Here is a 97,467-nt window from a genome sequence, read left to right as displayed (position 1 = left end):
GAATGCTTCCTGTGAACGAAATGGATGACCCCGGCGAACCGGTTTAGTGCCGCCGTTTAAGGCTTTCGGGGAAATTGCGCAAGACCTAATTGCGGACCGAATTCCTAGCCCGATTCCCCGTATGCCGGCGCATATGGGAAGCGGGCATGCATTCGGCAATATCTACTGCAGATGGCAGTGAGGAGATATTCGCGAAGAGCGGGCGCAGCGCAGCCAAGGATATGATACTACTTCATTTGCCGTTCTGGCGGGGAAGCACTATCTGGAGATTGGGCATGGAACCTAAGGAAATTGCGAAACGATCCGCAGGCAACTTTCTGATCTTTGCAGGCTGCGCATTCATCTTGTGGATTCTTGCGGCTTCGATTGACTGGGTCGCACAGGTACTGCGGCTGTCCTCGCCTGAGCGTCTTCCGGCCCTGGCAACCTCTATCGTCAACTCATCAACACTGCAGGCAATCGTTGCCATATGGCTGCTCACCGCCGCATTCGCGATCGCCTTCCCAAAGATGCTGACGCCGCTTTCGGCCACCACAGCCCTGATGTTCGACGTGGGATACGGCATCCTCGGCGCTCTGGCCGGCTTCGGCATCGCCATCGGTCTCTTCGGCGGCGGCTGGTCGATCCTGCTGCGCGCGGTCATCTACAGCGCGATCATCGCCATCGGCTTCATTGCCGTCCGCATGTGGCTTTCAAGGGAAGACCTGAGCGCCGACGGACAGAGGCGCTGGACGATTGCCGGCGTTATCGCGCTGGCCTCGCCATTTGTACTGCTCTGGGGCTAGCGGCGCTCGCAACGGCGCGTCGCGCGCAAATACGTCCAATGACTATCAAGACTTTGGGAGATCTGGAGCGGGTAGCGGGAATCGAACCCGCGTATTCAGCTTGGAAGGCTGCTGCTCTACCATTGAGCTATACCCGCGGGGTGGTATCCGATCCAATGACGAATGGTGGAGAGAGTTGGATTTGAACCAACGTAGGCTGAGCCAACGGATTTACAGTCCGTCCCCTTTAACCACTCGGGCATCTCTCCAGTTTTTTTCGTCCGGATCGTGAGACCAAGCTCGTCAGACTTTCGAAGCGTTGCCGCCCCTCGGTCTGCGCCGCGTATATGACCGGACGATTTCCGCATGTCAACACGATGACGATGGAAAAAATGTGAAAAATTTCATCGACCGCGGAAAGCCGGGCTCCTGAAAGAAATCCTATGCGGAAAGAAGCGCCCTCGCTATAAAGCCGCATGAGCAAAGACAAGAAAACCGGTGGCAAGCCCACTGACGAGAAGTCCGCCAAGGACACGCATTACGCAACCCTGCGCCGTGCGCATCGCGACAGCAAGCGCGAACGCGGCGAGATTCCGACACCGCCGCCACAGAAACGCCGGCGCGGCGCAGAAGACTGGAAGCCACCGACGCTCGCGCCCGAGCAGGTCTATCTTTACGGTCTTCATACGGTTCGTGCCGCGCTCGACAACAAGGAGCGCAAGAATGTCAAGCTGTCGGTGACACAGAACGCGCTCGCCCGCCTTGAGATCGATGCCGATTCCCTCGGCATCCCCGTTGAGATCGTCGCCCCGCATGATATCGACAAGCTCCTCGGCCCGGATGCAATCCACCAGGGCGTCATGCTGGAAACGCGGCCCCTGCCGGTCCGCCGGCTGGAAGCGCTGAGGGACAGTCCTCTGCTGCTCGTGCTCGACCAGGTAACCGATCCGCACAATGTCGGTGCCATCATGCGCTCCGCAGTGGCCTTCAATGCAGGCGCCGTCATCACCACGCAGCGCCACAGCCCGACCGAATCGGGCGTATTGGCGAAGTCAGCTTCAGGCGCGCTGGAACTCATCCCCTATATCCAAATCACCAACCTTGCGGACGCGCTCGGCGAACTACACAAGCTCGGCTTCTTCACGATCGGCCTTGATTCGGAGGGCCCGGCTCCGCTCGAGGGTACATTCTCGGGTGACAAGGTGGCGTTGGTATTGGGCTCCGAAGGCAAGGGGCTGAGGCAAAAGACGCGCGAAACCGTGAGCGCACTTGCGCGGTTAGACATGCCAGGCGCCATCAAATCTTTAAATGTCTCGAATGCAGCGGCGATCGCGCTCTATGCGGCGCGGCTGCATCTGAAAGCATGATGCGATAGCGGCGGAGCGGCGAAGGTAGCGCCGTGTCCAGCTCGATCGGTCCGCTTCGCTGACAGTGACCGCGAGTGCGCGCGACTTTCGGCTTGTCACCGACCGGAGAATGCGCGACGGCCGAGGAGAGGTGGCAAATCATTGCGCCTGATCAGAAAAACCTCCCTCGCCTCGGATTTGACTCTGCCGTCCTCTATAGCTTCCCGCACTTGAACAGGAGGAACGTATTCCATATGGCTGTCCGCTCCCTCATTGTCGGCACTCTCTTCGTCGCTGCATTCGTCGCCCTCATCCTCAGCATTGCTTGGATCGACAAGTCGCAACCAATCCACCAACCCGCTCCGCTTGCACCGGCGCCCGAGCGCCCTATTCCTGCGCCCGCAGAGTAATTGCCGGATTGATCGCCGCGGAACCGCAGATCGATCTCCGGCGTTTGCCACGCACGATTTTCAAGGAGAGACACGTGCGGGTGATGATCGCTGTCATTGTTTTGATGATTGCCTCCGTTCTGAGCATCGTCGTCCTGACGCCCTCAGGAGCTGGACAAAGCCCCGGCGCCAAGCTGCAGGCCAGCGTGCGACAGACAGATCAGAATTAAAGCTGCAAAAGCGCCGCCGCCTCGTGGACAGGGAACAACTATGCTCTATCAGAGAAGGATGGTGCCCCCGGCAGGGTTCGAACCCGCGACCCCCTGATTACAAATCAGGTGCTCTACCAACTGAGCTACAAGGGCAACGCCTGCCAAGTACCAGATTCTGCCGTCCTGTAAAGAAGAAATCGGCGCCATCCTCATTTCATCGGCGCGGTGTCACCATGAGTGTTGACGTCTGAACGCGCGCGGGCGCTCCGGCGAACGGCTAGTGACATAAAACGCCTTGTCGGGCGGGCTTGCAATCATTTAGCTAGGCCGAGATCAGAAAAGGGAACTCCATGGGCCGTTCATTTCAGACGCTTTCCTTCCTTGCCTCCTCGGCGACCGAGGCGCTGGCAGCGCGGGAAGAACTGGTTCGCATTTATGGCGACGTGTCCCCCGACGAGTCCGACGTTATCGTCGCCCTTGGTGGCGACGGCTTCATGCTGCAGACGCTGCACGGTACAATGAACTCGGGCAAGCTTGTTTACGGCATGAATCGCGGTTCGGTCGGCTTCCTGATGAACGAATACCGAACGGAAAGACTTCAGGATCGAATCTGTGCGGCCGTCGAAAACGCATTTCACCCGTTGCAGATGACGACCGCGAATTCGGACGGCTCGAATTCAACAGCACTTGCCATCAACGAAGTGTCATTGTTCCGTCAGTCTTACCAGGCCGCCAAGCTTCGGGTTGAGGTCGATGGCGTCGTTCGCCTTGACGAGCTCATCTGTGACGGCCTGATGGTGGCAACGCCAGCGGGTTCGACGGCGTACAACCTCTCCGCCCATGGCCCGATCCTGCCGCTTGACGCGCCGCTGCTGGCGATGACCCCCGTCAGCGCGTTTCGGCCGCGGCGTTGGCGCGGTGCGCTTTTGCCGAACAAGGTGACGGTCGATATCCATATTCTCGAGGCGGAGAAGCGCCCGGTGAACGCAGTTGCCGACAATACCGAAGTGAAATCGGTGCTTCACATTCGCATCGCTCAGTCGGAACATACCACGGCACGCATTCTTTCCGATCCTGATCGCTCATGGTCCGATCGTATTCTTGCCGAACAGTTTGAGGACTGAGAGATGGGGCTGCGACCAACGACGCTTTGTGCATTGCTGCTCACAGTATCCTCGCTCTACGCTCAACCCGCGGCGGCGGATGATCCGATCCTGCCGGCTTCGATCATATTTGCGACCAGCACGGGTTACTGGGAAGACGACGGCACCGCGCCTGCCGTTCAGCGGGTACCGTCAGCACCTCAGCCGACGGCATCAAGTCCCGCGACAGCCAAGCCGCGCCATGGTTACTACAAACTGTTTGCGGTCCGGCAATCCGACCGCACGGCCAAGATCTACCTACAACAGATCGAGCAAGGGGACGGCGCGCCGGCGATCGCCTCGACGGTTGAATTGCAAGAACTCAACGAGCTAAAGCCATATGTCACCGACATCCGGCCAGAAAACTCCTCCGGAATGCTCAAGGAGCCCGGCCTTTTCGCAATGGTCTATCTGAAGACCGATCCGGATGCGGAATCGGAGACCTGGACGGTCGTCATCGACGAATTTGGTGAGGTCACTGTCGGGAAGGCAAGCAACTAACACTTTGCCGCTGAACGTCGCGGCCCCCCAAGCCAACTGGCTTTGCCGATGAAAAAGGCCTCTTTCGAGGCCTTCTCAAATCCGCTTAAGGGTAATCAGTCAACGTCGTCGACGACCGCGTCCGGCTTGCCGCTGATGCGGTGCGCAAGAGCTGCTTCCATGAACTCGTCGAGTTCACCGTCCAACACGTCGCCTGGTGCTGTGCTTGCCACGCCGGTGCGCAGGTCCTTGACCAACTGATATGGTTGCAAGACGTACGAACGGATCTGGTGTCCCCAGCCAATGTCGGTCTTGGACGCCGCTTCTGCGTTTGCCGCTTCTTCGCGCTTCTTCAACTCCGCCTCGTACATGCGGGCACGCAGCATGTCCCAGGCCTTGGCGCGGTTCTTGTGCTGCGAGCGCTCCTGCTGGCAGGCGACGACGATACCGGTCGGAATGTGCGTGATACGCACGGCCGAGTCGGTCGTGTTAACGTGCTGACCACCCGCTCCCGATGAACGGTAGGTATCGATGCGGCAATCGCTTTCATTGATCTCGATGTTGATCGAGTCGTCGACCACCGGATAAACCCAGATCGACGAGAAGGAGGTGTGGCGACGCGCATTGCTGTCATAGGGCGAGATGCGCACGAGGCGGTGAACGCCCGACTCGGTCTTCAGCCAACCATAGGCGTTGTGACCCTTCACCAGCAGCGTTGCGGACTTGATGCCCGCTTCTTCGCCGTCGTGGACTTCGAGAAGCTCAACCTTGAACTTCGAACGCTCGGCCCAGCGCGTGTACATGCGCAGAAGCATGTTGGCCCAGTCCTGGCTTTCCGTGCCGCCTGCGCCGGAATGAACTTCCAGATAGCTGTCGTTGCTGTCGGCTTCGCCCGAAAGCATCGCTTCGACCTGACGCCGGGCAGCCTCGGCCTTCAATCCCTTGAGGGCATCTTCGGCGTCCTTGACGACGCTTTCGTCGCCCTCTTCCTCACCCATCTCGATGAGCTCGATATTGTCGGTCAGCTCCTGCTCGAGCTGCTTCACGCCATTGATTCCGTCATCCAGCTGCTGGCGTTCGCGCATCAGCTTCTGTGCTTCCTGCGCATCGTTCCAGAGGGTCGGATCCTCTGCCTTGTTGTTCAACCAGTCCAGTCGTCTTACCGCCTGGTCCCAGTCAAAGATGCCTCCTCAGCAGGGTGATAGCCTGCTTGGTTTCATCGACCACGTTCTGGATTTCCGCTCGCATTTTCCTGCTTCTTTGCGTTGTTACGAAGGTTGCCCGTCAGATAATTGTGGCGGCCGCGGATGTAAAGAGCCGCAGCCGCCACAAGAGTTCGAGGGAAGACTTAGTAAAGGCCGCCGGCGCCGGACTGAACTGCCTGATTGGCTTGCGGAGAGGTCCGCAGAATCTCTTCAGGTGCCATAGCGTTGTCCATCCCGATGACCGACAGACTGTCGGCAGGACCGGTGCCGGGCTTGAAGGCTTCGATAATTGTATTCGGATCACCCTGCGCGGCTGCCATCCCGGTCTTGCGGTCGATTGGGATGAGGTTCATCCCGGCAGGAATAACGAATTTCGACTCAGGCATGTCCTTGACGGCCGTCTGCATGAATTCATTGAAGATCGGCGCCGATAGCGAGCCGCCGGTGCCGCCACGACCAAGTGTCGAAGGCGAGTCGAAGCCGATGTAGAGGCCGGCGACGAGGTCCGGGGTGAATCCGACGAACCACGCGTCCTTCTCGTCGTTGGTCGTCCCGGTCTTGCCCGCGACATCACGACCGCCGAGATCAATCTTGCCGGCTGCAGTGCCACGCTGGATGACACCCTGCAGCATCGAGGTGATCTGGTATGAGGTCATCGGGTCCAGAACGGTTTCGCGATTGTCGACGACGTTGGGTTCATCCTGATTTTGCCAGTCGCTGGCGTTGCAGCCCTCGCAAACGCGTTCCTCATGCTTGAAGATCGTGCGCCCGTAGCGGTCCTGAATGCGGTCAACCAGTGTCGGCTTGATCTGCTTGCCGCCATTGGCGATGACCGAATAGGCCGACACCATGCGCAGCACCGTCGTCTCGCCGGAACCCAAGGACATGGCGAGAACCGGCATCATGTGATCGTAGATGCCAAAGCGCTCAGCGTATTCGGCAACGACATTCATGCCGAGGTCGTTGGCGAGGCGAACCGTCATGCGGTTGCGCGAGTGCTCGATGGCGAAGCGAAGCGTGTTGGCGCCACCGCCCTCGCCTTCGTAGTTATCTGGCGCCCATACCTGGCCATTGCCCGTCTGGATCGAGAGTGGATCGTCGCTGACGACCGAGGCCGGCGTGTAGCCGTTGTCCATGGCCGCCGCGTATACGAAAGGCTTGAAGGACGATCCCGGCTGGCGCATCGCCTGGGTGGCACGGTTGAATTCCGATTGCGCATAGGAGAAGCCGCCGACCATGGCAAGCACGCGACCCGTTTTCGGATCCATCGCCACCAGGCCGCCCTCGACCTTTGGCGGCTGGCGAAGCCGGTAAGAATTGGAGCCCTCGGCACCCAGCCGCTCGACATAGACGACGTCACCGGCGGAGAGGACCCCTTCGGGCGACTTCGCCGTCTTCCGGCCAGTAGCGGAGCGATATGCCCACTGCAGGTTCTTGGCCTCGATGATCCCGCGCTCGCGCTCGGAAGGAATCTTGCCCGCGCCGTCCTTGGGGGGCTGCAGGCCGATGTCGACGCTGTCGTCCGAGACAGCCAGCACAACAGCCAATTGCCATTCGGGGACATCCGTCAGTGCCGGAATATCGGTAAGCGCCTTGCCCCAATCGGCCGCAGTGTCGATCTGCTTGATCGGACCATGGAAGCCACGGCGCTCGTCATAATTCGTCAGACCATCCTGAAGGGCTTTGCGGGCGAAGACCTGTAGCTCGGGATCAAACGACGTGCGGACTGACAGGCCACCTTCGTACAGCATCTTCTCGCCGTACTGCTCGATCAGCTGGCGACGGACTGCCTCGGCAAAATAGCCAGATGCGAAGAGCGAGGGACCGCTGCTGCGACCGGTGACGCCAAGGGGCTGCTTCTTGGCTTCGGCGCCATCGGACTGGCTGACATAGCCGTTCTCGACCATGCGATCGATGACCCAGTTGCGGCGGGTGACCGCTGCTTCGGGATGACGGAAGGGATGATAATTGGCCGGCCCCTTTGGCAGCGACGCAAGATAGGCCGCATCAGCGATCGTCAGTTCGTTCACCGACTTATTGAAATAGGTGAGCGACGCGCTGGCAATGCCATAGGAGTTCAGACCGAAGAAGATCTCGTTCAGGTACAGTTCGAGGATCTTGTCCTTGCTGTAGGCCTGCTCGATACGGAAGGAGAGGATCGCTTCCTTCGCCTTACGCTCCATCGTCTGCTCGCTGGAAAGCAGGAAGTTCTTGGCGACCTGTTGGGTAATGGTCGAGCCGCCCTGGGTCGGACCGCCGGTCAGATAGGCGACCACTGCGCGGGCAAAGCCGGTCACGTCGATGCCGGGATGCTGATAGAAATTCTTGTCTTCAGCAGACAGGAAGGCAGCCTTGACGCGATCGGGGACTGCCTGGATCGGCAGGAACAGTCTACGCTCCTTGGCGTACTCTGCCATCAGCGCGCCGTTGCCTGCATGGACGCGGGTCGTTACCGGTGGCTCGTAGCTGCTCAGCACTGCGTAGTCCGGAAGATCCTTCGTGACGGTTGCCAAATAAACGGCAACAATAGCCGCTACGCCCAGGAACAGGACGCAAGCCACTCCGAAGAAATATCCAAGAAGTCTAATCATATTTAAGCTACCGGTATCTCAATCATCGATCGGCGCGAGCGTAATAATCGCAGGGATCGGGCATCTTGCACGTTGGGCGACTTACTCCATGAGCGTTTTCGCCACAAGCCAATTCAGTTTCATCGATGGAAACACAAGGCTGAGTAACGGCGTGAATGTGAGTAAAATAGGGCCTTGAAGCGCTATTCCCACATTGAAATCGCGTTACCCCAGCAAGTGTCACATCTGCGCCACGGCCGCAATCAGCCACCATTTGCAACCATCGCCGTGCGGTAGTGTTTGACTGCCTCCGTCAGCAGATCTGCCATCCTTCCCCGCCACGCATCATCAAGCAGGAGTTTTTCGTCGTCCTTGTTAGAAAGGAAGCCCAATTCCAGTAGGACAGACGGGACATCCGGCGCCTGCAGAACGCGGAAACCGGCATGGCGATGAGGATTGTTGATTGTCCCCACCTGATCCTTGAAGGACGTGAGTACACTCTCCGCCAAGGAAATCGAAAAAGCCTGTGTTTCGCGGCGCGTCAGATCCAGGAGAATATCCGCGACCTCAGGAGGTTCGGCCACGGTCTCCTTGCCGGCAATCTGGTCTGAAAGATTTTCGCGGTCGGCGAGATCGGCTGCAAGCTTGTCCGAGGCCTTGTCGGAAATCGTGTAGACCGTCGCGCCGCGAATGTCCTTCTGCTTCAAGGTATCAGCGTGCATCGAAATGAACAGCCCTGCGTGGTTTTGGCGGGCAATCTCCACGCGCTCGGATAGCGACAGGAACGAGTCGTCACTTCTGGTCAGAAACGCCTTGATGCCAGTCTCCCGATTCAGTCGATCGGCCAGTGCCTTGGCAAAAGCGAGCGTTACGTCTTTCTCTTGCGTCTTGGTATCGACGCCAATTGCGCCGGTATCGATCCCTCCGTGACCGGCATCGACAGCGATAATGAAATCGCCGCTAACCGGCTTCTCAGGCGCCGGAATTGCGCCTGTAGTCGGTTGGGGCGAAGGATCGCTCCATGATTGAGCCTTGACGAGGTCAGCGAACTTGTCCTTGTCCGTCATCGCGGCATCGAGGATCAGGCGATGCCCCTTGCCATCTTCATCCGCCTGGACCTTGGCCATTTCCAGCTTCACTGGCTTTTTGGCCGTCAGCACGATGCGGGCGCTGTCCTCATCCATCTTTCCGTAACGGATGTCCTTGAAAAGGCCCCTCGCCTCGAGATCGCCCGCCGGGAAGCCGAAAGCTGTCGCCGGAAGATCGATCACCACGCGTTCGGGATTGGCGATGTAATGGATCGAAAAATCCGGGGCGCGATCGAAGTCGATAACAATGCGAGTCCGGGCGTCATCGCCGATGATGCGGGCGCCATAGGCGAGCAGTGGATCGACCTTTGTCATCTCGCTTGCTCGTGCCGGTGGAGGAAATGCAAAGGCCATTGCGGCCGCGACAACGGCCACCGCGCCAGCAAAACTCGTTTTCCGCCATCCGGATATCACCGACGCGGATCGTACCCTCTTAAACAATCGACCGCCACACCTTAAATATCATTCCGATCAAGTTCTCCCGGTAAACGCGAATTCGCCGGTATCGGCGCCGTTCGCGGCCATGGAGCCGAATCGGCGCCCTTAATCCCCGATTTTGTATGCCTTCCAAAATCCATCAATATTATGGCACATTTGGCTTTTCCCTTGCTATTGTGACAGAGAAAACATACAAGGATTTTTAGGGTAGAAGTGCTGACGGGATAGAGTCGCCTGCACGGCAGCCAAACCGCAAGGGAACTGGCGCCACAACCGGCAATCGTCCGCCGTCTTATGTGTTTCCACTCGAAATTGGATCCTGAATTTTCCTGCGTATGCGGGAACTTCATCGGTGGGATAGCCACCAACCGCTCTTTACAGAGAGAGCAAACTCATCGGACCTGAACAAGGTCTTAGTTTTGTTGATCTCGCTTGGTCTTTGATGGTGTCGCAGCAGGTTTTATCTGAAGTCTACAGGCCCCGGGAGAACGTCTCCCCCGCTGCTGTCTGGCTGCTGCTTTCCACACCGCACCAATCGCGACTTTCATTATCCGGCGCTGCAACGACGAGCCGCACTTCCTCTGTCTCTTCGACACTGGGGGATGCCGACGTTCGGCCGCGCCGAGGAGCACACCTTACATGGCAGACAAGATGCTTATCGACGCGTCTCACGAGGAAGAGACGCGCGTTGTTGTCGTTCGCGGAAACCGCATAGAAGAATTTGACTTCGAGTCACAGCACAAGAAGCAAATCCGCGGCAACATCTACCTCGCAAAGGTAACGAGGGTTGAACCCTCGCTGCAGGCCGCCTTCGTTGATTACGGCGGCAACCGGCACGGCTTCCTGGCCTTTGCCGAAATCCACCCCGACTACTACCAGATCCCGCTTGCCGATCGTCAGGCCCTGCTTCGCGCCGAAGCCGAAGAGCACCGCCGCGACGACGACGTCGAACATGTCGAGACGGCGCCGGTCGATCTCTCCACTCAGGAACAGCCTGACGTTGGCGTCGCAGCGGCGGTCGCCGAAACGCCGGCAGCCGAAGCAGCTACTGAAGTAGACCCTGCCGCAGCAACCGAGACGGTCGAGGCCGTTGCGGAAGTTGCCGAGGAAGCACCAGCCAAGAAGGCAAAGCCCCGCCGCAGCCGCAAGAAGGCAGCGCCTGCGGTTGAAGCGCCTGCAAGCGACGAGCCTGCGAGCGAAGCGGCCGCCGACAACGACGACGAAGGTTCCTCTGGTAACCAGATGGCCGCGATGGTCGAAACCGACTCGATCTCCGAAGAGGTCGACGCCCGCCGTCGCAGCGACGATGACGATGACGACGATCACGACCACGAAGAGGAAGTGATCGAATCTGTCGGCGCCGAAGACGCCATGGAAGAAGTCCCGGATCGCGTCCAGCGCAAGCCGCGCAAGCAGTATCGCATCCAAGAAGTCATCAAGCGCCGCCAGATCCTGCTGGTGCAGGTGGCGAAGGAAGAGCGTGGCAACAAGGGTGCTGCCCTGACGACCTATCTGTCGCTGGCCGGTCGTTACTCCGTCCTCATGCCGAACACGGCGCGTGGCGGCGGCATCTCCCGCAAGATCACCAATCCGCAGGATCGCAAGCGCCTGAAAGAAATCGCGCGTATGCTCGAAGTGCCGCAGGGCATGGGCGTCATCCTGCGCACCGCCGGTGCAAACCGCACCAAGGTCGAGGTCAAGCGCGACTTCGAATACCTGATGCGCTTATGGGAAAACGTCCGAACCCTGACGCTGCAATCAACCGCTCCCTGCCTCGTCTACGAGGAAGGCTCGCTCATCAAGCGCTCGATCCGCGATCTCTACAACAAGGATATCAGCGAGATCATCGTTGCCGGCGAAGAAGGTTATCGTGAAGCGAAAGACTTCATGAAGATGCTGATGCCGAGCCACGCCAAGGTGGTTCAGCCGTACCGCGACATCCACCCGATCTTCTCGCGTTCTGGTATCGAGGCGCAGCTCGATCGCATGCTGCAGCCACAGGTGACCCTGAAGTCCGGCGGCTATCTGATCATGAACCAGACGGAAGCGCTGGTTTCGATCGACGTCAACTCCGGCCGTTCAACGCGCGAGCACTCGATCGAAGATACCGCGCTCCAGACGAACCTCGAAGCAGCAGAAGAAATCGCCCGCCAGCTTCGCCTGCGCGACCTTGCCGGCCTGATCGTCATCGACTTCATCGACATGGAAGAAAAGCGCAACAACCGCGCTGTCGAGAAGAAGTTGAAGGAATGCCTGAAGAACGACCGTGCCCGCATTCAGGTCGGTCGCATCTCCCACTTCGGCCTTCTGGAAATGTCGCGCCAGCGCATCCGCGCTTCCGTTCTCGAATCGACGACGCAGGTCTGCTCGCATTGCGGCGGCACCGGTCACGTTCGTTCGCAGTCTTCCGTTGCGCTGCACGTCCTGCGCGGCATCGAGGAATACCTGCTGAAGAACACCACGCATGACATCACGGTTCGCACAACGCCTGACATTGCGCTCTACTTGCTCAACCACAAGCGCCAGACGATCGTCGACTACGAAGTCCGCTTCGGCGTCGCAATCATCGTCGATGCAGACGGCTCGGTTGGGTCGCAGCACTTTGCGATCGACCGTGGCGAGCCGGTCGAGAACCCGGTCAAGATCGAGAGCCTGTTCAACTTTGCCGCCATCCCCGATGACGAGGACGACGATATCGTTGTCGAAGTCGACGAGGAGGAAGAAGAAGAACTGGAGGCCAAGCCGGCTGCAGCCGAACGTCCGGCACAGCGCACCGAAGGTGATGGCGAAGGCCGCAAGCGTAAGCGCCGCCGCCGGCGTCGGGGCCGCAACGGTAATGGCGAAGCGGTAGCCGCTGACAACACCTCGGCCGATGCTGAGGAAGAAGGCGACCTGACCGACGGTGATGACGAGGATGAAGGCGACGAGAGCGTTGCTGCCACCTCTGAGGCGCGTGAAGAAGGTGATGAGAGCCAGCGCCGCAAGCGCCGTCGTCGTGGCAAGCGCGGCGGTCGCCGCAACCGCGAGGACGGCGGCGAGCAGGCGGGTTCTGAGGCCGAACTGGCAAGTGACGATGCTGGAGAGGGCGAGACCGAAGTGACCGCCGCCGAAGTCATCGAGGTTGCCGCCGAAGAAGCCGTCGAGGCTCAGCCGGCGATGGCCGCCGTCGAGACGAGCGCGTCGGTTACCGAGGACGTGAAGCCGAAGCGCGCACGTCGCAGCCGCAAGGCATCGCCAGTCGAAGAGCCTGTTGTGGAAGTTGCAGCGGAGACGACACCGGCTGTCGAGGCCGATGTTGAAGTCGAGGCCGCGGCCGCAGACCTCGCAACGCCGGCCGCAGAGGAAGCAAAGCCTGTCCGCGCCAATAGAGAGTCGAACATCTCCTCGTCCGAACCAACGGTTAAGTCGACCCGCGGCGATGCTGCGGAGGGCGAAAGCGACAAGCCGAAGAAAGCTGGCTGGTGGCAGCGCCGCGGTTTTTTCTAAGATGGATATTCGGTAATAAGTAATACGGTCCGGCTGCGGCGACGCAGCCGGATTTTTAATGTCAACCGCGCGCTCGATGCATTGGTTGCGTTATCGCGAGGGAGCATCGTTGGATGCGATATGGCCTTTTGACGGCACAGTTGCGCCCAAGTGTCCGTTTTTTTTGTCGGCAACTGCCGATTTCGTCCGCATGCGGAGCGGCTTCCCATCCACATGATCTATGTCGAATGAATTCGTCTTCTTGACCAGATCGCTCAGCTTCCGTGAGCCATATGTCCGCGGATCGAAGTCCGACGCCAGATTTGCGAGTTGCGCTCCGACTGCACTGAGCGATACCCATCCATCTTTACTCTCCATCTGAGCAATGACCTTCTTGATAACGGGCGTCGCTGCACTCGGCTGGCGGAGCGAGGGCGCTTGCGTTGCCTCAGTACCGTTTGATGGGACCGTGGCCACTAGGTTCTCAGTATAGATAAATCTACGGCAAGCGTGACGGAAACTCTCAGGGGCCTTCTGCGTACCAAACCCGAAAACATCGAGGCCTTGCTCACGGATTCGCGAGGCCAATCGGGTGAAATCGCTGTCCGAGGAAACAAGACAAAACCCATCGAAGCGCCCGGTGTGCAGCAGATCCATGGCATCAATGACAAGCGCAATATCGGAAGCGTTCTTGCCTGTGGTGTATGCGAATTGCTGTTGAGGGATTATCGCATGTCGCACCAGCACGTCGTTCCACGCTTTTGAGCAGGAACTGGCGAAGTCGCCATAAATGCGCCGAACGCTTGCCTCGCCGAGCGTGGCGATCGCTTCGAACAAGCCGGCGGCGATTTTTGCAGAAGTGTTATCAGCATCAATAAGCACGGCAAGTCGCGGCGTACGGCGCTCGGGCATTCATAGCTCCAGTCTCTCGTGATAGACCGGCGCCCAGCATCAACCAGCCGATTACTGCCTGCAACTATTAGTAATAAAGTTGGTAAATGACACGTCGACCGTCACAGATCCTGGCAGCGCGTTTCACTCCCGTTCGGAAATCATGGTCTCTCGCGGATACTCTCCGCAGAAACCCCGCCAGTTGGCGATCGCGAAACCAAAAACCACCAGCGCTCCTGCTTGATGCAGCAGCCCCCAATGAAGCGGGACCTCCAGCAACAAGGTAGCGATTCCAATCGCCGCCTGTATCGTCACCAGTGCAAACAGGACGACGGCGCGCCGAGCATGGGTCGTGGACGGCGCAGCGGTCAGGGCAATGATCATGTTGACAAGCGTCAGCGCAAAAAGGGTGTAGGCGCCCAGTCGATGAACGAACTGCACCGTCTTTGGGTTCTCGAAGAAATTGATCCAGGCCGGTTGCTGTATCAACAGGTCGGAGGGCACGAGGGCACCGTCCATCAACGGCCAAGTATTGTAGGTAAAGCCGGCATCGAGGCCGGCGACGAGTGCGCCGAGGTAGATCTGGAATAGCGCAAACGCCGCGATTGCGCCCGCCCAGACATGCGAGCTCGGCGTGGGCGCCGGGTCGTCGGAATGTGGCGACAGCCCCCGCATGATCCACATGCAGGAGGCGAAGATCAGACAGGCCATCACAAGGTGCGTGGCGAGCCGGTATTGGCTGACGTCGGTCCGGACCGAAAGCCCCGAGGATACCATCCACCAGCCGATCGCGCCCTGTAGACCGCCCAGTATTAGGATCCCGAAGAGAGGCCAGCGCAGCCGTCTCTCCACCCTTCCCGTGATCCAGAAATAAATCAGCGGCAATGCAAAGATGACACCAATGCCGCGCGCGATCAGCCGGTGTGCCCACTCCCACCAAAAGATGCCCTTGAATTCGTCAACGGTCATGCCGCTGTTCATCTGCTCGTACTCGGGAATGCGCTGGTAGAGTTTGAATTCCTCTTCCCATTGGGCGGCGTTCAGAGGCGGAATGACGCCGTGGATGGGCTTCCACTCAGTTATCGACAGGCCCGAATTCGTTAGCCTGGTGGCACCCCCGACGATTACCAGGCAGAACAGTGCCAGGAGCACGAAGCCCAACCAGATGCGGACAGCGCGGCGATTGCCGTCCTGCCGGCGGATCTCGCGCAGGATCTGCTGTTCTGTGCTCAAGTTCGCGATGGCCATGGCTGCTCCTTACTTCCGGCAGTTGATTTGCCTGAGCAGCTCATGCAAAACAAGCCCTGAACCTTTGCGGCATGCCGTCGCGGCAATCCGAACACCACTGCGAAAGATATTTGATGCCAGTCCGCCTCCGCAAATTTATCGGTACGATCCTGATCGTCGTGCTCGTACTCGCCTATGCGGTGCTCGCAAACACGATTGCCGTTGCAACGCTCGGCAACGCGCCGTGGTGGGGGCAACTCCTGTACTTTTTCCTGACCGGCCTGCTGTGGGTGCTCCCCGCCATGGTCATCATCAAATGGATGGCCGGACCGAAGCAGCAGTGAGCTGCCGTTAACGTCAGGATAACCGTGATCCGCGGAAAGGACGGCGCACCGCGGGTCATAAACGAATTGGATGTCTCACCGCCCTATTCTCCGCTGCGGCAAGTCAGACCGGAGAGAGACCGTGCAGGCGCAAACGCTTCCTGTTCCAGATAGAGCGCATCATTCAGCGGAATCCGACGGAGGCGAACTAGAGATCACCGTCTTGGACAGCTTGGCACCACTGGAAGTGCGTTGGCGGGAACTCGATCGCGACAACCTGAATTCCCTGCATCAGGGCATCGACTGGTGCATGTCCTGGGCCAAAGCCCATGCGAACCCGTTGTCGATCGTCTGGGGCAGGCTTGGCGCGGAAACAGCATTCATTCTGCCAGTGGAAATCAACAGGTTTCATGGGTTTCGCACAGCGAGGTTCATCGGTGCCGATCACAGCAATATAAACACCGGTCTTTTTACAACGCGCTTCACAGAACTGGCCAAGGATCTCGAGCCGGAAAAGTTCGCGCGGCTGCTGCGTCACGCGCTGATTGGGCGCGCCGATCTTCTGTTGCTGCAGAACATTCCGCTGGAATGGCGTGGCCGCCGTAATCCCTTGGCGTTGTTGCCGATGGTGCAAAACCAGAACCATGCCTACCAGCTTCCCCTTTTTGAGAATATGGAAGCAACGCTCCAACAGTTGAATGCGAAGGGACGGCGCAAGAAGTTCCGAACCCAACTGAGACGCCTGGAGGCGCTCGGCGGATTCGATTATGTCGCCGGCGGCACAGCGGATGAACAACATAAGTTGCTCGATCGTTTCTTCACACAGAAGAGCGAGCGGTTTCAGGCACTCGGCCTGCCGGACGTGTTTGCAGATCAGGCAACGAAAACCTTCCTGCATAGCGCAATCGACATCCGCGACCGCGAGAACTCCATGGTGGGATTGGAGATGCACGCGATCCGCTTGAAGGGTGAGCGTGATGGCCATCTCGCCGCGATCGCCGGTATTTCGCGCAAGGGAGACCACGTCATCTGCCAGTTCAGCGCGATCGATGAGAATGTGGCGGCAGAGGCAAGCCCCGGCGAGTTCCTATTCTGGCAGATGATCGCCGGTCAGCACGGCAAGGGTGTCAGCCTGTTCGACTTCGGCCTTGGCGACCAGGGCTACAAGCGCTCCTGGGCGCCTGTGGAAACCGAGCACTACGACCTCGTTCTGCCGCTTTCCCTAAGGGGTAGTGTCGGTGGTGTGGTGCATCGAGCGATCACGAGAGGCAAAGCCTTCATCAAGTCTCACGCGAAGATTTACCGCGTTGCACAACGCATACGCCGGGCAATCCGTGTTTGATCAGGCGGCACGCTGTGACAGCGCACTTTCGATAGGCTCGCTACCATCGGACATCAGTACCACACGTTCGTAGCCTGCCGCTTCGAACTCGGTCATGGCCGTGACGAACTCCTGTTCGACGATCTCGGGCATCGACAGGATGATTTCGACGTCCTTGCTTTGCGTCAGGCGTGAAACGCCGGCGACATCAGCGGCGCCGCATTCCACGATCACCAAATCGTAGGCCGAGACCAGAGCGTCCAGAAGAAGCGAGAGACGAGCGGCGCCGCGCATTGCCCGATGCGGATCGCTGATCCCCTGCGGAATGAAGTGTGCGTCAGAGCGACTATCGCCGTGGATCGTGTCCCCAAAGGCCGCATCCCCGCACAGCAAGTCGGTTATGCCAAGCATGCTTCGATCTTCGGCCATTAGGTCGGTCGGCAGGCCAGAGCCTGTCATGTCGACCAGAATGACACGCGAGCCATCCTCCGCCAACTTGCGGGCAAGTGATACGGTCGCCGCGGATCCGTCGTCACCGGTTGGTGAAATGGCAATTGCCAGAGGCGCCCTGCTGCCGCGAAGGTAGTCGGACACAGATGCGATCGAGAACTCGCTCGCCTCGACAACCGGTTCATCCTCTTCCGTTTCGGCCGCCGGCTCATCGTTTGCGGGCGTTGCCAGCAGGCTCGGCGTAGCGATCCGCTTCGGGAGAACACTCGTCGTTGCTGTCGGTTCGTCGGTTTCCTCGCTCGCGTCCTCCTCAGGAGACGGCACCGGACGGAGTGCCCGCCCGCTGAAGAGTTCGGCGAGCATGATCGCGATCGAGGTCATGATAAGAGTCGCCAAGGCAGCGACAATGACGATCGGCACAAGCTTCGGGAAATAGGGGTCGACAGGTTGGATGGCCTTTGACACAACGCGAGCGTCGGCCGGGCTCGAATTCTTGTCGGCACGCGACGCCGCCTCGCGATATCGAGACAGGTAGGTCTCCAAAAGCTGGCGCTGAGCCGCGGCTTCACGCGTCAAGGCGTTGAGACCGACTTCGTCTTCGCCGGCCTGCGCGCTGTTGGCCTTGAGCTTGTCGGCCTGCTGTTCCAGTTCCTTTTGGCGGACGGCGGAGACCTTCGCTTCGTTCTCAATGCTCGCCAGGATTTTCTGCGTTTCCTGCCGGATCTGCGCCTTGATATCCGAAAGCTGGGCGCGAAGGCTCTTCAGACGCGGGTGGTTGTTGAGCAACGATGTCTGCAGGTCTGAGATCTGCGACTGCAGTCCCGACTCCGTGCTCTTCAACCGCTGCATGGACTGAGACGACATGATGTCCTGTAACGTATCGGATGCCTCGCCGGCCGAGAGAGCATTGCGCACCGACTGGGCGCGCGCCTCGGCATTGGCACGATCTCCGCGGACGCGGGTCAGCTCCGCCGAAATATCGTTCAATTGTTGCGTTGGAAAATTCGCCCCACCGTTGGTTGGCAACAGGCCGTGCTCGGCACGATATTCGGCAACCTTTTGCTCGGCGTCATTTACCTTCTGGCGGAGGTTTTGGATCTCTGGTTCCAGCCAGCGTGTTGCCTCGGAGTTCGAGGCTAGTTTCGCGCCGCTCTGGGTCGCAAGGTAGACCGCCGCCATCGCGTTCGGGATCACTGCCGCAAGCTTCGGATCCTTCGACGTGAAGGTGATGCCGATTACGCGCGACCCCGGAACCTGATAGACCTGCAGCCTCTCCGTGAACGCGTCGATCACGCGTTCTTCGGGGGGATTTTCATATGGATTTTTCTTGAGGTGGAGAGCCACTAGAATATCTGTCAGCGCCGAGCCGTTCGCGGCCGCATCGAATTCCGGCAGATCATATAGCTTCTGGCTATTGATGACCTGCTTGATGAGGTCCGCCGACTGGAGTAGCTGCACCTGGCTCGCAATGTTGAGTTCGTCCAACAATGGACCCGCATTGGCATCGGCTGCCTGCGCATTGGCGAAGGCCGGTGCGCGCGGCTCGATCAGGATGCGCGTTTCGCTTCGGTACTTCGGCGAGATCATCTTTGCGCCCGTGAAGGCGATCCCTGCCCCCAACGCGGTGATTGCCAGAACCTTCAGCCTGCGTGCCCAAACGGCGCGGACCAATTGCCCGAGATCGATGTCCACATCCTGATTACCCGATACGCCGGACATGCTTGTACTCCAAGAACAAACGTGGCCGCGAGGGTAAATGACTATAGTAACCCAACGGTTAATGCTTTCTCCCGCATTCCGGCGACACGTCGCTCTCATCGACGCCAAAAAGATCGGCGGTTTTTACCGACCATTAACCCTAACGGATTGATAACGGCTGAGACCGAATTCGTTTTTTCTACGAGCAGACGCGATGCCTTTCGCACAGCCCAAGTTCCTGATGGCTCTGAGCCTCGCCGCCACGACCGCGGTCCTGAGCGGCTGCAACAGCTACAAGCCGGCGCCTCAGGCTTTCAACCAGGCGACGATCCAGCCCTATTCACTGGACAGCGGCGACCGGCTGCGCATTACCGTGTTTGATCAGCCGAGCATGACCAACACCTACACGATCGACCAGGCTGGTTACATCGCCTTCCCGCTTGTTGGCCAGGTGCCGGCTCGCGGGCGGACACTGCAGCAACTTTCGGGCCAGATTGCCCAGAAACTCCGGCAAGGCTACCTGCGCGATCCCGATGTCACGATCGATGTCGACCGCTACCGCTCGATCTTCGTTATGGGGGAAGTCGGCCAGTCCGGCCAATATGCCTACGTCCCCGGGATGACGGTGCAGAACGCCGTCGCCGTTGCTGGCGGCTTCAGCTCACGCGCCAATCAGGGCGCCGTCGACGTGACCCGCAAGATCAACGGGCAGGTACTGACCGGTCGCGTCAACATATCTTCGGCGATCATTGCCGGTGACACGATCTACGTTCGTGAACGACTGTTCTGATTCTCGATGACCGAACAGCGCCCCCTCCGTATCCTCCATTGCTTCAGGTCTCCCGTCGGCGGAATCTTCCGCCATGTCCGCGACCTGGTAATAGAGCACAGCAAGGCGGGACACGAGGTTGGCATCCTCTGCGACAGCTCGACAGGCGGCGCGCACGAAGATCGCCTGTTCGACGAGATTCGTCCCTTTCTGTCGATGGGACTGACGCGCATGCCGATGCGGCGGCACGTCAGCCTCTCCGACGTCGGGGTGATCTGGGATACGTACAAGAACATCAAAAGTTTGCGGCCGGATGTGCTGCACGGTCACGGCGCCAAAGGCGGTGTGCTCGCGCGGCTTGCCGGCTCAGCCCTGCGGGTGAACAGGTATCGCGTAGCCCGCCTCTATACTGCGCATGGCGGGAGCCTGCATTATTCCCGCAGATCGTTCGTCGGGCAATTTGTGCTCCGCATGGAGCGCTTGCAGGAGTATTTCACCGACGCCCTCGTCTTCATCTGCGAATACGAGCGTGATTCCTACACGAAGAAGGTCGGGCGACCGCGAACAGAAACCCGACTGATCTACAATGGGATCGCTGAGCGGGACTTCGAGCTCATCCCGACCCGTTCGGATGCTGTCCACTACATCTATGTCGGCATGCTTCGGGACCTTAAGGGTCCCGATCTCTTTGTGGAAGCCTTCGCGAAAGCCGAGCGCATCCTCGGTCGTCCGCTGTCTGCCGTGATGATCGGCGACGGACCGGATCGCGACAGGTACCGCGATATGATGATCGAGCGTGGCTTGGGCAAGCGGATCAGCATGCTGCCGGCAATGCGCGTTCAACAGGCTTTTGCCATGTCCCAAAATCTCGTTGTGCCGTCTCGGGCGGAAGCCATGCCCTACATCGTGCTCGAGGGCCTGGGTGCCGGCAAGACGATCATTGCCACGCGCGTCGGCGGTATTCCTGAGGCTTTGGGAAAAGACAGCCCCGCCCTTGTCAACCCCGAGGATGCCGACGACCTTGCACGCGTCATGGCGGATGCAATTCGCATCCCCGGCTGGCACGATGCGGCCATGCCCTCGACGGAGCGGGTCAAATCGGTCTTTTCGGCCTCGGTTATGGCCAACCATGTCCTGAAACTGTACCACGACCTGCTCGATTCCGAATCCAAGCAAGCTGTTGCGGTTGCTTCGTAAAAGTTTCTTAGGGGCTTTCTGCTAATGCCGTTTTGACAACCAGCGGCGGTAGCCTCATGAACAAGGCAGAGAAAAGCGATCAGTTTGATCTGGAAGCGCTGCGCAAGCAGGTTTCTGACATCAATCGGCGTGGCGAAGACGCGGATCAGAAGGTTCGGCCGGAGCCGATCAACACCTATGCCCGCCAGATCGCCGAGCAATTCAGGGCCGGAAACCGCTCGCCGGCCATCATCATCGGCCAGCTCCGACTGTTCGAATTTGTGTCGCAGTTTCTGATCGGCTTGCTTGTCTGTCTTCTCTGGCCCGGGGGCGGCGCGGAGACCCTTTCAGCGCGCGCCACCGCCGCCGCTGCTATTGCGGCTTTGCTTGTCTTTGGACTCCAGACTGCTGATACCTATTCCATCCCGGCACTACGCACCCGTATGCGACTGCTCCCCCGCGTCTTTGCGGTGTGGACGTTGGTCTTCGTGATCGGCACGGCAGCCAGTGTGCTCTTTGGAAATGTCGGATGGCTACAGGTGCAGGCTTACATCGCCTGGTTCGTTACCGGTGCAATCTTCCTGCTCGCCGCTCGCTTCCTGATCGCCTATGGCATTCGCAACTGGTCGCGCAACGGCGTCATGGAGCGTCGTGCGGTGATCGTCGGTGGCGGAGAACCGGCAAAGGAGTTGATCCGCGTCCTCGAACAACAAGCCGACAATGACATCCGGATCTGCGGTATTTTCGACGACCGCGGCGAGAAACGGTCACCGATCATGGTCGCCGGCTATCCGAAGCTTGGAACGGTCGCCGAACTCGTCGAGTTCGTCCGCATCACGCGCATCGATATGCTGATCATTTCCCTTCCGCTGAGCGCGGAGGCCCGTATCCTGCAACTGTTGAAAAAGCTCTGGGTGCTACCCGTCGATATCCGGCTGGCCGCCCACGCCAATCGACTGCGTTTCCGTCCCCGCGCCTATTCCCGCATCGGCTCCGTCCCGATGCTCGACATCTTCAACAAACCGATCCGCGACTGGGACTCGGTCGCCAAGCGCTGTTTCGACATTTTCTTTGCACTGCTCGCGTTGGCGTTTCTCTGGCCAATCATGCTGGCAACCGCAATTGCCATCAAGCTGACGTCCAAGGGGCCTGTCTTCTTCAGACAGAAACGCCACGGCTTCAACAACGAGATCATCAACATCTTCAAATTCCGGTCGATGTACGCCGACAAGGGCGATCCCACCGGCCGCGCCGCCGTCACCAAAGGCGATCCGCGCGTCACGCCAGTCGGACGCTTCATCCGCAAGAGTTCGATCGACGAGCTGCCCCAGCTTTTCAACGTGCTGACGGGCGATCTGTCGCTTGTCGGGCCGCGTCCGCATGCCGTGCTTGCCCAGGCGAAGGATCGTCCTTTCGGTGAGGTCGTGGAGGGCTACTTCGCCCGCCATCGTGTGAAGCCAGGCGTCACCGGCTGGGCGCAGATCAATGGCTGGCGGGGAGAGGTCGACCATGACGACAAGATCAAGTTCCGCACGGCCTATGACCTCTACTACATCGAGAACTGGTCGCTGTGGTTCGACCTGAAGATCCTCTTTCTCACGCCTTTCCGGCTGTTCAACACGGAAAACGCCTATTGAGCGCGGTCGAGGCGACACATTCGCGCGTTGCTCAGCCACAGCGGGCGACCCTGCGCCTCATTGGTTCCGCAATGGTCGCCTTCGGGGTCTTTCTCTCAGGCTTCGTTATCAACGAGCCGGCGCCTTACGAACTTTGGATGGCTGCGCTTCTCGGCATATGGTTCATCCTCGGCCTCAGAATTTCGCGTTTCACAGCGCCGCTTCTGGCCCTGCTACTTGCTTTCAACATCGGTGGCATGCTGTCGTTGACGCAGATGAAGGATCTGGGGGCCGGACCGATGTATGTCGCCGTCTCGAGTTTCCTCGCACTGACGGCTATCTTTTATGCGGCAATTGTCGAGGAAAGCCATCGGCGTCTGCCGCTGATCTTCAATGCCTGGGCATTCGCCGCCGTTTTCACGTCACTCCTTGGAATTCTCGGCTACTTTCACGCCTTTCCGGGGGCGGAGGTTTTCACGCTCTACGATCGCGCCAAGGGCGCCTTCCAGGATCCGAACGTCTTTGGTCCGTTCTTGGTCCCGCCGTCGCTCTATCTCGTCCACGGCATTCTTGCCGGCAAGCTGCGAATGGCACCGATCAAGGCCTTCGCGCTGCTGATCCTTGCGCTTGGTGTGTTTCTGTCTTTCTCGCGTGCGGCCTGGGGCCTCTTCCTTCTCGGCATTGTCATTCTAGTCTTCTGTATGCTGCTCAAGGAGCGCAGCGGAGCGTTCCGCCTGCGCATCCTGATCCTGTCTCTCGCCGCAATCATGTTGCTGGTGGCGTCGCTGGTCGTTGCTTTGCAGTTCCCGAAGGTCAATGCGCTCTTCTCGTCGCGAGCCCAGCTGGTACAGCAATATGATGGTGAGCACCTCGGCCGCTTCGATCGTCACCGCATCGGCTTTACGATGATGATGGAGCGCCCCCTCGGCATCGGCCCGCTGGTCTTCGGTACGATGTTTCCGGAGGATGAACATAACATCTGGCTGAAGTCGCTAACGAGCTATGGCTGGCTCGGCTTTGTCAGCTATGTCGCCATGCTCTGCTGCACGATCTATCTCGGATTCAAAAACCTTCTCAGGGATCGTCCCTGGCAGCCGTATTTGATGATCGCCTGGATCGGGGTGCTTGGCCATGCCGCGATCGGCAACGTCATCGACATTGACCACTGGCGGCATGTCTACCTGCTTTTCGGCATCGTGTGGGGTTGCGCGGCGCTGGAGGAGCGCCATAAGCGCAATCCTGCGGGTGCGCGCCGCATATCGGGCTTGCGAACAAGCGACGGCGCGCTAGTCTCTCATCTATGATAACAGCGACTCAAATGCGCGGTGCCCGCGCCATGACCGGAATGAGCATCGAGGAACTGGCAGCCGCATCCGGTCTGCCTGTTGCTACAGTCGAAACGATGGAGCGCGACGAGCAGGACGGCGAGCCGCATGCGCTACTCGCGATCAAGCAAGCGCTTGAGGCGGCAGGCATCATCTTCATTGCCAGTGGCAATCACGACGAAGGTGGACCGGGCGTCAGGCTGAGAGCGCGAACCGGAGCCGATGAGGGTATCCGCCCGGAAAACCTCAACGCTGCAAACGACGACTAGCTCGTCGGTAGTTCAAAACTCCAAATTACAAATAGGCCTTGGCGAGCGCCGCAAGCTTGCGTTGATCCTTGACGCCCTGACGGTAGAGTTGGATCAGAAGCGCACCGATGGCCTCGGCAGCCGAGGTATTTCGCTCGAGCCTCCGGTCTTTGCAGACATCGTCAAGCACCTCGGACAGAAGATCGAGATCGTCCGAGAAAAGCGGCAGGTCACGTGGAAGAACTGGGGATTTGAGCATGAAGCCACGGGTCCCGTCAGGGGCTGTCGATACCAGAAACGTTGTCGTCGGGCGCCCATCCATAGCCGACGATGCGGTCACTATGCGCGCGAGCCGGTGATTTATCAACCGAACATTTCGGCTTGAAACATTTATGTGATGACGCGGGCCAACGCGCTTCTCCCAAAAGCTGCAGCCTCAGTTTTTCAGCCGCTCTGATGCAAGCTCTGACTGGATCGAGCCCTCAATGATGACCCTGGCGGTGACTTTGACGACATAGGCTTCGGCCAAATCGCTCAGTGCCAGCGCAACTTCGTGCTCTGGCCAGCCCGAGGATGTAGCCTTCTCGACAAGTGTCGCAAAGGGCTCAGACAGGGTTTCCCTGCATGTTTCGCTCGTCTCGCGGTTGGCCATCCGTCACCCACCAATGTTTTTGCCGGATGTATATTATCGAAAACTAATATTTTTTCGAGCTACCAAGACAAATTTCTGACAGCAGTAGGTCTGGCAAAGATTGGTAGGCAGTCAGAAGAGCACGGTTGTGCCGCTCGACGCATCATTCTTCTACAAGACTAGCCATGAAATGGAGAGATACCTTCGGGCTTCTGGGGGTGCCGAAGGTTAGTGTAAATGGTCGGGGCGACTGGACTCGAACCAGCGACCCCTTGACCCCCAGTCAAGTGCGCTACCGGGCTGCGCTACGCCCCGACCTGCCGAAACGGCCTGATCCTGTTAGTCTTTTGGGATTTCTGGTGCAAGGGAAAAATCGATCGTCAGGAAATATTACGGAAAGAGCGGCGTGGAAAAGGCCGCCATGCTTGACGCCATTCGTTTCTGACCGCTGTGAAATCGATTTGGGCGGGTCGGAGGTTTGATGCGGCGTCCGATGAAAACAAACTAGCGGAGAGCGTTGTTGCTCGCTCTCCGCTTTCCGTCCTTCGATCATGCGAACCGGATGCCCCAGCCCTCCAGTTCTCCAGCAGCAGAAAAACTGACGCCAGTGGGGAGAAATATAGATTCTAATAGGCGAACGAACATCGGACCTTCGTCTCACGATGTTTCAGACCTCAGGTACCGCAGAGGTCGCTTAGGATTCGAGCGGCAATCCCGCGATCGGGGCGGTTCCTTCGTAGATGAATGGCTTTCGGCATGAGGACTTTGCTGAGGGAGCACGAATTCCCGATGACGCAGCAGAGTCTGGAATTCCGACTCGGACGCAATCGATATACATCGAAATCATGGCTTGCTTTAGCAATTACTTAATCGAATCCTTCATGAGCGAAACCACTAACTTTCCGCGATTCTCTTGGGGGACGACATGAGGAAGATCGTGATGGCTGGGGTACTAGTGCTTAGTTCCTGCGCGGCGGTCACTTCGCGCGACCAACCAATCCCCTACACGCTCTCAGAGGGAGAGACGACTGCCGTTCAGGACGGAACTCGAAAGTTTCTTAAAGATCCCACCACTGCGACGTTCGCCAACATAACGGCAACGCAGACTCAGCCGGGGGTCGTCTCCGTTTGCGGTGTAGTAAACTCCAAAAACAAGGCAGGCGCCTTTACCGGCGGGGAGCCCTTCGCCGGCGTTTTGAGAAACACCAACCCGGCGGGTAGAGCCGGCTTCTCGTTTACTCTCACCGCCCAAGGCAACGCAACGACAAACTTCAACGATTTGTGCCGACAGAACGGCGTCATCATCTGAAGCTCGTCCCTCGAATACATCCGACGGCATTCGTCGGGCAGCTGCCTGCATATGTCCCGTCGAAATCCATAGCGTGACCTAATTCGTTGTTGAGGGTTGCCAGGATCGCTCTCGTTGTGTCTCCTTTGCAGCGTCTCGCCAAAGGCGAGTCGTTGCCACCAGGGGAAATCGGACCATGAAAATGCTACGGGCAATAGCAGTTGCGGTTCTGAGTTCGGCATGCCTAGGTGCGGCACAGCCGCCGTCTGCGACAGGCGATTTTGGCGCCCAGACGCTGGCGTTGATCAATTCCTACAGGACGAGCCGTGGCCTAGCCCCCCTGGCTGCGAATGGCACCTTGAAAGCCTTGGCGCGGCAGCATAGCCAGTATCAGGCAACGCGGCGACACATGAGCCATGACGGCTTTCGCCACAGGTCGGCTCAAGCCAAGGCCGCCGGGCTCAGCATCGTATGTTCAGAGAACGTCGGTAGTGGCCATCTGACGCCGCAGCAGCTGTTTTCTGGATGGAGGCGCTCGCCGGGCCACAACACAAACCTGCTTCGACCTAACCTGCGATACGCAGGAGTGTCGGTGGTCGCAGGCTACTCGACTTTCTTCGCTTGCCAGTAGCGGCACATCGACTTGACCGGTCCGCGAGGCGGAAAACTGCAGCGCGTGGCTCGCTGGTCGAAAAGGCTTGCTCGATCCGCCGCGCGCGAATAAGAGACCTGCGAAACACGAGACCTTGGATAAGACTATGCAGATCGAGATCCCCTGCCCGAAATGCAGGAACACCCGCATGAAATTCGAGCGACCCGAGCCGGTCGACACCGACATCCTTGTCTGCTTCACTTGCGGGCACGAACTCGGGACTCTGGGTTCGGTGAAGGCAAAAATGCTCGCTGCCTACGAGCGGATGGTGAAGCAGGCGCAGCAGCGCAAGCAGTAGCAGCGTCTATTCGACCAGTGCGATGCGCCCGTCGGGACCGACATCCACACGCCAACCCCGATAGTCCGGGATTGAAAAGTGTGGGGTTGCAAACGGCGTCGTGTGCGTTTCGGTAATGACCGTCACGTCGGCGCCGGCTGCTTCGCCGGCGAGAATTCCTGCAACGGCATCTTCGAACACAAGGCACTTTGTCGGATCAACACCGAGGCGCTTGGCGCCCAGCAAATAGCATTCGGGGCTTGGCTTTCCGGCGGCCACTTCTTCTCCGCTCACCATCGCGACCGGCGTCGGAATGCCCGCCGCCGTCATGCGGCGCCTCGCGAGTTCGATCGGCGCCGAGGTTACGATCGCCCACTTCGAAGGCGGAATGCTGTTCAGGAAATCGATCGCACCTGGGATGGGGACGATGCCGCCGACATCCTCCATTTCCTCTTTCAGCAATTGTCTTGCCTCATACTCCGGATCGACGCCTGGCAGCGCCAGCTGGCGGATAACGTCGGATGCCCGGATGCCGTGGATCGTCTTGAGGAAAACCTCCGGCTCGAAACCGTGCCGCACGGCCCACTCACTCCAGACACGTTCGACCACGGCAATAGAGTTCAGGAGCGTGCCGTCCATATCGAACAGGAAGGCGTCATAGTATTTACCGGGAACTGGGTGAGACGCGGTCACGAAGGATTTCCTTGCAGACAGATGTCGAATGGGTTGCTGCGGTCCCAACGGATTCGCGAACGAATGGGCTGCGAACCACATGATGGCTGACGCGCAGCGGTAAGTCGATCAGCGAACCTGATCCAAGAGGCGCTTGCATTCGAGAAGATCGTAGAGTGCCTCCTGCAGCAAAGCACGGTCCTCCTTGCCGACACTCGACTTGCCGATCGAAACTTCGGGGGAGTCTTCATCGCCCCCGCCGAAATTGAAGAAGCGGCGTGTGATCGGCGGCTTCGCGCGACCGACAACCTGATCCTCCTCCGACATTCCGACTCGTGGCTCGGCAGAATCGCCACCGTCCTGCTGGCCGCCTGTCAGCGCCTGGACGCTTGCAAGATCTCCATGTCCGATCGCGATGACAAACTTGTTGCCATTAGTTTTCAGAAGCTTCTGCACGCCCTTGATCGTATAGCCATGATCATAGAGCAAGTGGCGTATGCCCTTCAGGAGATCGATATCCTCGGGCCTGTAGTAGCGTCGGCCGCCGCCACGCTTCATTGGCTTGATCTGCGGAAACCGCGTTTCCCAGAAGCGCAGGACATGCTGTGGAAGGTCTAGGTCGTCCGCCACCTCGCTGATGGTTCGGAAAGCATCGGGGCTCTTATCCAACATCCTTACTCCCTACGCGGTCTCGGGGCGCCGCGCGTCCGTTCGGCTGATAAGCGCAGCTGATGTCTCACGAACGTCAGAACCGAGCCGCGACTCATCATATTTCAACGGTTTGACGCCACGAATTCAAGTCACGTCTTGAATACCGCACAGATCGTTCAGGAAGTATTGGAACTCGTCGCCGCTTAACGAGAGGAGTGCCCTCGCGCTGGGCTCGATCAAGAGGCCGGATTGGCAGCTTTCTGCTTGGTCTTGCGCAGCGTATGCGCCTTCAGAATCCGCGTCTTCAAGACATTGGACGCCTTGAAGGTCATGACGCGACGGGGAGAGATTGGCACTTCCTCGCCGGTCTTCGGATTACGGCCGATGCGCTCGTTCTTGTCGCGCACCTGGAAAGTTGCAAAGGACGAGAGCTTGACGGTTTCGCCGCGGACGATCGCGTTACAAATCTCGTCAATGACAGTTTCCACGAGCTCAGCAGATTCGGTTCTCGAAAGACCGACCTTACGAAAAACTGATTCCGCCAGGTCTGCTCGCGTCACTGTCTTTCCGGTCATGGTTTCCCCGCCCATTTGCCAATTATATTATGAAAGCGAACAAAGAGTATTTGTCTTGCGCCTCACGGTCAAGCTCTTGTTCGTCGGTAGTTTTTTGGATTTTTGGCTTACCAGCGCAGGAGTGCTGCGCCCCAGGTGAAGCCGCCGCCCATCGCTTCCAGCATGACCAGATCGCCTTCCTTGATCCGGCCATCCCCAGCAGCCGTTGCCAGCGCAAGCGGAATTGACGCGGCAGAGGTGTTGCCGTGAAGATCAACCGTAATGACCACCTTCTCGGGGGCGATATGCAACTTCTTGGCGGAGCCGTCGATGATACGGCGGTTGGCCTGGTGCGGCACCAGCCAGTCGAGATCGTCGGCAGTCGTGCCCGTAGCCTCAAACGCGGCCTCGATGACGTCTGTGATCATGCCTACCGCATATTTGAAGACCTCTCGGCCCTCCATGCGAAGCTTGCCGACCGTGCCCGTCGTCGAAGGGCCGCCGTCCACGTAGAGTTTTTCCTTGTGGGAGCCATCGGAACGCAGGTGCGCCGTCAGCACGCCGCGATCCGCTGTCGTGCCCTCGCCTTCCGCCGCCTCGAGGACGATCGCGCCGGCGCCGTCGCCGAACAGGACGCAGGTGGTCCGGTCGTTCCAGTCGAGAATGCGCGAGAAGGTCTCGGCACCGATCACCAACACGCGCTTGGCAAGGCCACCGCGGATGTAGGCATCAGCCGTCGTCACGGCATAGACGAAGCCCGTGCAAACGGCCTGCACGTCGAACGCAAAGCCATGGTGCATGCCCAGGCGGTTCTGAATGTTGACGGCAGTCGCCGGGAACGTGTTGTCTGGCGTCGAGGTGGCACAGATGATGACATCGATGTCGGCTGGTGTCAGACCGGCTCTGTCGAGCGCCGCGCGCGCAGCAGCTTCGCCGAGCGACGATGTTGTTTCGCCCTCACCGGCGATGTAGCGCTGGCGGATGCCCGTGCGCTGGACAATCCATTCGTCTGATGTGTCCACGACATCTTCCATGTCGCGATTGGTCATAACGCGTTTCGGAAGTGCGGCTCCGAACCCGCGAACAACTGAACGGATCATATTGCTTAAACCCCGTCGCTCATGCGGCTTCCGGCCCGATCGGGGGCAGCCGCTTGGCATGATACTTTTGAAGATCGTTTTCTATTTTCTGATTGAGGCCATTCTTGGCCATGTCGTAGCCAACTTCGATGGCGGCTGCGATGCCTTCGGCGTTGGCGCCGCCGTGGCTCTTGATGACCACGCCGTTCAGGCCCAAGAAGACGCCGCCGTTCACGCGGCTAGGATCCATTTTCTCGCGAAGCATGTCGAATGCGCCTTTGGCGAAAAAGTAGCCGATCTTGGCGAGCAACGTGCGCGACATGGCCGAGCGCAGATACTCGGCGATCTGGCGTGCCGTTCCCTCCGCCGCCTTCAACGCGATATTGCCCGAAAAGCCTTCGGTCACGACAACGTCGACGGTTCCCTTGCCAAGATCGTTTCCTTCGACGAAGCCATAGTACTCAAGCGAGTCGATGTTCGCCTCGCGCAGCAAGCGCCCGGCTTCCTTGACTTCTTCCTGCCCCTTGATCTCTTCGACGCCGACATTCAGCAAGCCGACCGTCGGGCGTTCGATCTCGAACAACGCTCGGGCCATTGCCCCACCCATCAGGGCGAAATCCATCAATTGCTGCGAATCCGCGCCGATCGTCGCGCCGACGTCGAGAACGATGCTCTCGCCCTTCAGCGTCGGCCAGATGGCGGCGATCGCCGGGCGCTCGATGTTGGCCATCGTCCGCAGGCAGAATTTCGCCATTGCCATGAGGGCGCCGGTATTGCCGGCCGAGACGGCAACGTCGGCTTCCTTCGTCTTCACCGCTTCGATCGTCCGCCACATGGTGGAGACATAGCGACCGCGGCGAAGCGCCTGACTCGGCTTCTCATCCATGCGGACTGCCAGCTCGCAATCGTGGAAAACCGTCTTTTCCTTAAGCTTCGGAAACCTGTCGAGAACCGGCTCGCACTGTTCCTTCAAACCATACATCACGAATGAAATATCGGGATGTCTTTCCAGTGCCTTAGCGGCGCCGGGGATGACAACCTGGGGACCAAAGTCGCCACCCATGAGGTCGATAGAAATTCTGATCACGCGTCCCTGATCCTTATTTTTCGCCTCCGGCGGGCGAAATTTCGGCCAAAATACCGGTTTTCCCGTCGCTTACAACTGAATTGTGTCAAATAGCCAACGGGGTTCAGTCCTTTTTCCAATCCTTGAGCACGGCGAAGGCAGACGGCTTTTTGTCGTTTTCGCCGGTGTCTTCGATGTGACCCGAGAACTCCACGCCGGGTTTGCGCGGATAGGGATCAATCGCAAGCGCGGCGAATTCCGTCACCACCTCACCCGCATCGATTGTATCGCCGGTAAAGCTCTCGGGAAGGTCCGGGCCATCGGGGTCGAGCACCATCTCACCGGCGTCGTTGGCCGGGCGACGCGCAAGCTTCGAATTCTCGGGGACGAAGATCTGCTCGAATGTCTCGTCGATTGCGGATGGCACGGGATCAAGGGTGACGACGCAGGATTGGACAATATTCGCCTGAACCCTGCCCTTGATGCGGACTCCGTCGCGCTTCCAACGGGCGATCTGGAGCTCGGCCTTGAAACTGTCGACCGAAAGCACATTCCAGCTCTTGGCAATATCCTCCAATTCCCGCTTGTCCGCTTCCAGGCGCACCTCGACGGGATTGGTTGATATGTGGCCGACATTTACCAGGTAGGAGAACGGCACATCATCTCTTTTGCTTCTCATCATCTCCTCCTTCACGCAACCTTCGGAAGCGTTGCCGAACCTGTCGCAATGACATCCTCCGACTGGGACAAAAGATAGTCCTCGGCGGCAAACATCCAATCTGCGAGGCCGCGCATATCAACCGCCTCCTTGGCCTTGGGATGGATGTTCCGACCAAGCGCCGTCGCAAGTCCTTCGGCATCCCTGCTGTCCATCGCCTGGGCGTAGGCCTCCAGCCGGCCATAGAACATACCAGCCAGCTTCTTCATGCGCTTGGGAACGCTGTTGTCACCAATTCCCAACTCACGGATGGAGTAATCGATATCTTGGAAGAAGGCGTCGACGATTTCCTGGGCAATCTCCTGACCGCTGGTTCCAGACGCTCGTGTGCGCCGGAAGAAGAGGATCATCACCGCCGAGAGCATTTCGAAACGCCCCATGACCGTATCCGGGACATTCAGGCGCTCGTAGAGTTCCGGCATGCGGGCAGCGGATGTCAGTGCCTGATATTGCCGATCTACGATTGCCTGGTTGCTGTTTTTCTTGCTAAAGAGCCCGAAGATCATCGTTTTTTCCGGAAAGGCCTCATTCAGGACGCCAAGCGGCGTCCGGCCTTGTTGCATGATTTTGAAAGCTGGTTTACCGAAGCAGGCGCGAATTGCAATGCCGAAGGTGGCCACTTTCGGGACAGCACCCCATCTGTCCGCACGAGCCAACGGGATGTCTCACCCCGGAATGGCCACAATGGTTTTGCATCAGCGATCTGAGGCCTGTGGCTGCCATTCATAATTTTAGGGAGTAGATGTCGTTGACGAAACGGTATTTCAAGTCTGACAAAAAATTCCTCAGCAGTGCCGCCATTGCCATCATAATTGCCTCCACCGGACTTTCAGGCTGCCAGACAGGAACTGTCCTCAATGGCGGATATGTTGCCGACGAGCAGTCTTTGAACCTTGTGCCGGAAGGATCGAGCCGCGAGCAGGTTCTCCTGTCCCTGGGCACACCGTCCACGAAGGCGACGTTCGATGGCGAAGTTTTCTACTACATCTCGCAGCGCCGCGAGCGCTCCATGGCGTTCCAGAAGCTGAAGGTCGTCGACCAGAGCGTTCTAGCGATCTATTTCGACAAGGACGGCATCGTTACCCGTCGCGCGAACTACACGCTCAAGGACGGCAGGGTCTTCGATACGATCACGCGCGTCACCCCGACCGGTGGCAAGGACTTCACCTTCCTGCAGCAGCTTCTGTCCGGCGGCAGTGCCGCGAACGCTGCCAAGGGCCTCTTCGGTGGCGGCGCCTCGCAGCCCGCCTCGCCACAAAACCCGGCCAGCTTGCGCTAAAGCTAGCGAACGCTCAAAGAAAAACCCGCCGGATCGCTCCGGCGGGTTTTTTTCTGTGCGATGTGCCTCAAGCCAGGACGGCGAGAAGCAGAAGAGCGACGATGTTGGTGATCTTGATCGCCGGGTTGACTGCCGGACCGGCCGTATCCTTATAGGGGTCGCCGACTGTGTCGCCCGTCACCGAAGCCTTGTGAGCCTCCGATCCCTTCATATGGCGAACACCGTCCTTGTCGACGAAGCCGTCCTCGAAGGACTTCTTGGCGTTGTCCCACGCGCCACCACCCGAGGTCATCGAGATTGCAACGAACAAGCCGTTGATGATTACGCCGAGCAGCGATGCGCCGAGCGCTGCAAAAGCCGACGCCTTCGAGCCCGAGATGACCAATACGCCGAAGTAGACGACGATCGGGGCAAGAACCGGCAGAAGCGAAGGAATGACCATCTCGCGGATGGCAGCCTTCGTCAGCAGGTCGACGGCCCGACCGTAGTCAGGACGCTCGGTTCCGGCCATGATGCCAGGCTTCTGCTTGAACTGAAGGCGAACCTCCTCGACGATCGCGCCGGCCGCGCGACCGACAGCTGTCATTGCGATGCCACCGAAGAGGTAGGGAATGAGGCCGCCGAAGATCAATCCGGCGACGACATAAGGATTGGAAAGATCGAACGAGATATCACCGATGCCTGCAAAATACGGGTACTTGTCACCGTTGGCGGCAAAGTACTTGAGGTCGTAGGAATAGGCAGCAAACAGAACCAGGGCGCCGAGACCGGCAGAGCCGATCGCATAACCCTTGGTAACGGCCTTCGTCGTGTTGCCGACGGCATCGAGCGCGTCGGTCGACTTGCGCACCTCGGGCGGCAGGTGGGACATTTCCGCAATGCCGCCGGCGTTGTCCGTCACCGGACCGAAGGCATCGAGCGCAACGATCATACCGGCAATGCCGAGCATGGCGGTGACCGCAATGCCGGTGCCGAAAAGTCCGCCGAGCTGATAGGTCGCCAGGATGCCGCCAACGATGACGATCGCCGGCAGAGCGGTCGACTCAAGCGAAACGGCAAGCCCCTGGATGACGTTGGTGCCGTGGCCGGTCACCGACGCCTGAGCGATTGAATTAACCGGGCGCTTGTTGGTGCCGGTGTAGTATTCGGTGATGACGACGATTAGCGCCGTCACGACGAGACCAACCAGGCCGCAGACAAAGAGGTGCGTACCGGTGATTTCCGCACCATTGACAGTGCCGACAGGACCCCAGCCAATCGTCAGCGACGTCGCAGCACCTAGACCGATGATCGACAGTAGGCCAGTGACAATGAGGCCCTTGTAGAGAGCACCCATGATAGAGCCGTTGCTGCCGAGCTTGACGAAGAAGGTGCCGACGATCGAGGTGATGATGCAAGCGCCGCAGATCGCGAGCGGATACAGCATCGCCGATTGCAGAAGGGGTGCACCTGCAAAGAAGATTGCGGCGAGAACCATGGTGGCGACGACGGATACGGCATAGGTTTCGAAAAGGTCGGCTGCCATGCCGGCGCAATCGCCGACGTTGTCGCCGACGTTGTCGGCAATCGTCGCGGGGTTGCGCGGATCATCTTCCGGGATACCTGCTTCGACCTTACCGACGAGGTCACCGCCGACGTCAGCGCCCTTGGTGAAGATACCGCCGCCGAGACGGGCGAAGATCGAAATCAGCGACGCGCCGAAGCCAAGCGCGACGAGGGAGTCGATGACTTCGCGGGAACTGCCTTCGTGTCCAAGCACGACAGTCAGCACATAGTAGTAGATCGACACGCCAAGGAGCGCCAGACCGGCCACCAGGAGCCCGGTGATAGCGCCCGACTTGAAAGCAATCTCAAGTCCGGCAGACAGGCTTTGGGATGCTGCCTGTGCGGTGCGGACGTTGGCGCGCACCGAGACGTGCATGCCGATGAACCCAGCGGCGCCGGACAGAACCGCGCCGATGAGGAAACCAATTGCAGCCGTGCCGGAGAGCAGCAGCCAGGCTGCAATGAAAACGACGATGCCGACGATTGCGATAGTCTTGTACTGGCGCGTCAAATAAGCCTGCGCGCCTTCACGAATATAGCCTGCAATTTCCTGCATGCGCTTGTTACCCTGATCGGCGGCGAGCACCGACCGGGTTGCCCAGATGGCATAGACCACCGAGAGCAGACCGCACGCTATTACCCCTAAAAGAATGCTCATTTCGCTCTTTCCTCCAAAAGAGCCGGAGCTCACTCCCTCTCCGGCTGCGAATACGCCGACTCGATTTCCTCCCACAGAAATGCTGCAACGCCGCGCGGAGATTGCGTGGAGGAAAACGGCGCGTCAAGCCCCGCAAACGGCAAAAGCCCTTGCAGCACAATGGGAACCGGGAGTTTTTGGAGGTCGGGGCAACAGCCCCGCCAGAACGCTATTTTTTGGCTTCGCCGCGAACCTGTTTCGCGATCCGGTCAAGCACGGCATTGACCAATTTTGGCTCGTCCTCGCTGAAGAAGGCCTGAGCGATTTCGACATACTCCGTCACGATCACCGCGACCGGAACGTCCTTGCGATCCAGGATCTCGAATACGCCGGCACGCAGGATCGCGCGGACGGTGCTATCAAGACGCGACAGCGCCCAGTCGTCCTGCAGCGCGGACGCGATCAGCGGGTCCAGACGACGCTGCTCTCGCACGACGCCTGACACGATGGAGCGGAACCAGGAGGGGTCGGCCTTCAGGTAGGTCTCGCCGTCGAGTTCCTGGCCGAGGCGATGCGCCTCGTATTCGGCCACGATCTCCAGCACGCCGGTGCCGCCAATATCCATCTGGTAGAGCGCCTGAACCGCAGCAAGGCGCGCAGCACCTCGCTGGTTCGCAGTCTTGACGGGACGCTCCGAGTTTTCGTTGTTCATTCGTTATGCACCCAATTTCTTCTTCAGCTCGATCATCGTGAGAGCTGCACGGGCGGCAAATCCGCCCTTGTCCTTGTCCGAACGGCGGGCACGAGCCCAAGCCTGATCGTCATTCTCAACAGTCAGAATACCATTGCCAATAGCAAGGGATTCGCTCACGGCCAGATCCATCAGCGCGCGAGAAGACTCGTTCGAGACGATATCGAAATGATAGGTCTCGCCGCGGATGACCATGCCGAGAGCGACATATCCATCGTACTGCGTGCCCTCATTATCTGCTCCGTCGAGCGCCATGGCAATTGCCGCTGGAATCTCAAGGGCGCCCGGGACGGTAACCACCTCATAGGTTGCCCCGGCTTCTTTCAAGGCGAAAGTCGCGCCTTCGAGCAGGGCGTCGGCCATGTCGTCGTAGAAGCGTGCTTCGACGATCAGAATGTGGGGAGCGGTTTCTCGCGCCATGCTTCACCTTCGGAGCTGGAGGACTTCACTATTCGGCAGGCCGCGGTCAAAACACGCCGCGACCGGAATGGCAAGCAAATTCGGATCATGGCTCCGATGCGAAATCCGCAATCGCGGCAAGCGCACGATGGATAGTGGTCGCATTGCCTTGGGGCGAAGGTTGGCCGGCGCCTCGAAGAGGGCAAATGAAGGGCCGCCTGCATGAACAATTTGTAACCAAATTCCAGATACTTATTGGTTGAAGGCGGATAATCCTGACACCAATTTATTCAGCGTAACGCTGACGATCCACTGCCGACGGCCGATCGTCAGAGCAGATGAAAGGATAGTTCCATGAATCGCGTTGCCGCCATCGCCTCCGCAGTCGTTACTCTTGCCTTCACCGACGCCGGCCGTGCGGAAAGCTTCGACATGAACGCCCCTTCAGGCATCGAACGAACGCTTCGAAGCTTCAGCGGTGCAAATCTGGATATCCGACAGGTGTACGATCACGGTGGATCGGGCAATATCGGAGAACCCAAGTCTTTCGCCGCACTCAGCGTTAGCGAAATCCAAATGATCCGCGCCGCGATCGCCGTCAACAAGCCCCTCCTGCACCAACTCAATGCCAAAGGCGTATTGTTGGGAAACATTGTTAACGTCGACCAGGCCGCAGATGGCGGTCTCACCGTCTACTATCGATAAAAGCAAGGGCGGCAGCGCAAAGCTGCCGCTCACCGTAGTGCTTTGCGGTTGTATTTTCTCGCAGGATGGTGCCTTTTCTCCGGAAACAGGAGGGAGACAATGTCCAGCGTATCGAAGCCCGTAATCAACGTCGCCGATTTGAAGCTCGAGCATTGGAAGCAAGGAGACCTGTACGAAGGCACAGACGCCTCGTTCGGTTCGCTTCTCGGCCTCGCCGGCCTCGGCATCAGCTACAATGAGGTGCCGCCCGGCAAATCCAGCTGTCCGTTCCACAACCATCATGTGGAGGACGAGCTGTTCTTCGTTATCGAAGGCACCGGCGAGTATCGCTTTGGCCCTGACCGCTTCCCCATCCGGAAGGGCGATGCCCTCGGCGCTCCCGCCGGAGGGCAAGAGACCGCCCATCAGATCATCAACACCGGTTCGACGCCTCTTATCTACCTCGGCATCTCGACTAAGGCGAAGACCGAGATCGTCGAGTATCCCGATTCCGGAAAATTTCTCGCCAAGACTAATCGCGACGAAGCGCAAACGAACCGTTTTCGTTTCATGGGCAGAGACAGCGGTAATCTGGATTACTGGGACGGCGAACCCGGCGCGTGACGTCCATTCGAGAGAGCATTCTCATGATGACCAGCATTCCGACCATCGAGACCGAGCGGCTGCTGCTGCGGGCGCATACCGTCGACGATTTTGAGGCCTACCAGACGATGTGGAGCGACGAAGCCGTGGTTCGCTTTATCGGAGGTGTGCCGTCGACCCGCGAGCACGCGTGGGCTCGGCTGCTACGCGTCGCAGGCATGTGGCATCATATGGGTTTTGGATTTCTTGCGATCGAGGAAAAGCGATCACGGCGTTTCATCGGAGAAGCAGGCTTCCTCGACATGAAGCGGGACATGCATCCGGTTTCGACGGAAGGCACCTTGGAAACCGGATGGGGTCTTATGCCATTCGCGCAAGGCCAGGGCTACGCCAGCGAGGCGCTGACCGCTTTGATCGCCTGGGCGGAGGATCGGTTTCCCTCCAAACCGATGACCTGCATCATCGACCCGGGGAACGACCCCTCGTTGCGCCTAGCGCGAAAGCTCGGCTTTCGCGAGGTCCAGCGATGCAACTACAATGGAGAAGTTATTCTGCTTTCGCGGTCGGGAACTCGGCCAGCCTAGCAGCATAGCGGGCCATCGTGTCGACTTCGAAATTGACGAAGTCGCCGGCCTTGCGTTCACCCCAGGTCGTGACCTCAAGCGTGTGACGGATCAGCAGTACGTCGAAATCGGTGCCATCGATCGCGTTGACCGTCAGCGATGTACCGTCCAGGGCGATCGAGCCCTTGGGGGCAACGAACTTGGCAAGATGCTCGGGCGCGCGCAGGCGAAAACGTGTGGCATCGCCCTCTTCGGAAACGGAGAGGATCTCTGCCTTGCCGTCGACATGACCGGAAACGATGTGCCCACCGAGCTCGTCGCCGATCTTCAGCGAGCGCTCGAGGTTGATATGGCTGCCTTCCTTCCACGTCCCGATGGTCGTCAGGCGCAGAGCCTCTTCCCAGGCTTCGACCTCGAACCAGCGACCGTTGCTACCGTCGCCAGGCAAGCCGGTCACCGTCAGGCAAATACCAGAGTGGGAAATCGAGGCGCCCATGTCGATGGTCGCCGGATCATAAGCCGTGGCGACACGCAGCTTGATGCCCTCCTTCAACGCGGAGACGGATTCGATCGTGCCGACGTCGGTGACAATTCCGGTAAACATCAAAGTTCTCTTTCGTATTCGTCCAGGCGGTCGTCGCCAAATATGAAGGTGCCCCTGTGCAGGAGGTCCGATGGCATATCGGTCTTCGTCACCGGCGATTCAATACCGTCCTGCCCGATCACTCCAGGCCCCTGATAGAGGAGGATGCGATCGACGTAGCCGGCATCGAGGAAGAGCTTCGCCGTCCGCGCGCCGCCTTCGACGACAAGCGAGGAAATGCCGCGCGACGCAAGCGCCGGCAGCAGCTCGTCCAGACGGTTGGGATTGCATTGGACCACCTCGACGCCCGCCTGATCCAGCGCGTCGCGGCGCGCAAGAAAGGCCTTGTCCTCGCTGTTATCGAAGCGCGGTGGCTCAGTCGCGACAACGATCAGCGGTACTTGCCTGGCAGTTGCAACCAGCTTGCTATCCAGCGGCAACGAAAGATGTTCATCGAGCACGACGCGAACCGGCGAGCGCGTCTCAAGGCCAGCCGTGCGAACCGTGAGCAAAGGGTCATCGGCAACCGCAGTACCGATCCCGACCAGAATCGCGTCGGTTTCAGCACGCAACTTCTGGACTTCGGCCCGTGCGGCCGGACCGGTGATTGCAACCTGCCCCTCACCCTTCTTGCCGATCATGCCGTCGGCAGAAACTGCAAGTTTGAGAGTCACATACGGCCGGTTCTTTGTCTGCCGCGTGAGGTAGGCGGCGAGCGAACGCCTGCCTTCCTCTTCGAGGATTCCGGACTCGACGTCAATCCCGGCATCGCGCAGCATGGCGATGCCCCTGCCCGAAACGCGTGGATCCGGATCCGTCACGCTGATAACGACACGACCGACGCCATAGGCAATCAGCGCCTCCGCGCAGGGCGGCGTCTTGCCGTAATGCGAGCAGGGTTCGAGCGTGACATAGGCGGTGGCGTCGCGCGCCAGTTCGCCGGCTTCAGCCAAGGCCTGCGGTTCGGCATGGGGACGTCCGCCGACTGCCGTCACCCCACGGCCGACGATCTGACCGTCACGCACGATGACGCAGCCGACTGAAGGATTGGTGGATGTCTGGCTGAGATGCAGGAGACCCAGCCGGATCGCCTCCTGCATGAAACGCGCGTCGTCGTCCGCTGCGCTCATGGGCTAGTTGTCCAGGGGATCACGGGCGATCTTGGCGTTGATCTCGGAAATGACCTTCTCGAAGTCCTCGGCGTGCGAGAAATCCCGATAGACCGAGGCATAGCGAACGAAGCCGACGTCATCTAGGCTCTTCAACGCTTCCAACACCTGAAGGCCGATCTGCTCAGAACTGATCTCGACCTCGCCCGAGCTTTCAAGCCGTCGAACGATACCGGAGACCGCGCGCTCGATGCGGTCGCGGTCAACGGGACGCTTGCGCAGCGCAATCTCGAACGATCGCACCAGCTTGTCACGGTCGAATGGCACCTTACGGCCAGTCTTCTTCGACACCATCAGCTCGCGCAGCTGCACGCGCTCGAAGGTCGTGAAGCGACCGCCGCAATCGGGACAAATGCGCCTGCGGCGGATGGACGTATTGTCCTCCGCCGGGCGTGAATCCTTGACCTGTGTGTCTTCCGATCCGCAGAATGGGCAGCGCATGCGCTATCCTTAGCCCATGTAATCGTACATTGGGAAGCGGTCGGTCAGGTCGACCACCTTGCCGCGAACGGCTGCTTCCACGGCTGCGTTCCCCTCGTCGGAGTTGGCAACCTTCAGGCCGTCGAGAACCTCAACGATGAGGTTGCCGATTTCCTTGAATTCCGCCTCCTTGAAGCCGCGGGTCGTACCGGCAGGCGCGCCGAGGCGGACACCCGAGGTAACGAAGGGCTTTTCGGGATCGAACGGGATACCGTTCTTGTTGCAGGTGACGTAGGCGCGCCCGAGCGCTGCTTCGGCGCGCTTGCCGGTCGCGTTCTTCTTGCGAAGGTCGACCAGCATCAGGTGGTTGTCGGTGCCGCCGGAGACGACGTCGAGGCCACCGGCGATCAGTGTTTCGGCGAGTGCCTTGGCGTTCTTGACGACCTGCGCGGCGTAGTCCTTGAACTCAGGCTGCAGCGCTTCACCGAAGGCAACGGCCTTCGCGGCGATGATGTGCATGAGCGGACCGCCCTGGAGACCCGGGAAGACGGCCGAGTTGAACTTCTTCGCCAGATCTTCGTCGTTCGTCAGGATCACGCCACCGCGCGGGCCGCGCAGCGACTTGTGGGTCGTGGTGGTCGCGACATGGCAGTGCGGGAACGGCGACGGATGCTGGCCGCCTGCAACGAGACCGGCGATGTGGGCCATGTCGACCATCAGGTAGGCGCCGACCGAGTCAGCGATCTCGCGGAAGCGCTTCCAGTCCCAGATGCGGGAGTAAGCGGTGCCGCCGGCGATGATCAGCTTCGGCTTGTGCTCTTCGGCCTTGCGGGCAACTTCGTCCATGTCGAGCAGGTTATCGCCTTCGCGCACGCCATAGGATACGACATTGAACCACTTGCCCGACATGTTGACCGGCGATCCGTGCGTCAGGTGACCACCCGAGTTGAGATCAAGGCCCATGAAGGTGTCGCCCGGCTGGAGCAGCGCCAGGAACACGGCCTGGTTCATCTGCGAACCGGAGTTCGGCTGAACGTTGGCAAAGTTGACGCCGAACAGCTTCTTGGCGCGTTCGATCGCGAGCTCTTCGGCGATATCGACGAACTGGCAGCCGCCATAGTAGCGCTTGCCCGGATAGCCCTCGGCGTACTTGTTGGTCATGATGGAGCCCTGGGCTTCCAGAACCGCGCGGGAAACGATGTTTTCCGAGGCGATCAGCTCGATCTCATGACGCTGGCGACCGAGTTCCTTTTGGATCGAACCGAAGATTTCCGGATCGGTATCGGCAAGCGAGCGATTGAAGAAGGTCTGGGTGGAAGCATTGGTCATGGGCGGGCTCCTCAACTGGAATGCGCGAAGGTATTAGCGCCCTGCCCTGCCAAGGGCAATACGGAGAACGACATTTGCTAGGCAATCTACGCGCCGCGCATTCCAGGCTCGATGCGACAACAAAAAACCGCGCCAGAGGGGCGCGGTTTCGAGAAAATCAAACGCGATCCAACTGACTTATTGAACCGGCTGCTCCGTGGTGGCGGTCGTGTCGAGCGCAAGCTCGGCGTTGCCGTCGAGTTCGTAGATATCGTCGCGGAACTGCACGACGCCATCCGGCATGCCCCAAGCGGAAATGTAGACGAAGTAAACCGGCACTTCTTCGGCAAGCTTGATCGGTGTGTTGACACGGGTCGTGATGACCTGCTCCATTTGCTGACGCGACCACGGCGGGGTCTCGCGCAGCAGCCAGGTCGTCAGGTCGCGAACGTTCTGGACGCGGACACAGCCGGATGACTCAAAGCGCATCAGCTTGTTGAAGAGACCCTGCTGCGGCGTGTCGTGCATGTACTCGCCGTTCTTGTTGTAGAAGTTGATCTTGGTGGACGCCATGGCGTTGATCTTGCCCGGGTCCTGACGGAACATGAAATTCGGCGCCTTCTCCGCATTCCAGTCGACCGTTTCCGGCGCGACCTCGTTGCCCTTGCCGTCGATCAGGCGAATAGCATTCTTCTCGAGGTAGGTCGGGTCCTTGCGCATCAGCGGCACGATGTCTTTTTCGACGATCGAGCGCGGTGCCGTCCAATAAGGATTGAGAATAACTTCGTAGATCTTCGAGTTGACGAGATGCGTCGGACGGCTGAGACGGCCAACGACCGCGGCGTGGCGCGTCGCTACGCTGCCGTCTTCCACGGCCTCGACGTAAGCCGCTGGAATGTTGACCATCACATGGCGACGTCCAAGCTCTTCCGGGAAGGTCTGAATCCGGATGAGGTTGGTGTTCAGCTGCTGCAGGCGAACATCGGCCGGAACGTTCATCGCCTTCAAGGTGAACTCGCCGATAACACCGTCAGCGGGAAGGCCGTGACGCGCCTGGAAGCGCTTGACGGCGCCGTCGACATAGGAATCGAACGCCGAAGACATGCCCGCCTCGCGCGGCAGGTCGCCGGTAATGGCCAAACGCTGGCGAAGACCCTGGACGGCCGGGTCCGTCACGCCGATCTGCAGGCGCTGCTGGCTTGGGCTCACTTGTGGCCAGCCACCCGCGGAGGCGATCTGCTGGTACTGCATGATCGCCTGCTGGATGCTGGGCACCGACTGCGGTCCGAGAATCGGCGTGTTGGAAACGACGGCCGTCGCCGTACGGGATGCCGCCTTTGCATCGAATTGGTCATCCCAATCGCCGCGCTGCGGAGCATTAATGAGCGAATCGATCGCCGACTGTGCGAGTGCGGGGGTAGCCAATGCGCCCGCGCCGACCATTGCCGCTGACGTCAGAAACGCCCGACGAGAAAGAGCTTCAGTTCCGATTTTCTTCGACATTCATCCCAACCACTAAATTGCCGCTGCTTGAGAGACCGACGACCTTCACTATCCCTGCGAGAGCGCAAATCCCTACCAACCCGTCGCCACGGCGCATTACACAATCTCTCTGCCAGCAATCACAGGATTGCGAGCAGGGAGCACGAGGTTATCGGACCTCAATTGGGGAGCGCCATTTTGCCGTGCATTTCCGCTGACATGCTAATATGGCCAATTCGTGTCGCCTCGCACCACACTCAACCGTCAGTCGCGGACAACGCGGAAAAACCATACCGATCCACAGAATGTGGCGGTTAATAGCGGCTAAAAAACGGCTTGAATACAGGCGATTACGCTTGCCTGCCATGCGTTGCAAAGATGTCACGACAGCGTGGGCGGGAGGCGCCTACTCGCGCCAGTGGTCGGCCACCCAAGGCGTTGGTCGGATGTAGTGGCGCAGATAACGAAACAGCGGCCTGTTGCGCCTCCGTTCGGGATCGAACATGTGTCGGATATGATCCAGCGGCGGCGCCGCTCGGCCCTTCAACCCGAACCGTCCTTCGACCGCGAACTGCGGATGGAAGTCGCGTGGAAACAGGATCACCCGCGCATCGGCCGGCAGGCGTGGCGTCAGGAAATAATTGAGCGGGAATGGCCAGCGGCAATCCTGCCTGAAATGCAGCACCCACCGGCGCGGAAAGAACTTCGCGCCACCGGGCGCGTTTCTCGTCACAAATCGCTGCTCGAATTGATACTTGTCAGCGACGCCTTGGGGATCGGCGCGGAATTTTTCTTGCAGCGGAACAAGCTTGCCGACCGGAAAGCGGAAGAGTGATGTCTGTCCGAGACGTTCAAACGGCGTCGTCTGGTTGCGCGACAGGATGACGTCGTCAGGACCGCCGACCTCGAAGAATGAGTCGAGGGAACCGACGATCACCAGATCGAGGTCGAGGAACAGCACTGGACCACTCAAATTTCCAAGCTTCGGCCCCCAAAGTCGCCCCTTGGGCCAAATGCCCTTCGTTCTCACCGGCATGTTTTCGACATCCAGCGGCGGCAGGTCCTCGCAAAGGATTTCGGGATTGAGATCGCTCCGATTGTCGGTGAAGCAGGTGAAGGTGAAGGGAGGCGTGATGTTGCGCTTCACCATGGCATAAAGCCGGTTGATGAAGGGGGCACCATATTTCGTCCCCCAACTGATGCAGATGACCTGCTTCACCCCACCGCTCGCCGCCAAGACAGCTGACACCATGACCTGCAACTCCTGATTCACGCTAGAACCCCTAAGGTTCGTGCGAAGTCATTAGCAAGTTGTCGACCGAATATGTAGTCCCCCGCAGCGGAGCGAGGAAACGCGAAAAGGGCGCTACGGAATACCGTTGCGCCCTTTCGTGCCTTGGAGGTCTGATAAGCCAGCAGGGAAGTTGGCTTAAGAGATTACAGGCGATAGAGGATCTGGTCGTTCCAGAAGCGGTCAAGACGGGTCAGCAGCTTGTTCATCTGCGTGAATTCGTCGGTGCCGATGCCGCCGACCTTGTCGATCGAGCCTATGTGGCGCTCGTAGAGCTTGGCGACGGTTTCCGCGATGTCCTGGCCGGTTTCCGTCAGGCTGATGCGGACCGAGCGACGGTCGATGCGCGAGCGCTGGTGGTTGATGAAACCGAGGTCGACGAGCTTCTTGACATTGTAGGAGACGTTGGAGCCCAGGTAGTAACCGCGGGAGCGAAGTTCGCCGGCGGTCAGCTCGGAATTGCCGATGTTGAAGAGGAGAAGTGCCTGGACAGCGTTCACATCGCTGCGACCCTGACGGTCGAACTCATCCTTGATGACGTCGAGCAGACGGCGGTGAAGACGTTCAACAAGATGAAGGGATTCCATGTAAAGATCACGGATGCCCTGTTCCTGCTGGTCACGGAAGTTCGATACTGCCTGCGGCTTGATTTTCGTGTTCATGATGACTGCCTCACTGTTTGTTTGGCGGTGTTGGTTTTCTTCCCGCCTTGAGACAGACCCTATCGAATACAAATAAAATTCTACTTAAACCGCAGGCTTAACAGTGCCTTACTGAATCTCCTAGATGTATCAGGGTAAATCAACGCTTACCTGCTGGCGCCGCTTTCGCTTCTCGTACCAGAGCACGGCGCGGAATCCCACGTAGACCAGAGCGACCGAAATATGCAGGAGAACGATCAGCCGGTTGGACCCGAAAACGTCCGGCATGAAGCCGTGCATGATGATCTGTCCGCCTGCCGCTAGCACCCAGATTACCGGGCCCCAGGAGACGGCCAGCCAAAGGCCGAGGGACGCAACAGGAAACAGAACGGCAAGGCAGGTGCTTGCGACCTTCCAGGGAAGGCTGAGCAGGTCGAAGCGCCCTGCCCCTACCAGCGAGTAGCCGACAAGCATCGCCCAATACTGCAATCCGAACCAGAAGCAGGACATCGCGACCAGTCGCAAGAACAGGATGAACAGAACGCTGGTCAGCGTCGGCTTTGGTATCGTCGGAGAATCAGCGTCCATATCTAAAACAATAGGGTTGCAGTTGGGACTTCGCCAGCGGCTCGATTATTGCGGCCAATCGTCCGATTTGGTTTTCGGCCACGCCATGATAATGAGCGCTTCGACAATTGGAATGGCAGAAAGCTGGAACGACCATGCAGGACAAGACCCATCTCGTCGACGACATCACCGGCCATCGGCGCATGCGCCGCAACCGCAAGGCCGACTGGACGCGGCGCCTGGTGCAGGAAAACCGGCTGACGGTGGATGATCTCATCTGGCCGGTTTTTGTCGTTCCCGGCTCCGGCATCATCGAACCGATACCGGCAATGCCCGGCGTCAACCGGATGAGTGTGGATAAGCTCGTCGAAGCCACCAAGGAGGCGGCCGATCTCGGCATCCCGGCGATCGCGACCTTTCCGAACATCGAGATGGAACTCCGCGACGAAACCGGATCGAACAGTCTTGAGGCCAACAATCTGATCAACCAGGCGACGATCGCGATCAAGAAGGCGGTGCCCAATATCGGGGTCATCACAGATGTGGCGCTCGATCCTTTCACCAGCCATGGCCACGACGGGATCTTGCGACAGGGCGAGATCATCAACGACGAGACGGTCGATCAGGTTGCGCGCGCGGCCGTCATGCAGGCCGATGCCGGCTCTGACATCATTTCGCCGTCGGAGATGATGGACGGCAGAATCGGCGCCATCCGCCGCGCCCTTGACGCTGCCGGGCACCAGAATGTTGGTATCATGAGCTACGCCACCAAATTCGCCTCGGCATTCTATGGCCCCTACCGCGAGGCGATCTCGACCGGCGGACTGCTCAAGGGCGACAAGAACACCTACTACATCGATCCGGCAAACGGCACCGAAGCGATCCGCGACGCGGCGCTCGACGTGGAGGAAGGCGCCGACATGCTGATGGTCAAGCCGGGACTGCCCTATCTTGACATCTGTTGGCGCATGAAGGAGGCTTTCGGCCTGCCGACCTTCGCCTACCAGGTTTCGGGCGAATACACACAGATCAAGGCGGCCGCGATGAACGGCTGGATCGACGGTGAACGGGCGATGCTGGAAACCCTGCTTTCATTCAAGCGCGCCGGGTGTGATGGCGTCCTCACCTATTTTGCGGTCGAGGTGGCCGAGATTCTAGCCAAGCGCTGATTGCGCGCAAATATTGCATTTGCGGGAAGCGATACCATATCAGCGGCATCGCTTTCTCGAAAGGAGACCGCAACAATGACGCTCACTCCCAACCCGCTCTATGCCGCACCGGACGACTGGCGCGCGTACAGCGGCACGCTGAGCCGTCGTGTCTTCGCATTCATCCTCGATTACGTGGTCGTTCTGCTGCTTTGCATCCCGGCAGCCGTCGTGCTTTTCTTCCTGTCGATCGTCACACTGGGGCTCGGATTCTTTCTCTATCCGGCCTTGTTCGTGATCGTTGCCGGCCTCTATTTCGGCTTCACCGTTGGCGGTTCCAGTCAGGCCTCGCTTGGGATGCGCGCAATGGGAATCGCAATCATGCGAGTCGACGGGCAGCGTATGGATTTTCTGACCGCCATCGTTCACCTGGCGCTTTTCTGGATCTTGAACTCCGTTCTGACGCCCCTCATTCTGCTGGTCGGCCTGTTTACCGAGCGCAGCCGGCTTATCCACGATTTTCTGGTCGGCACGGTCACCGTACGCACCGCCTAAATCAGGTCCTTACACGCTAAAATAAACGCGGCTGCTGGCCTTTGCCGGGAGCCTTTGGGCGCCATATCCAAAAGTATAACGGGCAACATCGGCCAACAGAATGGCCGCGCTGTTGACGTTTTTTATTCTTAAGTCATCCTGTAGATAGGCAGCGAACCGAAGGAAATCTCCGGAACAGATGAATACGCAGACGACGCCCTCACCGCAGTTTTACCTGACTGCTCCGGCTGCGTGCCCTTATCTGGCCCACGAGATGGAACGCAAGGTCTTCACGCATCTCGTCGGGCCGCGTGCAGCGGAGATGAACGATATCCTGACGCAAGGCGGCTTTCGCCGATCGCAGAACATTGCCTATCGGCCAGCGTGCGAAGCCTGCCGTGCCTGCATCTCGGTGCGCATCCTCGCGCAGGAGTTCTTGCCGACAAAGTCGATGAAACGGGTTCTGGCGACAAACGACGATATCATCTCCACGGAGTTTCCTGCTCAGCCTTCCAGCGAGCAATATTCGCTGTTCCGACGCTATCTCGATTTTCGCCACCAACAGGGCGGAATGTCCGACATGACGGTGCTCGACTACGCCATCATGGTCGAGGATACGCATGTGAACACCAAGATCATCGAGTATCGGCTTCGAAAGGAAGGGGCCGGGATCGAAGAGCGCCCGACGGGTGAGTTGGTGGCCGCCGCCCTCACCGATACCATGAGCGACGGCTTGTCGATGGTCTATTCCTACTTCAACCCTGATATGGATCGACGTTCGCTCGGGACGTTCATGATCCTTGATCACATCCGGCGAACAAAGGCTTTGGGGCTTCCGCACGTCTACTTGGGCTACTGGGTTCAAGGATCGCGGAAAATGGACTACAAGACTCGCTTCCAGCCGCAAGAGCACCTGACTTCGCGCGGCTGGGAACGTTTCGATCCCTCCGCATTGCCTGAAAGCACACGCTACTAAATGCTCCTCCCCTCCCTTTCCGATCATCGGAAGGGTCTGCTGCTGACAACGATCGGCGGCCTGGCTCTTTCCATGGACATTCCACTCGTGCGCCTCGCTCGTGGAGACATGTGGTCGATCCTTGGCGCACGCAGCATCACGACCGTCGCCGTGACACTCGTCGTTATCTGCCTCATCAGATACCTCAAGGGAGCGTGGCCGGTGCTCATGCCCGGCAAACACGGCCTTGCGACCGGTCTGCTCTATGGCTGTTCAACGCTGACATTCCTGCTTGCCGTCTTCAACACGGCAACGGCGAACGTGGTGTTCATCGTCGCGTTCAATCCGATGTTCGGCGCGCTTCTCTCCTGGATATTCCTCAAGGAGCGACCTTCGCTCTCCACGCTGGTTACCATGGCTGTCATGGTGTTCGGTGTTGGTTTGATCGTCCGTGACGGATTGGCCGGCGGCCATATCTTCGGCGATGCCATGGCGCTGCTCAGCGCCTTCATCCTCGCATCGGCGATCACGGTCGGCCGCGCATCGCGCCGAGACATGGGATTCGTACCTCTGCTGGCGGCCGCCCTGCCAGCCACCCTCGGCTTTGCCAATGCCTTGCCGGTCGGTCTCGCCATAGAACATCCGGCGTGGATCATCCTCAACGGCGCACTCCTGATGCCGGTTGCGTTTTGGTGCCTCGCCACGGGGCCACGTTACCTGTCAGCGCCGGAAGTCGGCATGTTCTACCTGCTCGAAACCATCCTGGCTCCGATCTGGATCTGGCTGATCTTTGCGGAAACGCCGCCGACGATGACGCTCATCGGCGGTGCGATCCTGGTTTGTGCGATTATGGCGCACTCGCTTTGGACGGTTCGCCGGCAACCTGTGCGACAATCTCTGGCACACTGACCACCTGCATCGCATCAAGCTCGCGTTCGAGCCCCTGCATGACGTGAACCCAACCTTGCCGCGTCTGCTCCTCGAACTGCCCCCATTCAGAGCACATTTCGTGTGAGAGCGTCAGCCGTGTGCCTTCTGCCAGGGGTTCGATGTCGATCTGGATTCGATCCGCGTTGTGATCATGCTCCGCTGCAGAGAAGCAGAAGACCATCCGCCGCGGACGCCGCAGTTCCAGAAACACGCCGTAATGGACCGCATCACCCGTGGGACGCCGGTCGATGACGAGAAAATGCCCGCCAACCTTCGGATCGATATCGGCGCGAATCACGCGGCCTTCATCGCTCGCGAAGAGAAAGCGTTTTGCAATCTGAGGGTTCAGCCATGCGTCGTAAACGGCGCAGGGCGAAGCATTGAATGTATGTGCAACGTTTAAGGTGATGGTATTGCAAGCACTCATCAACATTCCTCCGCGATCGGACACGGCACCCCGTCAGGGGCGCCATACACGACCATTCCGTCCGCCTGCGGAATGATGTCTGTCCATGTTGTGATTACAGGACAGAGCTAGAGGAATTGCGCCGCTCGCCAAGAGCGGCGCGCGGATTTATTTTTGCCTCAACCTGCGAACTTGCCGCTGCGCGGAAAACCCTTCGGAACGGTGCGACCGGCGGTCGCGCGATCGGCGAGCCATTCGGCCAGCTCGTCCTTGTTTTTCGTAAAGGTGCGGCCGGCACTATCTTCCCAGACGAGGCCGTCGGCGAGGGCGAAGCAACGCACGTCGGAAATGCCGCCGTCCTTGTAGCGCTGCAGGCGGACGCCCTTGCCACGCCCCATTTCCGGCACCTGTGCCAGCGGGAAGGCAAGCAGCTTGCGGTTCTCGCCAACGACCGCGACATGATCACCGCTGATCGGAACAATCAGCTTTGTCTCGTCGGGCATGGAAACGTTCATGATCTGCTTGCCCTTCCGGGTATTGGCTACCATGTCGGCCTCGGCAACGACGAAACCGTTGCCCGCCGTCGAGACGATCAATTGCTTACCGGCCGGATCATGCACGAACGCCGTCAGCACGGCCTGATCGTTCTCCATGTCGATCATGATACGCAGCGGCTCGCCGTGACCGCGACCGCCCGGCAGCTTGTCGCCACCAAGCGTGTAGGCCTTGCCACCTGTGGTGATGATCAGGATCTTGTCGGTCGTCTGCGCCGGGAAGGCAACCTTCAGCGCGTCGCCCTCCTTGAAGGTCAGGGTCGCGGTATCGGCGATGTGCCCCTTCAGCGCGCGGATCCAGCCCTTTTCGGAGACAACGACGGTGATCGGCTCCTTCTCGATCATCGCCTGCTGGATTGCCTGCTCGTCGGCCTCGGGCGCATCGGCAAACTGCGTGCGGCGGCGTCCGAGCTCGGTCGCCTTCGCGAACTTCTTCTTCACCTCACCGATTTCCCAGGCGACGGTCTGCCACTGCTTGTCCTCGGATGCCAGCAGGGCCTCGATCTCACCCTTCTCCTTGGTCAGCGCGTCGAACTCGGTGCGGATCTCGAATTCCTCGAGCTTGCGCAACGAGCGCAGGCGCATGTTGAGGATCGCTTCGACCTGGTTGTCGGTCAGCGACCAGCGCGCGATCATCACGGGCTTCGGCTCATCCTCTTCGCGGATGATGCGAATGACCTCGTCGATATTGAGGTAAGCGATCAGCAAGCCGCCAAGGATTTCCAGGCGACGATCGATTGCGGCGAGACGGAAGCGCGAGCGACGCTGCAGCACTTCCCGACGGTGGTCGAGCCACTCCTTCAGCACCTCGTTCAACGCCATGACGCGCGGGATGCGCCCCATCGAGAGCACGTTCATGTTCAGCGGGAAGCGGCTTTCCAGTTCCGTCAGCTTGAACATCGATTCCATGAGGATCGTCGGATCGACTGTCCGGTTCTTGGGCACCAGCACGACGCGGACGTCTTCGGCAGACTCGTCGCGAATGTCTTCCAGCAAGGGCAGCTTGCGTGCCAGCAAGAGCTCGGCGATCTTCTCGATCAGGCGGGACTTCTGGACCTGGAACGGGATTTCGGTAACGACGATCTGATAGCCGCCACGACCGAGGTCCTCGGTCTCCCACTTGGCGCGTGTGCGAAAACCGCCACGGCCGGTCTTGTAGGCCTCGATGATGCTTTCGCGGCTGTCGATGATGATGCCGCCGGTTGGGAAATCCGGACCGGGGATGAACTCCACCAGCTTTTCGACCGAAGCATCGGGATGCTTGATGAGGTGAAGTGCGGCGTCGCAGAGCTCGTGGACGTTGTGCGACGGAATGGAAGTCGCCATGCCGACGGCAATGCCCGACGAGCCATTCGCCAACAGGTTCGGGAAGGCGCCGGGCAGGACGACCGGCTCTTCGTCTTCCTCGTTGTAGGTCGGGCGGAAATCGACCGCATCCTGTTCGATGCCATCGAGCAGGAGACCGGCGACCTCGGTCATGCGGGCTTCGGTGTATCGATAGGCAGCAGCACTGTCGCCGTCGATGTTGCCGAAGTTGCCCTGCCCGTCGACGACGGGGTAGCGTTGCGAGAAATCCTGCGCCAAACGCACAAGCGCATCATAGACAGACTGATCGCCATGCGGGTGAAACTTACCGATGACGTCGCCGACGATACGGGCACATTTCTTGAAGGCGGAATTGGGCCGGATGCCCATTTCGCTCATGGCGTGAATGATACGGCGGTGCACCGGCTTCAAGCCGTCGCGCACATCAGGCAGCGCGCGGTGCATGATAGTCGATAGCGCATAGGCGAGATAGCGCTCTTCAAGCGCCGCCTTCAGATCGACCGGAAGGATACTGTCGTCGTCTCCGCCGGAGGGCGGCAAAATCTGTTGTCCCATGTGTCCTGACTAGCCGAGATGTCCTATTTGAGCAAGGAATCCAAGCATTCGGGCTGTGGATGAAGTCTTGGAACGATGAGAAAAGAATGACAGTGGCTGCTTTGCCCGAATTTGGTCGTTCTTTCGTTTTCCCTTCAACACAAATTTAGAAATCCACAAATATAAACCGCGATCGAACCGCAGTAGATCGGCTACGAACAGAGCCACCGCTACGCACCGCCACTAAGGGACCCAAGATGACTTTTTACCTGACGACACGGCTGATGCTTTCGGGCGCCGCTTTTCTTTCTCTCGCCGGCTCGGCCTTTGCCCTCGATGGCCAGGCTCTGCTGACGAAGATCAATGCCGCTTACAGCCAGCAGGGAGGCACGATCGTTGCCGATGGCGTCGATGTCGACGGCACGACGGTGACGCTGAAGAAGGCGAGCTTCAAGGCCAACAGCGGCGAAGCGGTGCAGATTGGTGACATCACCATGAAAGGCGTCGAGGAAGACGAAGACGGCGGCTACTATGTCGAGGAAGCATCCTTCCCGAACATCAGCGCTACGAACGAGGGCTCCACTTTCACAGCAACCGACCTGACGCTGAGCGGTATTTCGATCCCTGCCGATCCGAAGGGTGAAGGGCTCGACTCGATGCTGCTCTACGAGAGCGCCCACAGCGGCCCGGTGAAGGTTGTCCAGAACGGTGCAGAACTGTTCTCGCTCGCTGAAAGCGACATGAACCTGACGCTTCGCGAAGACGAATCCGGCTTCGATTTTGATGGCGCTTTCAAGGGTCTCAAGGCCGATCTCAGCAAGACAACTGACGCGCAGAGCAAGGAAGCGATCGACAAGCTCGCGCTCCAGCACGTCCAGGGCGACATCACGATGAAGGGCGCTTGGGAGCTGACACCCGGCACGATCGACGTCTCCGAATTCGCCTTCGACTTCAACAACATCGGCAAGCTGAACCTCGCCTTTAAGATCTCCGGCTACACGATGCCTTTCATAAAGTCGCTGCAGGAGGCGGCCAAGCAGGCGGAAGCAAACCAGAACAAGGAAGAGGCGCAGCAGGCCCTCGGTCTGTCGATGCTCGGGCTGATGCAGCAGCTGTCGTTCGAAAGCGCCCAGATCCGCTTCGATGACGCTTCCATCACCAAACGCGCCCTCGATTACGCCGGCAGCCAGCAGAACATCTCCGGCCAGCAGATGGCGGATTCGTTGAAGGCGATGACGCCGATCATGCTGGCGCAGCTGAACATCCCAGAACTGCAGAACGCCATATCGGCCGCCGTCAGCACCTTCCTCGACAATCCGAAGAACCTGACGCTCGCTGCCGCTCCAGCAAAGCCCGTTCCGTTCCCAATGATCATGGGTGCCGCGATGGGCGCACCGAATACACTGCCGCAAGTCCTCGGCGTGAAGGTGACCGCAAACGACTGATCGGACCTCTGGAACCCGGCGAGCCGCTCTGCCCGCTGGGTTCCTTTCCGTTTGGGCAACGGTCACGCGGTGTAGCGGCGCAACTCATGGATTGCGTGGCTGGTCATTTCACCCAGTTCTGAGGCAGTGGCGCCGTCACGTGCCTGGACCGACATGCCCTGGACGATCGCCCCCATAAAGCGGGCAAGCGATCGGGCGTTCGCATCCTTCCTTATATCCCCCTCCTTGATGCCGCGTTCGATGCGCGCCGCGAAAATGTCGAGCGTCTGCGCCCGCAGTGAGGAGACGTATTCGGCAATGTCCTCATTCTCGGCCGCGCAATTCAACACAGCCGTCGAAATCATGCAGCCCTTCGGATGGTCGGCCGCGGTGAAAATGGCGGCCGAGTTGTTCAGGAACCGCTCGAAGGCAGTGACGGTGTCGATCTCTGCCTGGAAAGGATTGCCGGGCTCGGGGCGCGGCATGCGGCGATATTGCGCGAGCGCCTCGCGATAAAGCTCCGCCTTGGAACGGAAGGCCGCGTAGAGGCTCTGGGGCGTAATCCCCATCGAGGCAGTAAGATCGGCGATCGAGCTGCCGTCATAGCCGTGCTGCCAGAAGACGTCGCGTGCGGCGGAAAGCACCGTCTCTCGATCGAAGGCCGGCGGGCGGCCACGCTTCTTCTGACCGTTATTTTGTTCGTCGTCGTTATTTTTCACAATGACCACTCTAGAAATATCGTTCGATCCGGTTTATTCAGGAACGATCACTGTGATTATAGGAGGTTTGATCCAATGAGTCTTCCCCTCGAAACCCAGCACACACAGCAGACTGCGGACCTCGCAACCGCACTCGACACGGTGATCGATCGCACGATCGCAGCAAAACGTCTCGTCGGCGCGGTGGTTCTCGTTGCCCGCGAAGGCGTCGTCGTCTATCGCCGTGCAGCAGGGCTTGCCGATCGCGAAAAAGGACGGGCCATGGCCGAGGACACGATTTTCCGGCTCGCCTCAATCACAAAGCCGATCGTGACGATCGCAGCGATGCGGCTCGTCGAACAGAGCCGCATCAACCTCGACGATCCCGTGACCCAATGGCTGCCGGATTTTCGCCCACGGCTTGCGGACGGGACGGAGCCGGTCATCGCCATCCGCCATCTGCTCACTCATACCTCCGGGCTCAGCTATGGCTTTGCCGAAGAGGACGGTCCTTATGCCAAAGCAGGCACTTCCGACGGCCTCGATCAACCTGGCCTGCCGCTGGGCGAAAACCTGAAGCGGCTGGCGAGCGTCCCTCTCCTCTTCGCACCTGGCTCACACTGGCAATATTCGCTCGCCATGGACGTGATCGGTGGCGTCATCGAAAAGGAGACGGGTGCCCCGCTCGGCGAAGCCGTGGCAAAGCTGGTGACGGAGCCACTCGGCCTTGCCGACATCGCCTTTGCCGTGCGTGATCGCGGTCGGCTCGCTGCCGCCTATATGAACGCCGCACCTGAGCCCGCGCGGATGGGCAAAGAAGCCTCCGTGCCGGCTCTGAACGGCTCTGTGCGTTTCACGCCGGACCGCATCTTCGATCCGGCCTCCTATCATTCCGGCGGCGCCGGCATGGCGGGAACAGCGGGCAACGTGCTGGCGATCCTGGAGACGATCCGCAAGGGCGGCTCGCCGCTTCTCTCTTCCGAAACGATCAAAAGCATGATTGCAGATCAGGCGAACGGCGTGCGCCAACTTCTCGATCCGGGCGTCGGCTTCGGTTTCGGCTGGGCGGTGGTGACCGACCCGGTCGCCGCGCAGGTGCCGTGGTCAAAGGGGACGTTCCGCTGGGGCGGCGCCTACGGCCATAGCTGGTTTGTCGATCCCGCAAAGAAGCTGACCGTCGTGGCGCTGACGAATACGGCGCTGGAGGGGATGTGGGGACAGTTCACGGTGGATCTGCGCGACGCGCTCTACGCGGCGCTTTGAAATGCCAAGAAAAAGCCCGGCTCAGGCCGGGCTCTTTATGCTAGCTTTCTCAGTCTTTCTTGACTGGCGGGATCGGACGGATCGACAGTTCGCGTAGCTGCGTCGGCGTTGCCGGGGTCGGTGCGCCCATCAGCAGGTCCTGTGCCTGCTGGTTCATCGGGAACAGTGAGATCTCGCGCAGGTTCTTGGCGCCGACGAGCAGCATGACGATGCGGTCGATGCCGAAGGCCATGCCGCCATGCGGCGGCGCACCGTACTGGAAGGCGCGATAGAGGCCGCCGAACTGCTCCTCGACCTCGGCCTGGGACTTGCCGGCCAATTCAAAGGCTTTGACCATGACTTCCGGCAGCTGGTTACGGATCGAGCCCGAGGCGATCTCGAAGCCGTTGCAAACCATGTCGTATTGGAAGGCCTTGATCGACAGCGGATCGCTGCCATTGAGCGCATCGAGGCCGCCCTGCGGCATCGAGAATGGGTTGTGGGCGAAGTCGATCTTCTTCTCGTCTTCCAGCCATTCGAAAAACGGGAAGTCGACGATCCAGCAGAATTCGAAGCGATCACGGTCTACGAGGTTCAACTCCTCGCCGGCCCTCGTGCGGGCTTCGCCGGCAAACTTGTAGAACTTCGACGGATCGCCAGCGACGAAGAAGCACGCGTCACCGTCATCGAGGCCGAGTTGGGTACGGATCGCGTCGGTGCGCTCCTCGCCGATGTTCTTGGCGAGCGGGCCGGCGCCTTCGAGCTTCTCGCCCTCCTTGCGCCAGAAGATATAGCCGAGACCCGGCTGCCCTTGGCTCTGCGCCCAGGCGTTCATGCGGTCGCAGAACGCACGGCTACCGCCAGTCTTGGCGGGAATAGCCCAGACCTCGACCTTCGGGTTCGAGGCAATCATGTTGGCGAAGACCTTGAAACCGGAGCCGGCAAAATGCTCGGTGACTGCCTGCATCTCGATCGGGTTGCGGAGGTCGGGCTTGTCGGAGCCGTACTTGCGGATCGCCGTCTCATAAGGAATGCGCGGGAACTTCTCGGTCACCGGCTTGCCTTCAGCAAACTCGACGTAGATGTCGCGAATGACCGGCTCCATCGTGTTCCAGACGTCTTCCTGGGTGACGAAGCTCATTTCGAGGTCGAGCTGGTAGAATTCGCCCGGCAGGCGGTCGGCGCGCGGGTCTTCGTCGCGGAAGCACGGCGCGATCTGGAAATAGCGGTCAAAACCAGCAACCATCAACAGCTGCTTGTATTGTTGCGGCGCCTGCGGCAGCGCGTAGAAGGTGCCGGGATGGATGCGTGACGGCACGAGGAAGTCGCGCGCGCCTTCCGGCGAGGAGGCCGTCAGAATCGGCGTCGTGTATTCGGTGAAACCGACATTGCCCATTTCGCGGCGCATGGCGGAGATAACCTGCGTGCGCTTGACGATGTTCTTGTGCAGGGTCTCGCGGCGCAGATCGAGGAAGCGATACTTCAGGCGAACGTCTTCCGGATAATCAGGCTCGCCGAAGACCGGCAGCGGCAGTTCCTTGGCGGCGGAGAGAACTTCGATCTCCTGCGCGTAGAGTTCGATCTCGCCGGTCGCCATGTTCTTGTTGACAGTGTCTTCCGTGCGCGCCTTGACGAGGCCGTCAATGCGGATCACCCACTCACCGCGGACCAGTTCAGCCTGCTTGAACGCGGGCGAATCCGGATCGGCAACGACCTGGGTGATGCCGTAATGGTCACGGAGGTCGATGAACAAAACGCCGCCATGGTCACGAACACGGTGGACCCAGCCGGAAATCCGGACATTGGCGCCGACATCCGACTTGCGGAGGGCTGCACATGTGTGGCTGCGATAGCGATGCATAATCTCAATTCCCGGTATCTGGCTTAAGACGGCGGCAAGGGGCTCTGATGGCTCTCCCGCACCGACAAGAAAATCGGGCGGAAAAGCGCATGGACGGTCTGATTTGTCAAGGGTTGGCACGCTAAGCATGCGCTTTGCGCCAGCTTTATGACAGGCCCACAACCATGCGACCGCGAATACCCATGCGGCAGTTTGGCAACTCCCTACCATATTGCTGAAGGTCGCAGTCAACTTTAAAGAGGAGCAATATCCTCGCGCGGAGCCTCTACATGCCCCTTCTCACTCGCCGCAATCTGCTGAAAGCCTCGGCCGTTGCGGGTGCTTATGGTGTCGGTGTCGGAATAGCTGGGAAATTCGGGGTGGCGGAAGCGGCGCCGGAGCCACAAGTGCTGAAAGCGTTAAAGACGACAGCCAGCCTCACCGACTCCGGCGTGACGAAAGACATCATGACTTGGGGCGACGCCGGCATGCCTCCGGTATTGCGAATGACGAAAGGCAAACCTTTTGCGGCAAGGCTGACGAACACGCTCGACGAGCCGACGACGATCCACTGGCACGGCCTGAGAATAGCAAACAAGATGGACGGCGTGCCGTTCATGACGCAGCCCTATGTCTATACCGGTGACAGCTTCGACTATGCCTTCACGCCGCCGGATGCCGGCACCTTCTGGTATCACCCACATTGCAACACGCTGACACAGATGGGGCATGGGATGACCGGCGTGCTGGTGGTCGAGGACCCCGATGATCCAACATTTGACGCCGAGGTCGTGCTCAATCTGCGCGACTGGCGGCTCGGTGGCGACGGGCAGTTCATCGCGGCTTTCCGTCCGCGTGATGCGGCAAAGACCGGCACCTACGGAACAGTCAGGACGGCCAACTGGCACCAGGAGCCGCAATATGATGCGCCGGCCGGCGGCCTCATCCGGCTCCGCATTGCGGTGACTGACGTCACCCGCATCTTTTCCTTGAAGATGGAGGGTGCTGAGGCAACCGTCATCGCGCTCGACGGCAATCCTGTCCCGAAACGCTTTCCGCTCGATCTGCTGTTGATCGGGCCCGGTCAGCGCCTCGATCTCGCCGTCAGGATGCCGGACAACGAGGGTGCCATCGCCACGCTCGAAGACATCAGGGGCACAACGCCGAAAACGATCGCCAAGCTTCGCGCCGTCGGAACCTCGTTGAAGCGCAATGTCGGCGATCTCACGGCGCTTGGCGAGAACCCGGTCGCTAAGCACGATCTGTCTGCGGCGCAGAAGATCCCGCTCATTCTCAGCGCCACGGCCGAGAGTGCGCCTGTCGACAGCATCTGCGGCACGCTGGGCTACAGCTTCTGGGCCATCAACAAGATACCGTGGCCCGGCGACACGCCGGACCCGACCGCGCCGCTGGCGGAATTGAAGCTGGGCAAGAGCTACATCCTGCAGCTTGAGAACGTGACGCCGCACACGCATCCGATCCACCTGCACGGCATGAGTTTCACGGTCCTTTCCTCGCCCACAAGGGATGTCATGCCGCTTGTGACCGACACCTATCTCGTCCAGCCCGACGAAAAGGTGCAACTCGCATTCGTGGCCGACAATCCGGGCGATTGGCTGTTGCACTGCCACATCATCGAGCATCAGAAAACCGGCATGACCAGTTATGTTAGAGTTGTTTGACGGCTCTTTGCGGGTTCTAGTTGACATATCCGGCCGAAAGGAGAAGGAAGGTTCAACTATGTCTATCCTGCGAATGAATTGAGATGATCGAAACAACCGCCGATTTGGAGGCGGCCTGCAAAGAGCTGGCCAAGTCAGAATTCATTACCATCGACACCGAGTTTCTCCGAGAGACGACGTTCTGGCCGGAACTCTGCTTGATACAGATGGCAAGCCCAACGACGGAAGTGCTGGTCGATCCGTTGGCGAAGGGCCTCGACCTCAAGCCGTTTTTCGAGCTGATGGCCAATCCTGCCGTGCTCAAGGTCTTCCACGCCGCTCGTCAAGACATCGAAATCATTTACAACCGCGGCGGGCTCATTCCGCATCCGATTTTCGACACGCAGGTTGCCGCGATGGTGTGCGGATTCGGGGACTCGGTCTCCTACGACCAGCTCGTCAGCCGCACCAAGGGTGTCCAAATCGACAAGTCGTCGCGCTTCACGGACTGGAGCCGCCGGCCGCTCTCGGAAAAGCAGCTCGACTACGCGCTGGCCGATGTCACGCACCTCCGCGACGTCTACCTCTACCTCAAAGCCGAACTCGAACGCGAAGGCCGCTCCTCCTGGCTGCGGGAGGAGATGGATATCCTTGAGGCCCGCGAGACCTACGACCTGCATCCGGACGATGCATGGCAGCGGTTGAAAATGCGCCTGCGCAAGCCGCAGGAACTCGCAATCCTCAAATATGTCGCAGCCTGGCGCGAGCGTGAGGCCCGCAGCCGCAACGTGCCGCGTTCGCGCGTATTGAAGGACGACGCGATCTATGAGATCGCCCAGCAGCAGCCCAAGGATGCCGAAGCGCTTGGCCGGTTGCGCACAATCCCCAAGGGCTGGGAACGATCGGCCGCCGGGGGCGCCGTCGTCGAAGCCGTCAATGCGGCGCTTGCCTTGCCGAAGACCGATATGCCGCACGCTCCGAGGCAATCGCAGCCGCCGGAAGGTGCCGCCGCTGCCGCCGAATTGCTCAAGGTCCTCTTAAAGCTGATCTCGGAAAAACACGGCGTCGCACCGAAGGTCATCGCCAACAGCGAGGATCTCGACAAGATCGCATCGGAAGGCGAGAAGGCCGAGGTTGCCGCGCTCCACGGCTGGCGGCGGGAGCTTTTCGGCGAGCCGGCACTGCAACTCATCCAGGGCCAGGTCGCCTTACGCTTCGTCGGCAAGAAGGTCGAGACGGTGGCGCTCTAAGCGCCATCAAGCGGACGTTTTTGCCCGTATAGTCGCGTCGAGATTGTATCGATCGCGGACAAACCCGGCGCGTCTTTCAGAAGCACCCGATGCTTCCTATATGCCTTGGGTATCCCGGCGACGTGTCACCGCGAAAAGGACTCCATGAGGGAAATATCTCCAGTTCAGAACTGGCTGCTGATCGCGCTTGTCATCGCCGCGAGCGGCGTGCTCTACGACATGCGGTTCTATGGGGGGCATCCCTTCGTCGGCGCGACATTCGCGCTGGCCATTGGTCTGCCGATCATTGCGTTCGAGCGGAAAGTCATCTTGCGCTCCCTCTACCGTCGCATGCAGGCGCTTCCGACGCTGACGTTCTTCCTCGCCGAGATTTTCGTCTACGAAATCCTGATGAGCGTCGGCTTTGCCGTTGCGGGCCTATCGATGTGGGGGCTCGGCTTCTTTCATCCAGAATCGTGGGTCGATGCCGTCGTCCTGCCGTTCAACGCATTTCTCTATGCGCTCGCGGTGTGCGCGCTGATCATCTTCGTGCTGCGCATACGCGAATTGCTTGGGCGCGACATCTTCTTGAACATGCTGTTCAGCCGCTACCGCAAGCCGATCAGCGAGGAACGCGTCTTCCTGTTCATCGATCTGGTGGATTCGACATCCTTCGCGGAGAAACACGGCGACCTCAGAGCGCAGCAGATGCTGAGTTCCCTGTTTGCCTCGTTTGCAGAGCCGGTGAGAAAGTACAAGGGCACGATCGATGACTATGTCGGAGATGCCGCGATCATCAGCTGGCCACTGGAGCGCGGGATCAAGTTCGCCCGATGCGTGAACTGCATATTCGATATCGTCGGCGCGATCGAGGCGGACGCCGAGCACTGGCTGAAGGCATTTGGTCAGGTCCCTCGCCTGCGCGCCGCCTTGCACGGTGGCACCGTTATCACGGCTGAAATCGGTGTCGACCATCACAAGATCACCTATTTCGGCGACACCGTGAACACCACGTCCCGGCTGGAATCGCTTTGCAAGACGTTGAACCGCTCGGTCCTGATCTCCTCCGACCTCGCTCAGCGTATCAAGATGCCGGAGACGGTCTCGGCGCAGGACCTCGGAAACCACGCCGTCAAGGGTCGAGGTCAGAGCCTCGGCGTCATCGCGCTCGTCAAGGCGGACAACCGGCTGGCGTCACCAAAGCTTCACGCAAGCGTCAACGCGCCGACATGAAAGCATTGCTAATCGAAACCCGCATTCCATCCTTTGGGGGTTTCAATGAAAAATACTCTTCTTGCTTCCGTTTCATTTCTTCTTTTAATCGCCGGTTCGGCCGCTGCTGACCAACAGGAATTTCCAGCCAAGCTCGCAAGCCAAGCCATCCTGCCGGCCAACACGCTCGTTGCGGCTCCCTCCGACGCGCCTGAGTTCCTCAAGCACTCCGGCAAGTTTACCACCGCCGACCGCAAGCGCACCGAAACCTTGGGCAGCGTGCCCGGCAAGGACGGCGTTCGCGTTACTGATCTGAAGCTGCCGTTCGACGGCCAGCCGATCCAGGGCTTTTCAGGCATCAAGACGATGCCCGATGGCACCTTCTGGACGCTCTCCGACAACGGTTTCGGCTCCAAGGCCAACTCCAGCGACGCGATGCTCTTCCTGCATCAGGTGAAGTTCGACTGGCAGACCGGCAAGGTCGAAGTCGTCAAGAACCTCTTCCTTTCCGATCCCGACAAGAAGGCTCCCTTCCCGATCGTGCTCGAAGGCGCTGAGAAGCGCTATCTGACGGGTGCGGACTTCGACATCGAATCCGTTCAGCTCGTCGCCGACGGCTTCTGGATCGGCGAGGAGTTCGGGCCCTACCTGCTCAAGTTCGACACGCAAGGCCGTCTGACCGACGTCATTTCGACGACTGTTGACAACAAGCCGGTCATGTCGCCCGACAATCCGACACTGTCCGTTCCGGCAAACCCGACCGCCAAGATGCCGGTCTTCAATCTGAAGCGCTCGGGCGGCTTCGAGGGTCTTGCCATGTCGAAGGACGGCAGCAAGCTCTACGGCCTTCTGGAAGGCGCGCTCTATCAAGATGACGGTAAGATGGAATCCGTTGACGGCCATACTGCCATCCGCGTCATCGAATTCGACACGGCTTCCAAGACATGGACTGGGCGCACCTGGTTCTATCCGTTCGAGGACAAGGGCGTTTCGATCGGTGACTTCAACATGCTCGACGATGCGACCGCCCTCGTCATCGAACGTGACAACGGCGCCGGCACGAAGGACAAGGCTTGTGCCGATCCCAAGCAGCCGAAGCCCGATTGCTTTGAGGCCCCGGCTGAACTCAAGCGCATCTATAAGATCGAGTTCAACGACGCCAACGTCGGCAAGGCTGTCCGCAAGATCGGCTACATCGACCTCTTGAACATCAAGGACCCCGACAACAAGAAGAAGGCCGGCAACAAGGATGGCGTCTACGACATGCCGTTCGTGACGATCGAAAACGTTGACCGCGTCGATGCCACCCATATCATCGTCGGCAACGACAACAACCTGCCCTTCTCTGCCGGCCGCGCCATCGACAAGGCTGACAACAACGAGTTCAGCCTGCTCGAAGTCGGCGAACTCCTGAACGCGAAATAAGCTTAAGTCTCACAAGGAAGGTCCCGCTTGAAAAGCGCGGGGCTTTCCAGAAATGAACGACGGCTGGGCGGCAACCCTTTAGGAACCTCGACTACCGCTCCGTAGCACCCTTTCCAGCGAGAATGTGATCTCGGAATTTAGCGATCCGCGTCGTTCGCGTTTCCGACTTCTTCACCCCGCTGAGATTGATCACGTAGCTCTTCTGTCGGCCAGGTGTCAGATCGTGAAACGCCTCGGCAAGTTCAGGATCCGAATCGAGAGCCTCAACCAGCTCATCGGGCAAATCGACTTGGCCTTGCCCTTTCGGCGGCTTCATGCCCGCTTCAGCATAGCCCATCGCTTCCTTCAGGTAGGACCGGATAACAGGCTCCATCTTTGCGACTTGTGCGTTCTCCACAAATCGGAGCATGTCGGGATGTTGAGTGTTCGGCCCCTGCCTCTCGAGCACGCCTTCGGGATCTCTCAGCAATGCAGCGTTGAAGAAGGTCAGGCGATAATCGCCTCGAAAGGCGCCCATTATGCCGATGTTGCGGCCTTCATGCATGTAGCAGGGATGCGCCCACTTCACCGTCTCGACGAGACCTACCTCACGACAGATCCGGCGGAGTTCGTTCAGACCGCCAATCCATTGCCGCGTCGAACAGTCCGGCGTCGCAAAGCGCTCGCAGCGTCCGCATCCTTTCGTGAAAAAGTCCTCAATGTCGGTGATCATCACTCTGCCCAAACTCCATTCGCAGTGGTTGGCTGCTCACTCTTGAAGCATACCAAAGCAATACGTCAACTTAGGGCCGAAATCTTTACGAATGCGACGCAGGCGATTAACGCCACTCCTCCCCGCAACAAACGAAGAGAGAAGGCCAGCTTGTTGCGGGCAGGTCCGACTGCTGTCGACGGTGGCCCGCACCCTCAGCCTTTTGCGGCCTCTGTCTTCGGCTTCAGGAAGATGATCAGAAGCAGACCGGCGACGATGAGAGCCGCGCCCTCAAGGTGATAGCGCTGCAACTGCTCACCAAGGATTAGGTACGCGAGCACCGCGATGAAAATCGTCTGGATGTAGAGAAGCACGCCAGCCCGCGCCGCACCCAGGGCCTCGATGCTGCGATTGAAGAGATAATACATGATCGCCCCGCCGGGAATCGCGACGTAGGCGAGCGCAATGAGCCCGCTGGTATTGAGCGTCGAGCGTTCATCGGAAGCAAGCTCGTAAAGATAGAAGGGCAGTGCCGTCAGCACCGCAGCGCCGAGAAGCACCACAAGCAACGCGAGGCGGTTCACATCGAATTTCGCCCGGCGAAGCAGCACGGTATAGAGGCTGAAACAGAACGCGCCGGCGACGATCCACAGTTCGCCCGGATTGAGATCGAGACGCATCAGTGCGGCCGGGCTGCCTTTGATGATGATGACCACGATCCCGAAAAAGGCCAGGATCGATCCGATCACCTGCCAGCTTCCCATCGGTTCGGCAAGAAACAAACGGGCGAGGATCATGGTAATGATCGGGATCAACGCGATAATGATGCCTGCAGTCGTGGCGTCGGCATGCTCCAGGCCGACAAAAATCAAGCCTTGGCAGATCGCAAGTCCCATGCCACCGACGACAAGCAGTTCCAGGCCGCGGGCTCGGATAAGAGCGACCATGTCGCCGAAATGCCGGCGCACGATCGGCATCAAAATCGCCCAGGCAATCAACACCCGCCAAAAGCAGAGTGTCCAGGGCGGCATCTCAGTCGAGACCCATTTCGCGGCAATGTAGACGCCCGCCGATAGCAGCCAGCAGAGGATGCCCACGGAATAGGCGGTTGCAAGCGAACCGCCCGCCGCCTCTCCCGTTCCAACCGTGTCGCGATGGACCGTCACGCCATGTGTCGCCATGGGTCAAAGTTATGCCACAGTTCCCCGCCTGTGCACAGGCACCCGCCGTCATGATTGGTTCTGGCGCGTAGACGTTGCTTTGCGGCTCGCTCCAATCACCATTCCTCGAAAAATTTGAACGAAATGGGCGTGGATTGGTTGTTCCAAGGTCACCACCTCAACAATGGAGACACTTATGAGCAAGACAGACGTGAAAGAAATCCAAAAGCGCGCCGAGCGTCAGGTCGAAAACACCAGCGGTGGCGGCCATCTCGGCGGAACCTATTTTGGGCAACAACCTGACGGCAAGACTGCATCCGTTTCCAGCAAGGAAGGGCCGAAAGCAAGAGCCAACGATGGCTAAAAAGGAACCCCGCCAAGAGCGGGGTTCCTCCGTTCTGGCATGAAGCATCCACCTCGAGCCGATTTCCGCCAAGATTAGCGAACGGAAGATGCTTTCGCCTCGCACCTCGGTCGTGCGTCCCCAATCGCTATTCGAAGCGGAAAGCCAAACGGTGGTTGGTCAGCTTGGCAAGCTGCTGCAGCCGACCTTCAAGGCGCTCGCCGGCGAAGTCGTGATATTCCGCCGGAACCACGAACTCCAGGTCGAGATCCGGTTGGGACGACGTCTGGAAGGTCAGGTTTCGCACGATTCCCGGCATGGATGCCGAAAAGAGGTAGACCACCCGCAACAACCCCCCGAGCAGCTTAGCGCGCTCGATGAAGCGCGGCGTCGCGATCGCCGCAAGCGGGCCTGTGGCGCCATCATCGTACGGTCCTTCGAACCGGTAGTAATTCGTTAGCGCAATGAAGGCGCGGCCAGGATGACTGATGCCAACAAAGGACGAGTGCGCAATGATATTCAGCGCCTGTAGTCCACGGTAATCAGGGTGCGCGCGCCAACTGATGTCGGCAAGCAGGCAGGCTGCCTGACGATAACGCGCCTCCTCCTCCGTCTCAGTGATGCCGAAATAGGGCATCATGCGGCCGGTCCATTCCGCCAGCTCTCTGGCGTGCTCTGGCGAACGTGCACGCAGAATGGCGAGTTCGCCGGCCGCCGCCAGCAGCGGATCGGTGCGACGCTCACCGTCCGAGAGCAGTGAATAGAGATAGCCTTCGCGCACGCCCTGCCCCGAAAACGAGATAACAGAGGGCTTCATTGCGCTTAGAACTTCTTTCATGGCGACGGCGCCGAAGGGAAGCAACGCGCGGCGATGCTTCGAAACAGCCATCCACGCAGGATCCTTTGAATCCCGAGCAATTTCCACCTGATCGAGGAATTGCATCATTGCCTCGAGCGAAACCTCGTAGCCCTGCATCATGTGCAGCGGATACTGCGTCATCTCCATGTGCAGCTTGGCGATGTTTCGCCAAGTGCCGCCGACGGCGTAGAAGGTTCGCCCGGCGCCCTTCGCGAGCAGCTTGGAACTGGTTTTCACATGCTTGCGAGCAAAGGTTCGAGCCTTCTCCAGCGAGCCGCCTGCATATTCCGAGAGGCGAAGGCCACCGAGCGGCAAGGTTACCCCCTTGCCGATTTCCTTACCCTTGATGTCGATCAATTCGAGTGAGCCGCCACCAAGGTCGCCGGCAATGCCGTCAGGCTCATAAAAGCCGCTGACGATGCCGAGTGCGGAGAACTTCGCCTCCTCCTCGCCGGAGAGAACACGAACTCTGCGCTGAAGGATCGTTTCTGCCTGATGGATGAAGTCTGGACCGTTCGATGCTTCGCGCGCCGCCGCCGTTGCGAGCACATACATCGTGGAAGCGCGCGCCTGGTCGGACAAAGCCTTGAAACGATGTAGGGCGGCCAGAGCGCGCTCGACGCTCGCCTCATCCATCTTGCCGGTCAGCGCAATACCGCGGCCTAGGCCGCACAACACCTTCTCATTGAAAAGGATCGTCGGCGAGCGGGACATGCCTTCATAGATGACCACGCGGATCGAGTTCGACCCGATGTCGACGACGGAGACCGGGGCAATCCCTGGAAGGCGCCCCTGGGCTTCTGATTCAACCATGCAGGTCCAATTTTACTTGTTGTTTCGACCGGAAAGGAGCCCGGCAATCAGCTTGGGTGCACTGGACTTCAAAGCTTCACCACGGCCGGACAGGCTTGGGTTTGTCATGAAATACTGCTGCGCGTTGAACGGCTCTTCGCCCTTGCGCACTTCCATGCGCCGTGACGTTCCGTCGGGCAATATCTCGTAGCTTTGCTGATTGTCAATGATATTGCCCAGCATAATCTGTGAGAGAACCTGCTCGTGCACGGTCGGATTGGTCAGCGGCACGAGCGTTTCGACCCGGCGATCGAGGTTCCGCGGCATCATGTCGGCAGAGCCGATATAGACCAGGGCCTTGTCTGACGGCAGACCATGACCATTGCCGAAGCAGAATATACGGCTGTGCTCCAAAAAGCGGCCAACGATCGACTTCACCCGGATATTTTCAGAGAGGCCAGGCACTTGTGGGCGCAGGCAGCAGATGCCTCGGATCACAAGGTCGATCTCGACGCCGGCGCGGCTTGCTGTATAGAGAGCGTCGATGATCTCGGGGTCGACAAGCGAATTCATCTTCATCCAGATCGCCGCTGGCGCGCCGTTCTGGGCATGCTTGATCTCTTCCTCGATGTGGCGAACGATGCGCGAGCGCAGCGTATACGGAGACACCGCCAACTTCATGCTCTGTTCCGGCTCTCCGTAACCGGTGATGAAGTTGAAGATATTCGCCATGTCGTGGGCAATCACCGGGTTGCAGGTGAAGAACGACAGGTCGGTATAGATCTTTGCGGTGACCGGATGATAGTTGCCGGTGCCGAGATGGCAGTAGCTCCGCAGCTTGCCTTCTTCGCGGCGGACGACCAGCGACATCTTGGCGTGGGTCTTCAGTTCGATGAAGCCGAACACCACCTGCACACCGGCGCGCTCCAGGTCGCGCGCCCAGCGAATATTCGCCTCTTCGTCGAAGCGGGCCTTGAGTTCCACCAGAGCCGTAACCGATTTGCCTGACTCCGCTGCATCGATCAGCGCGCGGACGATCGGGCTGTCGTTCGAGGTGCGGTAGAGCGTCTGCTTTATCGCCAAAACGTCAGGATCACGCGCAGCCTGGAGCAGAAATTGGACCACCACGTCGAAAGACTCGTAGGGGTGGTGAACCACCATGTCCTTTTCGCGGATTGCTGCGAAGCAGTCGCCGGCGTGCTCTCGGACGCGTTCGGGAAATCGCGCATTGTAGGGCGGAAATCGCAGGTCTTCGCGCGGCGCCTTGGTGATCTCGGACAGCGTATTCAGCGCGAGAAGTCCCGGCAGAACCGCAACCCGGTTTTCCGGAACACTCAGCGCCTGAACCACAAACTGGCGCAGCGACGCCGGCATCTCTGAATCGGTCTCAATACGGATCACAGATCCGCGGCGGCGGCGCTTCAGCGCGGTTTCGAAGAAGCGCACCAAATCTTCGGCCTCTTCCTCAACTTCGATATCGCTGTCGCGGATGATCCGGAACGTACCCGAGCCCTGAACCTCATATCCGGGATAGAGACGGTGAATGAAGATGTTGGTGACGTCTTCAAGGGTGATGTAGCGGATCGTGTTGCGGTCATCCGGCAGTCGCACGAAGCGGTCGAGTGCCGGCGGCAGGCGCAGCAGCGCCGTCATCGGTTCACGACCGTTCTTGCTGATCAACTGCAGGCCAATCGAGAATCCGAGATTCGGGATGAAGGGGAATGGGTGAGCGGGGTCGATCGACAGCGGCGTCAGTACCGGGAAAATGGCCTGCTCGAACTCCATCGCGAGCCACGCGCGGTCAGTTTCACTAAGCGCTCCGGGGCGTACGATCAGGATATCTTCCTTGGCGAGATACTGCTGAAGCACGGCAAGCGATGCCTGTTGCTCCATCTGCAGATTGTCAATCTCCTGCAGGATAGCGTCGAGTTGCTCGGCCGGCGTTTTGCCATCCGGCGTACGCACGACGATATTCTGACGCACCTGACCTTCGAGACCGGCTACGCGGACCATGAAGAATTCGTCGAGGTTTGCCGCCGAGATCGACAGGAACCGCACGCGCTCAAGCAGCGGATGCTCGGTGTTCAGCGTTTCCTCGAGAACGCGGCGATTGAACTGCAACCAGGAGAATTCGCGGTTGATGAAGCGCTCGGAACTGGCGAGCAATTCCTCCAGTGAAGGCACGGCCTCGTTGGTTTCCGGAGTGGGTTCGTGATGCTCCGTGACTGCGCTATCCATGGTCTGATTGCCCCGTATTATTCGCCCAAGCGAATTATATCAGTTTCACGACAGAACTGTGACGGTCAATCCGCCGGCTCCGAATTACCCAATTCATTCAACACTTCAGCGGCAAGAGTTCGGGTAATCTTTGTGCCCCTAGAAAGGGCAAGCCGATCAAGCCTATCGACGATCGTCTGGGCCGCATTCAGGGATCGCTCCATCCTGACAACGATATAGAGGACCAGTTTGTCATCAATATAAAGCTGGCGGTCGGCAAACAGCTTTACAATGACCTGGGACAGCAGTTCCTCATCCGGTTCACCGATCTCGACGACCGTCGCGGCTTTCAAGCGCGAACGCAAATCCGGCAGTTCGACGGGCCACGACATCGGCCACAGGCGGCTCGTCATCAGCAGGCTGTGACCGTTTTCCCGCACGCTGTTGATGACGTGGAAGAGTTCGTTGTCATCGAAGCCAAGCCGATCGACGTCCTCGAACAGGACCGGCCCATTGGCCGCATCGACGGCTGCGTTGGCACCTGCCTTCGGATGAATCTCAAGAGCACCGCTGTGATCCTTCCAGATGTTCGCCAGATGCGACTTACCGGAACCGACCGGGCCCGCAAGGATGACGACGGGTGAAGGCCAGTTCGGCCAGGCATCGACGATCGACACGGCTGCCGCCAGCCGTTCCGAGATCAACAGATCATCACGCCCGGTTGCGGCATCGTGCGAAAAGGCCAAGGGAAGCTGCTCGACGGCATTGCGTCTTGGACCAGCATTTTTCACATCAGTCATTTGGGATCAGCTTTTGTCTTGCCGACATGGCCATCCTTCGACCCGCCAGCATAAAGATCGCTCTCAAGGTAGCGTGAAAGGGCAAAGCGGACAAGCACGCCGACGGCGGCTGCCGCCGGCACCGCAACCAGCAGTCCGACAAAGCCGAACAGCGCGCCGAAGGCAAAGAGCGCAAACATCAGCCACACCGGATGCAGGCCGACACTGTGTCCCACGAGTTTCGGCTGCAGGATGTTGCCTTCCATGAACTGACCGCTGAAGAAGACCGCAAGGACCGCGCCAACCCACAGATAGTCGGGCCAGAACTGGACTATGGCAACGCCGACGGCAAGAACAAGGCCGACCAACGAACCGACATAGGGAATGAAACTTATCATTCCTGCGAAGAGGCCGATCAACAGGCCGAAATTCAAACCTATCAGCGACAGGCCGACGGCGTACCAGATTCCCAGGATGAGGCAGAGCGACCCCTGGCCGCGAATGAACCCGGCAATCGCCTGGTCGATTTCCCGCGCGATCTGGTGGACGTTAGCGACATAGTCGCGTGGAATACACTGATCCACCTTGGCGATCATGCGATCCCAATCCAACAGCATATAGAATGCCACAACCGGCGTGACGATCATCAGCGAGATGACGTTGACGACGGCAAGGCCCGAGCTCCAGACCTGACCGAAAAGCCCCGTCAGCAGCCCGAATCCTTGTGACAGGATTTCGGAGAAGTTGTTCTTGATGGTACCGAGCTGGCTCCTCACCCAATCCGGCATGAGGGTATTCTGCGACTGGATGATGAATGTCTGCAGCTGATCGATGTAGCCCGGCAGGCGGCCGGCAAAATCGCTGAATTGGCTCGCCAAAACCGGTATCAGGATCATCAAGGCCAGCACGATGACGACGACGAAGGCGATCAAGATGACGATCGTCGCCATCAAGCGGCTAAGACCGAGGCGTTCGAGCCGATCGGCAACCGGGTCAAGGAAGTAGGCCAGTGCCATCCCCGCCAGGAACGGCAGGAGGATCGAGCTAAAGATGAAGAGAAAACCAATAAAGAAGGCGAGCACGATCAGCCAGAAGATGACCTGGCGCTTCAGACCTGCCCCGCTAACCTGCTGTGGCATCATATTCCCCGCTGATCGACGGTGTCGATTTCCGCATCGTCGCGATGCAACCTTTCGAGCACATAGGATGTGGCTGAGAGAATGGTCAACCCCGCCGCTAGAAATCCCGAGGGCCTGCGTCAAAAGAGCGGGAAATTGGGGCTTTTTCCATGCAATCCCTTGCATGTAGGCCCGTGTCATGCAATGGCGACCCGCATATCGAGGCGGTGACATTTCCCGCCCCCGCACAGCCATCGGAGAGCAGCATGAGCCAGTCTGGAAAAAACGGCCTGACCTATAGCGACGCAGGCGTCGACATCGATGCCGGAAACCTTCTGGTGGAGAAGATCAAGCCCGCTGTGCGCTCGACGCGTCGCCCGGGCGCCGACGGCGAGATCGGCGGCTTCGGCGGTTTGTTCGACCTCAAGGCTGCAGGCTTCACCGATCCGGTTCTCGTTGCCGCCAATGACGGCGTCGGCACCAAGCTGAAGATCGCCATCGACGCCGACTATCATGACACGGTTGGCATCGATCTCGTGGCCATGTGCGTCAACGATCTGGTCGTTCAGGGTGCGGAGCCGCTGTTCTTCCTCGACTACTTCGCCACCGGCAAGCTCGATCCCGACCAGGGAGCGGCGATCGTCGAGGGCATTGCTGCCGGGTGTCGCGATGCAGGCTGTGCACTGATCGGCGGCGAGACCGCCGAGATGCCGGGCATGTACTCCTCCGGCGACTACGACCTCGCCGGCTTTGCCGTCGGTGCAGCCGAGCGTGGCCAACTGCTGCCGTCGGGCGATATCGCCGAGGGCGACGTGATCCTCGGCCTCGCCTCCTCTGGCGTGCACTCCAACGGTTTTTCGCTGGTGCGCAAGATCGTCGGCATTTCCGGCCTTGCCTGGGACGCCCCAGCGCCGTTCGCGGAAGGCAAGAGCCTCGGCGAAGCGCTGCTGACGCCGACCCGCATCTATGTAAAGCCGCTGCTGAAGGCGATCCGCGAAACCAAGGCCATTAAGGCACTGGCGCACATCACCGGCGGCGGCTTCCCGGAGAATATTCCGCGCGTTCTGCCGAAGCACCTCGCAGCCGAAATCGATCTTGCGGCGGTCAAGGTTCCCTCGGTCTTCTCGTGGCTTTCCAAGACGGGCGGCGTTGAAGCCAACGAAATGCTGCGCACCTTCAACTGCGGCATCGGCATGATCGCGGTCGTTTCGGCTGAGAACGTCGCAACCGTCACTGCGGCTCTCGAAGCTGAAGGCGAGACGGTCGTGACGCTCGGCCGGATGATCGCCCGCGCCGAGGGTGCAGGCGGCACACTCTACAAGGGTACGCTCGCCATATGACGTCGCCGCGCAAACGCGTCGTCGTCTTCATCTCCGGCGGCGGTTCCAACATGATGGCGCTGGTCGCAGCAGCCAAGGCTGGCGACTTTCCGGCGGAAATCGTCGGCGTGATCTCCGACAAGGCAGACGCCGGCGGGCTTGCTAAAGCGGCAGCTCAGGGCATCCCGACCTTTGCCTTCGTGCGCAAGGACTTTGCGAGCAAGGAAGCGCACGAGGAGGCAATCTTTGCCGCGCTCGATCAGCTTTCGCCCGACATTCTTTGCCTTGCAGGCTATATGCGCCTGCTGAGCGGCACCTTCATCCAGCGCTACGAGGGCCGGATGATCAACATCCACCCTTCCCTGCTGCCGCTCTTTCCAGGCCTGCACACCCATCAACGCGCGATCGACGCCGGGATGCGGATCGCCGGCTGCACGGTGCACTTCGTCACCGAAGGCATGGATGAGGGACCGGTCATCGGCCAGGCGGCCGTTCCTGTTCTCTCCAGCGACACTGCCGACTGCCTCGCGGCACGCGTGCTCACAGTCGAGCATCAGCTTTACCCGCAAGCGCTGCGGCTCTTTGCCCAGGGCAAGGTCAAAATGGAGGGCGGCAAGGCCGTCAGCACCGACGCCGCAGCAGCACCGGCGGAACGCAGCAGCGTCATCTCGCTGATCGGCGAAGGCGCCTGAAGCACGGCGCGATCCTTCGGATTGCCGCCCTGTTCTAATTCTTTGTTTCTACGCATATCCATGTCCCGAAAGGCTTCACTTTCGGGACATATTCCGTTTCCTCAGGCGGCAAGCGCCCGAGGCTGATGCAGCGTGCCGTCGCTGTAGACGAACAGGCCCTTGCGGAAGGTGGCGCGGATGCGGTGCACGTCGCCGGCCTCGATGACAACCAGATCGGCCTGCTGACCGACGGCAATTTCACCGCGATCAAGAAGACCGGCCGAGCGCGCCGCATTGCGGGTGGCCATCGCGACAGCGTAAGGCAAGCTCGTGCGGTCGGCGATCTTGAAGATGCCGGGCACAAAAGCGGCGGGATGATAATCGGCAGCAATGACGGTCAGGAGGCCGGCTGCAGCGGCATCCAATGCGCTGAGATTGCCGGACATCGACTGGCCGCGCAGCGCGTTCGGAGCGCCCATCAGCGTCCAGAGACCGCGACGCCGTGCTTCTTCCGCTGCCGGGAGAGTCACCGGAAATTCGCTGATCGTGACACCGAGATCGTGCATCTGCGCGACCTTCTCTGCGCTGTCGTCATCGTGGGAGGCGAGCGACAGCTTGTGCTTCAGAGCGAGATCGACGACCTGCTTCAGCTTGATCTCGATATCAGGATTGTTGCGCATCTCGATACGTTTGGCGACCATCTCGGCGGCCATCTCCTCGGAAATAGCGCGACGCTCGGCTATGCTCAGGATGTAGCTCTCGATGTTGTTGTACTGTCCCTGCCCCGGTGTGTGATCGGTCAGCGAGACCATGTCGACATGGCCGGCATCGAGCAGCTTTTCCAGCGTCGGTGCGGCGCCGAGATTGGTGATCTCGTAGCGTGCATGGACGCGGTGATCGATGAGCAGGTTGTTCTTCAGCCGGCTGATGCTTTCGATCACCGCAGACGTCGTTTCGAGCGAGCGGACGTGGCCGTAGACGCTTTCCGTCGCAAAGGAGACCGCAGCGAATGCGGTCGTGACGCCTGCGGCCGCGAGCTTCTTGTCCAGTTCGTGGATGCTGAAATCAATTGGCATCGGCGCGTTCGGACGCGGCGCGATCTCGCGCTCCACCATGTCGCCGTGAAGGTCGACAAAGCCCGGCATCAGCAGGCGCCCACCACCATCGATCGCGGCGTCGGCGACCGGTTCGGGACGGATTTCTGCGATGACGCCATCCTCGACGCGTACCGAGCCGTGGCTCACGATCTCATCTGGAAGGACAAGAGTAAAATTGCTGAGCCACATCGGTTTTTCTCCAGGCAGGTATTTATGACAAGGCGGAGCGCTTAGCGCTGATTCATGACATCGGTGTGAATGATGGGCCTCGCAAATTGGCCCATACCCTAGCGCAGCGCGCTGCGGTTCATTGCCGCCCATTGCAGGAGCGTGATCGTCTTCAGGTCGATGATCTCGCCGTGCTCGATCATGGCCACCGCCTTGTCGAGCGACACCTCCATAACCTCGATGTCCTCATGTTCGTGAGCGAGGCCGCCGCCATCGGAGACACGGTCGGTTGTGTCGATCGAGGCGGCGAAGAAGTGCAGCAGCTCCATACTCGAGCCCGGCGAACTGTAGGCCTTGAAGAGGAAGCGGACGTCGCGCACGCGAAAGCCGGTTTCCTCCTCGGCTTCGCGGCGGATGGCAGCCTCGGGCGCATCGCCGTCAAGCAACCCTGCCGGTGCCTCGATGATCCAGGCCGGCTCGCCATGTAGGAAGACCGGCAGCCGGAACTGCCGCACGAGGACGACGGTGTCTCGCCTGGGATCGTAGAGCAGGATCGTCGCGGCCGGCGTGCGGTGATAGACCTCACGCTGCAGCCGATGCGTCTCGCCATCGGAATCCGTATAGTCGATCTGGAAGCCGCTCAGGCGCGTCCAGCCGTTCGAGAGCGTCTTTTCATCGACGATCTCGGCTTTTGCCTTTTCAAATTTCGTCATGCGACATCCTTGTGCAGCCAGACCTTGTTGTCGTGAACCGCCGCGCCGCCATAGGGCGCAACCGGATCGGCGCCGGTCAGCACGTTGATCCCCTCACCGTCAACATGCGCCTTGTTCGGCCACAGGCCCTCGGCGATCAACACGCCCGGCTTGACCTCCTCGGTGACGCGCACATGGATCCTAAGGTCGCCGCGGTTGTTTCCGATCCGCACGAGGTCGCCATGGTCGATGCCACCGGCAAGGGCGTCGGCCGGGTTCATCATCAGCTCCGGCCGCCCTTCCTTCTGACGCGAGGTCTTCGTTTCCGCGAAGCTCGAATTCAGGAAATTGCGCGCCGGCGACGTCGCCAGACGGAACGGATGCTCGGCATCGGCAAGCTCGATGACATCGACCTGATCCGGAAACGCCGGCAGTTGCTCGTGCGGGCCGAGAGCACCGACAGCCGCCGGCGGCTTATTCGGCGCCGGGCCATCCACCCAGTCCGGGCGGAAATGGAACTTGCCGTCCGGATGCGCGAAACCCTTGAGGAAATGCGCATCCTCGAAATCCGGCTGCCGGTCGAACCATTTGTGTTCGAGGAAATGATCGTATCCCGGCAGATTGCTATCCTGGAGGACGCGATCAATCATTTCGCGGGCCGTGAAGCCGAAGCCGGGACGATCGGCAATACCTAGGCGCTTGGCCAGCTCCTCGATCACGAACAGGTTTGTCCGCACCGTTTCCGGCGGCTCGACCAGCTTGGGGCCGAGCAGAATGTGGTTCTGGCCGCCGGCGCGATAGATGTCGTCATGCTCGACGAACATTGTCGCCGGGATGACAATATCGGCCATCTCGGCTGTATCGGTCATGAACTGCTCGTGCACGGCGACAAAGAGGTCATCACGGGCAAAGCCACGCTTCACCAGCCTCTGTTCGGGGGCGATGTTCACCGGATTGGTGTTCTGAATCAGCATGGCCGTCACAGGACCGCGATGGCGCAACGCCGCCGCATCGCCGGTCAGCGCGCGGCCGATCTGCGACTGGTCGATCATGCGGATATCCGCATCCTTCATCGACTTGCCGGTCAGCTCGGCATTGTTCATGCGGAAGATGTCGCTGTTGGAGTGAAAGGCGCCGCCGCCTTCATACTGCCAGGAACCGAGCACCGTCGCGATCGAGGCCGCCGCATGCATGGCGACCGCGCCGTTGCGCTGGCGGGTAAAGCCGTAGCCGAGGCGGAAGTAGCTCTTCTTCGTCGTACCGACGAGGCGTGCAAGGGCTTCGATCTCATCGACGGCAAGGCCGGTTATAGCAGCCGCCCATTCGGGCGTCTTCGCCCTCAGATGCGCTTCAAGTCCGGCGGGATCGTCGGCATACTTTGCCATGTATTCACGATCGGCATATCCATCGCGGAAGGCAATGTGCATGACGGCGCAGGCGAGCGCAGCGTCGGTGCCCGGCTTGACGATCAACGCCATGTCGGCCTGCTTCATCGTCGGATTGTCGTAGATGTCGACGACGACGATCTTCGCGCCGCGCTCCTTGCGCGACTTGATCGCGTGGGTCATCACGTTGACCTGCGTCGACACTGCATTCGTGCCCCAGATCACCACGCAATCGGTGCGGCCCATCTCGTGCGGGTCAGGCCCGCGCAGTGTGCCGGTCGCCATGGTGAAGCCTGTCCAGGCCGGATTGGTGCAAATCGACGAGAAGAAGCCGGAATAGCGCTTGGCGTGGCGCAGGCGCTCGATCGAGTCGCGCTGAACCCAGCCCATGGTGCCGGCGTAGAAATAGGGCCAGATCGCTTCGCTGCCGTCCTTCGCTTCCGCCTTGACGAAGGCTTCGGCGATTTCATCGAGTGCGGCATCCCAGGAAATCTGCTGCCACTGCCCTGCCCCCTTGGCGCCGGTTCGGCGCAGCGGGTGCATCAGCCGGTCCGGATGGTAGAGCCGCTCGGCGTAGCGTGCGACCTTCGCGCAAATGACGCCCGAGGTGTAGCTGTGATCGTTTGCGCCGCGGACACGGCCGATCCGACCGTCGTCGCCGATCTCCACCTCCAGCGCGCAAGTGGACGGACAGTCGTGCGGACAGGCGGTATGACCGAGTCTGACATTCGACTTGGCGGATTTGGCGGGAATGGGGGTCGCAATGTTCATGGCTTTTCTATATTCGAACCGGAAACCAGCCAAAAGTCACAAATGACGTCGATCAGGCGAATTCATCACGGGCATCAGCGAAAATGAACTACCGCCACATCTACCACGCGGGCAATTTTGCCGATGTGCTTAAGCACGCCGTTCTGGCGCGGCTGATTCGCTACATGCAAAAGAAGGATGCGGGCTTTCGCGTGCTCGACACGCATGGCGGCATTGGGCTCTATGACCTCTCCTCCGAGGAAGCGCAGAAGACCGGCGAATGGAGCGAGGGCATCGGCAAGCTTCTGGACGCGGAACTTGCCCCGCAGGTCGCCGAGCTGCTGGAGCCTTATCTTACCGCCGTGCGTGAACTTAACCCGGAGGGCGGCATCCGCTTCTATCCCGGCTCCCCTAAGCTCGCCCGCATGCTTTTTCGACCGCAGGACAGGCTCTCCGCGATGGAACTGCATCCGGAGGATTTCGCGCGGCTGCATCGGCTGTTCGAGGGCGATCATCATGTGCGGATCACCGAACTCAACGGTTGGCTTTCGCTCGGCGCGCACCTGCCGCCGAAGGAGAAGCGCGGCATCGTCCTGGTCGATCCGCCGTTTGAAGAGGATGGCGAGTACGAGCGCCTGGTCGACGGTTTAGCGAAAGCGTATCGCCGCTTCCCCGGCGGTACCTACTGCCTGTGGTATCCCCTGAAGAAGGGCGCACCAATCAAGGAATTCCATGAGGCGCTACAGGACCTCGAGATTGCAAAAATGCTCTGCGCGGAACTCAGCGTGCGCAGCGACCGGGGGATCACCGGCTTGACCGGCTCAGGCCTTGTTATCGTCAACCCGCCATTCACGCTGAAGGACGAGTTGCACGCCTTGCTGCCAGCGCTCAAGGATCACCTGGCGCAGGATCGCTACGCCTCGCATCGCGCATTTTGGCTGCGCGGCGAAGACAAGACGGCAAAGGACGGTTGACCGACTCTTGCCGGCGCGAAATAGTTGCGCCGCAACATGACCATAGGGAAGAGCGACCATGAAGATCCTTTGCGCACCGACGTCTCCCTATTCCAGCAAAGTACGCATGGCCGCGCGCCATCTGGAACTCGATGTGATCGAGATTCGCGTGGATACGAACGCCGGGCCTGCCGTTCTCGTCGATAACAATCCGCTTGGCAAAATCCCGACATTGTTGACCGACGACGGGCTGTCGATCTTCGACAGCGTCGCCATCATGCACTATTTCGACCGCTTGAAGGGCAAGAAGCTTTACCCATCCAAGAGGGGCAAGCGGACAGAGGTCGAAATTCTCGAATCCCTGTGTGACGGCATCTGCGATTGCCTGCTCGCCATCGTCTACGAGCGGCGCTTCCGCGACGAGGAAAAGGTGCACCAACCCTGGATCGATCGACAGTGGAAGAAGGCTGTCTCCGGCCTGAACCATCTCAGCGTCCACCTGCCGAAAATAGGCAAGCGGCTGCACGGCGGGCACTTCGCGCTAGCAGCGACCTTGGGCTACCTGGACCTCCGTTTTCCGGGCCAGTGGGAGACGGACCACTCCGAACTCATCGGTTGGCGCCGGGAGTTTGAAAAGAAGTTTCCTGCCTACAGCCAACTGAAACCTCAGACCTGAGGCGTCCTCTTGTCGGTCTTCACGAAATCGATGAAGGCCCGCAGCGCCGTCGGGAGTTGCCGACGGCTCGGATAGTAGAGGAAGAAGCCCGGATAGAACGGACACCAGTCCTCCAGCACGCGGGTCAGCCTGCCCTCGCCAATTGCCGTCTGAACCTGCTCCTCGAAGAGATATCCGAGACCGCAGCCGTGCATCACGGCATCCCGAATAATGTCCTGATCGCCCAGCGTCAACGAACCGCCGACTTCTATCTCCAGTTCGATGCCGCCGCGCTCGAACTCCCATCGATAGAGGGCACCGCCAGAAAAACGATAGCGCACGCATTCGTGGTCGCGCAGATCGTGCGGCGTCACCGGCCTGACCCTGCCTTCGAAATAAGTCGGCGCGGCGACGACCGCGAAGCGATGACGCGGGCCAATCGGCACCGCGATCATGTCCGCCGCAATACTTTCGCCAAACCGCACGCCGGCATCGAAGCCGGATGACACCATATCAACCAGTCCGTCATCGATAACGATCTCGACCTCGACGGAAGGATAAGCCTTCAAGAAACGGGCGACTATTGGCAGAAGCACGAGTTTCGTGGAGACGCGCGCCGCATTGATGCGGAGCTTCCCGTGCGGTTGGCCGCGAAAGCTATTGAGGTCGTCGAGGGCGGCATCGATGTCGAGGAAGGCCGGCCGGATGCGATCGAACAGTCGCTCACCGGCCTCAGTCAGGGCCACGCCGCGCGTTGTCCGGTTGACCAGACGCACCTCAAGTCGCTCTTCGATCGCCCGCAGCGCATGGCTCAAGGCGGAGGCTGTGACACCCAACTCGACCGATGCCTTCCGGAAGCTTCGGTGGTTGGCGATCGCCAGGAAGATCGCGAGATCGGTGGAGCGCACACGTTTCATTGATGAATTTTTCTCAGCAAGTTATGAAATACAACGTAAATTCTCTCACCTATGTCGATACGCTACCTTCACTCCGTAAGCAAATTGCAGCGCAACGGACAAAGGAGATCGTCATGCGTGTTTGGTTCATCACAGGGGCATCGCGTGGTTTCGGCGCCCTCATCGCCCAAGAGGCTCTCAATGCCGGCGACGCCGTCGTCGCAACGGCGCGTAACCCGAACGGCCTTGAGGCGAAATTCGGCAACCATCCGAATCTGCTCGCCGTGTCGCTCGACGTGACCGACGAAGCCTCGGCTCACAGGGCGGCGGAAGCAGCGGTCAAGCGCTTCGGCCAGATCGACGTGCTGCTCAACAATGCCGGTTTCGGACTGCTCGGCGCCGTAGAGGAAGCAACCACCGAAGAGATCGAAAAGCTCTACGCAACAAACGTCTTCGGTCTATTGAAGGTTACTCGTGCGGTCCTGCCGCATATGCGTCGCCAACGCTCGGGGCACGTGCTGAATATCTCGTCCATCGGCGGCTACGAGTCGCACGCCGGCTGGGGCATCTATTGCTCCACCAAGTTCGCGGTCGAAGGCATCACCGAGGCGCTCGCTGCAGAAGTGGCACCGCTCGGCATCAAGGCGACGGTCGTCGAGCCCGGCTTCTTCCGCACCGACTTCCTGGACGAGAGCTCACTCGCCGTCAGCCCGAGCGCGATTGCCGACTACCAGGAGACGCCTGTCGGCGCGATGCGCGAATTTGCTGCCGGCCATAACCACCAGCAGCCCGGCGACCCCGCTCGGCTTGCCAAGGCGATGGTCACCCTGGCGCATTCGGACAATCCTCCACTGCGCATGCCCTTCGGCAGCGACACCGTGGCGGTTATCGAAGCGAAGAATGCCCACGTCGCCAAGGAACTCGCTGCATGGCGCGAGCTTGCGGTCTCGACCGACTTCCCCAAGTAAGGCCTCTACACGGCCTGTCGCAGAAACAAAAAAGCCGGGCTGAAGCCCGGCTTTTCCGTGTTAGCTGTTCGGCTTAGAACTTGACGCCGATACCGACCTTGACGCTGTGCTCGTCGTAGCCACGCGAAATGTTCGCGCCGCCGACGTGGAAGTCGCTGTCAGCGTAGTTGGTGTAGCGGTACTCGACACGGGCCGTGATGTTGTTGGTCACGAAGGTTTCGGCACCCGCACCAACCGTGTAGCCGAACGAGCTGTCGGTGTCAGAACCGGCTCCGTTGCTGAACTTGTTCTTGGTGGCGGCAAGACCGGCAGTACCGTACAGCAGGAACGGGTTCAGATCGTAACCGATGCGACCGCGGATCGAGCCGTTGACTTCGTTCTTGCCTTCGCCGCCGCCAGCAGCACCGTCAGCGCCGGAATAGCCGATGTCGGCTTCCGCACCGTAAACGATCTGGCCAGCCTGCCAGTTGTAACCGGAATAGATCTGACCGCCGAGAGCACGAGCGTTGTACTTGTCGCCAAAACCGCCCAGGTTGTAGGTGCCGGCACCGCCGAGATAAAAGCCCTGCCAGCTCGCCGCGGGAGCCGGTTCATTCTGTGCAACCGGAGCTTCCGGGATCTGATCGACGGCATCGGCTGCATAAGCGGCGGAAAACCCACCAAGGGCAACGGTCGAAACCAACAGACTAGCAATAAACGTACGCATACTCTTCTCCTTTCAGCCCGCGTCCTTCGTCAACTGTCCTACAGCGAAGCATTCGCGGGTTATTACAAATGTCCCTTGCGGTTCGGAAGGGAAATTGATGCCCAATTGAGGATTTGAAAGAGCCGAATTGTGATTTGATTGCGGCACGCGGGTGGCTAAAATTCGATGTTGCTTTGCCGCAACAGAATATTTGTTAACCATAATGAATGGTTAAATCATGAATACTTATTTTAAGGAATTATATTCTTCAATAATACACATAGTAATTCCGACGGCATCGCAATGAAAACGGCTATTTATCTCACCTTCTCCCACGCCTATATAAGCAGCGAACAGAGTTTCGCGGCGAAAAGGCATGATTTTGAACGGGAAAAGACTTCGCACAGCACTCGTGACCGGGGCGGCCAAAAGAATAGGCAGGGCAATCGTCGAGGATTTGGCTGCGGATGGCTTCGCAGTCGCAATTCATGCCAGCCGTTCGATTGAGGAGGCCGAGAATTTCGCGGCGGAATTGCGGCAAAGAGGCGCCAAGGCAGTTGCCGTTCGGGCTGACCTCCAGAAAATCGATGAGACCAGCGACCTGGTAAAAGTAGCGTCGGACGCGATCGGGCCGCTCGATCTACTTGTCAACAACGCCTCGGTTTTCCACGAGGATTCCGTCCGCCACATCAATGCCGAGGCATGGGACGAACATTTCGCCGTCCATGTCCGCGCCCCCTCGATTCTGTCGGCCGGCTTCGCCGCGCAACTGCCGGACGGGAGGGATGGCCTAGTCGTCAACATCATCGACCAGCGTGTCTGGGCGCTGCGCCCGAGCTTCTATTCCTATACGCTGTCGAAGTCCGCCTTGTGGACCGCGACGCAGACCATGGCTCAGGCGCTCGCGCCGCGCATCCGCGTCAACGCCATCGGCCCCGGACCCTCGATGCCGAGCGAGCGACAGTCGCAAGAAGACTTCCAAGCACAGGTCTCAGCGCTTATCCTCAAGCGAGGGCCGCAGCTTGAGGAATTCGGCAAAACGATTCGTTTCCTCTACGAAACGCCCTCGATCACCGGCCAGATGATTGCCCTCGACGGCGGCCAGCACCTCGCTTGGCAGACGCCTGACGTGGCGGAGATTACGGAATGAATTCAAGAAAGCTGCCGGATGGCGGCGTTCTTTATGACGAGACGGATGCAGACGACGATATCGAAGTGGAGAGCGACGCCTCCACGGCGGCGCCGGCGGCTGCAATCCATTGGAACGAAGGCGGGACCAACGAGACCGGCCTTGTTGGCGCGGATCTTATCGCGGAGTTCGTCAAGCGACTGCCGAACAGCCCCGGCGTCTACCGTATGTTCAACGAAGCCGGCGACGTGCTCTACGTCGGCAAGGCACGCAGCCTGAAGAAGCGTGTCAGCAACTATGCGCTTGGCCGGGTGCACTCCAACCGTATCGCACAAATGGTGCGGCTGACAGCGAACATGGAGTTCGTGACGACCCGCACGGAAACCGAAGCGCTGCTGCTGGAAGCGAATCTCATCAAGCGCTTGCGCCCGCGCTTTAATGTGCTGCTGCGAGACGACAAGTCGTTTCCCTACATCCTGATAAGTGGCGACCACCGCGCGCCCGCGATCCTCAAGCATCGCGGCGCCCGCGCCCGCAAGGGCGACTATTTCGGCCCGTTCGCCTCAGCCGGTGCCGTCGGCCGGACGATCAACTCGCTGCAGCGCGCCTTCCTCATCCGCACCTGTACGGACAGCGTATTCGAGACGCGCACCCGTCCGTGTCTGCTCTACCAGATCAAGCGCTGTTCCGGACCCTGCACGCATGAGATCAGCGACGCGGGCTATGCCGAGCTCGTCCAGGAGGCGAAGGACTTCCTTTCCGGCAAGAGCCAGAAGGTCAAGGAGCATATCGCCGAGGCGATGAACCTCGCCGCAGCGGATCTCGACTTCGAGCGCGCTGCGGTCTATCGTGATCGTCTTGCCTCGCTCTCGCATGTGTCCAGCCACCAGGGCATCAACCCGGCGGGCGTGGAAGAGGCCGATGTCTTCGCAATCCACCACGAAGGCGGCATTTCCTGCATTCAGGTGTTTTTCTTCCGCACCGGACAGAACTGGGGCAACCGCGCCTATTTCCCGAAGGCCGACCCGCAGCTCTCGGCTGCCGAGGTGTTGAACGCCTTCCTTGCGCAGTTTTACGACGACAAGCCGGTGCCGAAGCAGATCCTGCTGTCGGAGACGGTGGAGGAGCTCGAACTGCTTGCTGCCGCACTCGGCGAGAAGGCCGGACACAAAGTCTCGATCCTTGTGCCGCAGCGCGGCGAGAAGCGGGATCTGGTCGAGCATGTGATTGCCAATGCGCGCGAGGCGCATGGCCGGAAGCTTGCGGAAACGGCATCGCAGTCGCGGCTGCTCGAAGGTTTCAAGGAGACCTTCAAGCTTGGCTATGTGCCGCAACGCGTGGAGATCTACGACAACTCGCACATCATGGGCACGAACGCGGTCGGCGGCATGGTGGTCGCAGGGCCGGAAGGCTTCGTGAAGAGCCAGTACCGGAAGTTCAACATCAAATCGACCGACATCACGCCGGGCGACGACTTCGGCATGATGCGCGAGGTGATGACACGGCGCTTCTCCCGCCTGCTCAAGGAAGAAGGTCTGCCCGACCGCAGCCAACCGGCATCGCCTACGGATGCGGCCGACATGCCCTTCCCCGCATGGCCCGATGTGATCCTGATCGACGGCGGCCAGGGACAGATGACAGCCGTGCGTGGCATTCTCGAGGAATTGGGAATCACTGATAGCGTCATTGCCATTGGGGTTGCCAAGGGCGTCGACCGCGACGCCGGGCGCGAGCGCTTCTTCCCGCAAGGACGCGAGAGCTTCACCCTGCCGCCGCGGGATCCGGTCCTCTACTTTATCCAGCGCATGCGCGACGAGGCCCACCGCTTCGCCATCGGCTCGCATCGCGCCCGGCGCAAAAAGGAGATGGTAAAGAACCCACTCGACGAGATCGGCGGCATCGGGCCATCGCGCAAGCGCGCCCTGCTGCAGCATTTCGGAACCGCTAAGGCGGTTTCCCGCGCCGCGCTCTCCGACCTGATGGCGGTCGAAGGAATTTCGGAGACTGTCGCCAAGCAGGTTTACAATCATTTTCACGACGATGCCGCGAAATAGGTGGCGTCAGTCGCAAATTCCACGCAAAGGCAGCGGAAAAATAGAAAGAATGTTGACGCTTTACGGTCAAAGCCGTCATCTACGGGCACATCACTTCAGAGACATGTTTCATGGCATCGCGCGCATATAATATTCCGAACCTGCTGACATACGGCCGCATTCTGGCAGTGCCGCTGATCGTGCTGTGCTTTTTCCTCGAAGGAAAGCTGGCGATCAGCAACACGGCACGATGGGTGGCGCTGTGGATCTTCATCATCGCGTCGCTGACCGACTTTCTCGACGGCTACCTCGCCCGCATCTGGAACCAGACGTCAAACATCGGCCGGATGCTCGACCCGATCGCCGACAAGCTGCTGGTCGCGTCCATTCTGCTGTTGGTCGCCGCCGACCAGACGATTGCCGGCTGGTCGATCTGGGCGGCGATCACCATTCTTTGCCGCGAGATTCTGGTCTCCGGTTTGCGCGAATATCTGGCCGCCTTGAAGGTCAGCGTACCAGTCACCCGCATTGCCAAGTGGAAAACGACCGTACAGCTCGTCGCGATTGCGTTCCTGCTCGCCGGTCCCGCTGGCGACGAGATCTTCCCTTACACGACGAAGACAGGCATCGCACTTCTCTGGATCGCAGCACTGCTGACGATCTACACCGGCTATGACTATTTCCGTGCCGGCCTCAAGCACATCGTGGATGACGAAGAATGACAAAGCTCGTCTATTTCGCCTGGGTACGCGAACGGATCGGCAAGGCCGAAGAGGAAATGGTCCTGCCGTCTTCCGTCGTTACCGTTTCCGATCTTCTGAATCATTTGAAGACGATGGGCGAAGAATATGAGACCGCGCTTCAGTTTCCCGACGTGATCCGGGTCGCAATCGACCAGGAGCACGTCGAGCACGACGAGCCGATCGGAAATCCCAGGGAGATCGGCATTTTCCCGCCGATGACCGGAGGCTGACGTGACCAGCAAGGTCGAGCCGGATATTCGCGTCCAGCGCGAGGATTTCGACCTTCAAGCGGAAGTCGATCGGCTTGGCAGGCGAAACGGCGGCATCGGCGCGATCGTCACATTCTCGGGCTTGTGCCGTGATGAAGGCGGTAGGCTCGCGGCGCTGGAACTCGAGCATTATCCCGGTATGGCCGAGGCGGAAATGAGCCGGATTGGCGGCCTTGCGATTGAACGCTTCGGGCTTATGGGCCTGACGGCCATCCATCGCTACGGCAAGATCGCCGCGCGCGAGAATATCGTGCTTGTCATCGCCGCGGCGCCCCATCGCCAAGCCGCATTCGATGGCGCGAACTTCGTGATGGACTATCTGAAGACGGCCGCTCCCTTCTGGAAGAAGGAGCACGGCAAGGATGGCTCCGCCGGCGCATGGGTCACGACCAAGGACGCGGATGACGCGGCCCGCGACAAGTGGAAATAGTCAGGGTATTACCCTCTCCCTCCTGCTGAGGACCAACAGGAGCACGAGCAGCGAAAACACCACGAGGTCACGCCAGAGATAGGGGCCATAGGCGCTCCACATCGTTTCCGCTACACCGAGACCGGCTGCACCCGCGGCGGACTTCAAAGGGTCCGAATAACCTCCGACCGCGGCGACCATCAAAACCTTGAGGCCGAACATCAGCCCGGCGCCGAAATCCATCGTGCCATAGTAGAAGGTGGCGAGGATACCGCATACCGTAGCGATCAGGCCTGCCGCCGCATAAGCGACGAGGAAGACGCGGTCGGCGCTGGTCCCGCACAGTTCTGCCGCAAGAGGGTCGTCGGTCACGGCGCGCCAGAGGCGCCCCCACGACGTGCCTCTCATGACGGCAACGCCGACCGCGACCATGGCGCACATCAATCCGGTATTGATCAGCTGTATCTCGGTCAGCGTTACCTTGAACGCCCCGTCACTCCAGAAGACGACAACGCTGTTCAGGAATGGTGAAAGCCATATGCTCTTGGTGTCGGATGCGAACCTCGCCGTTTCCATCAACACGATGGTAATGCCGAGGGCAGCGACGATCACCGTGTTCGATGACTGACGCACTAGGGGCAGCATGATGGAGCGCCCAATCCAGATTGCCGCCAGCATAGAATAGACCGTTGAGAACAAGGCGCCCAGCACCAGTGCAGCCGGGAGGATCAGAAACAGCCTGTTGTAGCCGATGTCGGTGAAAAGCAGCAGAATCTGGCCGGAAAACGCGAAGATCGCCCCATAGGTAATATCGGCACGCTTGGTGACCCCGAACGCAACGGCGTAGCCAAAGGCAAGCGCAGCATAGAGCGCAGCCAGCGGTACCGCGTTCGCCAATTGCTGCAGCAGATAGGCCATGAAAAACTCCTGATTGTCAAAATCATAACTAGCAAAACATATTTTACCAGTTATATTTTCATTATGAGCTTTACTTGGACTCCACACCGCTTTTCCGGAGGCGCATTGGCGCTGGACGTCGCCAACAGCGTTGTGCTTCGGCATGACGAGACGCGACGGATCGACCGTTTCGAAGCGTCAGCCCAACTGGAAGCCTTCCCGCAGGCTGCGGCCGAGTTCTGTGCGGAGCGGGCGCTCTTCGGTGAGATGGTTGGTCCGGCACCACAGAACAGGCGAAACTTCCTGGCGTTGCGCGAGGCGACGGACAGCTATTTCCGGGCCCGTGTTTCAGGCGAAGGCGATGACCGACTGCTTGCTGATCTTCTGGAGGCGCTGGCGCGCACGTTGCGTGGCGCCAGCGAAGCAAACGGCCTCGACGCGGCAACCGCGCATTCGGTGTTGCGGCTGATCGCCATGCCGGATCCAGAGCGCATGAAGATCTGCCGTAATTGCGGCTGGCTCTTCATCGACCGCAGCAAGAACAGGAGCCGCGCCTGGTGCGACATGGCCGTGTGCGGCAATCGTGCCAAGGCGAGCCGCCACTATCGCCGGAGGAAAGAGGAGGAAGCGCCATGAAAGCGCTATCGATGGCTGTTTTCGTTGCAGCCGCCGTGCTGACGGGATGCCAGCGAGAGACCGACAAGCTGGTCGAGATCAGCGGTCGCGTCTTCGTTTTCAATTATCGGATCGCGGTTGCGACCTATGTCGTGACCTTGAACAAGAAGGCCCCTATTCCGGAAGGCACGGTCGCCATCGCGGAATTCGAAAACCCGGAGGGTGGCGACGTGCTGGTCACCAACGAAAAGGTTTATCCGTTCTGGGACAAGATCACGCTGCAAAGCCCCGCGCTTCATTGCGTCAAGAAGGATAAGCCTTACGCCGTGAACGTTCGCCTGGTCGATGCCAAGGGAGAGACGTTGCAGAGCCTGAAGACCGAGGTGATCTCCAGCCTCGACCAGTCGGTCATGCCCGGCAAGCCGCTCGTTATCGGGCCGCTCTACACGAAGAACCCGGAGGTCTTCAAACCGGATGGTACCGTGGACTACGACACCGCCGCCACCTGCCCTTCAACGTAAAAAAGCCGGAGCAGAGCCCCGGCTTTTAGAGTCAATTCAATGGCTTCAGCGGCGTCGCTGAGAGCCTGAATCAGCCGACGATTTCGGTGTCGGAGAACCAGTACTTGATTTCCTGTGCAGCGGTTTCCGGAGCGTCCGAGCCGTGAACCGAGTTCTCGCCGATCGACAGGGCGTGAACCTTGCGGATCGTGCCTTCGTCAGCGTTTGCCGGATTGGTGGCACCCATGATTTCGCGGTTCTTGAGGATGGCGCCTTCGCCTTCCAGAACCTGAACGATGGTCGGGCCAGAGGTCATGCCTTCAACCAGTTCGCCGAAGAAGGGGCGTTCCTTGTGAACGGCGTAGAAGCCTTCGGCTTCGCGCTTGCTCATCCAGACGCGCTTGGAGGCGACGACGCGCAGGCCGGCATCTTCGAGCATCTTGGTGATAGCGCCCGTCAGGTTGCGCTTCGTTGCGTCTGGCTTGATCATCGAGAAAGTGCGTTCAATCGCCATGGGTCAAATTCCTTTATTCCGTGGGAAAAGTGGGCGGTGTTTACCCGCCTGATAGCTTGAAAACAAGTGGGCATGGGCAATTTCACGCGGCTGTCATGTAACGACTGCCGCTCGTCGAGCGAAAGCCACTGCCCCAACCACGCGATAACGCTTCCGCTTCGATCAACATCCAACGTCCGCCAAGACAGTAAATGTCACTTGGATACGCTCCATTAACCGCGTTTCACTGTTCAGCGGCGCAATTCAACTACAAACGACCGAATTTAAGCTATTTTTAGCGCGCTAGTTGCATAGAGAAACCAAACGCCGATGCCAAAGTCGGAGCGAGGGGAACGTCATGCGGACTGCGCCAAACTCACAGGTACAACGAGAAGCAGCACAGCGCCCGGCCTCCGCCCCGACCGATCTTCAACGGATCGCCCAGCATATGACGCGGCTTGCGATCGCCGGCCTGCCACGCAACTACGAACTCCTGCACGAGGCGATCATCGGCCAGAACGCCGCTCTCGCACAGGACATCGCCGCGCTGGGACCGAGCCCACGGCAGGCCTCGCTCGATGAAATCGGCCTGAAGTATCGTCTCGTCAGCCATTGCGGTCTCGCAAGCGAGATTTCGCATGCGGAAACAAGCAGGATGCTGCGTGATGCGGCGGACCGACTTTCGGACAGCTTGCGCCAAAAGCAGGCCTTCCTGCGCGCAGCGGAAAGAACGCTTCAATCGATAGCGGGGAATGCCGACCAAAACCTTGGCGCGATCATGAGCGAGATGGAGTACCTGTCGACCTCTCTCTCCAACGTCTTGGCTTCCGAAAAGGATATCGAGGCCCGGCTGAAAAGCGACGTCGAACGCCTGGAGGCGATCGAGCTTGGCATCGCAGCGGCTCACTCAGCATCGGCAACGGATAAGCTGACCGGAATCCCCAATCGCATCGCCCTCAACAAAGCGATCGCCGATCTCTACGAGCGGGAGGAAGGTGCGGCCGGCAGCGCCCTCATCATGGTCGACGTTGACGACTTCAAGGCATTCAACAGCCGCTACGGTACACAGGTTGGAACGCGAGTGCTGAAGAAGCTTGCGGATCTCTTCCGAAAGTCGATCAAGAAGAACGATCTTGTTGCACGGATTGATGGCGACGAATTTGCTTTCCTGTTTGCCAATGTCGGCATGCAGGAGGCTCTGGCGATTGCCGATCGCCTTCGAGCCTCTGTGGAAGACCACATGACGTTCGCTGCATCCGATAACGCTGCCTCGGCCGGGCTTACGATTTCGCTCGGAATCGCCTTGAGCGCCGACGCAACGACGGCGTCGCAGTTGCAGGCAAATGCACGCGTTGCACTACACACCGCACAGTCAAATCGCCGGCAGCCCGTGCAAGCCTTCGGTCGCTGAGCCGCGGGCTCTTGCGCTGATCACGGCTTTCGGCCAAAACGCCGGCCATGATCACGATTTCCGATATCTCCGCACGTATTGCCGGCCGACTGCTTCTCGATCACGCCAGCGTTTCGCTGCCAGCGGGCACGAAGGCAGGTCTTGTCGGTCGGAACGGCGCGGGTAAATCCACGCTATTTCGAGTCATCACCGGCGATCTGGCCGCGGAGAGCGGCTCGGTCTCGATCCCGAAGAATACGCGGATCGGACAGGTCGCGCAGGAAGCACCAGGAACGGAAGACGCGCTGATCGAAATCGTGTTGGCCGCGGACAAGGAGCGCTCAGCGCTGCTGGCGGAGGCGGAAAGCGCCACCGATCCCCATCGCATCGCGGAAATCCAGATGCGGCTGGTGGATATCGATGCGCATTCCGCGGAAGCCCGTGCCGCCAGTATTCTGGCGGGCCTCGGCTTCGATCAGGAAGCGCAGTCGCGGTCGGCCTCCTCCTTTTCGGGCGGCTGGCGGATGCGTGTCGCTCTCGCTGCGGTTCTGTTCTCCGAGCCAGACCTGCTGCTTCTCGACGAGCCGACCAACTATCTCGACCTCGAAGGCACCTTGTGGCTCGAGGATTATGTACGTCGCTATCCGCACACGGTCATCATCATCAGCCACGACCGCGATCTCCTGAACAACGCGGTCAACGCGATCGTTCATCTCGACCAGAAGAAGCTGACTTTCTATCGCGGCGGCTACGATCAGTTCGAAAGGCAGAAGGCCGAAGCCGACGAGTTGCAGACGAAGGCGCGGGTGAAGAACGAGGCCGCGCGCAAACACCTGCAGAGCTTCATCGACCGCTTCAAGGCAAAGGCCTCCAAGGCACGCCAGGCACAGAGCCGCGTCAAGGCGCTGGAGCGCATGGGAACGGTAGCTGCCGTCATCGAGGACCACGTTCAGCCGATCACCTTCCCCGAGCCGGAAAAACAACCTGCCTCCCCCATCGTCGCCATCAGCGGCGGCGCAGTCGGCTACGAGCCCGGGAAGCCGATCTTGAAGGGCCTCAACCTGCGGATCGACAACGACGATCGCATCGCGTTGCTCGGTTCTAACGGCAACGGCAAATCCACGTTCGCCAAATTCATTTCCGGTCGCCTGTCCGCAGAGACGGGTGAAGTCAAGCTGGCCCCAAACCTGAAGATAGGCTTCTTCGCGCAGCATCAGCTCGACGATCTGATCCCCGACCAGTCACCGGTCGAGCATGTGCGCCGTCTGATGCTCGACGCGCCGGAAGCAAAGGTGCGGGCGCGTGTCGCCCAGATGGGCCTCGCGACGGAGAAGATGTCGACTGCGGCAAAGGATCTCTCCGGCGGCGAGAAGGCGCGCCTGCTGATGGGGCTGGCTGCCTTCCACGCGCCCAATCTCCTGATCCTCGACGAACCGACCAACCACCTCGACATCGACAGCCGCCGAGCGCTCATCGAGGCGCTGAACGATTACGAGGGCGCGGTCATCTTGATTTCGCACGACCGTCATCTTATCGAGGCGACCGTCGATCGGTTGTGGCTCGTCAACAAGGGCACCGTGACGACCTTCGAAGGCGATATGGATGAATACCGCGACCTCGTTGTCGCATCTGGCAAGAAGAAGGACGAGAAACCCCAGCTTGCGGAAGAGTCCGCCTCGAGGGCGGACCAGCGTAAGCTGAACGCCGAAAAGCGCGCTTCCCTTGCCCCGCTCAAGAAAAAGATCAACGAAATCGAATCCTTGACCGGCAAGTTGGAGAAACAGATTCAGGCGCTTGATGCGGAACTTGCGGATCCGCTGCTCTATGAAAAAGCGCCTGCGAAGGCGGCGGAGAAGGCCAAGCAGCGCGGTGAGGCTGCCGCAAAGCTTGCCGCCGCCGAGGAGCAGTGGCTCGAGCTCTCTTCAGAATACGAAGACGCTATGGCGGGATAGCCACAGCTCTTTGTTAAGGCTCGTTGGACCCCGCACTATTCAGTGCATTGCAAAGCGATCGAAACCGATCGTTAACCATAATCATAAAGGTTGTCTCAACATTCATTACTGATTTGTTGAGCCTTTTCATGCAGCGCGTCGCCTTCCTTTCCGGCCTCATCTTGAGCGTGGCCCTCGCCGGCTGCCAATCTGCCAGGCGGCCTGCGCCCGATACCACGATCAAAACCTCCTCAATTGTCGCGCCGGACTCGGAAACCGAAGGTAGCCCCCTCCAAATGTCTCGCGATAGTCTCCAGCATCACCTTGCCGGTCGAACGCTGACGGTCGCCTCCATCCATGATCTGCGCCTTGAGGACAAGGAAGTCATCCTCAGCTTCGACGACGGTCCGATCCCCGGCCGGACGGACCGCGTCCTTGCGACGCTGGATCAGTTCGGCGTCAAGGGCGCGTTCATGATGGTCGGCGAGATGGCGGAATTGCATCCGGAGCTTGCTCGCAGGGTCGCGATGGAAGGCAACGCGATCGGCAGCCACACCTACCGACACGAGAACCTGGCGGCGCTGACCTTCGACATGGCAATGAAGGAGATTAGCCGGGGCGAAGCCGCTGTCACCAGGGCGTCGGGAGTCGAGGTCAACTTCTTCCGCTTTCCATATCTTGCCGACAGCCACCAGCTTCGTGCCGCAGTTGCGATGCGCGATATGGTCGTGATGGATGTCGACGTGGACAGCAAGGATTACTTCAGCACATCGCCTGCCGCCGTGACCAAGCGGACGATGGACCTGCTGCACAGGCGGGGCCGTGGCATCATTCTCATGCACGACATCCACAATCGCACGGCGACCATGCTGCCGACACTGCTTTCAAGGCTCGAGGTCGAGGGGTATAAGGTTGTAACGCTGCAATTCAAGAAGCCGACTGCCCCCGCCGAGATGGCGTCTCTTTGATAGACCATCGACGCTTGCCCGCCAGCTTCTTTCTGCTAAAACAGGCGCAAAATAAGTCATACTTTTGAGCGAAACACCGAACGCGAGCCACCAGCATGTCACCTATCAACCTCGCCATCGTCGGCGTCGGCAAGATCGTCCGCGACCAGCACCTTCCTTCGATCGCCAAGAATTCCGACTTCAAGCTCGTAGCCACGGCAAGTCGTCACGGCACCGTCGAGGGCATCGAGAGTTTTACGACGATCGATGCGATGCTCGACGCCGTCCCTGACATCGATGCGGTTTCGCTCTGTATGCCGCCGCAGTATCGCTACGAAGCGGCACATAAGGCACTTTCGGCGGGCAAGCATGTGTTCCTCGAGAAGCCTCCGGGCGCCACCTTGAGCGAAGTGGCCGATCTCGAAAGCCTCGCTGCAAGCAAGGGCGTTTCGTTGTTTGCCAGCTGGCATTCGCGCTATGCGGCTGCTGTCGAGGCCACGAAGTCCTTCCTGGCTTCGACGACCATCAACAAGGTCCACGTCATCTGGAAGGAAGACGTTCGCCACTGGCATCCGAACCAGGACTGGATCTGGCAGGCCGGCGGTCTCGGCGTTTTCGATCCGGGCATCAACGCCCTGTCGATTGTCACTCACATTCTGCCGAAGGCGATCTTCCTGACCGGCGCAACACTTGAATTCCCGGAAAATCGCGACGCGCCGATCGCCGCTGATCTGCATTTCAAGAATGCCGATGGCGTGCCTGTTCACGGCGAATTCGACTGGCGACAGACGGGTAAGCAGAGCTGGGATATCCTTTCGGATACCGCGGCCGGCCACATGGAACTGGCAGAGGGCGGCTCCAAGCTCTCGATCAACGGCGAACTGAAGTTTTCCGCTCCCGAAGAGGAGTATCCGGCGCTCTACCGCCGATTCGCGGAAATCGTCAAAGCCGGCAAGTCGGATGTCGACCTCGCGCCGCTTCGGCACGTCGCCGATGCCTTCATGCTCGGCAAGCGCAAGTTCGTCGAGGCTTTCTACGATTGATTCAAGCACGCCGAACCTCGTGATATTGTGAAGTCTCACGGTCTTCAGGGAGGTTCGGCATGCGAGACGATCCGGCTTACGGCCTTGGCTTGAAGAATTTGACGGTTTCGCTCGCCGAGCCCAATGCGTTTTGGGAGCGAGCCTATGCCAGCGAAGCGCATGCCATCCGCCAAGCCCTCGGGGACGTGGCAATCGAGATTCAACATGTCGGCAGCACAGCCATTCCCGGCATCAAGGCAAAGCCGATCATCGACATCGCTGTCGGTGTCAAGCACCTCGACGACGGCCTGCGCTGCATCGACGCCATGGAAGCAATCGGCTATGACTATGCCGGTAACGACATTGTCCCCGACGACCACATTTTCGGTCGTGGCGTCAAGGATGAGAGCCGCACCCATCTGGTCCATGTCGTGGAGCATCGTGGCGATAACTGGAACCGCATGATCGCTTTTCGCGACGCCTTGCGCAGTGATATCCGGCTCGCACGCGCCTACGAGCAGCTCAAGGTTGGGTTGGCCAGCGAGCATGCGGAGAGGCGCGCGGAATATACCAAGGCAAAGCGGGACTTCATTGACAACGTCCTGATGGCTTCCGGCCTACGCTAGTTCAGGCCTTCTTCTCCCATCGACGCTCCGGCGTCTGCTGCCAGTATGTCAGGCTGTGCCCCTCGCCTTTGAGTTTCTTCCACTGCGCGCGGGCGGCCTCGAGCTGCTCCTGGTCATAACCATCGAACATGAAGACAATCCGCTGGTAAGAATCGACTGCGGGCGGCTCCGCGCCATCGACGATAAATCGCACCGTCGCAGCATTGGCGTTTCCTTCGGAGATCGTGAGGAGAACTGGCTGATTTGCCGCCATGTCCCCTTCGTCCGTGCCATGCGGCAAGAAACTATCTTCGCGAAATGTCCAGAGATGCTGATCGAGGAAATCGCGCCGCGCAGCATCCTTCACCTGCACGGAGACCCGCCAGCCGCGCTCGACGCTTTTTTCGAGCAGCGGCGGGAGGGCATCTTCTAGCTTCGATTCCGTGAGGTGATAGAACAGGACTTCCGTCATGACTCGTAGTTGGCGCGCACCAGCTCGTCGAGTAGCCGCACGCCGTAGCCAGATCCCCAGGACTGATTGATCTCATCCTGCGGCGAACCCATTGCGGTTCCCGCAATGTCGAGATGCGCCCAGGGCGTGTCTTGCACGAACCGCTTGAGAAAATGGGCCGCGGTAATCGAACCCGCGTGTCGACCGCCGGTGTTTTTCATGTCGGCAAACTTGCTGTCGATCATCTTGTCGTATTCCTTGCCTAGCGGCATGCGCCAGAGCTTTTCGCTGGTTTTCAGGCCAACGGCCGTCAGTTGGTCCGAGAGCTCGTCGTCGTTCGAGAACAGACCGGCATGGACATTGCCGAGTGCAACAAGAATGGCGCCCGTCAATGTCGCCAGGTTGATCATGAACTTCGGCTTGAATCGGTCGTTGCAATACCAGAGGGCATCACAGAGCACGAGCCTGCCCTCCGCATCCGTATTGATCACCTCGATCGTCTGGCCCGACATGGACGTAACGATATCACCGGGACGCTGCGCGTTTCCGTCGGGCATATTCTCGACCAGACCGATGATACCCACCACGTTCACGGCCGCCTTGCGGGCAGCGAGCACGTGCATGAGGCCGGTGACGGCTGCGGCGCCGCCCATGTCGCCCTTCATTTCCTCCATGCCCGCGGCGGGCTTGATCGAAATACCACCGGTGTCAAAGACGACGCCCTTGCCGATGAAGGCGATTGGGCTTTCATTGGACTTGCCGCCCTTCCATTGCATGACGGCCAAGCGCGGAGGCCTCACCGAGCCCTGCGCCACGCCCAACAGTGCGCCCATGCCAAGCTTCTGCATTTCCTTCTCGGTGAGGATTTCGACCTCGACACCGAGCTTTTCCAGTTCGCTTGCCTTGGCGGCGAACTCCACCGGCCCGAGGACGTTCGGCGGCTCGTTGACCAAATCGCGAGCCAGGTTGACGCCTGCGGCAATGGCTTCCGAAACCTTGAATGCCTTTGCCGCATCCGCCGCATTTGCCGTAACAATGGTCACCGCGACCTGCCCATTGCGGCCGTTGCTGTCCTCGTCCTTCTTCTTCGTCTTGTAGGTGTCGAAACTATAGGCGCGCAACAGCATACCAAGTGCAAAGTCCGCAGCCTCTTTCGCGCCAACGCAGACACCTGGCGCGTCGACGAAGATAACCACCTTTTCGGCCTTCTTGATCTTCGAGGCGGCGACGCCACCCGCCTTCAACCAATCGTGAGCAGTCAGTTCCTCCGGCTTGCCGAGGCCAACCACGAAGAGCCGCTCCGCTGCTGAACCTTCCGGAGCAACAAGATCCAATACGGTCATAGGCTTGGCGGAAAACGCTGCGATCTTTGCGGCCCTGGCGATCACGCCGGCGGGATCTGCGATCTTAGCCCCTGCGGCACGATCCGAACCGCTTGCCTGCAGCAGCACCGCATAGCCCCCGGCGATCTCGGCGGCCGTCACAAATGAAACATCGAACTTGGCTGACATATCTTCTCCAGTGGGATTTTCCTAAATCCGCTCCATCCGATCATTTCGAGTTTCACCCTCGAAGACAAGCCTCAGCCCAACGACATGGCTGCCGACCAGCCGTGAACGCGTTAATCGGATGTCATCTTCGCCGCATATTCCTCCCGTCGTATTGAGTCTACAGGAAACGCAAGATTGCTTACAGCATTAGGACTATCCAGCGGACGGGGACCTTGGCGTATTGCGGCATCGCATGGGACCGCTCCCGCCCGTAGATTTATTGGTCTACTCTGTCTCTGGTGGGGCCTCCTTGCCCTCTTCAACGTCTTTCCCGAGATCGATATCTACGCCTCCACGCACTTTTTTGTTCAGGAAATCTGTGCCAACGCAGCCATCGGGAAATTCTGTGGCCATTTCCCCTACCGGCAAGAGACCTATCTCGCACTCCTGCGAACTCTCTTCCTCCGGCTGCCGTATGCCATCGCTTTGATGATGCTATGGAGGCTTGCGGCGTGTTATTGGCACTATGAAGCCACCTTCAACGCCGTACGCGCCCGTGCCTTCAAGGTGGCGCTCGCCTCGCTGATCATCGGTCCAGTGATTTTGGTGAACTTCGTCCTCAAGGCATACTGGGGACGGCCACGGCCCTACCAGACATTGGATTTCGGCGGCCACCTCGACTTCGTACAGGCGGGCTCGATGGCTGGAAAGTGCATGGCGAACTGCTCGTTCATCTCAGGCGAAGCCGCTGGCGCAGGCTGGGTCTTCTGTCTCATTTTCCTGCTCCCGCAGCCGGCGCGTACAGCGCTTGCCTTGCCGCTCGCCGCCATCTCTTTCCTGGCGCCTGCGATGCGCGTTGCTTTCGGCGCGCATTATCTCTCGGACGTAGTCCTCGGATGGCTGTCGTCCGCCGTTATCTTTGCGGGCTTTCTTGCGCTCACCGATTCGCCACAGGGAAAAAAAATCTGAAATTTGAATGAATTTTCGACGCTGCCTTGTCGCAAAAGCGAACCAAAGAGCGTAGATGGATTTCGCTGCGCAGCGGCATCGGTTCGCAAATGGCGTTCAAGGGCATGAATGAAACTGCTTGAAACATATATACTCCGGCGCGTTGGCCAGATGTTTCTCGTTGCCCTGTTGCCGGTGCTCGCGATCATTTGGACGACTCAGGTCCTGCAGCGCGTCAATCTGGTGACTGATAGCGGCCAGTCGATGGGATCGTTCGCCAAGCTGGCGACACTGATCCTCCCTTCGATCATTCCGATCGTGCTACCCTTCGCAATTGTCATCGGCGTCACGCAGACACTGACGACCATGAACAATGATTCGGAACTGACCGTTATCGATGCGGCAGGCGCCAAGCGCGGGATCATCCTGCGACCGATTCTGATTCTTGCAGCGATCATCAGCGCCTTTTCTTTTTTCGTAGACAACGTTGTCGAGCCGAAGGCCAAGACCGGCGTTCGCCAGATGGTGGCCGCCGCCTACGCAGATCTGCTTTCCACGGTGATCGAAGAAAAGAACTTCCGCCGCATCGATACGGGTCTTTACGTCCAGATATCGGAGCGATTGGC

At 59.5% G+C, this 97,467-nt stretch carries 96 protein-coding genes and 4 tRNA genes (1 of these 100 running past the window's edge); 51 read left to right on the top strand and 49 right to left on the bottom strand.

The window, feature by feature from the left end; translation table 11 throughout:
- Positions 1-275 precede the first annotated feature (275 nt).
- Positions 276-785: a hypothetical protein gene (locus RGCCGE502_RS07355; protein WP_016553538.1), complete on the top strand. Its 510-nt coding sequence runs from the start codon at positions 276-278 to the stop codon at positions 783-785.
- A gap of 63 nt (positions 786-848) precedes the next feature.
- Here RGCCGE502_RS07355 and RGCCGE502_RS07350 read toward each other — a convergent pair.
- Positions 849-922, bottom strand: a tRNA-Gly gene (locus RGCCGE502_RS07350).
- A gap of 26 nt (positions 923-948) precedes the next feature.
- Positions 949-1,033 (bottom strand) — tRNA-Tyr (locus RGCCGE502_RS07345).
- Between the two features lie 207 nt (positions 1,034-1,240).
- Here RGCCGE502_RS07345 and rlmB point away from each other — a divergent pair.
- The 3 genes from rlmB to RGCCGE502_RS38710 all read left to right on the top strand — a co-directional run bounded on the left by rlmB (position 1,241) and on the right by RGCCGE502_RS38710 (position 2,729).
- A complete protein-coding gene (gene rlmB / locus RGCCGE502_RS07340) occupies positions 1,241-2,131 on the top strand; it encodes a 23S rRNA (guanosine(2251)-2'-O)-methyltransferase RlmB (protein WP_016553537.1) in 891 nt (296 codons plus the stop codon).
- Between the two features lie 233 nt (positions 2,132-2,364).
- Positions 2,365-2,520 carry a hypothetical protein gene (locus RGCCGE502_RS37165; RefSeq protein ID WP_016553536.1) on the top strand — a complete coding sequence of 52 codons (156 nt, stop codon included), beginning with the start codon at positions 2,365-2,367 and terminating at the stop codon, positions 2,518-2,520.
- Positions 2,521-2,594: 74 nt separating this feature from the next.
- The gene (locus RGCCGE502_RS38710; protein WP_280114292.1) at positions 2,595-2,729 is read left to right on the top strand and encodes a hypothetical protein; all 135 of its coding nucleotides are present in this window, start codon (positions 2,595-2,597) and stop codon (positions 2,727-2,729) included.
- A 59-nt stretch (positions 2,730-2,788) separates the two neighbouring features.
- On the opposite strand, the gene RGCCGE502_RS07330 is transcribed toward RGCCGE502_RS38710, so the two are convergent.
- A tRNA-Thr gene (locus tag RGCCGE502_RS07330) sits at positions 2,789-2,864 on the bottom strand.
- Between the two features lie 197 nt (positions 2,865-3,061).
- On the opposite strand from RGCCGE502_RS07330, the gene RGCCGE502_RS07325 reads away from it, so the two are divergent.
- Together RGCCGE502_RS07325 and RGCCGE502_RS07320 are read left to right on the top strand one after the other, a co-directional pair.
- Positions 3,062-3,835 carry an NAD kinase gene (locus tag RGCCGE502_RS07325; RefSeq protein ID WP_016553534.1) on the top strand — a complete coding sequence of 258 codons (774 nt, stop codon included), beginning with the start codon at positions 3,062-3,064 and terminating at the stop codon, positions 3,833-3,835.
- 3 nt (positions 3,836-3,838) lie between these two features.
- The gene (locus tag RGCCGE502_RS07320) at positions 3,839-4,354 is read left to right on the top strand and encodes a hypothetical protein (RefSeq protein ID WP_016553533.1); all 516 of its coding nucleotides are present in this window, start codon (positions 3,839-3,841) and stop codon (positions 4,352-4,354) included.
- 95 nt (positions 4,355-4,449) lie between these two features.
- Here RGCCGE502_RS07320 and prfB read toward each other — a convergent pair.
- From prfB to RGCCGE502_RS07305, 3 genes are all read right to left on the bottom strand, one after another.
- Positions 4,450-5,581, bottom strand: a protein-coding gene (prfB, locus tag RGCCGE502_RS07315; RefSeq protein WP_141652299.1) for a peptide chain release factor 2 whose coding sequence is annotated in 2 segments (ribosomal slippage) — positions 4,450-5,511 and positions 5,513-5,581 — 1,131 coding nt in all. Because the reading frame shifts where the segments join, the coding sequence is not laid out codon by codon here.
- 100 nt (positions 5,582-5,681) lie between these two features.
- Positions 5,682-8,129, bottom strand: a complete 2,448-nt coding sequence (locus RGCCGE502_RS07310) for a penicillin-binding protein 1A (protein WP_016553531.1) — start codon at positions 8,127-8,129, stop codon at positions 5,682-5,684.
- 242 nt (positions 8,130-8,371) lie between these two features.
- Positions 8,372-9,637 (bottom strand): N-acetylmuramoyl-L-alanine amidase, encoded by a 1,266-nt coding sequence (locus tag RGCCGE502_RS07305; protein WP_176705678.1) that lies wholly within the window; start codon positions 9,635-9,637, stop codon positions 8,372-8,374.
- 636 nt (positions 9,638-10,273) lie between these two features.
- Between RGCCGE502_RS07305 and RGCCGE502_RS07300 the strand changes: the two genes are divergently transcribed.
- Entirely contained in the window at positions 10,274-13,120 is a 2,847-nt protein-coding gene (locus RGCCGE502_RS07300; protein ID WP_016553529.1) for an Rne/Rng family ribonuclease, read from the top strand.
- 90 nt (positions 13,121-13,210) lie between these two features.
- On the opposite strand, the gene RGCCGE502_RS07295 is transcribed toward RGCCGE502_RS07300, so the two are convergent.
- Positions 13,211-14,011, bottom strand: a complete 801-nt coding sequence (locus tag RGCCGE502_RS07295) for an NYN domain-containing protein (RefSeq protein WP_016553528.1) — start codon at positions 14,009-14,011, stop codon at positions 13,211-13,213.
- Positions 14,012-14,134: 123 nt separating this feature from the next.
- Positions 14,135-15,238 (bottom strand): COX15/CtaA family protein, encoded by a 1,104-nt coding sequence (locus RGCCGE502_RS07290; protein WP_016553527.1) that lies wholly within the window; start codon positions 15,236-15,238, stop codon positions 14,135-14,137.
- Between the two features lie 113 nt (positions 15,239-15,351).
- Here RGCCGE502_RS07290 and RGCCGE502_RS07285 point away from each other — a divergent pair, with 113 nt between their 5' ends.
- Together RGCCGE502_RS07285 and RGCCGE502_RS07280 are read left to right on the top strand one after the other, a co-directional pair.
- Positions 15,352-15,561, top strand: coding sequence for a DUF2842 domain-containing protein (locus RGCCGE502_RS07285; protein WP_007801121.1), 210 nt, complete (start codon positions 15,352-15,354; stop codon positions 15,559-15,561).
- 121 nt (positions 15,562-15,682) lie between these two features.
- A complete protein-coding gene (locus tag RGCCGE502_RS07280; protein WP_016553526.1) occupies positions 15,683-16,882 on the top strand; it encodes a GNAT family N-acetyltransferase in 1,200 nt (399 codons plus the stop codon).
- Here RGCCGE502_RS07280 and RGCCGE502_RS07275 read toward each other — a convergent pair whose 3' ends face one another.
- On the bottom strand, positions 16,883-19,030 hold the full coding sequence (locus tag RGCCGE502_RS07275; protein ID WP_016553525.1) for a GumC family protein: 2,148 nt from the start codon (positions 19,028-19,030) through the stop codon (positions 16,883-16,885).
- A gap of 193 nt (positions 19,031-19,223) precedes the next feature.
- Here RGCCGE502_RS07275 and RGCCGE502_RS07270 point away from each other — a divergent pair, with 193 nt between their 5' ends.
- The 5 genes from RGCCGE502_RS07270 to RGCCGE502_RS07250 are packed head-to-tail and all read left to right on the top strand — an operon-like array spanning position 19,224 to position 24,164.
- Positions 19,224-19,799 carry a polysaccharide biosynthesis/export family protein gene (locus RGCCGE502_RS07270; protein ID WP_016553524.1) on the top strand — a complete coding sequence of 192 codons (576 nt, stop codon included), beginning with the start codon at positions 19,224-19,226 and terminating at the stop codon, positions 19,797-19,799.
- A gap of 6 nt (positions 19,800-19,805) precedes the next feature.
- Positions 19,806-20,975, top strand: coding sequence for a glycosyltransferase family 4 protein (locus tag RGCCGE502_RS07265; RefSeq protein ID WP_016553523.1), 1,170 nt, complete (start codon positions 19,806-19,808; stop codon positions 20,973-20,975).
- Positions 20,976-21,031: 56 nt separating this feature from the next.
- Positions 21,032-22,591 carry an undecaprenyl-phosphate glucose phosphotransferase gene (locus RGCCGE502_RS07260; RefSeq protein WP_016553522.1) on the top strand — a complete coding sequence of 520 codons (1,560 nt, stop codon included), beginning with the start codon at positions 21,032-21,034 and terminating at the stop codon, positions 22,589-22,591.
- Positions 22,588-23,874, top strand: coding sequence for an O-antigen ligase family protein (locus RGCCGE502_RS07255; RefSeq protein WP_016553521.1), 1,287 nt, complete (start codon positions 22,588-22,590; stop codon positions 23,872-23,874). The genes RGCCGE502_RS07260 and RGCCGE502_RS07255 overlap by 4 nt, the downstream gene beginning before the upstream one ends.
- On the top strand, positions 23,871-24,164 hold the full coding sequence (locus tag RGCCGE502_RS07250) for a helix-turn-helix domain-containing protein (RefSeq protein WP_016553520.1): 294 nt from the start codon (positions 23,871-23,873) through the stop codon (positions 24,162-24,164). Before RGCCGE502_RS07255 ends, RGCCGE502_RS07250 begins: the two co-directional genes overlap by 4 nt.
- Positions 24,165-24,189: 25 nt before the next feature.
- Here RGCCGE502_RS07250 and RGCCGE502_RS07245 read toward each other — a convergent pair whose 3' ends face one another.
- The 3 genes from RGCCGE502_RS07245 to RGCCGE502_RS07235 form a co-directional block, all read right to left on the bottom strand.
- On the bottom strand, positions 24,190-24,402 hold the full coding sequence (locus RGCCGE502_RS07245; RefSeq protein WP_019279759.1) for a hypothetical protein: 213 nt from the start codon (positions 24,400-24,402) through the stop codon (positions 24,190-24,192).
- Between the two features lie 177 nt (positions 24,403-24,579).
- A complete protein-coding gene (locus RGCCGE502_RS07240) occupies positions 24,580-24,795 on the bottom strand; it encodes a hypothetical protein (protein WP_016553518.1) in 216 nt (71 codons plus the stop codon).
- Between the two features lie 217 nt (positions 24,796-25,012).
- Positions 25,013-25,089, bottom strand: a tRNA-Pro gene (locus RGCCGE502_RS07235).
- Between the two features lie 610 nt (positions 25,090-25,699).
- On the opposite strand from RGCCGE502_RS07235, the gene RGCCGE502_RS07230 reads away from it, so the two are divergent.
- The 3 genes from RGCCGE502_RS07230 to RGCCGE502_RS37160 all read left to right on the top strand — a co-directional run bounded on the left by RGCCGE502_RS07230 (position 25,700) and on the right by RGCCGE502_RS37160 (position 27,012).
- Positions 25,700-26,083, top strand: coding sequence for a hypothetical protein (locus RGCCGE502_RS07230; RefSeq protein WP_141652298.1), 384 nt, complete (start codon positions 25,700-25,702; stop codon positions 26,081-26,083).
- Positions 26,084-26,258: 175 nt separating this feature from the next.
- Positions 26,259-26,693 carry a CAP domain-containing protein gene (locus RGCCGE502_RS07225; protein ID WP_016553516.1) on the top strand — a complete coding sequence of 145 codons (435 nt, stop codon included), beginning with the start codon at positions 26,259-26,261 and terminating at the stop codon, positions 26,691-26,693.
- 169 nt (positions 26,694-26,862) lie between these two features.
- Complete coding sequence (locus RGCCGE502_RS37160) at positions 26,863-27,012, top strand: hypothetical protein (RefSeq protein WP_016553515.1); 150 nt, start codon at positions 26,863-26,865, stop codon at positions 27,010-27,012.
- Between the two features lie 6 nt (positions 27,013-27,018).
- Here the strand turns inward: RGCCGE502_RS37160 and RGCCGE502_RS07215 are convergent, their stop codons facing one another.
- The 7 genes from RGCCGE502_RS07215 to RGCCGE502_RS07185 form a co-directional block, all read right to left on the bottom strand.
- Positions 27,019-27,684, bottom strand: coding sequence for an HAD family hydrolase (locus RGCCGE502_RS07215; RefSeq protein WP_016553514.1), 666 nt, complete (start codon positions 27,682-27,684; stop codon positions 27,019-27,021).
- Positions 27,685-27,792: 108 nt separating this feature from the next.
- Positions 27,793-28,335: a MerR family transcriptional regulator gene (locus RGCCGE502_RS07210; protein ID WP_019279757.1), complete on the bottom strand. Its 543-nt coding sequence runs from the start codon at positions 28,333-28,335 to the stop codon at positions 27,793-27,795.
- A 215-nt stretch (positions 28,336-28,550) separates the two neighbouring features.
- Positions 28,551-28,889: an integration host factor subunit alpha gene (locus tag RGCCGE502_RS07205; protein WP_007531489.1), complete on the bottom strand. Its 339-nt coding sequence runs from the start codon at positions 28,887-28,889 to the stop codon at positions 28,551-28,553.
- A gap of 107 nt (positions 28,890-28,996) precedes the next feature.
- Positions 28,997-29,968 (bottom strand): beta-ketoacyl-ACP synthase III, encoded by a 972-nt coding sequence (locus RGCCGE502_RS07200; RefSeq protein WP_016553512.1) that lies wholly within the window; start codon positions 29,966-29,968, stop codon positions 28,997-28,999.
- A 19-nt stretch (positions 29,969-29,987) separates the two neighbouring features.
- Positions 29,988-31,034, bottom strand: a complete 1,047-nt coding sequence (plsX, locus tag RGCCGE502_RS07195; RefSeq protein WP_016553511.1) for a phosphate acyltransferase PlsX — start codon at positions 31,032-31,034, stop codon at positions 29,988-29,990.
- Between the two features lie 103 nt (positions 31,035-31,137).
- Positions 31,138-31,692 (bottom strand): YceD family protein, encoded by a 555-nt coding sequence (locus RGCCGE502_RS07190; protein ID WP_016553510.1) that lies wholly within the window; start codon positions 31,690-31,692, stop codon positions 31,138-31,140.
- Positions 31,693-31,703: 11 nt separating this feature from the next.
- Entirely contained in the window at positions 31,704-32,294 is a 591-nt protein-coding gene (locus RGCCGE502_RS07185) for a ubiquinol-cytochrome C chaperone family protein (protein WP_176705677.1), read from the bottom strand.
- 179 nt (positions 32,295-32,473) lie between these two features.
- On the opposite strand from RGCCGE502_RS07185, the gene RGCCGE502_RS07180 reads away from it, so the two are divergent.
- Positions 32,474-33,010, top strand: a complete 537-nt coding sequence (locus tag RGCCGE502_RS07180) for an outer membrane protein assembly factor BamE (protein WP_016553508.1) — start codon at positions 32,474-32,476, stop codon at positions 33,008-33,010.
- 67 nt (positions 33,011-33,077) lie between these two features.
- Here RGCCGE502_RS07180 and RGCCGE502_RS07175 read toward each other — a convergent pair whose 3' ends face one another.
- The 3 genes from RGCCGE502_RS07175 to RGCCGE502_RS07165 all read right to left on the bottom strand — a co-directional run bounded on the left by RGCCGE502_RS07175 (position 33,078) and on the right by RGCCGE502_RS07165 (position 36,363).
- Positions 33,078-35,213, bottom strand: a complete 2,136-nt coding sequence (locus tag RGCCGE502_RS07175) for a sodium-translocating pyrophosphatase (protein ID WP_016553507.1) — start codon at positions 35,211-35,213, stop codon at positions 33,078-33,080.
- A 208-nt stretch (positions 35,214-35,421) separates the two neighbouring features.
- The gene (nusB, locus tag RGCCGE502_RS07170) at positions 35,422-35,904 is read right to left on the bottom strand and encodes a transcription antitermination factor NusB (protein WP_007801071.1); all 483 of its coding nucleotides are present in this window, start codon (positions 35,902-35,904) and stop codon (positions 35,422-35,424) included.
- Between the two features lie 3 nt (positions 35,905-35,907).
- Positions 35,908-36,363, bottom strand: a complete 456-nt coding sequence (locus RGCCGE502_RS07165) for a 6,7-dimethyl-8-ribityllumazine synthase (protein WP_016553506.1) — start codon at positions 36,361-36,363, stop codon at positions 35,908-35,910.
- Positions 36,364-36,696: 333 nt separating this feature from the next.
- Here RGCCGE502_RS07165 and RGCCGE502_RS07160 point away from each other — a divergent pair, with 333 nt between their 5' ends.
- The 3 genes from RGCCGE502_RS07160 to RGCCGE502_RS07150 all read left to right on the top strand — a co-directional run bounded on the left by RGCCGE502_RS07160 (position 36,697) and on the right by RGCCGE502_RS07150 (position 38,213).
- Positions 36,697-37,047 carry a hypothetical protein gene (locus tag RGCCGE502_RS07160; RefSeq protein WP_016553505.1) on the top strand — a complete coding sequence of 117 codons (351 nt, stop codon included), beginning with the start codon at positions 36,697-36,699 and terminating at the stop codon, positions 37,045-37,047.
- Between the two features lie 99 nt (positions 37,048-37,146).
- Positions 37,147-37,650 (top strand): cupin domain-containing protein, encoded by a 504-nt coding sequence (locus RGCCGE502_RS07155; protein WP_016553504.1) that lies wholly within the window; start codon positions 37,147-37,149, stop codon positions 37,648-37,650.
- A gap of 26 nt (positions 37,651-37,676) precedes the next feature.
- Positions 37,677-38,213, top strand: a complete 537-nt coding sequence (locus tag RGCCGE502_RS07150; RefSeq protein WP_040674149.1) for a GNAT family N-acetyltransferase — start codon at positions 37,677-37,679, stop codon at positions 38,211-38,213.
- Here the strand turns inward: RGCCGE502_RS07150 and RGCCGE502_RS07145 are convergent.
- The 8 genes from RGCCGE502_RS07145 to RGCCGE502_RS07110 form a co-directional block, all read right to left on the bottom strand.
- Positions 38,176-38,796 (bottom strand): riboflavin synthase, encoded by a 621-nt coding sequence (locus RGCCGE502_RS07145; protein WP_016553502.1) that lies wholly within the window; start codon positions 38,794-38,796, stop codon positions 38,176-38,178. The genes RGCCGE502_RS07150 and RGCCGE502_RS07145 overlap by 38 nt on opposite strands.
- Positions 38,796-39,905: a bifunctional diaminohydroxyphosphoribosylaminopyrimidine deaminase/5-amino-6-(5-phosphoribosylamino)uracil reductase RibD gene (ribD, locus tag RGCCGE502_RS07140; protein ID WP_016553501.1), complete on the bottom strand. Its 1,110-nt coding sequence runs from the start codon at positions 39,903-39,905 to the stop codon at positions 38,796-38,798. Before ribD ends, RGCCGE502_RS07145 begins: the two co-directional genes overlap by 1 nt.
- Positions 39,906-39,908: 3 nt before the next feature.
- Positions 39,909-40,385: a transcriptional regulator NrdR gene (gene nrdR, locus RGCCGE502_RS07135; protein WP_007531462.1), complete on the bottom strand. Its 477-nt coding sequence runs from the start codon at positions 40,383-40,385 to the stop codon at positions 39,909-39,911.
- Positions 40,386-40,394: 9 nt separating this feature from the next.
- Positions 40,395-41,693 (bottom strand): serine hydroxymethyltransferase, encoded by a 1,299-nt coding sequence (glyA, locus tag RGCCGE502_RS07130; RefSeq protein WP_016553500.1) that lies wholly within the window; start codon positions 41,691-41,693, stop codon positions 40,395-40,397.
- Positions 41,694-41,870: 177 nt separating this feature from the next.
- Positions 41,871-43,175, bottom strand: coding sequence for a L,D-transpeptidase family protein (locus RGCCGE502_RS07125; protein WP_016553499.1), 1,305 nt, complete (start codon positions 43,173-43,175; stop codon positions 41,871-41,873).
- Positions 43,176-43,560: 385 nt separating this feature from the next.
- On the bottom strand, positions 43,561-44,406 hold the full coding sequence (locus RGCCGE502_RS07120; protein ID WP_016553498.1) for a hypothetical protein: 846 nt from the start codon (positions 44,404-44,406) through the stop codon (positions 43,561-43,563).
- Between the two features lie 185 nt (positions 44,407-44,591).
- Positions 44,592-45,107, bottom strand: a complete 516-nt coding sequence (ldtR, locus tag RGCCGE502_RS07115) for a transcriptional regulator LdtR (protein ID WP_007801049.1) — start codon at positions 45,105-45,107, stop codon at positions 44,592-44,594.
- A gap of 129 nt (positions 45,108-45,236) precedes the next feature.
- Positions 45,237-45,674, bottom strand: a complete 438-nt coding sequence (locus RGCCGE502_RS07110; protein ID WP_016553497.1) for a DUF6163 family protein — start codon at positions 45,672-45,674, stop codon at positions 45,237-45,239.
- A gap of 134 nt (positions 45,675-45,808) precedes the next feature.
- Between RGCCGE502_RS07110 and hemB the strand changes: the two genes are divergently transcribed.
- The 4 genes from hemB to RGCCGE502_RS07090 all read left to right on the top strand — a co-directional run bounded on the left by hemB (position 45,809) and on the right by RGCCGE502_RS07090 (position 49,199).
- Complete coding sequence (hemB, locus tag RGCCGE502_RS07105; RefSeq protein ID WP_016553496.1) at positions 45,809-46,822, top strand: porphobilinogen synthase; 1,014 nt, start codon at positions 45,809-45,811, stop codon at positions 46,820-46,822.
- Positions 46,823-46,897: 75 nt separating this feature from the next.
- On the top strand, positions 46,898-47,356 hold the full coding sequence (locus tag RGCCGE502_RS07100; protein WP_016553495.1) for an RDD family protein: 459 nt from the start codon (positions 46,898-46,900) through the stop codon (positions 47,354-47,356).
- 178 nt (positions 47,357-47,534) lie between these two features.
- Complete coding sequence (locus tag RGCCGE502_RS07095) at positions 47,535-48,311, top strand: arginyltransferase (protein ID WP_016553494.1); 777 nt, start codon at positions 47,535-47,537, stop codon at positions 48,309-48,311.
- Positions 48,312-49,199 carry a DMT family transporter gene (locus RGCCGE502_RS07090; protein WP_016553493.1) on the top strand — a complete coding sequence of 296 codons (888 nt, stop codon included), beginning with the start codon at positions 48,312-48,314 and terminating at the stop codon, positions 49,197-49,199.
- Here RGCCGE502_RS07090 and RGCCGE502_RS07085 read toward each other — a convergent pair.
- Both RGCCGE502_RS07085 and parC read right to left on the bottom strand, forming a co-directional pair.
- Complete coding sequence (locus tag RGCCGE502_RS07085; RefSeq protein WP_019279754.1) at positions 49,138-49,647, bottom strand: SRPBCC family protein; 510 nt, start codon at positions 49,645-49,647, stop codon at positions 49,138-49,140. The genes RGCCGE502_RS07090 and RGCCGE502_RS07085 overlap by 62 nt on opposite strands.
- A 158-nt stretch (positions 49,648-49,805) precedes the next feature.
- Positions 49,806-52,061 carry a DNA topoisomerase IV subunit A gene (parC, locus tag RGCCGE502_RS07080; protein WP_016553490.1) on the bottom strand — a complete coding sequence of 752 codons (2,256 nt, stop codon included), beginning with the start codon at positions 52,059-52,061 and terminating at the stop codon, positions 49,806-49,808.
- Positions 52,062-52,297: 236 nt separating this feature from the next.
- Between parC and RGCCGE502_RS07075 the strand changes: the two genes are divergently transcribed.
- Positions 52,298-53,485: an aq_1923 C-terminal domain gene (locus tag RGCCGE502_RS07075; RefSeq protein WP_016553489.1), complete on the top strand. Its 1,188-nt coding sequence runs from the start codon at positions 52,298-52,300 to the stop codon at positions 53,483-53,485.
- Between the two features lie 62 nt (positions 53,486-53,547).
- On the opposite strand, the gene RGCCGE502_RS07070 is transcribed toward RGCCGE502_RS07075, so the two are convergent.
- Positions 53,548-54,192 (bottom strand): TetR/AcrR family transcriptional regulator, encoded by a 645-nt coding sequence (locus tag RGCCGE502_RS07070; protein ID WP_016553488.1) that lies wholly within the window; start codon positions 54,190-54,192, stop codon positions 53,548-53,550.
- A 66-nt stretch (positions 54,193-54,258) separates the two neighbouring features.
- On the opposite strand from RGCCGE502_RS07070, the gene RGCCGE502_RS07065 reads away from it, so the two are divergent.
- Positions 54,259-55,425: a serine hydrolase domain-containing protein gene (locus RGCCGE502_RS07065; protein WP_016553487.1), complete on the top strand. Its 1,167-nt coding sequence runs from the start codon at positions 54,259-54,261 to the stop codon at positions 55,423-55,425.
- 49 nt (positions 55,426-55,474) lie between these two features.
- On the opposite strand, the gene aspS is transcribed toward RGCCGE502_RS07065, so the two are convergent.
- Positions 55,475-57,265: an aspartate--tRNA ligase gene (gene aspS, locus RGCCGE502_RS07060; protein WP_016553486.1), complete on the bottom strand. Its 1,791-nt coding sequence runs from the start codon at positions 57,263-57,265 to the stop codon at positions 55,475-55,477.
- A 269-nt stretch (positions 57,266-57,534) separates the two neighbouring features.
- Here aspS and RGCCGE502_RS07055 point away from each other — a divergent pair, with 269 nt between their 5' ends.
- The 4 genes from RGCCGE502_RS07055 to RGCCGE502_RS07040 all read left to right on the top strand — a co-directional run bounded on the left by RGCCGE502_RS07055 (position 57,535) and on the right by RGCCGE502_RS07040 (position 62,771).
- Positions 57,535-58,926: a multicopper oxidase family protein gene (locus RGCCGE502_RS07055; RefSeq protein ID WP_016553485.1), complete on the top strand. Its 1,392-nt coding sequence runs from the start codon at positions 57,535-57,537 to the stop codon at positions 58,924-58,926.
- An 83-nt stretch (positions 58,927-59,009) separates the two neighbouring features.
- The gene (gene rnd / locus RGCCGE502_RS07050; protein WP_016553484.1) at positions 59,010-60,155 is read left to right on the top strand and encodes a ribonuclease D; all 1,146 of its coding nucleotides are present in this window, start codon (positions 59,010-59,012) and stop codon (positions 60,153-60,155) included.
- A 144-nt stretch (positions 60,156-60,299) separates the two neighbouring features.
- Positions 60,300-61,367: an adenylate/guanylate cyclase domain-containing protein gene (locus tag RGCCGE502_RS07045; RefSeq protein ID WP_016553483.1), complete on the top strand. Its 1,068-nt coding sequence runs from the start codon at positions 60,300-60,302 to the stop codon at positions 61,365-61,367.
- Between the two features lie 45 nt (positions 61,368-61,412).
- Positions 61,413-62,771, top strand: coding sequence for an esterase-like activity of phytase family protein (locus RGCCGE502_RS07040; protein WP_016553482.1), 1,359 nt, complete (start codon positions 61,413-61,415; stop codon positions 62,769-62,771).
- 91 nt (positions 62,772-62,862) lie between these two features.
- Here the strand turns inward: RGCCGE502_RS07040 and RGCCGE502_RS07035 are convergent, their stop codons facing one another.
- A complete protein-coding gene (locus RGCCGE502_RS07035) occupies positions 62,863-63,483 on the bottom strand; it encodes a YdeI/OmpD-associated family protein (protein ID WP_016553481.1) in 621 nt (206 codons plus the stop codon).
- 194 nt (positions 63,484-63,677) lie between these two features.
- Positions 63,678-64,643 (bottom strand): DMT family transporter, encoded by a 966-nt coding sequence (locus tag RGCCGE502_RS07030; RefSeq protein WP_016553480.1) that lies wholly within the window; start codon positions 64,641-64,643, stop codon positions 63,678-63,680.
- A 175-nt stretch (positions 64,644-64,818) separates the two neighbouring features.
- Between RGCCGE502_RS07030 and RGCCGE502_RS37155 the strand changes: the two genes are divergently transcribed.
- On the top strand, positions 64,819-64,986 hold the full coding sequence (locus tag RGCCGE502_RS37155; RefSeq protein WP_016553479.1) for a hypothetical protein: 168 nt from the start codon (positions 64,819-64,821) through the stop codon (positions 64,984-64,986).
- A 127-nt stretch (positions 64,987-65,113) separates the two neighbouring features.
- Here RGCCGE502_RS37155 and ppx read toward each other — a convergent pair whose 3' ends face one another.
- From ppx to RGCCGE502_RS07010, 4 genes are all read right to left on the bottom strand, one after another.
- Positions 65,114-66,637 carry an exopolyphosphatase gene (gene ppx, locus RGCCGE502_RS07025; protein WP_016553478.1) on the bottom strand — a complete coding sequence of 508 codons (1,524 nt, stop codon included), beginning with the start codon at positions 66,635-66,637 and terminating at the stop codon, positions 65,114-65,116.
- 12 nt (positions 66,638-66,649) lie between these two features.
- Entirely contained in the window at positions 66,650-68,854 is a 2,205-nt protein-coding gene (locus tag RGCCGE502_RS07020; RefSeq protein WP_016553477.1) for an RNA degradosome polyphosphate kinase, read from the bottom strand.
- A 65-nt stretch (positions 68,855-68,919) separates the two neighbouring features.
- The gene (hdaA, locus tag RGCCGE502_RS07015) at positions 68,920-69,633 is read right to left on the bottom strand and encodes a DnaA regulatory inactivator HdaA (RefSeq protein WP_016553476.1); all 714 of its coding nucleotides are present in this window, start codon (positions 69,631-69,633) and stop codon (positions 68,920-68,922) included.
- Positions 69,630-70,751 (bottom strand): AI-2E family transporter, encoded by a 1,122-nt coding sequence (locus tag RGCCGE502_RS07010; RefSeq protein WP_016553475.1) that lies wholly within the window; start codon positions 70,749-70,751, stop codon positions 69,630-69,632. The genes hdaA and RGCCGE502_RS07010 overlap by 4 nt, the downstream gene beginning before the upstream one ends.
- Before the next feature lie 245 nt (positions 70,752-70,996).
- Here RGCCGE502_RS07010 and purM point away from each other — a divergent pair, with 245 nt between their 5' ends.
- Positions 70,997-72,070 (top strand): phosphoribosylformylglycinamidine cyclo-ligase, encoded by a 1,074-nt coding sequence (gene purM, locus RGCCGE502_RS07005; RefSeq protein ID WP_016553474.1) that lies wholly within the window; start codon positions 70,997-70,999, stop codon positions 72,068-72,070.
- The gene (gene purN / locus RGCCGE502_RS07000; protein WP_016553473.1) at positions 72,067-72,741 is read left to right on the top strand and encodes a phosphoribosylglycinamide formyltransferase; all 675 of its coding nucleotides are present in this window, start codon (positions 72,067-72,069) and stop codon (positions 72,739-72,741) included. The genes purM and purN overlap by 4 nt, the downstream gene beginning before the upstream one ends.
- Positions 72,742-72,842: 101 nt before the next feature.
- Here the strand turns inward: purN and RGCCGE502_RS06995 are convergent, their stop codons facing one another.
- The 3 genes from RGCCGE502_RS06995 to RGCCGE502_RS06985 all read right to left on the bottom strand — a co-directional run bounded on the left by RGCCGE502_RS06995 (position 72,843) and on the right by RGCCGE502_RS06985 (position 76,833).
- Positions 72,843-74,006, bottom strand: coding sequence for an alpha-D-ribose 1-methylphosphonate 5-triphosphate diphosphatase (locus RGCCGE502_RS06995; RefSeq protein ID WP_016553472.1), 1,164 nt, complete (start codon positions 74,004-74,006; stop codon positions 72,843-72,845).
- A 98-nt stretch (positions 74,007-74,104) separates the two neighbouring features.
- Complete coding sequence (locus RGCCGE502_RS06990) at positions 74,105-74,698, bottom strand: NUDIX domain-containing protein (RefSeq protein ID WP_016553471.1); 594 nt, start codon at positions 74,696-74,698, stop codon at positions 74,105-74,107.
- Positions 74,695-76,833, bottom strand: coding sequence for a molybdopterin oxidoreductase family protein (locus RGCCGE502_RS06985; RefSeq protein ID WP_016553470.1), 2,139 nt, complete (start codon positions 76,831-76,833; stop codon positions 74,695-74,697). Before RGCCGE502_RS06985 ends, RGCCGE502_RS06990 begins: the two co-directional genes overlap by 4 nt.
- A gap of 83 nt (positions 76,834-76,916) precedes the next feature.
- Between RGCCGE502_RS06985 and RGCCGE502_RS06980 the strand changes: the two genes are divergently transcribed.
- Together RGCCGE502_RS06980 and RGCCGE502_RS06975 are read left to right on the top strand one after the other, a co-directional pair.
- Positions 76,917-77,786 (top strand): 23S rRNA (adenine(2030)-N(6))-methyltransferase RlmJ, encoded by an 870-nt coding sequence (locus RGCCGE502_RS06980; protein WP_016553469.1) that lies wholly within the window; start codon positions 76,917-76,919, stop codon positions 77,784-77,786.
- 58 nt (positions 77,787-77,844) lie between these two features.
- Complete coding sequence (locus RGCCGE502_RS06975; RefSeq protein ID WP_016553468.1) at positions 77,845-78,441, top strand: glutathione S-transferase; 597 nt, start codon at positions 77,845-77,847, stop codon at positions 78,439-78,441.
- On the opposite strand, the gene RGCCGE502_RS06970 is transcribed toward RGCCGE502_RS06975, so the two are convergent.
- Positions 78,432-79,337 carry a LysR family transcriptional regulator gene (locus RGCCGE502_RS06970; protein ID WP_016553467.1) on the bottom strand — a complete coding sequence of 302 codons (906 nt, stop codon included), beginning with the start codon at positions 79,335-79,337 and terminating at the stop codon, positions 78,432-78,434. The genes RGCCGE502_RS06975 and RGCCGE502_RS06970 overlap by 10 nt on opposite strands.
- A 113-nt stretch (positions 79,338-79,450) precedes the next feature.
- Between RGCCGE502_RS06970 and RGCCGE502_RS06965 the strand changes: the two genes are divergently transcribed.
- Positions 79,451-80,284, top strand: coding sequence for an oxidoreductase (locus RGCCGE502_RS06965; protein WP_016553466.1), 834 nt, complete (start codon positions 79,451-79,453; stop codon positions 80,282-80,284).
- A 73-nt stretch (positions 80,285-80,357) separates the two neighbouring features.
- On the opposite strand, the gene RGCCGE502_RS06960 is transcribed toward RGCCGE502_RS06965, so the two are convergent.
- On the bottom strand, positions 80,358-80,990 hold the full coding sequence (locus RGCCGE502_RS06960; protein ID WP_016553465.1) for an outer membrane protein: 633 nt from the start codon (positions 80,988-80,990) through the stop codon (positions 80,358-80,360).
- A 361-nt stretch (positions 80,991-81,351) separates the two neighbouring features.
- Here RGCCGE502_RS06960 and RGCCGE502_RS06955 point away from each other — a divergent pair, with 361 nt between their 5' ends.
- The 5 genes from RGCCGE502_RS06955 (at position 81,352) to RGCCGE502_RS06935 (ending at position 85,573) form a co-directional block, all read left to right on the top strand.
- Positions 81,352-82,119, top strand: a complete 768-nt coding sequence (locus RGCCGE502_RS06955) for an SDR family oxidoreductase (protein ID WP_016553464.1) — start codon at positions 81,352-81,354, stop codon at positions 82,117-82,119.
- Positions 82,116-84,152, top strand: coding sequence for an excinuclease ABC subunit UvrC (uvrC, locus tag RGCCGE502_RS06950; protein ID WP_016553463.1), 2,037 nt, complete (start codon positions 82,116-82,118; stop codon positions 84,150-84,152). The genes RGCCGE502_RS06955 and uvrC overlap by 4 nt, the downstream gene beginning before the upstream one ends.
- A gap of 110 nt (positions 84,153-84,262) precedes the next feature.
- A complete protein-coding gene (gene pgsA, locus RGCCGE502_RS06945; RefSeq protein ID WP_016553462.1) occupies positions 84,263-84,853 on the top strand; it encodes a CDP-diacylglycerol--glycerol-3-phosphate 3-phosphatidyltransferase in 591 nt (196 codons plus the stop codon).
- Positions 84,850-85,104, top strand: a complete 255-nt coding sequence (gene moaD / locus RGCCGE502_RS06940) for a molybdopterin converting factor subunit 1 (protein ID WP_016553461.1) — start codon at positions 84,850-84,852, stop codon at positions 85,102-85,104. The genes pgsA and moaD overlap by 4 nt, the downstream gene beginning before the upstream one ends.
- A gap of 1 nt (position 85,105) precedes the next feature.
- Complete coding sequence (locus RGCCGE502_RS06935) at positions 85,106-85,573, top strand: molybdenum cofactor biosynthesis protein MoaE (RefSeq protein ID WP_016553460.1); 468 nt, start codon at positions 85,106-85,108, stop codon at positions 85,571-85,573.
- Here the strand turns inward: RGCCGE502_RS06935 and RGCCGE502_RS06930 are convergent, their stop codons facing one another.
- A complete protein-coding gene (locus RGCCGE502_RS06930; RefSeq protein ID WP_016553459.1) occupies positions 85,574-86,470 on the bottom strand; it encodes a branched-chain amino acid ABC transporter permease in 897 nt (298 codons plus the stop codon).
- 63 nt (positions 86,471-86,533) lie between these two features.
- Between RGCCGE502_RS06930 and RGCCGE502_RS06925 the strand changes: the two genes are divergently transcribed.
- Positions 86,534-87,085 (top strand): CGNR zinc finger domain-containing protein, encoded by a 552-nt coding sequence (locus tag RGCCGE502_RS06925; protein WP_016553458.1) that lies wholly within the window; start codon positions 86,534-86,536, stop codon positions 87,083-87,085.
- Positions 87,082-87,585, top strand: a complete 504-nt coding sequence (locus tag RGCCGE502_RS06920; protein WP_016553457.1) for a histidine phosphatase family protein — start codon at positions 87,082-87,084, stop codon at positions 87,583-87,585. The genes RGCCGE502_RS06925 and RGCCGE502_RS06920 overlap by 4 nt, the downstream gene beginning before the upstream one ends.
- A 70-nt stretch (positions 87,586-87,655) precedes the next feature.
- On the opposite strand, the gene ndk is transcribed toward RGCCGE502_RS06920, so the two are convergent.
- The gene (gene ndk, locus RGCCGE502_RS06915; RefSeq protein WP_016553456.1) at positions 87,656-88,078 is read right to left on the bottom strand and encodes a nucleoside-diphosphate kinase; all 423 of its coding nucleotides are present in this window, start codon (positions 88,076-88,078) and stop codon (positions 87,656-87,658) included.
- Positions 88,079-88,415: 337 nt separating this feature from the next.
- On the opposite strand from ndk, the gene RGCCGE502_RS06910 reads away from it, so the two are divergent.
- The 5 genes from RGCCGE502_RS06910 (at position 88,416) to RGCCGE502_RS06890 (ending at position 93,973) form a co-directional block, all read left to right on the top strand.
- Positions 88,416-89,468: a GGDEF domain-containing protein gene (locus RGCCGE502_RS06910; protein WP_016553455.1), complete on the top strand. Its 1,053-nt coding sequence runs from the start codon at positions 88,416-88,418 to the stop codon at positions 89,466-89,468.
- A gap of 47 nt (positions 89,469-89,515) precedes the next feature.
- Positions 89,516-91,399: an ABC-F family ATP-binding cassette domain-containing protein gene (locus tag RGCCGE502_RS06905; protein ID WP_016553454.1), complete on the top strand. Its 1,884-nt coding sequence runs from the start codon at positions 89,516-89,518 to the stop codon at positions 91,397-91,399.
- A 128-nt stretch (positions 91,400-91,527) separates the two neighbouring features.
- The gene (locus RGCCGE502_RS06900; protein ID WP_016553453.1) at positions 91,528-92,346 is read left to right on the top strand and encodes a polysaccharide deacetylase family protein; all 819 of its coding nucleotides are present in this window, start codon (positions 91,528-91,530) and stop codon (positions 92,344-92,346) included.
- A 95-nt stretch (positions 92,347-92,441) separates the two neighbouring features.
- Complete coding sequence (locus tag RGCCGE502_RS06895; RefSeq protein WP_016553452.1) at positions 92,442-93,368, top strand: Gfo/Idh/MocA family protein; 927 nt, start codon at positions 92,442-92,444, stop codon at positions 93,366-93,368.
- Between the two features lie 59 nt (positions 93,369-93,427).
- Complete coding sequence (locus RGCCGE502_RS06890; RefSeq protein ID WP_016553451.1) at positions 93,428-93,973, top strand: GrpB family protein; 546 nt, start codon at positions 93,428-93,430, stop codon at positions 93,971-93,973.
- 1 nt (position 93,974) lies between these two features.
- On the opposite strand, the gene RGCCGE502_RS06885 is transcribed toward RGCCGE502_RS06890, so the two are convergent.
- A complete protein-coding gene (locus tag RGCCGE502_RS06885) occupies positions 93,975-94,424 on the bottom strand; it encodes a DNA polymerase III subunit chi (RefSeq protein ID WP_016553450.1) in 450 nt (149 codons plus the stop codon).
- Positions 94,421-95,914 carry a leucyl aminopeptidase gene (locus RGCCGE502_RS06880; protein ID WP_016553449.1) on the bottom strand — a complete coding sequence of 498 codons (1,494 nt, stop codon included), beginning with the start codon at positions 95,912-95,914 and terminating at the stop codon, positions 94,421-94,423. Before RGCCGE502_RS06880 ends, RGCCGE502_RS06885 begins: the two co-directional genes overlap by 4 nt.
- Before the next feature lie 219 nt (positions 95,915-96,133).
- Here RGCCGE502_RS06880 and RGCCGE502_RS06875 point away from each other — a divergent pair, with 219 nt between their 5' ends.
- A complete protein-coding gene (locus RGCCGE502_RS06875) occupies positions 96,134-96,862 on the top strand; it encodes a phosphatase PAP2 family protein (protein ID WP_051158668.1) in 729 nt (242 codons plus the stop codon).
- 108 nt (positions 96,863-96,970) lie between these two features.
- Positions 96,971-97,467: the beginning of an LptF/LptG family permease gene (locus RGCCGE502_RS06870; RefSeq protein ID WP_016553447.1), read on the top strand. It continues 673 nt past the right edge of the window; only the first 497 of its 1,170 coding nucleotides appear in the window; it begins with the start codon at positions 96,971-96,973; the stop codon falls past the right edge of the window.

This window comes from Rhizobium grahamii CCGE 502 (genome assembly GCF_000298315.2).
Lineage (GTDB): Bacteria > Pseudomonadota > Alphaproteobacteria > Rhizobiales > Rhizobiaceae > Rhizobium > Rhizobium grahamii.
This window is presented reverse-complemented; position numbering and strand designations above follow the sequence as displayed.

Bases quoted from the DNA above. Each gene is read 5' to 3' on its own strand.
- RGCCGE502_RS07095 (WP_016553494.1), top strand. From the start codon at position 47,535: ATGAATACGCAGACGACGCCCTCACCGCAGTTTTACCTGACTGCTCCG.
- RGCCGE502_RS06980 (WP_016553469.1), top strand. From the start codon at position 76,917: ATGAACTACCGCCACATCTACCACGCGGGCAATTTTGCCGATGTGCTT.
- RGCCGE502_RS07035 (WP_016553481.1), bottom strand. From the start codon at position 63,483: ATGATCACCGACATTGAGGACTTTTTCACGAAAGGATGCGGACGCTGC.
- rnd (WP_016553484.1), top strand. From the start codon at position 59,010: ATGATCGAAACAACCGCCGATTTGGAGGCGGCCTGCAAAGAGCTGGCC.
- RGCCGE502_RS07250 (WP_016553520.1), top strand. From the start codon at position 23,871: ATGATAACAGCGACTCAAATGCGCGGTGCCCGCGCCATGACCGGAATG.
- RGCCGE502_RS07090 (WP_016553493.1), top strand. From the start codon at position 48,312: ATGCTCCTCCCCTCCCTTTCCGATCATCGGAAGGGTCTGCTGCTGACA.
- RGCCGE502_RS06910 (WP_016553455.1), top strand. From the start codon at position 88,416: ATGCGGACTGCGCCAAACTCACAGGTACAACGAGAAGCAGCACAGCGC.
- RGCCGE502_RS07240 (WP_016553518.1), bottom strand. From the start codon at position 24,795: ATGGCCAACCGCGAGACGAGCGAAACATGCAGGGAAACCCTGTCTGAG.
- RGCCGE502_RS07075 (WP_016553489.1), top strand. From the start codon at position 52,298: ATGACTTTTTACCTGACGACACGGCTGATGCTTTCGGGCGCCGCTTTT.
- RGCCGE502_RS07110 (WP_016553497.1), bottom strand. From the start codon at position 45,674: ATGGACGCTGATTCTCCGACGATACCAAAGCCGACGCTGACCAGCGTT.
- RGCCGE502_RS37160 (WP_016553515.1), top strand. From the start codon at position 26,863: ATGAAATTCGAGCGACCCGAGCCGGTCGACACCGACATCCTTGTCTGC.
- RGCCGE502_RS06880 (WP_016553449.1), bottom strand. From the start codon at position 95,914: ATGTCAGCCAAGTTCGATGTTTCATTTGTGACGGCCGCCGAGATCGCC.
- RGCCGE502_RS07185 (WP_176705677.1), bottom strand. From the start codon at position 32,294: ATGCAACAAGGCCGGACGCCGCTTGGCGTCCTGAATGAGGCCTTTCCG.
- RGCCGE502_RS06920 (WP_016553457.1), top strand. From the start codon at position 87,082: ATGAAAGCGCTATCGATGGCTGTTTTCGTTGCAGCCGCCGTGCTGACG.
- RGCCGE502_RS06930 (WP_016553459.1), bottom strand. From the start codon at position 86,470: ATGGCCTATCTGCTGCAGCAATTGGCGAACGCGGTACCGCTGGCTGCG.
- RGCCGE502_RS06990 (WP_016553471.1), bottom strand. From the start codon at position 74,698: ATGACGAAATTTGAAAAGGCAAAAGCCGAGATCGTCGATGAAAAGACG.
- ppx (WP_016553478.1), bottom strand. From the start codon at position 66,637: ATGGTTGAATCAGAAGCCCAGGGGCGCCTTCCAGGGATTGCCCCGGTC.
- RGCCGE502_RS06975 (WP_016553468.1), top strand. From the start codon at position 77,845: ATGAAGATCCTTTGCGCACCGACGTCTCCCTATTCCAGCAAAGTACGC.
- RGCCGE502_RS07040 (WP_016553482.1), top strand. From the start codon at position 61,413: ATGAAAAATACTCTTCTTGCTTCCGTTTCATTTCTTCTTTTAATCGCC.
- RGCCGE502_RS07100 (WP_016553495.1), top strand. From the start codon at position 46,898: ATGACGCTCACTCCCAACCCGCTCTATGCCGCACCGGACGACTGGCGC.
- RGCCGE502_RS06960 (WP_016553465.1), bottom strand. From the start codon at position 80,990: ATGCGTACGTTTATTGCTAGTCTGTTGGTTTCGACCGTTGCCCTTGGT.
- RGCCGE502_RS07300 (WP_016553529.1), top strand. From the start codon at position 10,274: ATGGCAGACAAGATGCTTATCGACGCGTCTCACGAGGAAGAGACGCGC.
- RGCCGE502_RS07030 (WP_016553480.1), bottom strand. From the start codon at position 64,643: ATGGCGACACATGGCGTGACGGTCCATCGCGACACGGTTGGAACGGGA.
- RGCCGE502_RS07190 (WP_016553510.1), bottom strand. From the start codon at position 31,692: ATGAGAAGCAAAAGAGATGATGTGCCGTTCTCCTACCTGGTAAATGTC.
- RGCCGE502_RS07180 (WP_016553508.1), top strand. From the start codon at position 32,474: ATGTCGTTGACGAAACGGTATTTCAAGTCTGACAAAAAATTCCTCAGC.
- parC (WP_016553490.1), bottom strand. From the start codon at position 52,061: ATGGGACAACAGATTTTGCCGCCCTCCGGCGGAGACGACGACAGTATC.
- RGCCGE502_RS07150 (WP_040674149.1), top strand. From the start codon at position 37,677: ATGACCAGCATTCCGACCATCGAGACCGAGCGGCTGCTGCTGCGGGCG.
- RGCCGE502_RS06965 (WP_016553466.1), top strand. From the start codon at position 79,451: ATGCGTGTTTGGTTCATCACAGGGGCATCGCGTGGTTTCGGCGCCCTC.
- RGCCGE502_RS07290 (WP_016553527.1), bottom strand. From the start codon at position 15,238: ATGGCCATCGCGAACTTGAGCACAGAACAGCAGATCCTGCGCGAGATC.
- RGCCGE502_RS07265 (WP_016553523.1), top strand. From the start codon at position 19,806: ATGACCGAACAGCGCCCCCTCCGTATCCTCCATTGCTTCAGGTCTCCC.
- nusB (WP_007801071.1), bottom strand. From the start codon at position 35,904: ATGAACAACGAAAACTCGGAGCGTCCCGTCAAGACTGCGAACCAGCGA.
- RGCCGE502_RS07055 (WP_016553485.1), top strand. From the start codon at position 57,535: ATGCCCCTTCTCACTCGCCGCAATCTGCTGAAAGCCTCGGCCGTTGCG.
- RGCCGE502_RS07175 (WP_016553507.1), bottom strand. From the start codon at position 35,213: ATGAGCATTCTTTTAGGGGTAATAGCGTGCGGTCTGCTCTCGGTGGTC.
- RGCCGE502_RS07285 (WP_007801121.1), top strand. From the start codon at position 15,352: ATGCCAGTCCGCCTCCGCAAATTTATCGGTACGATCCTGATCGTCGTG.
- RGCCGE502_RS07065 (WP_016553487.1), top strand. From the start codon at position 54,259: ATGAGTCTTCCCCTCGAAACCCAGCACACACAGCAGACTGCGGACCTC.
- RGCCGE502_RS07020 (WP_016553477.1), bottom strand. From the start codon at position 68,854: ATGGATAGCGCAGTCACGGAGCATCACGAACCCACTCCGGAAACCAAC.
- RGCCGE502_RS07210 (WP_019279757.1), bottom strand. From the start codon at position 28,335: ATGTTGGATAAGAGCCCCGATGCTTTCCGAACCATCAGCGAGGTGGCG.
- RGCCGE502_RS37155 (WP_016553479.1), top strand. From the start codon at position 64,819: ATGAGCAAGACAGACGTGAAAGAAATCCAAAAGCGCGCCGAGCGTCAG.
- purN (WP_016553473.1), top strand. From the start codon at position 72,067: ATGACGTCGCCGCGCAAACGCGTCGTCGTCTTCATCTCCGGCGGCGGT.
- moaD (WP_016553461.1), top strand. From the start codon at position 84,850: ATGACAAAGCTCGTCTATTTCGCCTGGGTACGCGAACGGATCGGCAAG.
- aspS (WP_016553486.1), bottom strand. From the start codon at position 57,265: ATGCATCGCTATCGCAGCCACACATGTGCAGCCCTCCGCAAGTCGGAT.
- RGCCGE502_RS06890 (WP_016553451.1), top strand. From the start codon at position 93,428: ATGCGAGACGATCCGGCTTACGGCCTTGGCTTGAAGAATTTGACGGTT.
- RGCCGE502_RS07325 (WP_016553534.1), top strand. From the start codon at position 3,062: ATGGGCCGTTCATTTCAGACGCTTTCCTTCCTTGCCTCCTCGGCGACC.
- RGCCGE502_RS07295 (WP_016553528.1), bottom strand. From the start codon at position 14,011: ATGCCCGAGCGCCGTACGCCGCGACTTGCCGTGCTTATTGATGCTGAT.
- RGCCGE502_RS07225 (WP_016553516.1), top strand. From the start codon at position 26,259: ATGAAAATGCTACGGGCAATAGCAGTTGCGGTTCTGAGTTCGGCATGC.
- ribD (WP_016553501.1), bottom strand. From the start codon at position 39,905: ATGAGCGCAGCGGACGACGACGCGCGTTTCATGCAGGAGGCGATCCGG.
- RGCCGE502_RS06985 (WP_016553470.1), bottom strand. From the start codon at position 76,833: ATGAACATTGCGACCCCCATTCCCGCCAAATCCGCCAAGTCGAATGTC.
- purM (WP_016553474.1), top strand. From the start codon at position 70,997: ATGAGCCAGTCTGGAAAAAACGGCCTGACCTATAGCGACGCAGGCGTC.
- RGCCGE502_RS37165 (WP_016553536.1), top strand. From the start codon at position 2,365: ATGGCTGTCCGCTCCCTCATTGTCGGCACTCTCTTCGTCGCTGCATTC.
- RGCCGE502_RS07270 (WP_016553524.1), top strand. From the start codon at position 19,224: ATGCCTTTCGCACAGCCCAAGTTCCTGATGGCTCTGAGCCTCGCCGCC.
- RGCCGE502_RS06905 (WP_016553454.1), top strand. From the start codon at position 89,516: ATGATCACGATTTCCGATATCTCCGCACGTATTGCCGGCCGACTGCTT.
- RGCCGE502_RS07145 (WP_016553502.1), bottom strand. From the start codon at position 38,796: ATGTTTACCGGAATTGTCACCGACGTCGGCACGATCGAATCCGTCTCC.
- RGCCGE502_RS06970 (WP_016553467.1), bottom strand. From the start codon at position 79,337: ATGAAACGTGTGCGCTCCACCGATCTCGCGATCTTCCTGGCGATCGCC.
- RGCCGE502_RS07125 (WP_016553499.1), bottom strand. From the start codon at position 43,175: ATGTCGAAGAAAATCGGAACTGAAGCTCTTTCTCGTCGGGCGTTTCTG.
- RGCCGE502_RS06925 (WP_016553458.1), top strand. From the start codon at position 86,534: ATGAGCTTTACTTGGACTCCACACCGCTTTTCCGGAGGCGCATTGGCG.
- RGCCGE502_RS07275 (WP_016553525.1), bottom strand. From the start codon at position 19,030: ATGTCCGGCGTATCGGGTAATCAGGATGTGGACATCGATCTCGGGCAA.
- RGCCGE502_RS06885 (WP_016553450.1), bottom strand. From the start codon at position 94,424: ATGACGGAAGTCCTGTTCTATCACCTCACGGAATCGAAGCTAGAAGAT.
- RGCCGE502_RS07200 (WP_016553512.1), bottom strand. From the start codon at position 29,968: ATGATCCGTTCAGTTGTTCGCGGGTTCGGAGCCGCACTTCCGAAACGC.
- RGCCGE502_RS07260 (WP_016553522.1), top strand. From the start codon at position 21,032: ATGAACAAGGCAGAGAAAAGCGATCAGTTTGATCTGGAAGCGCTGCGC.
- hemB (WP_016553496.1), top strand. From the start codon at position 45,809: ATGCAGGACAAGACCCATCTCGTCGACGACATCACCGGCCATCGGCGC.
- RGCCGE502_RS07230 (WP_141652298.1), top strand. From the start codon at position 25,700: ATGAGGAAGATCGTGATGGCTGGGGTACTAGTGCTTAGTTCCTGCGCG.
- RGCCGE502_RS07165 (WP_016553506.1), bottom strand. From the start codon at position 36,363: ATGGCGCGAGAAACCGCTCCCCACATTCTGATCGTCGAAGCACGCTTC.
- RGCCGE502_RS07155 (WP_016553504.1), top strand. From the start codon at position 37,147: ATGTCCAGCGTATCGAAGCCCGTAATCAACGTCGCCGATTTGAAGCTC.
- RGCCGE502_RS07045 (WP_016553483.1), top strand. From the start codon at position 60,300: ATGAGGGAAATATCTCCAGTTCAGAACTGGCTGCTGATCGCGCTTGTC.
- RGCCGE502_RS07310 (WP_016553531.1), bottom strand. From the start codon at position 8,129: ATGATTAGACTTCTTGGATATTTCTTCGGAGTGGCTTGCGTCCTGTTC.
- ndk (WP_016553456.1), bottom strand. From the start codon at position 88,078: ATGGCGATTGAACGCACTTTCTCGATGATCAAGCCAGACGCAACGAAG.
- pgsA (WP_016553462.1), top strand. From the start codon at position 84,263: ATGGCATCGCGCGCATATAATATTCCGAACCTGCTGACATACGGCCGC.
- RGCCGE502_RS07120 (WP_016553498.1), bottom strand. From the start codon at position 44,406: ATGGTGTCAGCTGTCTTGGCGGCGAGCGGTGGGGTGAAGCAGGTCATC.
- nrdR (WP_007531462.1), bottom strand. From the start codon at position 40,385: ATGCGCTGCCCATTCTGCGGATCGGAAGACACACAGGTCAAGGATTCA.
- RGCCGE502_RS07355 (WP_016553538.1), top strand. From the start codon at position 276: ATGGAACCTAAGGAAATTGCGAAACGATCCGCAGGCAACTTTCTGATC.
- ldtR (WP_007801049.1), bottom strand. From the start codon at position 45,107: ATGAACACGAAAATCAAGCCGCAGGCAGTATCGAACTTCCGTGACCAG.
- RGCCGE502_RS07205 (WP_007531489.1), bottom strand. From the start codon at position 28,889: ATGACCGGAAAGACAGTGACGCGAGCAGACCTGGCGGAATCAGTTTTT.
- rlmB (WP_016553537.1), top strand. From the start codon at position 1,241: ATGAGCAAAGACAAGAAAACCGGTGGCAAGCCCACTGACGAGAAGTCC.
- RGCCGE502_RS07160 (WP_016553505.1), top strand. From the start codon at position 36,697: ATGAATCGCGTTGCCGCCATCGCCTCCGCAGTCGTTACTCTTGCCTTC.
- RGCCGE502_RS07320 (WP_016553533.1), top strand. From the start codon at position 3,839: ATGGGGCTGCGACCAACGACGCTTTGTGCATTGCTGCTCACAGTATCC.
- hdaA (WP_016553476.1), bottom strand. From the start codon at position 69,633: ATGACTGATGTGAAAAATGCTGGTCCAAGACGCAATGCCGTCGAGCAG.
- RGCCGE502_RS06995 (WP_016553472.1), bottom strand. From the start codon at position 74,006: ATGTGGCTCAGCAATTTTACTCTTGTCCTTCCAGATGAGATCGTGAGC.
- RGCCGE502_RS07245 (WP_019279759.1), bottom strand. From the start codon at position 24,402: ATGCTCAAATCCCCAGTTCTTCCACGTGACCTGCCGCTTTTCTCGGAC.
- uvrC (WP_016553463.1), top strand. From the start codon at position 82,116: ATGAATTCAAGAAAGCTGCCGGATGGCGGCGTTCTTTATGACGAGACG.
- RGCCGE502_RS07010 (WP_016553475.1), bottom strand. From the start codon at position 70,751: ATGCCACAGCAGGTTAGCGGGGCAGGTCTGAAGCGCCAGGTCATCTTC.
- RGCCGE502_RS06900 (WP_016553453.1), top strand. From the start codon at position 91,528: ATGCAGCGCGTCGCCTTCCTTTCCGGCCTCATCTTGAGCGTGGCCCTC.
- glyA (WP_016553500.1), bottom strand. From the start codon at position 41,693: ATGACCAATGCTTCCACCCAGACCTTCTTCAATCGCTCGCTTGCCGAT.
- RGCCGE502_RS06895 (WP_016553452.1), top strand. From the start codon at position 92,442: ATGTCACCTATCAACCTCGCCATCGTCGGCGTCGGCAAGATCGTCCGC.
- RGCCGE502_RS07085 (WP_019279754.1), bottom strand. From the start codon at position 49,647: ATGAGTGCTTGCAATACCATCACCTTAAACGTTGCACATACATTCAAT.